Genomic DNA, 112,518 nt, shown 5'->3' on the forward strand with positions numbered 1-112,518 from the left:
CGGTTCGGCATCAATCTGACCGAGCAGAAAAAGCCGCTGGTTTCCGGTCGATTGCAGAAGCTGCTGCGTAAACGCGGGTTCAGCACCTTTGCCGCCTATTACGATTTTCTGCAGAAGGACAGCTCGGAAAAGGGGTTGAGCGAGCTGGTCGATCATATCTCGACCAACCACACTTACTTCAACCGGGAGAACGATCATTTCGTCTATTTTCAGCAGACGGCCCTGCCGGCGGTGGTCGAGCGGCTGCGCAAGGAGCGGCGCTTCGACCTGCGCATCTGGTGTGCCGGTTGTTCGACCGGCGAGGAGGCCTACATGCTGTTGATGCTGATGCGCGAGGTTCTCGGCAGTGATTACGGCAACTGGCAAGCAGGCATTCTTGCCACCGACATTTCCAGCAGGGCCCTTGCCGTGGCGAGGGAGGGACGCTACAGCGACGAGGCGTTGTCGCAACTGCCGGAGAACTTGCGCCGCAAGTATTTTCGCCGTACGGCTGAAGGCGACTGGCAGGTTGTCGATGCCCTGCGTCAGGAGGCGACTTTTCGACGTTTCAACCTCATGAACGAGGTGTTTCCGTTCAAAAAGCCGTTTCAGATCATCTTCTGCCGTAATGTGATGATCTATTTCGACCAGCCGACCAGGGAGAGGCTGATAGCCAAGTTTCACAAGCTGACCGAAAAGGACGGCTATCTGTTCATCGGTCATTCGGAAACCCTGGCCCGCAACCAGTCTCTCTATCGCTACCTGCAGCCGGCGGCCTACCAGAAGATGGAGGGTTGATGATGACGAAAAGGGTGCGCGTACTTGTCGTCGACGATTCGGCCCTGGTGCGGCAGGCGATCAGCCATGGGCTGAACCAGGACCCGTCCATCGAGGTGGTCGGACAGGCTGTCGATGCCTTCATGGCCCGGGATCTGATTGTCAGACTGCGGCCGGATGTTGTGACCCTGGATGTCGAAATGCCGCGCATGAACGGGGTCGAATTCCTGCGCCGGCTGATGCCGCAATATCCCTTGCCCGTCATCATGGTCAGTTCGCAGACACGGGCCGGTTGCCGGGTGACCATCGAGGCGCTTGAGGCCGGCGCGGTCGATTTTGTCACCAAGCCTTCCGGCATGGGGATCGGCCTCGAGCAGATGCTGGTAGAGTTGCGGGAAAAGGTCAAGATCGCCGCGGCCGTCGATGTCAGCCACTGGCGGAAGAGAAGGGACGTTCTGCCGCGGATAGTGAAACGCAAACCCATGACGCTGAACAGGACGGGAGATCTGCTGGTTGCCATCGGCGCCTCGACGGGAGGAACAGAAGCCACCCGGAAGATTCTGTCGCAGCTGCCCGAGGGGTTTCCGGGAATTGTCATCACCCAGCACATGCCGCCCGGGTTTACCTCCATGTATGCCGAGTCCCTGGATCGGTCCTGCCCACTGAAGGTCCGGGAAGCGCACAACGGCGACCGCGTTGCTCCGGGGCAGGTACTGCTGGCACCGGGCGGCAAGCACATGCGCGTGGTCAGGCGGAACGGTGGCGGCTGGGAAGTCGTTTGCCGCGAAGGAGAGCTGGTCAGCGGCCACTGTCCGTCGGTCGATGTCCTGTTCGAGTCGGTTGCCAGGGCGGCGAGAGCGAAGGCCATCGGTGTCATTCTCACCGGCATGGGACAGGACGGAGCCGACGGCCTGCTCGCCATGGCCCGGGCCGGGGCCCGAACCATCGGCCAGGACAGGCAGAGCTGCGTTGTCTACGGAATGCCGAAAGTCGCCCATGAAAAGGGTGCCGTCCAGAAGCTCGTTCCCCTGGCGAATATTCCCGAGGTTCTGGTGAGACTGGTGGCGGAGGGAGACCATGGCTGATCTGGTTCTCGGCATTGGTGATTTCGGCGCCACCCGCGATCCGGCAAGTACCATCAAAACCTACGCCTTGGGCAGCTGCATCGCCGTCGTTCTGCTTGATCCGGCGAGCCGTACGGTCGGCATGCTTCATTTCGCCCTGCCCGATTCGACCATCAACCCGCGCAAGGCGCAGGAAAAACCGGGCTATTTCGCCGATACCGGCATCCCTCTGCTGTTTCGGGAAATGACCCAGGTCAGCGGCGGTCACAATGTGAAGGGCTGGGTGGCCAAGCTCATTGGCGGCGCCGCCGTCATGCAGGCCGAGGACAATTTCAATATCGGCAAAAGGAATATTCTGGCCGCCAAGAAGATTCTCTGGGAGCAGGGACTCGGCCCCGCGGTGGAAGACGTAGGCGGCAATTACAGCCGCACGGTGACAGTGTCGGTCATGACCGGAGAGGTGGCCATTTCGTGCCCCGGTCGTGGGCAATGGAAAATCTGAGGTCAGTGGTCATGGAAAATACGGCTGAAAAGATTCACAAGGCAATCGCCCGGGCGCCGCTCCTCTCCGTCCACGCCCAGAGGCTGCTCCAGATCTGCGCCAGTACCGATCACGACATCGACGATGTGCTTGAGGTCGTGCGGTGCGATGCGACGCTTACCGCTCGGGTGCTGCGGGTGGTCAACTCGTCGGTCTATGGCCTGCTCTCTCCCATCAATACCATCGACCGCGCCGTGGCCTATCTCGGAGAGAGGATGGTGACCTGCATCGCCCTTGGCGAAAGTGCCGGCAAGCTGCTCAAAAAACCTTTGTCCGGCTACGAAGCCGAAGGAGGCGAACTGTGGAAGCACGACCTCTACACCGGGTTCGCAGCCAGGGAAATTGCCAGGCGCTGCCGTATCGAGACCGACGTCGATCTGGCCTTTACCGCCGGCCTGCTCCACGACATCGGCAAAGCGATCATCGCCGACTTTCTGGCCAACAGCGCCGAGGATTTTGTCGGTGGCATCGCCCGGGGAGAGCTGGCCGATTATGTCGATGCCGAACGGCAGGTTCTTGGCTTCGATCACTGCGAGGTTGGACTGGAACTGGCCCGCCAGTGGAAACTGCCGAACCAGATACACTGGGTTGTCGCCTGGCATCACCATCCGCAGCAGGCGCCAGAAGAGGCCCGGCCGCTGGTCTACGCCGTTCATCTCGGTGACATTCTGGCCATGATGGCCGGATACGGAACCGGCAGTGACAGTTTGCAGTACGCCATCGACCAGGATTACGTCAACTATATCGACCTGACGGAAGACGATCTGTCTCAGATCATGCTGACGGTGGAAGAGGAATTCGACAAGGCCATCAAGGCCATGGCCGGCGAGGTTGCCGGCAGCTGAAGACTGGATCAGGGGGCACGACCCTGACGGGATAAAAAACAGGATTTGGAGGACATGATGGGAAAATCGGTTCTTATTGTCGACGATTCGAGCACCATGCGCAAGATCGTGGCCCGTTCTCTGCGCCAGGCCGGATTCGATTTCGAAACCATTCTCGAGGCGGCCGATGGCCAGGAAGCTCTGTCGGTTCTTGATGAAAGCAGGGTCGACATCATTCTCAGCGACATCAACATGCCGAACATGAACGGTGTCGAATTTCTGCGGGAGAAGGCCGACAATCCTGCCATTGCCAATATTCCGGTGGTGATGATCACTACCGAGGCCGGTTCCGACATCCTGCGCGAAGCCCTGCAACTCGGAGCCAAGGGGAGCATCAAGAAGCCCTTTACGCCCGATCAGGTGCAGAAAACCCTGGGAGAGTACGTCTGAGTGTTCGAGTCGAGGAGACTGACTGTGGATTATCGCAAATTCATCATCGATGGAACCCGCGAGATCTTCGAAACCATGCTGATGGCGGAAGTATCTCCGGGACAGCAGAAAGATGTTCAGCCGGAAGAGTTCGAACGAGATCTGACCAGCATGGTGGGAATGGCCGGTGCCTGCCGGGGGATGCTGGCCATCCATTGTCCGAAGCCGATCGCCCTGGCCATCACCGGCGCTCTGCTCGGCATCGAACTCGACGATGTCTGCGAAGACGTCTTCGACGCTATGGGCGAGATGGCCAACATGATAGCCGGCAACGTCAAGGCCGTGCTCTGCAACAAGGGACTTGATGTCAGCTTGTCCATTCCTTCGGTTGTCTCCGGTCCCGATTTCCAGGTTGACAGCCTGGTGGAGGGCAGCCGGACGGTAGTCGCCTTCGATACCCAGGGCGGTGAATTTCTCGTCGAGCTGCGCTTGGAAGAGACTGCCGTAGCAGCATGATGACCTACGTTGCCGTACATGGAGGATGGAATGAATCAAGCCTGTGAAAACATCGTTGCCAAGGCTTCCGGATACGGCCCTTTACTGACCGAGGCGGTGCAGGAGATCTTCACCGACATGATTCCCATGGCGGTGAGCGAAGGCGAGATACTGCGGCAACGTCCGCAGGTATTTCGTCGCAATTTCTCCGGTCTGCTCGGGTTTTCGGGCGATATCCGGGGGATTGTCGGCATCCATTGCCCGGAAGAGGTCGGCCAGGCCGTCTACCAGGCAATGCTCGGTATGCCGGAGGCCGGCGAGGATGGCGAAGTTCGCGACATGGTCGGAGAACTGGTCAACATGCTGGCGGGCGGACTGAAGATCCGGATCCAGGAGGGGGGGAGGACCATGGCGCTCGCCGTACCCCAGCTCTTTTCCGGCGGCGAATACCAGATTTATCTGCCTGCCGGAGGAACCTGGATGGGGCAGGTGTATCGAACGGACAGGGGGCCTTTTATCGTCGAACTGAAAATTTTCGACTGACAGCGGACTGTTTATGGATCGAACCAAGATCGCGCAAAAGATTCTCTCAGCCTATCTGCCCAAGGGACAGGAGGAGATCGCCGCCCTGCTCGGACAGGATGTTGTCCTCGAGGATGAAGGCCTTGAATCGAAAGACAGGGAGGCCTTCTTTGACCAGCTGCAGGGCAAGCAGGTGATTGCGACGATCCAGGTCGAAGGGGAGAAGCCCGGCAATGCCTGGTGCGTGGCCGATTTTCGCGACGCCATCCGGCTCGGCGGAACCCTGATTATGCTTCCCGAAGAGGAGATCGCCGAGCGGATCTCCTCGGGTGAGATGGGCGAGGAAGAAAAGGACGCCTTCGGTGAAATCGTCAATCTGCTGATAGGCGTGCTCTCTTCTTTGTTCGAAACGGTCTATCCAGGCAAGCTCCGAATGGTCAAGACCGGGGTCGATCTGGTTGATCCTCTGCAGGTCGCGGCTCGGGAAGAGTGGCCCTTTCCCGAAGGAAGCCTGATCATCCAGGCGGCGAAAGGCAAGCTGGCTGGAGAGGATTTCGCCGGCATGTTCTATCTGGTACTGCCGGCCGAACTTGTCGGCGAAGAAGAGGCGACTGTCGGCGATGCCCTGGAAGCCAAAGCCGAGGAAAGAGTACCGGAGCCGAGCGACGAGACCGGGAACAAGCTGGGCGGGGGGCAGCCCGTTGCAGAAAGTATGGATGACTCGGCAATAGAGGCAAGGAAAGAAACCGGAAAAAAAACCGGCATTACCAGACAAAAACTGACCAAGATTCTCAAGGCGGTTCTCGAGCGTCTGCAGGTCGAGGTCGGCGGGTTTCTCGGGCATGACTTTTCTCTGAAGAATAGACGCATCAGGTTTGCCACCCCGGAGGAAATTTTCAGTGGCCTTCAGGGCAAGCAGGTTCTGGCCGACATTCAGGTCGAAGGGGATGCGAAAGGGCAGGGCTGGCTGATGATGACCCTGCCCGCCGCCATCCGGCTTGGCGGGACTCTGATCATGCTGCCCGACAGTGAGCTGCAGGTGCGCTTGGCCAGTGACGAGTATGGCGAAGAGGATTCGGATGCGTTTGGCGAAATCGTCAATATCGTGGCCGGTGTCTATACCACGGTCTTCAAGGATCTCTATGCCGGCGGCAACCTGCGCTTCGTCAAGATCGACCAGGCGGTGATCGATCCGCTGGTTATCGAGGTCGGCGAGGACTATCCGGTGGCCGACGAGGAATATGTCCTGATCGAGGCCGAGGCCTTTTTCGACGATGTCAGCCTGGGCGCGACCCGCACCTTCTTTCCGTTGCGGGTTTTCCATCTCAGGCCGGATGACGAAGTCAAGGAAACGCCAAAGAACCCGGTCAGCCGGACCACGGATGCTGACGGCGATGGGGATGAAGCTGGTGTCCCATCGGAGCGGCAGCCGGAAGGGCCTTCGGGCGATACGGCCGGTTCCGATAGCGGCGAAGAACGGCCGGTGGTCGTGTTGTGCTGTGGTGATGACCAGATGGCCGAAACCTTTCGCAAAGCGGGTGAAGATGTTGGTTTCAATGTGGTTGTCAGGCCCTTGCATGGAAATTCCGGGGACGAGAAACTGAAATCACCGGCGGTAAGGCTGATCATGCTGGTTTTCGACGATGTCGGCGAGAAGGGGCTGGCCGCAGCCATCCGCATCAACTCCATTGTTCGTGATCAGGTGCCGATGATTGCCGCTGGCCCCAACTGGACCCGCAGCATGGTACTGCGGGCCATCAAGTACGGGATCAGGGATATCCTGGTCACACCGGCCGACGAAGAGAGGATCAGCGAAAAGATTCGAGAGCATGCCGCCTGAGCGGAACGAGCGACAGAGGGAAAAGGAACGGGCCCGGAGCCAATGGCTCCGGGCCCGTTCCTTTTTTGCGCAGAAAGAGGGAGAAGGAAGAACTACGCGCATGATGCCCGCTGCACGCCCATGTTGATGTCGATTCGCTTTTTCTTGATCTTTTCGATAAGCGTGGTGCGTTTCAGGTTCAGCAGTCGAGCGGCTTCTTTCTTGTTGCCTCCGGTACGGGCAAGGGCCTGGCTGATGAGCTGACGCTCAAGGCCGTCGACCAGGTCGTTGAAATTGATCCCGTCGCCGTTCCAGATGGCCTCGTGCAGGGCGATGGTGCTGATGCTTCCGGCGTCCACGCCCTGGCGCTGGCGGATGTTGGCGGCAGAGGTCATGTGGGCGGTGTACTTGGCGGGAAGATCGTCCAGGTCGACGGTTTCGCCGCCGTGCAGCACCACCAGCCGCTGAACCAGATTCTCCAGTTCCCGCACATTGCCCGGCCAGGGGTAGCTGATCAGCGCCTGCACCGCCGCCTCGGTGAAGCCGGCCAGGGGATGTTTCTTGCCGCGGTTGAAGACCTTGGTGAAGCTCTCCAGCAGCAGGGGAATATCCTCGCGCCGGTCACGCAGGGGGGGGATCTGCAGGGGAATGACACTCAGGCGGTAGTAGAGGTCTTCACGGAACTTGCCTTCGGCCACCAGCTTTTCCAGATCGCGGTGGGTGGCGGCGACAATGCGGACGTCGACCGGAATCGGCTTGACGCCGCCGACCGGTTCGTATTCCTTCTCCTGCAGCACGCGCAGCAGCTTGGCCTGCAGGGCCGGTTTCATGTCGCCGATCTCGTCGAGAAAGAGGGTGCCGCCGGCCGCGTACTGGATGCGTCCCATCTTGTTCTGGGTTGCGCCGGTAAAGGCTCCTTTGACGTAGCCGAACAGTTCGCTTTCGAGCAGATCGTCCGGAATGGCGGCGCAGTTGACAGGAACGAAATTCTTGTTCCGTCTCGGACCGCGGGCGTGGATGGCGCGTGCCACCAGCTCTTTGCCGGTCCCGCTTTCGCCCTGGATCAGAACGGTACTCTCGCCGTCCTCGGCCACCTGGTCGATGATCCGAAAGAGTTTCTGCATCCGGAGTGAACTGCCGATGATGCCTTCGAAACCGTCTGATTTTCGGAACATGTTTCCTCCTCTGCAAGCCGGGAATGTCACCGCTTCTGATATCAGGTGATGTCGGGATGTTGTCACCTCTTTCATCAAGAACGGTGCCAAGACAAATGGGTGACGTCAATTTTTTGAAGAATGGTTCGATGAGGTGGGGTAAGTGTTTGTCGGACGGTGATTTGTGGCGGAGAAAAAATCTCCGTCAACAAATCCCGGGGTGTTGTGTCAGCGGGCAAACGCTGTCGACCGGCGACTGGTGGGTCGTGCCAGTGTGCCACAGGTGTGAACTGTGTCAAGGCACAGGTGTGTCATGACACACTGGCGGACAGGAGGGTGTTACAAGCCGTACTCCCGAAGTTTGCGGTAGATGGTTCGGCGGCTCATGCCGAGTATCTTGGCGGCCCGGGTCTTGTTGCCGCCAGCCTGGCGCAGGGCCTCGAGAATCGATTCCCGGTCGTCGCGAAACCTGTCGGAATGGGTGCTGCCGGGAGACTGAGGTGAACCGACCCGCGCCATAAGGTCGCTGGAGAGGTGATCAGTGGTGATCAGGGATTCCTGGCAGAGGACGAAAGCGTGCTCCATGGCATGTTCGAGTTCGCGCACATTGCCGGGCCAGGAATAGCTGCGGAAGACGGTCATTACGTCTTCGGAGACACCGCGGATCTGTTTGCCGAAGCGGGCGTTGAATTTCTTGGTGAAGAAATCGACCAGCAGATCGAGATCCTTGCCACGTTCGCGCAGGGGGGGCAGTCTGAGGTTGACGACATTGAGACGGTAATAGAGATCTTCCCGGAATTCACCGGCCTGCACTTTTTCGAGCAGATCCTTGTTGGTCGCGGCGACGATGCGGACATCGACCTTGATCGGGGTCGAGTCGCCCACCCGTTCGATGGTCTTTTCCTGCAATACCCGCAGCAGCCGGACCTGCATGGCGGGCGAGATGTCACCGATCTCGTCTAGAAAGAGGGTGCCGCCGTTGGCCTTCTGGAAACGGCCGATCTTGTCCTTGACGGCGCCGGTGAAGGCCCCCTTGACATGACCGAACAGTTCGCTTTCGAGCAGGCTTTCCGGCAGGGCGGCGCAGTTGAACTTGACCAGCGGTCCGTTGCGCCGGTCGCCCATGGTGTGCAGCGCCTCGGCGACCAGTTCCTTGCCAGTCCCCGATTCGCCGGTGATCAGTACCGTGGTATCGACCGAGGCCAGTGAGCGGATGAGGCGGTAGAGCTTCTGCATGGCCTCGCAGGAGCCGATCATATTATCCGGCTGGTTTCGTTCCTGGATGTCCTTTTCCAGGGCGACTATGCGTGTTTCGTCGCGCAGAACCAGAACGGCACCGCTGAAACGGCTGTCCTGGGTTGTCAGCGGGGCGGAGTTGAGGGTCAAAACCCGTTGCAGTCCCGGCAATTCGCTGCGGTAGAGTTCGGCCGGTTGCCTGCTTTCGAGGGTCTGGCGTATCAGGTCGGCACAGATCCTTCCGGCTTTGCCGATGCTGTCGAGGGACTCGCCGATGGTTTCGCCGGCAATGCCGAGAAGCTGCTTGGCGACATCGTTGATTTCGACCAGGCGAAGTTGGTTGTCGACGGTCAGGATACCGTCGCGCAGGCAGCGGAAGATCGCTTCGAGATGCGCCTGGTAGTTTTGCTTCTGGGTCAGCAGCTCCTTGTGCTGCAGTGCCAGCTTGGCCAGTCGGATCAGGGTTTCCTGCCGGACCGGTTTGGAAATGTAGTCGAAGGCGCCCAGCCGAACCGCATCGGCGGCAGTGTCGACCTCGGGGGCGCCGGTGACCATGATGACCGGTGCATCGAGTCTTTTTTTGCGAATGACCCGCAGCACGTTGATGCCCGAATGACGGCCGAGCAGAATATCGAGAAAAATCAGGTCGTATTCGTTGCGATCGAGCAGGGTCAGAGCCTCGTCGGCCGAAGCTGCCGTGTCGACCTGGTAGCCTTCGTCTTCGAGAAAACTGGCGAAAGTCAGCCGAATGCTTTCTTCGTCGTCAATGCAGAGGATGCGGTGACTCATGTCGTTTCGTTTTTGGCCACGGGCAATCGGATGATGACCCGGGTGAATTCTCCTTCCACGCTGTCGAATTTCATGCTGCCGCCATGATCCTGAATAATACCATGGCAGATGCTCAGGCCAAGTCCGGTTCCTTCTCCCTGCGGCTTGGTGGAGAAGAACGGATTGGTAATGCGGTTGACGAGGTGCGCGGGGATGCCGGTGCCCCGGTCGTGCACCACGATTTCGGCCAGCTCGCCACCGGGCAGAGGGGTTGCCGAGATGGTCAGACGCTTGTCGGGGTCGGTTTGCGGATATTTCTGATTCAGGGCATAGCGGGCATTGTTGATCAGATTGATAAAGACCTGCTCCAGTTTCTGGTGCATGCCGCGGATGCAGGGCATGTCCGGCGGGATGTCGATTTCGAGATGAATGCCGTCCTTGCGCAGTCTCGCTTCGCAGAGGGTCATCGCCTCGTCCAGGATATCCTGCAGCCGAACCGGGCGTTTTTCCTCGATTTTGTCACGGGAAAAGCTGAGCAGGTTGCCGACGATGGTGGCGATGCGGTCCCCTTCTTTGAGGATGCGTTCGGCGATCTCGTTCCGTTCGCCCTGCCGGCGGGCCTTGTTGATCAGGATTTGCGCGTAATTGATGATGCCGTTGATAGGGTTGTTGATTTCGTGGGCGACGCCGGCGGCCAGTTCGCCCAGGGCGGCGAGTTGGCCGGTGCGCATGGTCTCGGCTTGCAGCCGAATCTTTTCGGTCACGTCGTGGGCGATGATCATTACCTGGATGACTTGCCCCTGGTCGTTCATGACCGGAAAGGCGCGCAGACCCCACGAACGTTCATCTGGTGTGCCCACCAGTGACGTGGCCGGTTTGCCCGTTTCCAGGCAGGAGCGTACCATGGCCGCGTCACAGGGGAGATTGCATTCCCGGTGCAACTCCTCGCAGAGACGGCCGAGCAGGACATCGAGACTTTTGCCTGTTTCCTTGACGGCGCCTTTGTTGACCCAGCTTATTTCCAGGTCGGGGGTAATGAGAATCAGGGGATCGGGAATGCCGTCGAACAGAATCTGGAACTGGTCGAAGAGTTGACGGTAGCTCTTCTTCTGGCGCTGCAGCTCGCTTTCCCGGCGCTTCTTTTCCGTAATGTTGTGCAAAAGGCAATGGGTCCGGAGTCTGCCGGTTTCCGGGTCTCTTTCCAGGCGCCCTTCGACCATGATGTCGAGGGGACGGCCGTTTTTGTCGAGCATGGTGATCTCGCCCTTTTCAACCTGGTCCGACATCAGGAAAGCCTGAAACAGCTGTTGCAGTTTTTGCCGTGATTCTTCAGTCAGCAGGTCGGCCACAGGTTTGCCGATCAATTCATCACGACTGTAGCCGAGCATCCGCTCGAAGGCGGGATTGACATCGAGGAAACATCCCCTGCTGTCGAGGGACTGGTAGGCGATCGGAGTGTTGCGGTAAAAGGAGCCGAGATGTTCCCGGTTTTTGCGTAGTCCTTCTTCAGCCAGGGTCTCGCGGGTGACATCGAGGGTGAGTACAATCACTCTTTCCCAGCTGTCGTGGTAGCCGGTCGGGATGGAAGCCCGAAGATCGATGTAGATGGCTTCTCCCTGCAGGGTTCGGTGCTGGACCCGGGTGGAGAACTCGGTGCTGCCTTCGGCCAAGGCCGCCAGCTCTTCGGAGAAGATCCTGAAGCTGTGGTCGGTAAAAACACGTTCCTGGTTGGTCAGCAGCTCCTGCTTGTTTTTTGCTCCGTACAGTTCGAGGGCTTTGCCATTGACATCAAGGATACGCACCAGGCCGGCACATTCGCGCACTATGTCGGGGTGCTGAAGAAAGAACAGGCTCCAGTCCTGGATGTCGTTTTGGCGCAACTGGTCGATTCTTTTCCTGACAGCGGAAAAATCTTCAATCCAGGCTGGAACGGGCAGAGACTCAAACAGTTCACTCAGGCTCGATCCGGGCATGACACGGAAATCTCTCCTCCATAGCGGGGGCTTTTACGGAAGTACAAAAATTGTGCCGCTATTTTGTCCCGGCGAGCGATGCCCGGTAATCGAGGGCCTTGCGGGTGATGGTTTCCAGGGTGTCCTGGCGGACGGGCTTGGGGATGTAGGCGAAGGCGCCGTTGCGAATCGCGTCGCTGACGGTCTGTTCGTCGGGAGCTCCGGTCACCATGACGACCGGGGTGTTCGGAAGTTGTTGCCTGATATCCTTGAGCAGGGTCAGACCGGAATGCAGGCCGAGCAGCAGGTCGAGAAAGATCAGATCGAATTCCCGCTGGCTGATCCGCTCAAGGGCTTCCTCCGGCGAACAGGCGGTTTCGACCTGGTAGCCCTGGTCGCCAAGGAGGTATTTGAAGGTGAAACGGATGCTCTCTTCATCATCGACAACAAGGATCTGTTCATTCATTCCCTGGGGTCCCTTCAGGAAAAAACATTTGATATCCACAGGTTGCGTGCGGCGTTCATGCTTGGGGAAATTGGAGCCTTCCTGCCTGTCTCATAATATTTAACACATTTTTGGTGAAAATGCGTCAGCATGTATCGTCTTTCAGCCGAGCGGCCGGGTGGCAGGCGCTTCTTCCTTCGGTCGATACCGGTTGTTCGGGGGAGGGGGCTGTGTTAACTTGCCGTTATCTGCAACTGCTTCAATCATTCTGATACCCGATTCATGTCAAGCGAGAAGATCCGACTGGACAGATTGTTGGTCGAACGGGGGCTTGCCGGTTCACGGGAGAGAGCAAGGGCCTTGATCCTTGCCGGCCAGGTGCTGGTGAACGAGCAGCGCATCGACAAGGCCGGCAGCCAGGTTGCCGTCGACGTCGAACTGCGGCTCAAGAGGGAGGATATCCCCTATGTTTCCCGCGGCGGTCTCAAGCTCGAGGCTGCCCTGAAGCAGTTTCCCGTTCGCATCGGGGGGCGGGTCGCTATCGATGTCGGCGCTTCGACCGGCGGCTTCACCGATTGTCTGCTGCAGCATGGCGCAGCCCGGGTCTACGCCGTCGACGTCGGTTACGGCCAGCTCGCCTGGAGCCTGCGCAACGATACGCGGGTGATCAATCTCGAGCGGACCAACATCCGACATCTTACCGCCGATCGCCTTGATCCGCTGCCCGACCTCGCCGTCATCGACGCCTCCTTCATTTCGCTTGCCAAGGTGCTGCCGCCGACCTTGGCGTTGCTGCAGCCGGAGGCCGACATCATCGCCCTGGTCAAGCCGCAGTTCGAGGTTGGTCGGGGCAAAGTGGGCAAGGGAGGGGTGGTGCGCGATCCCGCGCTGAGGCGAAAGGCGCTGCAGGATGTCGCCGATGCCGCCCGGGAGCTGGGCCTGACCGTAGGCCAGAGCATCGAGTCGCCCGTGCCCGGTCCGAAGGGCAATCGTGAATTCCTGCTGCACCTGTTCAAAAGAGGTGGTGTTTGATGTTTCCCGTCTATTTCATCGGTGCCGGCCCTGGCGATCCCGGCATGCTGACTCTTGACGGAGCACGGGCCCTCGAGGATTCTGCGACCGTCTATGCGCCCGAGCCCTACGGCGAAACCTTCGCCAAACTGTTGCAGGGCAAGCAGATTCTCATCCCGTTCGACTACAGCTACGAGGAGCTGATCGCCCGGGTGCGCAGCGAGTCGGAACAGGCGCCGGTCAGTTTTCTTGTTCCCGGCGACCTGACCTTCTATTCCCCCTTTCAGCCTTTCATCGATGCTCTCGGTGAGCGGGTGAAGGTGTTGCCGGGGGTTGGCATCGCCAACGCTGCCGCCGCCCGGCTCGGCAAGACCCTCGATCTGCCCGGCGTTTGCAACCGGGCCATCATCGCCTCGCCTCGAACGCTGGGAGACGGTCCGGACGCCCCGACACTGGAAGAGCTCGCCGCCCCCGGCGTGACCCTGCTCATCTACATGAACAACATCCCGTTGCCCGAGCTGGTGGCCGTTCTCCGGCGCGGTTACGGCAAGAACGTGCCGATGGCACTTCTGCACCGCATCGGCCTGCCGGGCGAGGAGATCGTGCTGGCTGACCTCGATACGATGGCGGAACGGGTCGGTGACCGTGATTTCTTCAATCTCGGACAGAACAACCCGCGGCCGTCCCTGACCCTGGTCATTGTCGGGGAGACCCTGACCGCCGAACCGGGCGGTGACTGGTGGAACTGGCGCTGGGAGCATGTCTGGAAACACCGCGCATGAAACTGATCAGTCCGGTTGACAATCTGCAGGAAGTCGAGGCGCTGATTTCGGCGGGCGCCGACGAACTCTATGGCGGCGTGGTGCCAGCGGGATGGCTGCAGAAATACGGCCTGCTGGCGTCCGCCAACCAGCGAACATTCGCCGGTGCCCAGTTTCGGGACCTGCAGGAGTTTCTGGCCGCTGTAAGCACCTGCCGCCGTGCGCAACGCCCGTTTTATCTGACCCTGAACAGCCCCTTTTACGACGAAGAGCAGTATGCCGAGTTGATGGAGCTGGTCGAGAAGGCGGCCGCGGCCGGTCTTGCCGGCGTCATTCTCGCCGATTTCGGTCTGCTGCGGACCCTTGCCGACGCCTTTCCCGAGCTCGAGTATCACGCCAGCACCCTGGCGCATCTCGGCAATTCGGCTGCCGTGAGGCTCTACGCGCGCCACGGCATCGGCCGGGCGATTCTGCCCCGGCATCTTTCGGTGAAAGAAATGGCGGCGATCGTGCGGCAGGTTCCCGGGATGTGTTTCGACGCCTTTCTATTGGTGGGCAAATGTCCCAACACCGAAGGACTCTGCACCTTCCACCACAGCAGTCCGGACAAGATCTGGCCCTGTGAAATTCCGTACGAGATCAGCCCCCTGGATCCTACCGCGCGGCAATCCCTCGAGCCGGTGCTTGAGCGCCAGACGAGCTGGTCGCGCAGCAACCGCCGGCACGGCTGTGGTCTGTGCGCCATTCCCGCCCTCAAGGCAGCCGGCATCCATGGATTGAAGCTGGTCGGAAGGGGAGCGCCGACCCGGCTCAAGCTGGCCAACCTCGCCCTGGCGTGCGATTGCCTGCAACTGGCCGAGACCAGGGGCGACGGAGCCGCCTACCGCCGGGCGGCGGTCGCGGCGCACCAAAAACGCTTCGGCACGCCCTGTTCCACCAATGTCTGTTACTATCCCGAGTTCTGCCGGGACGAATAGAGTCGCATGATCAGGATTCTGCATACGGCCGACCTGCATCTTGGCGCCGCCTTTCCGACGCTGGGCGCCAGGGAGCAGCAACGTCGGGAGGATTTTCTCGCCACTTTTACCCGGATTGTCGATCTGGCCATCGCCGAAAAGGTCGAGCTGGTTCTGGTCGCCGGCGACCTGTTCGACCGGTGCGATCCGGACAGCGGACTTGTCGGTTTTGTCCAGGGGGCGTTCGCCCGTTTGGACGATGCGGGGATCGGCGTCGTCCTGCTGCCGGGGACGCATGACCACCAGCTTGCCGGCACCGGCGTTTATCGCCGGGAGAATTTTCCGACGGCGGTTCTGCTGACCGACGTTCAGGTCGCCACCCCGGTCAAGCTTCGCGTCGGCCGCGAGGATGTCTACCTCTACGGTTTCGCCGCCGGCGTGGCAGAGGAGCCGGCGGCCCTTCTCGCCGGCATGCGCCGCCGTTTCGACGACGGACTGCATGTCGGGCTGCTGCACGGCTCGCTCGAGGGAAGCCCCGAATGGGACTATCGAGGCAAGGATCTGCCCTTTGCCCTGACCGACCTGCAGGACTGGGATCTCGATTATCTCGCCCTCGGGCACTACCATCGCTTTCAGGAGCTGTCGCTGGGGGGGCGGCTGTACGGCTGCTATCCAGGTTCGCCGGAAGGGAAGAGGTTCGGCGAAAACGGGCCGCGTTATGTGCTGCTGGTCGAAATCGGCCCACGCACGGCTTCGGTGCGGCCGGTGGAAATCCAGACGCGAAAGCTGGTCGAAAAGACGATCGAGCTCGAAGCCGGCATCACCGGCGAGGCCGTCGCCCGGATGGTGGAAGCCGCGGCCGATTGCGACGACCTGGTGCGGCTGCGGCTGCACGGCACCCTCGAGCGGGCACTCGACATCGACTGGCTGACCGGGCGCTGTCGCTCCGCGTTCTTCCACCTCGACCTGGTCGACGAAACCCGTTGGCTGAGCGATGAGCGGCTCGATGAACTGGCCCGCGAAGAGAGTGTGAGGGGCGAGTGCGTCCGCCGATTCAGAAAGCTCTTGCGTCGGACCGACGATGACGAACAGCGTCGGGAGATCGAGCAGGCGCTGAGGGAAATCCTGGTCCGGTTCCGGATCGTGGAGGGGCGGTAATGATACTGCGCGCCCTCGAGCTGGAGGCGTTCGGCCCCTTTGTGCGTGCCACCTTCGAATTTCGCCGCGGCCTCAACCTGGTGATCGGGCCGAACGAGGCCGGCAAGTCGTCGATGATGGACGCGGTGCCGGCCGTGCTGTTCGGCGTCAGGGACAAGGGGCGCTTCGTTCCCTGGACTCGGCCGGGCATCTGCCGGGCATGTGTCAGGTTCGAGACTGCCGAGGGAACGGTCACGGTGCAGCGCGATCTGCTGACCGATGAAGTCTCCCTGACCTGGTCCGATCACCTGTATCAGCCGGCGCACCAGGTTGCCGGCAAGGCCTCGCCACGGGGACGGTCGGGAGAGCGGGAGGCCTATCTGAACGAAATCGAACGCCTGATCGGCTTTCGCGACCCCGATCTGTTCCGTTCGTCTCTCTTTTTCGGCCAGGGCGCCCTCTCTCTCGATTTCGGGCGTTCTCTGGCCGAGCGGATCAAGGATCTGCTTTCGGGCGGAGGAGATGTCAATTACGACCAGGTGCTCACCCGGTTGCGCGAGTCGCTGTTCGCGATCACGGCCGAAAATCCCTGGGGCAAGGACAAGACACGCGATCGGAGGCTCGAGAGCGCCCGCAAGGAGCTGGTGCGGATTCGGGAGGAGTTGCGCCGTTCCGAGTCCGCCCTGGCGGAACTGACTGCCCTGGAGGCGGAGCTGGATGCGCTCGAACGGAGAATCGAGCGTGAGCGGAGCGAACTGGCGAAGGGCGAACGCTATCTGCAGTGGATCAGCCGTTACTGGCACCTCGCCCGGGAGAAGGAACGGCTGACCGCCACCCTGGATGAATGGCAGCAGCGGCGGCAGACGCTGGGCGAGCTGCTCGAGCGCGAAAGGGAACTGCACGTCGAGCTGTCACGGCGTCTGTCCCTGTCGCCGGCGATGCCGTTTCCAGACGAGGTTCTGCGTCTGCTCGAGCAGGGGACGAAGCTGGCGCGATTTCTGCCCGGGTCGTTACCGGACCGGGACCAGGAAAGAGATCGGCGGGGACGGCTGTGGCGCCGGGTCGGCCTCGGCCTCGGGACGCTGCTGGCTGTCGGCGGCTCCCTGCTGGCCCGTCATCTTCGGCCCGAGTGGGGATTCTATCCCCATTTTGCCGCTGCCCTTCTCTGGCTTTTCACCGTTTTCGCCCTGAGGCTGTCCGGGCGGAAAAAGACCCGGCGACAGAGCGTCGCTTCGGACAACCTGCGATCTTCTGCAGAGCTGCACCGTATCTGCCGGCAACTCTCCGATCGGCTGGGGATCGATGCCGACAGGCTGTGTGTCCTGCTGGCCGATGGCGGCGATGCCTGGGCCGAGCTGTTCGAGCAGCTGCGGCAGGTGCATGCCGCCTTGGCCGTACTGCCTGATCGGCGGCAGGTGGATGTGCGCATCCGGGAGCTGGCGCGGGAACTGGCGCTGGTCGAGGAACGGCAGAGCCGGGGGAGGCAGCTGCGCCAGGGAGTCGATCTTCAGGCCGACGATCTCGAACAGGCCGAGCGTGCGCTCGAAGGCAAACGCCGGGAACTGGAGGAACTGGGCGAGCGCCGAACCAGGCTTCTCGAGCGCCGGATCGGGCTGGCCGCCCCGGTCGCCGATCGTGCCCGGCTGATAGAGAGGGAGCAGGAACTGTCACGCGAGGTCGCCGCACTCGAAAGGAAGAAACGCATTCTGACCCTCGCCTGCGGTGAACTGCAGCAGGCGGTGAACGATTTTCGCGCCAATTACCTGCAGCGTTTTGCCGAAAGGGTCGGCGGCTACCTGCACTTGCTCACCGACGGCCGTCACGGAAAAATCCGGCTGCGCGACGATCTGAAGATCGATATCATGACCGCCTCGGGGAGCTGGAAAGGGAGCGAACAGTTCAGCCAGGGAACCCGCGATACCCTCTCTCTCGCCGTCAGGCTCGGTCTGGTCGAACAGTTTTCCCGGGGGCGGCACCTGCCGCTGCTGCTCGACGATGCCCTGGTCAACCTCGACCAGCATAGGCAGAAGCTGGCGCTGCATCTGCTGGCTCGGCTGGCCGGCAGGCATCAGGTGATTCTGTTCAGCCATGACGAACGACTCGGCCGCAAGGCCGCACGTGAAGGCTGGCATGTGATAACCTTGGACAGACGTGCATCCGCAAAACCACAGCGACAGGAGGAGGCCCATGCCGGACAGTTGCATCTTCTGTAAGATCATCGGCGGTGAGATACCGGGAACGTTCGTGTATCAGGACGACCGGCTGGTGGTACTCGAGGATATCAATCCTCAGGCGCCGCACCACTATCTCATCGTTCCGCGCAAGCACATCCGCACCACGCTCGATCTCACCAGTGCCGATAACGAGCTTATCGGCCACATCTACCAGATCGCCGGCAAGATCGCTCACGACCGCGGCTTCGCCGAGGACGGTTTCCGGATCGTCAACAACTGCAATGCCGCCGGCGGCCAGGTTGTCTGGCATATCCATTTCCACCTGCTCGGCGGTCGTGACATGGGCTGGCCGCCCGGCTAGCAGGGGGTAGAAAAACGTTTTTCTCCTCCCCCCCCTAACGCCCCCATTCCGGGACGGCGGGAAGGGTCTCGATCCCTCGCAGGTTTTCCGTCGGAAGACGGTCCGCACGCGCCGTCTTGTCCGGTGCATCTTTGCTCTTCTCCGGGCGCGGATTTTTTTTTATTATCGACTGAACCGGGTTGGGCAATCCGGAATTCTCATCGTTGCGGGAGAGAACCTTGGCGGAGCTCATGGAATACGACCAGCGCCGGGAATTGCGCCTGATCAATGAAATGATGGAGCTGCTGGTCACCCATCACGGTGGCGAGCTGAGCGAAGAGGAACTGGACAGGTCGATCGACGATCTGCAGCAGGCGATCCAGATTTCCCGCAAGTCACACGACGGGCAGTTTCGCAAGTCGGGAGAGCCCTATTTCTTTCATCCGCTGCGGGTGGCGCATCTGGCCGCCCGCCACTGGATGGACTTTCCTTCCGTCATCGCCGCGGTTCTGCATGACGTGGTCGAGGATACCGACCTGTCCCTCGAGCACATCAGGGAGAATTTCGGCGGCGAGGTCGCTCTGCTGGTCAACGGCCTGACCAAGGTCGAGGACGACCGGCTGAGCAAGGAGGCGCTGCAGGCCGAAACCTACCGCAAACAGCTGCTGGCGGCGATCGAGGATGTGCGGGTTCTCTGCCTCAAGTTCTGGGATCGCATCGACAACATGCGGACCATCGGCGCCCTGGCGCCGGCCAAGCAGCAGCGCATCGCCGAAGAGACGCGCAAGGTCTACGTGCCCCTCGCCCGGCATCTGGGCATGGGCTATGTCGCCACCGAACTCGAGGCGTTGGCACTGACCACCATCTATCCCAACCGCGCGGCCCGCTACCGACGGATCATCGAGCAGCTGAAGCAGGAAACCGCAAGCAGCCTTCGCAAGATACGCGCCGTTCTGTCCAATTCCTTCGAACATCACAAGCTTTCGACCCTGCAGCGTGACCGCTGGCGGCCGTTTTCGATTTCCGCAGCCCGGGACACGGGCAGGGGGCTTGCCACCCTTTACACTCTGGAGATTCAGGTCGATCGCACCATGGATGCCTACCTGGCCCTGGGCATTCTGCACAGCCTCTTTCCGCCCATTCCCGGCAAGCTGCGCGATCATCTCTACACCACGTCCAAGCACGGCTACCAGGCCCTGAAAACAACGGTGCAGGCTGGCAAATACCGGCTGCGGGTCGAGATCACGACGCGCAAGTTCGCCCGTTTCAACGAGTCCGGTGTTCTGGCGCCGGGTTTCGATTTTCAGCTGAGCAATTTCAAGAGCTTGATGAAGTCGCTGATGGAGGGGGAATCGGCGATCGACACCGAAAGCCTGCGGCTGGCCTCGTCCAAGATCCGCGTCTACACACCGCGCGGCGAGTCGCGGATTCTGCCCGAGGGGAGCAGCGTGCTCGATTTCGCCTTCGACATTCATGAGGAGCTGGGCCTGCATGCCCGGCGCGCCCGCATCAACGGCAAGACCCGGCTGCTCAAGGCCCGGCTGATGGACGGCGACCAGGTCGCCATCGAGCGGGCAGAAAAACCGCAGGTGCTGCCGAAATGGCTCGAATGGGCCATCACCCCGCGCGCCCGCAACGCCATCCGCAAGTACCTGCGCAGCCAGGTGAAGAAGAATGTCGAATGAAAACGGCGATTCTCTTCCTGCTGTTTCTCTGCGTCAGTGTCGGACAGGTGGTTGCGGCCGGCCGGGCCAATCTCTTCATCTATCACCGTTTCGGTGAGCGGCGGTATCCTTCCACCAACGTTTCCCTCGAAGATTTCCGGGCGCACCTGGCGATCCTGAAGAAGAGCGGGGTTGCGGTTGTCAGCCTCGGCGAACTGGTCGACCGTCTGGAAGGCAAGGCCGCCTTCGACCGTCCGCTGGCGGTGCTGACGGTGGATGACGGCTTTCGCAGTTTTCTGCGTGTGCTGCCGCTGCTGGAGGAGTACGGCTTTCCGGTCACCCTGTTCATCAATACCGACGCCGTCGGCGGTGCTTCCTACCTGGGCTGGGACGAGATCCGTGAGCTGATGACACGGGGGGTCGAAATCGGCAGCCATTCGGCCGCTCATCTGCACATGGTCGACCGCAAGGCTGGGGAGACCGAGCAGCAGCGGCTGCAGCGGCTGCGCGACGACCTGGAACAGGCCCGCACCGCCTTTCGCCGTCACCTTGGCATCGATCCCGACCTGTTCGCCTATCCCTACGGCGAATATGACCCGGCCGTAGAGCAGTTGCTCAAGCGCATGGGATTTCGCGCCGCGGTCGCCCAGCAGTCCGGGGTGGTGACCACGGCCAGCGACCGTTATGCCCTGCCGCGATTCCCCATGGGCGGACCGTACGCCGACCCGAAGCAATTTGCCGGCAAGCTCGCCATGCGGCGTCTGCCGGTGTTCGCCGTCCGGCCCCTGTCGCCGGTGCTGGCGGCGGAAAATCCGCCGGTGCTGACTCTGGGGATTGCCCCCGGCCAGGTCGACCTGGACCGGCTGACCTGCTATGTTTCCGGACAGCCGGGTGCGCGGATCGAATGGATCGACAAAAACCGGGGTCTGCTGCGGGTTCGTGCGGCGGGACCGATTTCGGGGCGGCGGGGCAAGTACACGCTGACGGCGCCGGGCCTCGGAGGCGGCTGGCATTGGTACAGCCACCTCTGGATCCGGCCGGACGTCCCGGAACGCGGTTACTGAGCGACGGCCACCAGGGTGTCCTGGCGTCCGTAGAGTTTGCGGCGCAGGGAGGGCCTCAGCTCCGATCGGGCCAGGCGTTCGAGCCGGTTGTGCCGGATCAGGGCGCGGATATCGTCGACATAGGCCTGGCGGCGGGTCGAGTAGAGGTGCAGGCCGCCGGCGAGCTGCGTGCCGGACAGGGGAAGGCCTTCCCGGCGCAGGCGTTCCCGTTCGCGGCGCAGCGATTCGTAGGCCCAGTGGGTGTTGATGTTGCGGGCGTAGGAGCGGAGCGATTCGTAGAGGGAGGAGAAGACCCGCACCTCGTAGGTTTCTCCAGCAGGGCGACCTTCCGGAACGATGCCGGTGCCGGGGACGAAGGTCCACTCGCCGAACAGGTTATTGGCGGCGAGGCAGAAGCGGGAGGTGCCGTAGGCCGATTCGTTGGCCGCCTGCGCCAGCAGCAGCTCGACCGGAATCATGTCGACGCGTCGTAGCAGCTTTTCCCGCACGGCCGCCGAACGGAGCACGTCGCCCCTGACATGGTAGGCCTGCTGCAGGCTGTCGAGAAACGCCCTGTCCACGATGGACAGGGGACGTTTGGCGCTGACGCGGCCCAGGATGCGCTGCAGCCGTTTCCGCTCGAGCCGGATCTCCTCGTTGAGCATCAGCGCCATCGGCAGCAGGCCAAGATAGAACAGGCGCTTCTTTTCGCCGACGGTGGGAATCCGCCCCATGTCCGGCGGAAAACGCTGCAGCAGCAGCGGCGGAACCCCTCGGTCGAGGGTGTCGAGGTCATAATCGAGACGGTTGAAGATGTCCGCCAGCTCGGTGTAACTTTTCGGGGCGATCACCCGCGGCGGAATGAGGAGCTCGACCTGGCCGTCGCCGGTTGGCTCGCGGCAGCCGCCGCTGAGCAGGGCCGGCAGTACCAGCAGAAATATGAGAGTCAGACTGAAGGTCTTTTTCATCGTTTTCAACGACTGTGCGTCGGGCATAGGGCCGCATCATATACCATGCGCCCAAAATCGATGCAACCCGTTGTCCGTCGACTGATTGAGAGGAGCGCGTCGATGAAGTCCTACCGCAAGGAACTCTGGTTTCAGATCCCCGCCCGTAGGGGGTTCGTCAACATCACGCCCGAGATCGAAGCCTGTTTGGTCGAGAGCGGCATCAGCGAAGGACTCTGTCTCGTCAATGCAATGCATATCACGGCTTCGGTATTTATCAATGACGATGAGTCGGGTTTGCACGATGATTTCGAGCGCTGGCTGGAGGAACTTGCGCCGCACGAGCCGCTGGAGCGCTACCGGCACAACCTGACTGGCGAGGACAATGGCGACGCCCACCTGAAGCGGACCGTCATGGGGCGCGAGGTCGTGGTCGCCGTCACCGGCGGGCGGCTCGATTTCGGTCCCTGGGAGCAGATTTTTTACGGTGAGTTCGACGGACGGCGCCGAAAGCGGGTACTGGTCAAGATCATCGGCGAGTGAAAAATCCCTGCCTATGGCCGCAGAGCCGGAAATTTTGCCCTATAATTGGGAAAAGAGAAAACGAGATGCAGACGATCAAGACAGCGACCTTTGAAGCCCTGATCGCCCTGGCCGAGGAACAGCCGGAAGGCGGCTACATCTTTCGGCTGGACGGAGAGGAGTACCGCATCGAAGATGTTCTGGAAATTTCACGGATTGCGGAAAAGCATGGCTATATTGTCATCTACTGACCGAGGGAGAGAGCAATGAGCAACTCACAGGTCTGTCATACGTTCGAGGCCGCCCTGGAGATGGCCATCGAGATGGAGAATGAAAGTTTCCGGCACTATCTGCGCGGGATCCTGATAGTTCGCGACAAGGCGGCCAGGGATATCCTGAAGGAGATGGCCCTGGACGAGCTCGAGCACAAGTACGAGCTGGAAAAGGCCCTGGTCGAGGGGAGTATGGGCGGCGAGCACCAGCTGAACCGGCCGGTGCCGACCATGAATCTCGACTATGTGCTCAGCAAGAAGGACCTGGCGCCCGATTCCGGGGTGCGGGAGGCGCTCGCCTACGCCATCCACCTGGAAAAGAACGCCCTCGATTTCTACCAGCGGATGGCCCAGGGATGTGCCGGCGCCCCCATGGCGGAGCTCTTCCGCCGCATCGGCAACGACGAAAGCCGGCATCTGCAGAAACTGGAGGACCTCTACGAGGCGCATTTTCTGAGCGAGAACTGACACCTGATTCCGGTGACAGGGCCGCCGCGGCGGATCGCAGGAAAGGAGGACCCAAGATGAACCGCTGTCTGCTCATGGGGCTGTTCGCGATCTTTCTTTCGGTCACCACACTGTGGCGGGTTCTGCGCGAGCGGGAAGAGGCGCCCCTGTGCCGATTGCGTCGCCTCTGGGGCCGAAGTTGCGGCACCGGCCTCTATTTTCTGGTCAATGTCGCTCTTCCTCTGGTGATAGGTGTCGTCTTTCTTGCCCGGGGCGTGGTTGCCTTCGCTCCCGACGGTGGCGACCTGGAACAACTGTGGCGGCTGGCGAATCTTCGTTCCTTTCTTCCCGTTCCCCTGGTCAGGCTCAGGCTGCCGCTCGAACCCCTGTTCGATTTCGACCTGATGGTCCCTTGACATCGTCACCTCCTGTCATTAGTTTTGCCAGCGATTGCCGGCGGGCCCGGGGCGCCCGCCAGGGACAGGAGGACTGAGCATGTCGGAACAGCAGGAAAAGATCGAACAGGGAAACATTTCCATCCACACCGAGAACATCTTCCCCATCATCAAGAAGTGGCTCTACAGTGAGCACGACATCTTTCTGCGCGAACTCGTCGCCAATGCCGTCGACGCCATTCACAAACTGAAACAGATCGGCACGGTCGAGGGGCTGCAGATTGGTGACGATTTCGCGGTCGAGATCGAGATGGACAAGGCGGCCGGCACGGTCACGGTCCGTGACAACGGCATCGGCATGACGGCCGACGAGATCCGTCGCTACATCAACCAGATCGCCTTCTCTTCGGCGAAAGAGTTCGTCAGCCGGTTCAGGGATGCCGCCGATCCGAACCAGCTTATCGGTCATTTCGGCCTCGGCTTCTATTCGGCGTTCATGGTGGCGGACAAGGTCGAAATCCGTTCTCTGTCCTACCAGGAGGGCGCCGAAGGTGCCCACTGGGTCTGCGACGGCTCAACCCGGTACGAGCTGCGTCCCTTTGCCAAGGCCGACCGCGGTACCGAAGTTATCCTGCATATCGCCAAGGAATCGTCCGAATTTCTCGACCAGGAGCGGCTGCGGCAGGTTCTGAAGCGCTACTGCAATTTTCTGCCGGTCCCCATTCGGCTGGGGGGCGAGGTGGTCAACGACTGCGCTCCCCTCTGGTGCCGCACGCCGAGCGAGATTTCCGAGGAGGAGTACAGACAGTTCTACCGCAAACTCTATCCGCTGGCCGAAGATCCCCTGTTCTGGATTCATCTGAATGTCGATTTTCCGTTCAACCTCAGGGGGATCATCTACTTTCCCAGGCTCAACAACGAGTTCGACGTCACCAAAAGCCACATCAAGCTTTTCTGTAACCAGGTTTTCGTCACCGACAACTGCCCCGAGCTGATCCCCGAGTTTCTGCTGCCGCTGCAGGGGTGTCTCGATGCGCCCGATCTGCCGCTCAACGTCTCCCGCAGCTATCTGCAGAAAGAGCCGCAGGTCAGGAAGATCCGGGAGGTTCTTGCCGGCCGGGTCGCGGCCCGGATCGTCGAACTGGCAAAAAAGGACCGGGAGTCCTTTGTCGACGTCTGGGAGATGATCCACACCTTTGTCAAGTTCGGCATGATGCAGGACGACAAGTTCCGCTCCCGGGTCGAGGACATTGTCCTGTTCCGCACCACCCACGAGAGCGGCCATACCACCCTGAAGGATTATCGGGAACGGGCCAGCAAGGACCAGGGCGACAAGATCTTCTATGCCACCGACGAGGTCGGCCAGGCTTCCTATGTCAGGCTGTTCAACAGTCAGGGCAGAGAAGTGCTGATTCTTGACGCCATGATCGACAGCCATTTCATCCAGTTCCTTGAGATGAAAAATCCGTCGCTGCGCTTCATCAGGGTCGATGCCGAAGTGGATGCATCGTTGGTTGACGAGGAGGACAAGGCCGCCGACCTGGTGAGTGCCGACAGTGAAAAATCTCCACGGGAGCTGCTGAACGAGTTTGCGACCGGGCTTTTCGGCAAAGAGGGCGTCCGGGTGCGGGTCGAAAGCCTGAAGGACGAACAGCTGCCCGGCCTGCTGCTGGTCGACGAGAGGCTGCGCCGTTTTCGGGAAATGACCCGTCTTTCCGGCAGGGATCTGCCGGACGGTGACGATGAAAAGACCTTTCTGGTCAACATCGGCAGCCGGGCCGGCAAGAGGATTGTCGAGCTGCTGCGCTCGGGACGGCGGGACACGGCTGAACTTGCCCTCAGGCATGTCTACGATCTGGCCTGCTTGTCCGGTCAAGCCTTCGACCGGGAACGGATGGAGGCGTTTCTGCAACGAAGCGCCCGGCTGCTGGAGCTGGTCGGAGCGGCCGAGACCGAAGAGGGATGAACAGTTGCCGGAACGGGGTGGGCGCGGGGCTCACCCCGTTTTCTTTCAGGTAGTGGGCGGTGCTTTCCGGCTCAGAAGCGGTAGATGCGGACCGAGCCAGAGGCCAGCCTTTTCTCCGCCCACTTCCTCAGAACTTTCTTGAGCAGTTCACGCGTGGCCGGCACCAGGCAGAAGAAGCCGAGCAGGTCGGTCCAGAATCCGGGCGTGAGCAGCACCAGACCGCCGGCGAGAACCATCGCCCCGTCGAACAGCTTTTCGGTCGGCATGCGCCCCGCGGCCAGTTCGCGCTGGATCTGCAGCAGCAGTTCCAGTCCCTGGGTGCGCGCCAGCCAGGCGCCGGCTACCCCGGTCAGCAGGATCAGGCCGAGGGTGGGCCAGAGGCCGATCAGTTCGCCGGCGCGCAGCAGGGTGTAGATTTCGAGTACCGGCACGGCGATGAATATCAGTACGATTCTTATGAACATCTCTTTTCCCGTGGTTGCGTCGGCCAGCAATGCGTGGCCCATTTTTTCATTAGGTGCGAAACCATTTGTGCGATGGTACGGGTAAGGTGCCGTTGTTACGAGCGTTTCTTGTTTGCCTAAAAAGTAGGCAATGTGCCAGGTGTGCCATCAATCCACTTTGCCAACAGGTTATGCACAGCATTCTGAACAGGCTGTCCACACCTGTTGTGGACAAGGAAGAAATCCTATTGAAAGTCGGTCATTTTCGGTTTGCGGATGAAAAATTACCCGAATTGTTACCCTGACCGATGGCGGCATTGAGCTGTTGCCGATAGGCGTTCATGGTTCTGAGCAGGCTGGTTTCGGCATCGCATCCGAGACTGGCGGCGAGCCGGACGACCTCGAGAAGCAGCTCGCCGATGAGCTCTTCGGCCCCTTCCGGTTCGGCGTCTGTCGGCGGAAGGGCGGCCAGCCGGTCGCTCATGCGGACGAGAATGGTCTTTCGCCTGTCCTGTTCCAGATCTGATTTCATCGCTTTCGAAACCAGCTTCTGGGCCTGCATCAGGGCGGGCAGGGTGTTCGGGATGGTATCGAACGGGCCTTGTGTGCCGCGTTTGGGTTTCTCCTTGCTCTTGATCCGTTCCCACTGGAGATGCAGCTCCTTTTCACACGACCAGTCGGCGTCGGCGAAAACGTGCGGATGACGCCGCACCAGCTTGTCGGCGATGCTGTCGGCAACGACGGTGGCATCGAAGGCTTCCTGTTGTCTGAAAATCTCGGCCTGAAAGACGACCTGCAGCAGAAGATCGCCAAGCTCTTCGCAGATTTTATCGTTGTCTTTCAGGTCGATGGCCTCGATAACTTCATAAGCTTCTTCAAGGATATGGGGCTTCAGGCTCTCCGGAGTCTGGCGGGCGTCCCAGGGACAGCCACCAGGTCCGCGCAATCGGTGCATGATGTCGCAGAGCCGCTCAAAGGCATCTCCCGGCGATTTCGACGCTTCGAGTTCTGACAGTCTTGGCACGGGTTGTCCTCCTGGTTCGTGTTCGGTCCGGTCTTCACAAGGTATAGGGGGGGGGGCGGCAAGTCAACGCAGGAATGGCGGCCGGGAAATGCCTTGCAAATTTATCGGGAATGGGCTAATAAAAAACGGCCTTCGGCAGGGGAGGAAAGTCCTGCTTTTCTCTTGACATGCCTTCGGCAGGTCTTATACTACGCGCTCTCGCATGGAGGGCAGGTAATTTTGTTTCAGCTCGAGTGGGATGATGTCAGGGATGCGGGCCTGAACGAGGTCTGGGAGGATGACGCCTCCTCGTTTCCAGTTCTGCAGGCACTTGTAGACGAGGGCGTCTGCACCTTTTCCGAGCCCGTTCGCGCGGAGATCCACGCCCGCCGGCTGGTCGACATGCTCGAGGTCGACGGCTGGATAGCGACTTCCGTCCGGCTCGGCTGCAGCCGCTGTCTGGCCGACTTCTCCCGCCAGCTGCACGCCGTGTTCCGTCTGACCTTTACCCGTGAGCTGCCGGTGATCGCCGATGTCGGCGAAGAGACGGACGAGGAAGGCGTCGAGCTGACGCCCGACGAGCTGGGGCTGATTCACGTCGAGGGCGAACAGATCGATCTGCGTTCGCTGCTGGCTGAGCAGATTGTGCTCGAGCTGCCGGCCAAGCCGTTGTGCCGGCACGACTGCGCCGGGCTCTGCCCCCATTGCGGCAGGGATCTCAATGCCGGTCGCTGCAGTTGCGAGGCTCCGGTTTTCAACAACCGCTTCGCTGCTTTGAAGGATTTGAAGATTCCGTCTGCCGACGAGGACGACTGAGGCTGCGCAGACGTCTTCCGGGCAGGCCCGCATAAAAAAACAATCAAATCCCGGACCCTCGCTTCCGGGTAAGGAGCAGAACCGATGGCAGTGCCAAAGAAGAAAACGTCGAAATCGAAACGGGACATGCGCCGCGCCCATGACAGCCTGACCCCGCCCGGCGTCTCGACCTGCCCCCAGTGCAACGAACCGAAACAGCCCCATCGTGTGTGCCCCAACTGCGGGTTCTACAAGGGCAAAGAGATTCTGAGCGGCGAGGATTGAGGGGTTTCGCTTGAAGGGGAAAATCACTGTCGCCGTCGATGTTATGGGTGGAGACAACGCCCCGGCCGTCGAGGTTGCGGGCGCTGTCGCTGCTTGCCGGCGATGGGGAATTCCAGTGGTTCTTGTCGGTGATTCGGACCGCATCGCGCAGGAGCTCTCTTCCCACGCCACGGATGGCCTTTCCATAACCATCCAGCATGCCAGCGAGGTCGTCGGGATGCACGATTCGGCATCCGACGCTATCCGCAAGAAGAAGGACTCCTCCATCCGGGTCGCTTTCGAACTGGTCAAGCGTGGCGAGGCACAGGCCGTGGTCAGTGCCGGCAATTCCGGTGCCACCATGGCTGCCGGCATGTTCATTCTCAAGCGGATTCCAGGGATTGAACGACCGGCGATCGCCGCCATTATGCCCAATCTGGTCAACGAGACCATGGTGCTCGACGCCGGCGGCAATGTCGATTGCCGTCCGCGGCACCTGAGCCGCTTTGCTCTAATGGGGGCGGTCTACTCGAAGCTGGTTCTCGGCAAGGAGGATCCGCGTGTCGGGCTGCTTTCCAACGGCGAGGAGGAGAGCAAGGGCAACGAGCTGACCCGTGAGGCGCACACGCTTCTCACACGTTCCGACATCAACTACGTCGGTTACGTCGAGGGGCGCGACATCTACAACGGTTCGGTCGATGTCGTCGTCTGCGACGGTTTTGTCGGCAACGTGGTGCTGAAGACCTCCGAAGGCCTGGCAGAGGCCCTTGCCACCATGCTGCGCCAGGAGATGTCGGGCAGTCTTCTTGCCAAGCTCGGCTACCTTCTCGCCCGTCCTGCCTTCCGGCGGTTCCGCAAGAAAATCGATTACGCCGAATACGGCGGCGCGCCGCTTCTGGGGGTGGCCGGCACCGGCATGATCTGTCACGGCGGTTCCAACGAAAAGGCGATCATGAACGCCGTCAAGCTCGCCGCCGACTATGTGGAGAAGAATGTCAATCAAACCCTTGAAGAAGCGCTGAGTGTTGTCACGGCCAGCGAACAGTCCGCTATGGATGACGGGCAGCCGGCCATTAACGGTGCCTGAGGGAGGTTCATTGTCATGCTGAGAGCGCGTATTACCGGAACCGGGTCCTACCTGCCAAAAAAGATTCTGAGCAACCACGACCTGGAAAAGATGGTCGATACCTCCGATGAGTGGATAACGACCCGGACCGGCATCCGGGAACGGCGCGTGGCTGCCGATTCGGAAGCGACATCCGATCTGGCCGTCAATGCCGCGCGACGGGCGCTGGAGATGGCGGGGGTCGCTCCCGAGGAGATCGACTATCTCGTCGTCGGCACCATTACTGGCGATTTTCCCTGGCCGGCGACCGCCTGCCTGGTGCAGGATCGGCTCGGGGCGAAGAACGCCTTCGCCGTTGATGTGTCTGCGGCCTGCAGCGGTTTTATCTATGCTCTCGATTCCGCTGTCAAGCAAGTCGTCAGTGGCGCGGTCGGCAAGGCGCTGGTGATCGGGGCCGAGGTGTTGACCCGGATCATGGACTGGACCGACCGTAACACCTGCGTACTGTTCGGCGATGCCGCCGGCGCGGTTGTTGTCGAGGCGACCGATGGCGGTTCCGGCGTGCTTTCCACCCATCTTCATTCCGACGGCAGCTACTGGGAGCTTCTCTATCAGCCCGGATTCGGCACCCGTCACCCGGTCAGCGAGCAGGGGATCAAGGAGCGGATCCCCTTCCTGAGGATGCAGGGGAACGAGGTTTTCAAGGTCGCTGTCCGCTCCATGACCGAAGTCGCCGAGGAGGCGCTCGCCGCCAACGGCATCAAGGCCGGCGACCTGCGTCTGTTCATCCCGCACCAGGCCAATATCCGCATTCTCGATGCCGTCGCCAAGCGGCTCGGTCTCGGCGAAGACCAGGTCTTCGTCAATGTGCACAAGTACGGCAACACCTCGGGCGCGACCATTCCCGTCGCTCTGGACGAGGCCAATCGCCAGGGGATGCTGAAAGAAGGCGACCTGGTGCTGCTCGACGCCTTCGGCGGCGGCTTTACCTGGGGCTCGGTCCTCATTCGCTGGTAATCGGCAACGTAAAAGGGGAGACGACGATATGCTGGCATTCGTTTTTCCGGGACAGGGGTCCCAGGCCGCCGGGATGGGCAAGGATCTGGCCGAGCGGTTTGCCGTCGCCCGCGAGACCTTTGAACAGGCCAACGACGCCCTTGGCTTCGATCTGGCGTCCCTCTGCTTCGACGGCCCGGATGAAGATCTGAAACTGACCGAAAACACGCAGCCCGCCATTCTGACCCACAGCATCGCGGCGCTGCGCGTTCTGCAGCAGGAGACCGGCCTGCAACCCGATCTGGTGGCCGGGCATTCGCTGGGCGAATATTCGGCTCTGGTCTGCGCCGGCGCCCTCGATTTCGCCGACGCCGTCCGCACCGTCCGCGACCGTGGCCGCTTCATGCAGGAGGCCGTTCCGGTCGGGCAGGGGGCGATGGCGGCGATCATCGGCCTCGACCCCGGCCTTTTGCAGCAGGTCTGCGACGAGGCGGCCGATGGCGAGATCGTTGCTCCCGCCAACTTCAACAGTCCGGGGCAGGTGGTCATCGCCGGTCATGCCGCGGCGGTGGAACGGGCCGTCGCCCTGGCCAGGGAGAAGGGGGCGAAACGAGCGCTTCCTTTGCCGGTCAGTGCCCCCTTCCATTGCCCGCTGATGCAGCCGGCGGCCGACCGGCTGGCCGCGGTTCTCGACCAGGTCACCGTCCGCGGCTTGCAGGTTCCGGTGGTGACCAATGTCGAGGCGCAGGTCAACCGGGATGCAGGCCGGGTGCGGGAACTGCTCGTTGCCCAGGTCTGTGCGCCGGTTCGCTGGGAAGAGAGCGTTGGCTGCATGGTCGGGCAGGGTGTGGATCGCTTTATCGAGATCGGTCCGGGCAAGGTTCTGGCCGGCCTGATCAAGCGTATGGCCCGTGGCACGCGCATCGAAACGTTCGGCACCACCGCCGAACTCGACGCCCTCCGATCCTGAAATTCGCACTGAAATCCGCTTAAGCAAGGAGATTGTTCGACATGCCCGCAGGAAAGATTGCCCTGGTCACCGGTGCTTCCCGAGGAATCGGTCGTGCCATCGCTATCGAGCTGGCGGCCCGCGGGGCCAAAATCGCCGCCGCCGGCCGCGACCGCGAGGCTTTGGAGGGGGTCGCGGAAGCGATCTGCCAGGCCGGTTCCGAGGCCCTGATCGTCACCGGCGATATCAGCTCGGCCGCTTCCGTCGACGATATGGTGAAAAAGACCCTGGAGCATTTCGGGCGGATCGATATACTGGTGAACAATGCCGGACTGACCCGGGACGGCCTGCTGCTGCGCATGAAGGACCAGGACTGGGACGCGGTCATGGACGCCAACCTCAAGGGCGCTTTCATGCTGACGCGGGCTGTGGCCAAATCGATGACCAGGCAGCGTTACGGCCGGATCATCAACATCAGTTCCGTCGTCGGCGAGATGGGCAATCCCGGTCAGGCCAACTATTGCGCCAGCAAGGCCGGCATGATCGGGCTGACCAAGTCGAACGCCAGGGAACTGGCCCGGCGGAATATCACCGTCAATGCGGTGACTCCCGGCTTTATCGTAACCGCCATGACCGATGCCATGACCGACAAGGCCAGGGAAGAGCTGGTACAGCAGATTCCCATCGGCCGTCTCGGTACCCCCGAAGATGTGGCTGTCGCCGTTGCCTTCCTGGCTTCCGAGGCGGCGGGCTACATCACCGGACAGGTGCTTGGCGTCAACGGCGGGATGTATATGTAGAGTTGACGACGAACGGTCAACTATCCAAAAGATCGGTTTGCGAAAACCGATATCAACCGAGGAGGTAACAAGTTATGGCTTCTGTTGAAGAACGTGTAAAGCAGATTGTCGCCGAGCAGCTTGGCGTCGACGAGGCTCAGGTCACCCCCGAGGCTTCTTTCATGGATGACCTCGGTGCCGATTCCCTCGACACCGTCGAACTGGTCATGGCTCTGGAAGAGGAATTCGACATCGAAATTTCCGACGAGGACGCCGAGAAGATCCAGAAGGTTCAGGACGCCATCGACTACATCAACGAAAACTCCTGAAAACAATGAGCACGAAGGCCCGACCGGGCCTTCGTGCTCACCCGCTGTCGGTCGGGTGGGATGCCCGGCCACCCCGGTGGAGGCTGGTGAACATCATGCGAAGAGTTGTCATTACAGGGCTTGGAATCATATCCCCCTTGGGAACCGGACTGGACAAGAACTGGGACGCCCTGACCCAGGGAAAGTCCGGCATCGACCGGATCACATCCTTTGATGCATCGGATTTGCCAACCCAGATCGCCGGCGAAGTCAAAGACTTCAACGCCGGAGATTTTATCGATAAGAAAGAACAGCGCAAGATGGACCTGTTCATCCAGTACGCCGTGGCGGCCGCTGATATGGCGCTGGCGGATGCGGGTTTCACCATCGACGAGTCGAATGCCGAAAGGGTCGGCGTGCAGGTCGGTGCCGGTCTCGGCGGTCTGCCGACCATCGAGAAATACCACAAGGCGATGCTCGAGGGCGGATACAAGAAGATCTCGCCTTTCTTCATCCCCATGCTGATCATCAACCTTGCCCCCGGTTTCATCTCCATGCGGACCGGGGCCAAGGGACCGAACCTCTCGTCCGTTTCGGCCTGCGCCACCGGCACCCATTCCATCGGCGACGCCTTCCGCGTCATTCAGCGGGGTGATGCCGACGCCATGATCTGCGGCGGCGCCGAGTCGACCATTACCCCCCTGGGCATCGGCGGTTTCAACGTCATGAAGGCCCTTTCGACCCGCAACGACGAGCCGGCGGCGGCCAGTAGGCCCTTCGAGAAGAGCCGTGACGGTTTTGTCATGGCCGAAGGCGCCGGCATTCTCTTCCTCGAAGAGTACGAATCCGCCAAGAAGAGGGGAGCCCGCATCTACGCCGAGGTCGTTGGCTATGGCCTGACCGGTGATGCCTATCACCTGACCGCGCCCGCCCCGGGTGGCGAGGGTGCGGCCCGTTGCATGAAGATGGCGATCGACGGTGCCAGGGTTAACCCGGAAGAGGTCGACTACATCAACGCCCACGGTACATCGACGCCGTTCAACGATCTCTACGAAACCATGGCCATCAAGTCGGTTTTTGGCGACCATGCCAAAAAGTTGATGGTCAGCTCGACTAAGAGCATGACCGGTCATGCTCTTGGCGCCGCCGGCGGCATCGAGGCAGTCTATCTCGCCCTGACCATCGACCGGGGCGTGGTACCTCCCACCATCAACTACGACGAACCCGATCCGGAGTGCGACCTTGACTACGTGCCGAACCAGGCGCGCGAGGCCGAGGTACGGGTCGGCCTGAGCAACTCCTTCGGATTCGGCGGCACCAATGCCACCCTTGTGTTCAGAAAGGTTGACGGATGATCGTGATCGGCAGCGACCATGGCGGTCTCGAGCTGAAAAACGCCATCGCCGACTATCTGCGCGAGCGGGATATCGAGGTTCTAGACCTCGGCACGACGAACGGCAATTCCGTCGATTACCCCGATTTCGGGGAAAAGGTCGCCGGCATGGTGAGTAGCGGCGAGGCCGAGAAGGGGATACTGGTCTGCGGTACAGGCATCGGCATGTCGATCGTCGCCAACAAGTTTCCCGGAGTGCGTGCCGCCTTGGTCACTGACGAGTTCATGGCCCAGATGGCCAAGGAACACAACAACGCCAACGTTCTGGTCATGGGCGGGCGGGTTCTCTCCGCCGACCGGGCCACGGTGATGGTCGGGATCTGGCTCGATGCGAAATTCGAGGCCGGACGGCACCAGCGGCGGCTCGACAAGATTGCCGAGCTGGAAAAAAAGCTCGGCTGCCGCGAGTAAAAAGGTGGGCAGGCGAGAGCCTGCCCAAGTTGTTTTATCGGCTGCAAGAACGAACCGGCGCCATGGCGCCGGGAAGAGTTGACCGGAGGCTTGACAATGGAGAATCTGCTGCAGGATTTCGATCCCGAAATCGCCCGGGCCATTCGGCTCGAAACCGAACGCCAGGAATACAGCCTGGAGTTCATCGCGTCGGAAAACTTCGTCAGCGAGCGGGTGTTGCAGGCCCAGGGATCGGTGCTGACCAACAAGTATGCCGAGGGGTATCCCGGCAAGCGCTATTACGGCGGCTGCGAATTCGTCGACATGGCCGAACAGCTCGCCATCGAACGCGCCAAGCAGCTCTTCGGTGCCGAGCATGTCAATGTCCAGGCCCATTCCGGTTCCCAGGCCAACATGGCCGTCTACATGGCGGTCTGCCAGCCGGGCGATACGGTGCTGGGCATGAACCTGGCCCACGGGGGACACCTGACTCATGGTTCACCCGTCAACTTCTCCGGCAAGCTCTACAATGTCGTGCCCTACGGGGTGAAGAAAGAGACCGGCACCATCGATTACGACGAGGTGGAACGGCTGGCCCTCGAGCACAAGCCGAAACTGATCGTGGTTGGCGCCAGCGCCTATCCGCGGGTCATCGATTTCGCCGCCTTTCGCGCCATTGCCGACAAGGTCGGCGCCGTGGTCATGGTCGACATGGCCCACATCGCCGGTCTGGTGGCGGCGGGAGAGCATCCAAACCCTGTCCCCCATGCCGAGTTCGTGACGACCACGACCCACAAGACGCTGCGCGGGCCGCGCGGCGGCATGATCCTCTGTACCGAGGAATGGGGCAAGAAGCTGAACAGCAACATCTTCCCCGGCATCCAAGGCGGTCCCCTGATGCATGTCATCGCCGCCAAGGCGGTCGCCCTGAAGGAGGCCCTGCAGCCCGAGTTCAAGGATTACGCCGCCCAGGTGGTCAAAAATGCCCGGGTGCTGGCCGAGGCCCTGGTCAGCCGGGGTTTCAACCTGGTTTCCGGTGGTACTGACAATCACCTGATGCTGGTCGATTTCAGCGGCACCGAGCTGACCGGCAAAGTCGCCGAGCATACCCTCGAACAGGCGGGCATCACGGTCAACAAGAACGCAGTCCCCTTCGATACCCGTTCGCCCTTCGTGACCAGCGGCATCCGCATCGGCACGCCGGCAACGACCACGCGCGGGCTGAAGGAGGCCGAGATGACCCAGGTCGGCGAATGGATCGCCGAGGCCCTGAACAATATCGGCAACGAGCAGGTGCTGGCGCGGATCCGCAAGGAGGTGAAGGAGCTCTGCCAGCGCTTTCCGCTCTACGCTCACAGGCTGGTGTGATCGATGCGACCGGGGTGGGACCGATATTTCATGGATATCGCCACCCTGGTGGCGAGTCGGTCGACCTGTCTGCGGCGACAGGTCGGCGCCGTGGTGGTCAAGGCGAAGAACATCCTGGCGACCGGCTACAACGGAACGCCATCCGGCATCACCCATTGCGAGGTGGCGGGCTGTCTGCGCGAGCAGCTGAAGGTGCCTTCCGGCCAGCGGCACGAGCTTTGCCGCGGCCTGCATGCCGAGCAGAACGCCATCATCCAGGCGGCCCGGCACGGGGTCAATCTCGATGGCGGTGTCCTCTACTGTACGCATTCGCCCTGCATCATCTGCAGCAAGATGCTGATCAACGCCGGTATCCGCAAGGTGGTCTACCTCGAGGGCTATCCGGACGAGCTGTCGCTGCAGATGCTGCAGGAAGCCGGAATCGAACTGGTACCCTTTTCCGCCGATGAGGAGGGAGACGAAGCATGAAATGTCCGTTTTGCGGCTTCGCTGACACCCGGGTGGTCGATTCCCGGCTGGGCAAGGATGGCAACAATATCCGTCGCCGGCGTGAATGCGCCGGTTGCGAAAAGCGCTTCACCACCTACGAGCGGATCGAGGAAACCCTGCCGCTGGTGATCAAGAAGGATGGCCGCCGGGAACCGTTCGATCGCACCAAGATCATCGCCGGCATGCAGCGGGCCTGCGAAAAACGGCCGGTTTCGATCGAAACCATCGAAAAGGCGGTTGACGGTCTTGAGCTGACCCTGCAGGAGAGCGGAAAGAAGGAGATCGAGGCCAGCCGCATCGGTGAAATGGTGATGGAAGTGCTGCATGACCTGGACGAGGTCGCCTACGTGCGGTTCGCCTCGGTCTACCGGCAGTTCAAGGACATCAACGAGTTCATGAACGAGTTGCAGGAGCTGCTGGCCCAGAACCAGAAGGGTCCGAAACAGCGCGCCTGATGACCGGCAGGGAAGAGAAATTCATGTGCCGGGCTCTTGAGCTCGCGCGCCTGGGAGATGGGCGGACACGGCCCAACCCTCCCGTCGGTGCTGTCATCGTACGGGACGGTGTCGTGGTCGGAGAGGGCTGGCACCGGCGCGCCGGTCAACCGCATGCCGAAATCGAAGCCCTGCTGCAGGCCGGGGAAGCCGCGCGCGGGGCGGAGATCTACGTCACCCTCGAGCCCTGTTCGCACACCGGGCGGACCGGACCCTGTGCCATGGCCCTGATCGAGGCCGGCATCCGCCGGGTGGTAACGGGTATTGAGGATCCCAACCCGGTCGTGGCCGGCCGCGGGCTGGCGATGCTGCGCCAGGCCGGAATCGAGGTCGAAACCGGCCTGCTCGCGGATGAGTGCCGCTGGCTCATCGGGCCGTTTCGCACCTTCATGCTCGCCGGGCGGCCGCTGACAACGCTCAAGGCGGCGGTGACCCTGGACGGGCGCACCGCCACCGGACATGGCGAGAGCCAGTGGATTTCCTGCGAAGAGAGCAGGCTCGACGTCCACCGGTTCCGCGACCGGGTCGACGCCATCATGGTCGGCGTCGGCACGGTTCTGCGTGACAATCCGCGTCTGACTACCCGGTTGCCGGACGGTGCCGGGCGGGATCCGCTGCGGGTGGTCGTCGACTCGCGACTGCGCACTCCGCCCGAGGCCGCCGTCGTTCGCGGTGAGGCCGGCGCCGGCGTCATCATCGCCACCACGCCGCAGGCCGACCCGCAGCGCATCAGGGCGCTCGAGGCGGCCGGCGCCGAAATCCTGATCTGCGACGAGATCGAGGGACAGGGCGTTGATCCTAAGTCGCTGTTGCGGGCGCTGGCCGAGCGGGAGATCATGCATCTGATGCTCGAGGGCGGCGCCACCCTCAATCGCAGTCTGCTGAAGGCGCGGCTGATCGACCGGGTCCGCCTCTATGTGGCGCCGGTGCTGTTCGGCGGCGACGACGGCGCCGGACTTTTCAGCGGTCCCGATGTCGGCTATATAAGGGCGGCCCATCGCCTGCGCTACCATCGTGTCGACCGCGTCGGCAGCGATCTGCTCATCGAAGGGGAGATGCTACCATGTTCACCGGACTGATCGAGGATGTCGGTATCCTGCGCCGTTTCCAGCGTGGCGGCAGCCTGTGCCAGCTGACCATCGCCACCGGCCTGCCGGTGACCAGCCTCCGGCTCGGAGACAGTGTCGCGGTCAACGGCGCCTGTCTGACGGTCGTCCATGTCGGCAGCGACGAGTTTACCGTCGATGTTTCGCCGGAAACGCTCGAGCGCACGGTGCTGGCGGCTCTGCAGCCGGGGGACCGGGTCAACCTGGAACGGGCGTTGCGTCTCGGCGACCGGCTCGGTGGCCATATCGTCACCGGGCACGTCGATGCCATCGCCACGCTGCGTTCGCGGCGCACGGCGGGCAACGCCGAAGTTCTCGATTTTGCCCTGGAGGCGGAGGCGCTCCGCTACCTGGTGGAAAAGGGATCGGTCGCCATCGACGGCATCAGTCTGACGGTCAACAGCGTCGGGGCCGACGGTTTTTCCGTCGCCATCATCCCCCATACACTGGAAAAAACGACGCTGTTTGCCATCAGACCCGGACAGAAGGTTAATATAGAGACGGATATTCTCGGGAAATATGTCGAACGCCTGCTGCAGGGCCGAACGGATCGCAACGAGGGGTTGAGCCTCGATCTTCTGGCCCGCAACGGTTTTCTCTGAAAGAGGTTGTCATGCCGCTAGCGAAGATTGAAGCGGCCCTGGAGGACATCCGCCAGGGCAAGATGGTCATTCTGGTCGATGACGAGGACCGGGAGAACGAGGGCGACCTGACCATGGCCGCCGAGAAGGTAACGCCCGAGGCGATCAATTTCATGGCCAAGTACGGCCGGGGGCTGATCTGTCTCTCGCTGACCGAGGAGCGCGCCGATTATCTCGACCTGCCGCTGATGGTGCAGGCCAACACCTCGTCTTTCGGTACCGCCTTCACTGTGTCGATCGAGGCCCGTCGCGGCGTGACCACCGGCATTTCCGCCGCCGACCGCGCCCGTACCATCCAGGTGGCCATCGCCGACGAAACCGGTCCGTCCGACCTGGCGCGGCCGGGTCATGTCTTTCCGCTGCGGGCCAAAAAGGGCGGGGTGCTGGTGCGCGCCGGCCAGACCGAAGGATCGGTCGATCTGGCGCGGCTGGCCGGACTCAAGCCGGCCGGGGTCATCTGCGAGATCATGAACGAAGACGGCACCATGGCGCGGATGCCCGAATTGCGGAAATTCGCCGATCAGCATGGACTGAAGATCGTCACCATCGCCGATCTTGTCGCCTACCGCATGCGCAAGGAACTGCTGGTGCGCCGGGCGGCAGAGACCGTCCTGCCGACACCCTACGGCGGCGAATTTCGCGCCATCGCCTACGAGAACGACGTCGACAACCTGAATCATCTGGCCTTGGTCAAGGGGGAGATCGACGGCGAAAAACCGGTGTTGGTGCGCGTCCATTCCGAATGTCTCACAGGTGACGTCTTCGGTTCCCAGCGCTGCGACTGCGGCGATCAGCTGCATGCGGCGATGCAGATGATCGCCGACGAAGGCGCCGGCGTCATCCTCTACATGCGCCAGGAGGGGCGGGGCATCGGACTGATCAACAAGCTGCGCGCCTACGCCCTGCAGGACCAGGGCTGCGATACGGTCGAGGCCAACGAAATGCTCGGTTTCAAGGCCGACCTGCGCGACTATGGCATCGGCGCCCAGATCCTTTCCGAGCTCGGAGTCCGCAAGATTCGGCTGATGACCAACAATCCGCGCAAGATTGTCGGTCTCGAAGGTTACGGCCTGGAGATCGTCGAACGGGTGCCGATTCAGGTCGAACCGACCGGTGAAAACCTGAAGTACCTGAAAACCAAGAGAGAAAAGCTGGGGCATCTGCTGGAAAACATCTGAGCGGAATGCCAACCGATCAAAGGAGAAGATGTCATGGTCAAGGTTGTCGAGGGAAAGCTGGAGGCCAGGGGGGTGAAAATCGCGCTGGTGGTCAGCCGTTTCAACAGTTTCATCTGTGACCGGCTGCTCGAAGGCGCACTCGACGCGCTGGTGCGCCACGGTGCCGAGGAAAAGGATCTGACCATCGTCAAGGTGCCCGGGGCGTTTGAAATCCCCCTGACGGCACAGAAGCTGGCCACGTCCTCCAAGTATGATGCGGTCATCTGTCTCGGTGCGGTCATCCGCGGCTCGACACCGCATTTCGACTATGTCAGCGCCGAGGTGTCCAAGGGGATCGCCGCAGTCGGTCTCGAGACCGGTGTGCCGGTCATCTTTGGCGTGCTGACCACCGACACCATCGAACAGGCGGTCGAGCGGGCCGGCAGCAAGGCGGGCAACAAGGGCGCCGAAGCTGCGATCAGCGCCATCGAAATGGTCAATCTCTGCAAGGCTCTCTGATCGATGGCCAGGGGAGTGCGTCGCCAGGGCAGGGAGCTGGCGTTGAAGATCATTTACGGCTTTGCCGGCCTGAACCAGGAGATCGGCCGCATCCTGGCCGATTTCTGGCGGAACTTCCGTTTCCGTGACGACGTGCTGGGCGAGGCGGTCGAAGATGCGGAGGCGGTTCCAGACGAAGTGCGCCAGTTCGCCGATGAACTGGCCAGGGGGGTACACGCGCATCTCGAGCGGATCGACGCGCGCATTGCGGACTGTTCCCGCAACTGGAGTCTCGACCGCATGGCGAGGGTCGATCTGGCCCTGTTGCGCCTGGGAACCTATGAACTGCTTTTCTGTCCCGATGTGCCGACCAGCGTCGTCATCAACGAGGCGATCGAAATCGGCAAGCGGTTCGGCACCGCCGAAACCCCGGGCTTCGTCAACGGCATTCTCGATCGTATCGCCCGCGACCGGGAGGCGAAATCGGCCGGATGAGCAGACTTCAGGAGGTTGTTTCGCCGCCCGACCGGATCGAGGCCGATCTGGCCGTGGTCTTTTTCGAACCCGCCACCGTTGCGCCGGACGGCCCCGCCGGTCTGTTCGATTGCCGGCTCGGCGGGGTGCTGGCCGATCATCTGCGCAGCACCGAAGGAGGCCGGCTTGAGCAACGGCTTCTCGTCCGTTCGTCAGGACGGATCGCCAGCCCCTGGGTTCTGTTTTTCCCCCTGGCAAAGGTTGGAGTCGAACCGCCGCAGGACTGTCTGGCCGAGGCCGTCGACACGGCTCTTGATGCCGGTTTCGGCTGCCTGGCCATGGCGCCGCCGGTTGAGCGCTGGCCCGATCGGGAATACTGGCTCGGTGCGCTGCAGGAGATTCTCGGCAGGCCGGAAAAAAGCGCCCTGGAATGCCTGGTCACTTTCAATCGCAGTTACCTGCACGATCACGCGGCTGCGGTTTTCAATCTCTAGAAAGGGACGTTCGCATCATGAAGGAAATCAAGGTCGGATTGCTCGGTTTCGGCACCATTGGCACCGGAGTGGTCAAGCTGTTGCAAAACAACGGCGAGCTGCTGGCGGAGCGGCTCGGCTGCCGGCTGCGTCTGGTTCGCATCGCGGACCTCGACATCAGCAGCGACCGCGGTGTTCGTGTCGATGCCGGGATTCTCACCTCCGATGCCATGAGCATCCTCGACGATCCGGAGATCGATGTCGTCATCGAACTGATCGGTGGCTATGAGCCGGCCCGCACCTTTGTCCTGCGCGCCATCGAGAACGGCAAACAGGTGGTGACGGCCAACAAGGCCCTGCTGGCCCTGCACGGCAGGGAGATCTTCTCCGCTGCTGCCGAAAAGGGGGTCGAAGTTCTCTTCGAGGCGGCTGTCGGTGGCGGCATACCCATCATCACCTCGCTCAAGGAAAATCTCTGCGGCAACAGGTTCAGGTCGGTGTTCGGCATCCTCAACGGAACCTGCAACTACATTCTCTCCCGGATGACCCACGAAGGCGAGGAATTCGCCACCGTGCTCGCCGAGGCGCAGCAGGCCGGTTACGCCGAGGCCGACCCGACCTTCGATATCGAAGGGGTCGACACCGCCCACAAGCTGGCGCTGCTCGTTGGTCTCTGCTTCGGAACCAACATCGATTTCGCTGCCATTCACAGCGAGGGGATCAGCAGCCTCACCAGCCAGGATATCCGTTTCGCCGACCAGTTCGGCTATCGGATCAAGCTGCTGGCCATCGGCAAGCGGCATGATGACGGGACCATCGAGGCGCGGGTGCATCCGACCATGATTCCGAAGCACTATCCGCTGGCGGATGTCGACGGCGCCTACAACGCGGTCCGGGTGGTCGGCGATTTTGTCGGTCCCGTAATGCAGTACGGACTGGGAGCCGGCATGGACGCGACCGCCAGTGCCGTTGTCGGCGACCTGATGGCCCTGGCCCGGAATCTGGTTCGCGGCCAGGGGGCGCGGACCCACGGCCTGGGTTGCCATCCCGGACAGCTGCGCGAGCTGCAGGTTCGTCCGATGGCCGATGTCGTGACCCAGTACTACCTGCGCTTTACCACCGTCGATCGTCCCGGAGTGCTGGCGGCCATTTCAGGCATCCTCGGACAGCATCAGATCAGCATTGCCTCCATGGTGCAGCCCGAGAGGCACGAAGCCGAGGCGGTGCCGATCGTCATTATGACCCATGAGGCCCGAGAGCGGGATGTACAGGCTGCGCTGCAGCAGATCGACCAGCTCGACATTGTGCGGGAGAAATCGCACCTGATCCGCATCGAAAACCAGCTTTGAAGTAAGATTAAAATAGGCTTGTCCATGTGGGCCGCGTGATCTTCCTGGGGTCCACTTTTTTAAAACGCCTTTTTATTTTGTACTTGCCTATGGGCCTGCGGACGGATAAAATCCACACAGCTTTCGCCCGCAATTCTATTCAGGAGGAGTTATGAGGATCGTCAGAAGAATTGTAGTCGCCCTGTTCGTACTGGTCTGCATGGCCGGGTCCGCCTATGGTTCCGGATTCGCCATCATCGAGCAGAGCGTCTCCGGTCTGGGGAACGCCTTTGCCGGCGGTGCCGCCGTAGCCGAGGATGCAACCACCATCTTTTTCAACCCTGCCGGCATTACCCGCATCAAGGGACAGCAGGTCGTGGTTGGAATGCACATCATCTATCCGCAGGCCGATTTCAGTGGTACCGCCCAGACCAGCGCCTTGCTTGGTTCCGTACCGATCACCGGCTCCGGCAAGGATGGCGGCGAGAGCGCCTTCGTCCCCAATCTCTACTATGTCTACAACCCGGAAAACAGCCCTTGGGCCTTCGGTCTTGGCATCAACGCCCCCTTCGGGCTGGTGACCGAGTGGGACCGCAACTGGATCGGCCGCTACCACGCCGTCAAGTCGGACGTGGAGACCATTAACATCAACCCGGTGGTGGCCTGCAAGGTCGACGACCACCTGAGTGTCGCCGTCGGTGCCAGCGCCCAGCGCATCGACGCCGAACTGAGTTCGGCCGTCGATTTCGGCAGCATTCTTGCCGCCAGTGCAGTCCCCGGAGCCGTGCCGACACAGCAGGACGGTTTTTCCGTGCTGGAGGCCGACGACTGGGCCTTCACCTTCAATGTCGGCGTCCTGTACGAGTTCGACGAGGACAGCCGCATCGGCGCCCACTACCGGTCGCAGGTCAACTACGAGGCCAAGGGGACGGCCGAATTTTCCTATGACAACGTTCCGGCCGGTTTCATTCCCATTCTCCAGGGTGCCGGATTTGTCAACCAGGATGCCTCGGCCGACATCAATTTGCCGGCCAGCTTCTCCCTGAGCGGGTACCATCGTTTCAGCCCCAGCTTCGCCGTCATGGCCGATGCCACTCTGACCTTCTGGAGCAGTTTCGACGAGTTGCGGGTCAAATTTGCTAACGGTGTACTGCCTGACAGCGTCACAACGGAAAACTGGGACAACAACTGGCGGCTTTCGCTCGGCGGTGTCTATACGGTCAACGACAGCCTCGACCTGCGCTTCGGGGTCGCCTTCGACGAGACGCCGATTCCCGGTGCCGAGTACCGCACGCCGCGCATTCCCGGTGAAGACCGTTACTGGGTCGCCGTCGGCGCCGGCTACCGCTTCAGCGACGCCCTCAGCCTCGATTTCGGCTACACCCACCTGTTCGTCCCCGATGCCAAGATCAACAAGCTGGCCGGAACGGATCCCACCGGAGAGAACTTCTTCCGCGGCGATCTGGTCGGCGAATTCGAAAACTCGGTCGATATTGCCAGCTTGCAGCTCAACTGGAACTTCTGATTCCACGCGAGCCATTCACGATGTAAAAAGCCCGGCCGTTTCGGCCGGGCTTTTTTTTCGATGGGCGAGTCGGGGACGGGCGTTTACCTGTTGGCGGAAATTTCCGGCTCGACGACGTAGCGCTTGATCTTGCGGGTCGTGGTTTTGGGAAATTCGTCGTCGCGCAGGGTGAATTTCTTGATCCGCTTGTAGTCGGCCAGACGCTTGCCGCAGGCCAGGACCTCGCGGCGGATGAGTTCCTCGACGTCGGCGCGGCTCAACGGGCCTTTCTTTCTTTCCCGCTGGTAGTTGTCGAGCTGTTCCTGGTCCGGATAGATGACGGCGTAGACCTCCTCGGCCGTGGGACTGACCTTGTGGCCGTAGACCATGACTTCGGCGATGTAGGGGCTCTTGAGCAGTTCGTTCTCCACCTCTTCCGGATAGACGTTCTTGCCGTTGGGGGTGACGATGAGATTTTTCACCCGGCCGCAGATGGAGAGATAGCCGTCTTCGTCCATGCGGCCCAGATCGCCGGTCCGGTACCAGCCGTCGTTCAGGACTTCGGCCGTTTCGTCGGGCCGCTTGTAGTAGCCCTGCATGACATTGGGGCCGCGGACGACGATTTCGCCGATTCCTTCCTCGTTGGGGTTGTCGATGCGGACCTCGACCCCCTCGAGCAGCGGTCCGACGGTGCCCGCCTTCTGCCGGCCGGGAGCCTCGGCGGAGATGACCGGTGAGGTTTCGGTGATGCCGTATCCCTGGAAGAGCTGCAGCCCCAGTTCGTGGTAGCCGCGGGCGATCTCCGGATCGAGGGCCGCTCCGCCGCTGACGAATTTGGTGTTTTCGCCTACCGACTGCCTGATCTTGCGGGCAACGATGCCGCGGGTGAGGGGATTGGCGTAGAGCAGCCGGGCCATGGGCTGGCTGTTGATCCGCTTGCGGATCCTGTCCAGCACCAGGCGGTAGACCGCCGGCACCCCGAGCAGGAAGGATGGTTTCACCTCCGCCAGGTTCTCTCCCAGCTTTTTCAGCGATTCGGCGAATGAGACGGTGCCGCCCAGCGACAGGGGGAGGAGGATGCCGCAGACCTGCTCGAAGACGTGGTTGATGGGCAGGAAGGAAAGGGTGGTCATGCTGCCATCGAGATCGAAATGCTTCACCGCCGCCTGGATGTTGGAGACAATGTTGGCATGACTGAGCATGGCTCCCTTGGAGCGGCCGGTGGTACCGGAGGTGTAGAGAATGACGGCGGTGTCTTCGGGCCGGCGTTCGGTCGGGCCGAGATCGGCGGCCGGTTTGAGCTGCGAGAAGAAGACCAGCCGTCCCGATTTGGCCAGTTTGTTCAGGTTGACCCGTTCGGGGGCGAACAGGTCGAGCTCCTTCAGGTTCTTCCGCTCCTTCCCGGAAGAACTTCCTTCGGTACTGGCCACTTCGCGGGCGAGCGCCTCGATACGTCGGACCTCTTCCGCCGGAATCCTGTATGTGATGACCAGTTCCTTCCAGGCTTCGACCAGAGCGTCGATCTCTTCACCTCGGCTCAGCTCGATGTCGTCATGATCGAGCAGGACCAGCCGTTCGAGCTTCGGCAGATCGTCGAGCAGGCCGAGAATGGTATCGAGGTAGGCCTGCTCGGTGAAGAGGACCCTGGCTTCGCAGTCGGACAGGACGTGCCGCAGTTCGGTGGCTTTCAACTCCTTGTCGATGGGCACCGCGACGCCGCCGCGGCGAAGAATGCCGAGATAGGCGGCGACCCACCGCGGCGATGCGGCGGCGATGATGGCGGCATGCTCGCCGGGCCGAAACCGCTTCGGGGGCAGCGCAGCAGCGGCGCGGGCCGACTTGGTCCAGAGTTCGTCATAGGTAATGTCGCTCCAGCGGCCGGCCCGTTTTTCACGCAAGGCGGCCTTGCCCCTGTTGCGCTCGCAGCTCTGTCCGATCAGCTGGTCAATGGTTTGCACTTTGGCCTCCATGTCGTACGGTAGAAATTTGATGCTGACCTGTCCAAATCTCTCGAAACCTACCCGAATCCAGGGCATGCGGCAAGAAAAAATCAGCGTTGGCGCGACCTTGCGACGCCAGGAGGCAAAAGGAAAAAAATGCGGGTGAAAATGCTTGACATCCCGCGCGGCTTTTTGTTAAAAGTTTCCGGCGTTGACACGAGGCATGTAGGCACGTAGCTCAGTGGGAGAGCACTACCTTGACACGGTAGGGGTCGGCGGTTCAATCCCGCCCGTGCCTACCACATGCAACAGTACTGAACGGCGAAACCGAGGCATCATTCGATGCCTCTTTTCGTTTCTGCCAGGGGAGTCGGAGATGAGCGTGATTCGCGTCAGCCTGCCGGATGGCAGTGTCAAAGAGGTTGAAAAGGGGAGTACCCCGCTGGATGTCGCCCGGACAATCGGGGAGGGTCTGGCGCGTCAGTCGGTGGCTGCCCGCGTCGATGGTCGCCTGGTAGACCTGACGCGGCCTCTCAATTCCGACTGCCGGCTCGAACTGGTCACTCTCAAGAGCAGTGAAGGGCTCGAAATCTACCGCCACTCCGCCGCTCATCTCATGGCCCATGCCGTCAAGAGCCTGTTCGGTCGTGACGTCCAGGTGACCATCGGGCCGGCCATCGACAACGGGTTCTATTACGATTTCTACAGCGAGAACCACACCTTCACTCCCGAGGAATTCGACAGGATCGAGGCCCGCATGGCCGAGCTGGCGAAGGCCGACTATCCCATCGAGAGACAGGAGATCGGTCGCGAGGAGGCGATTCGTCTCTTCAGCGAGATGGGAGAAGACTACAAGGTCGAGCTGATCCGCGATCTCGACGAACCGGTGGTCTCCATCTACCGGCAGGGCGATTTCGTCGATCTCTGCCGCGGTCCGCATCTGCCTTCGACCGGCTACCTGAAGGCCTTCAAGCTGACCAGCGTTGCCGGAGCCTACTGGCGTGGCGACGAGAAGAACGCCATGCTGCAGCGGATCTATGCCACGGCCTTTCCCGACAAGAAAGAGCTGAAGAAATACCTGCACCGGCTCGAGGAGGCGCGCAAGCGAGATCACCGCAAGCTCGGCCGGGAGCTCGATCTTTTCTCCTTCAGCGAGGAGGCGGGAGCCGGTCTGGTCATCTGGCATCCGAAAGGGGCGCTGTTGCGTACCCTGATCGAGGATTTCGAGCGGCGCGAACACCTGAAGCGGGGCTACGACATCGTCATGGGGCCGCAGATTCTGCGCACCGAACTGTGGAAGACCTCGGGACACTACGAGAATTATCGCGAAAACATGTATTTCACCGAGGTCGACGAGCAGAGCTACGGCATCAAGCCGATGAACTGCCTGGCCCACATGCTGATCTACAAGTCGAAGATCCGCTCCTACCGCGACCTGCCGCTGCGCTATTTCGAACTCGGCACCGTGCACCGGCACGAAAAATCCGGTGTGCTGCACGGCCTGTTGCGGGTGCGCGGTTTCACCCAGGACGACGCCCACATCCTCTGTACGCCCGAACAGCTCGATGGCGAGATCAAGGGGGTGCTGAATTTTGTCCGCGACGTGATGGGGATCTTCGGTTTCGAATACGAGATGGAGATCTCCACCCGGCCGGAAAAGTCGATCGGCTCGGACGAGGACTGGGAGCGTGCCACCCGGGCCCTGATGGGCGCCCTGGACGACTCGGGTCTCCCCTACGAGGTCAACGAGGGCGACGGCGCCTTCTACGGGCCGAAGATCGACATCAAGCTCAAGGATGCTCTCGATCGCCGCTGGCAGTGCGCGACCATCCAGTGCGACTTTACCCTGCCGGAACGCTTCGATCTTACCTACATCGGCCCGGACGGCGAGAAGCACCGGCCGGTCATGGTGCACCGCGTCATTCTCGGCGCCATCGAGCGTTTCATCGGGGTTCTGATCGAACATTACGCCGGAAATTTCCCGCTCTGGATTTCTCCGGTTCAGGCTGTGGTGATGAATGTCACCGACAATCAGGCCGCTTACGCCGAAAAAGTCCACGAAACCCTGTTAAATGCCGGAATCAGGGTAAAAAAGGACTTGCGAAATGAAAAGCTGGGCTTTAAAATCCGTGAGGCTCAGGTCGAGAAAGTTCCCTACATGCTGGTCATCGGCGATCGCGAGATGGCCGACGGCACGGTCGCTCCCCGTTATCGGGACGGAAGGAACCTCGAGCCGATGACGCCGGAAGTTTTCGCAGCATTCGTCCAGGACGAATGCCGTCAATACCGTTGATCAGGAGGTGCTGCTATCGCCAGGTTCAGAGACAACAGGACGACGGGAGATACGACCCGCGTCAACGGCCAGATAAGGGCCCGGGAAGTCCGGGTCATCACCGAGGACGGAGAACAGCTGGGCATCATGGATGTTGCCTCCGCCCTGGAAGCCGCCGCCGAGCGCGGCCTGGATCTGGTCGAGGTAGCACCGAATTCAAATCCGCCTGTCTGCCGCATCATGGATTACGGCAAGTACAAGTACCAGGCGAGCAAAAAGGCTGCTGAAGCTAAGAAGAAAGCGGCCCGGGTCGATATCAAGGAAGTCAAGCTGCGGCCCAAGACCGAGGAGCACGACTACAACGTCAAGGTTCGCAACGCTCGACGCTTTCTCGAGGCCGGCAACAAGGTCAAGGTGACCATCATGTTTCGCGGCCGCGAGGTGACCCATCCGGAGTTCGGCCGCAGGCTCCTGGAGCGGGTCGCCGAAGACGTGAAGGATCTCGGCCAGGTCGAGATGATGCCTCGGATGGCCGGGCGGTTCATGACCATGGTCGTTGCGCCGCTGAAAAAATAATTCCCGCTCTGCAGCGGGTGCCAAGGAGAACGATATGCCGAAGATCAAGACCAACAGGGGCGCCGCCAAGCGCTTCCGCAGGACCGGAACCGGAAAGATCCGTCGGAACAAGGCTTATCACAGCCACATTCTGACCAAAAAGACCACCAAGAGAAAGCGTGAAATGCGTCAGTCGGCCCTGGTTGCGCCGGCGGATGCCAAGAATATCGCCCGGCTCATTCCCTATCTGTGAGCCGGACACCAGGGCAGTGAACTGAGGGGAAAGGTCTCCTCCTTCAGATCCTGTCCGGATCGTGGTTTTGTGCCACGATCAATTTTTTTTAAAGGAGTGCTGAAAGATGCCGAGAGTCAAAAGAGGATTCAAAGCGAGACGCAGAAGAAACCGTATCCTGAAACTGGCCAAAGGTTACCGCGGCGCGCGTGGCAAGCTGTTCCGCAGCGCCACCGAGGCGGTCGACCGGGCCCTCAACTACGCCTACCGCGACCGCAAGGTGCGCAAGCGCGACTTCCGCGCGCTGTGGATCACCCGCATCAACGCCGCGGCGAGGGAAAACGGCCTGACCTACAGCCGCCTGGTGCACGGGCTGAAGAAAGCCGACATCCAGCTCGACCGGAAGATTCTGGCCGAACTGGCGGTGACTGATCCCGCCGGCTTTAGCTCGGTTGTGGAGCAGGCTCGAGCGCAGCTTCAATAACGGAGAAAAAAGATGAGGCTGGGCCTCATCTTTTTTTTTGTGCAGCCCGTACAGGGGCGACTGCATCATTTTCAAGGATGGGAGCATGAAGGACAAACTCGAAACCCTGGCCCGTGACACCGGCGCGGCGATAGCCGCCGCCGTCAGCGAATCCGAGCTGCAGCAGATTCGGGTTCGGATTCTCGGCAAGAAGGGCGAGCTGACGGCGATCATGAAGGGGATGGGAAAGCTTTCCCCCGAAGAACGTCCGGTCGTTGGCGCTCTCGCCAACAGGGTCAAGCAGGAACTGGAACAGGCCTTTGCCGAAAAGATCGGGCAGCTGCGGCAGCAGGAGGTCGCCCGCCGCCTGGCTTCGGAAAAGATCGACGTGACTCTGCCCGGCCGTCCGGCCTGGATCGGCAGCCGGCATCCGATCACCCTGGTGACCGAAGAAGTGGTCGGCATTTTTGCCTCGCTCGGTTTCGGCGTTGCCGAAGGCCCTGAAATCGAGCAGGATTTCTACAATTTCGAGGCGCTGAACATCCCGAAGGACCATCCCGCGCGTGACATGCAGGATACCTTCTATATCGACGACGACACCGTACTGCGCACCCACACATCGCCGGTGCAGATCCGCACCATGCTGGCGCAGCAGCCGCCGGTCCGGGTGGTCGCGCCGGGGACTGTCTACCGTCGGGATTCCGACCTGACCCACAGCCCGATGTTTCACCAGATCGAGGGTTTTCTGGTCGACAGGAAGGTCACCTTCGGTGACCTGAAGGGGATTCTGACTACCTTTATCGAGCGTTTCTTCGGCCCCGATCTCGGTGTGCGCTTTCGGCCGTCCTTCTTTCCCTTCACCGAGCCTTCGGCGGAAGTCGATGTCGAATGCGTCATCTGCCGCGGCAAGGGCTGCCGGGTCTGCGGGCAGACCGGCTGGCTCGAAATTCTCGGCAGCGGCATGATCGACCCGGAGGTTTTCCGTTCCGTCAACTACGATCCCGAAGTCTACAGCGGCTTTGCCTTCGGGATGGGGCTGGAGCGCATGGCCATGCTGAAATACGGCGTCAACGACCTGCGGCTCTTTTTCGAGAACGACATCAGATTCCTCTCTCAGTTCAAGTAGTTGTACCTGAAAACCTAAAGGAAACTTGCATTCATGATCGTTACGACCAACTGGCTCAGGGAGTTTGTTGATTTCGATGGCGATGCCGCCGATCTGGCCCATCGCCTGACTATGGCGGGACTGGAAGTCGAATCGGTGGACCACATCGGTCAGGATCTCGACAGCGTCATTGTCGCCCGGCTGATCACCGTCGACCGGCATCCCGACGCCGACCGCCTGACCGTCTGCCGTGTCGATACCGGCAGCGAGGAACTGCAGATTGTCTGCGGCGCCACCAACCACCGGGCCGGCGATCTGGTTGCGCTGGCCCAGGTCGGCAGCGTGCTGCCCGGAAATTTCAAGATCAAGAAATCGAAGATTCGCGGCCAGGTATCCATGGGTATGCTCTGCTCGGAAAAGGAGCTGGGCCTTTCCGAGGAAGCTTCCGGCATCATGATCCTGCCCGAAGGTCTCGAACCGGGGCGTCCCGTTTTCGAGGCTCTCGGCCTCAAGGATACCCGGCTGGAGATCGGCCTGACCCCCAATCGCCCCGACTGTCTGAGCGTGATTGGCGTCGCGCGCGAGGTCGCTGCCCTTTACGGCCGGAAGCTGAAGTTCCCCTCTGTCAGCGTCGTCGAACAGGGGCCCGATATCGGCGGCGAGACGTCGGTGACCATCGAAGAGCCCGAGCACTGCCCCCGCTACATGGCGCGGCTGATTCGTGGGGCCAAAATCGGTCCCTCGCCACAGTGGCTGGTGCGGCGGCTCGAGTCGGTCGGCCTGCGCTCGGTGAACAATGTGGTCGATATCACCAACCTGGTCATGCTCGAGCTCGGCCAGCCGATGCACGCTTTCGACTTCAATCTGTTGCGCGGCGGCAGAATCGTCGTCCGGCGGGCCGAAGAGGGCAGCCGCTTTACCACTCTCGACGGCCAGGAGCGCCTGCTCAAGGGGACCGACCTCGTCATCTGTGACGGCGAGGGCCCCGTGGCCCTGGCCGGCATCATGGGCGGCGAAAATTCGGAAATCCGTGAGGAGACCACCGACATCCTGCTCGAGAGCGCCTATTTCAGGCCGACGACGGTGCGTCGGACCAGCAAGCGGCTCGGAATCCACACCGAATCGTCACACCGCTTCGAGCGCGGTACCGATATCGAGATGGTGCCGGTGGCCCTTGATCGCGCCGCCGCCCTGGTTGTCGAACTGGCCGGCGGTATCGTCTGCCGGGGGAGTATCGATGCCTACCCGCGGCCTTTCGTGCCGGCCCGCATCGACCTTTCGTCCGAGCGCTGTCGCGACGTTCTCGGCATCGATCTCGACACCGAGGCCATTCGCGGACATCTGGAGTCGATCGGTGTTGCAACCGGACCGGCGGCAGCCGACGGTGTCATCGCCTGCACGGTTCCGTCCTTCCGGCCTGACCTCGAAAGGGAGATCGACCTGGTCGAGGAGGTGGCCAGGCTGGCTGGTTACGACCGGATTCCGGTCACCATGCCGGAAACGCGCATTCTGGCGAGCAGGCCCAATCCGCTGCAGAACTTTGTCCGCGGCCTGCGCGACCAGATGGTTGCCTCCGGCTTCAGCGAGGTGATCAACTACTCGTTCATCTCCCCGGCCGCCTTCGACCAGGTCGGCCTGGCAGCCGACGACAGCAGGCGTGATGCCATCGCCATTCTCAACCCGCTGACCGAAGAGCAGTCGGTGATGCGAACGACCCTCGTGCCCAGTCTGCTGCAGACCGTGACCGGCAATCTCGCCTACCGCTCCCTGGATCTGCGGCTTTTCGAACTGCGCCCGGTCTTTCTGCGCGGTGAGGGCGAGGAGCACGCCGAACCCTGTCGCCTTACGGCGGTCATGACCGGCCGCCGCTCGCCCCTGGGATGGGCATCCGACCAGAACGCGGTCGATTTCTACGACCTGAAAGGGGTTGTCGAAAGGGTCCTGTCGGCCGCCGGCGTCGAGAATGCCGTCTGGCTCGCCGATGGTGAAGAACCCTATCTGCACCCGGGCAAATCGGCCAGGATCGTCGTCGACGGCGAGCTGCTCGGTACGGCCGGCGAGGTCCATCCCGTGGTCCAGGAAAAATACGGTCTCGAGCAGGTCGTTTATCTGTTCGAGCTCGATGTCGAAGTCCTGCGCAAACACGCCAGGGAAGGCGTCAGTTTCCGCGAACTTTCCCGTTTCCCCGATCTTTTCCGCGATACGGCCATTCTGGTCGATGAAGAGATTTCCGCTTCTCGGGTGCTTGAGGTTGTCAAGACGGCCATCCCGCGTTTCGCCGAAGATATCGTCCTTTTCGACCTCTACTGCGGCAAGGGGGTTCCCGAAGGCAAGAAGAGCCTGGCGTTCCGGGTTCGTTACCGGTCGAAGGAGGGGACCCTGACCGACGAGGAGATCAACCGCGTGCACGACAAGATCGTGCGCCGGCTGGAGAAGGATCTCGGCGCCCAGATACGCTGATCGGCAGCTGGCAGGTCCGGATTTTCGGCCACCGGCAGGGCGTCGATTGTCGTCGTCTGCTGGTGGCCGACTCACGGTTTCGGGCCTAACCCCTTGCAAAATATGAAACTTTCTTGCTGAAACCTGTTGTCAAGGGTATGGTGCTGTGTTATAAAAGCCCATAAATTCAGGCAAGTTGGCCCTTTTGGCACGTGGAGGTTCTATGACTAAGGCGGACCTGATCGAACGCGTATACCTCAAAACCGGTTATTCCAAGAAAGAATCCGCTGAAATTGTCGAGATGGTTTTCGACCTGATGAAAGAGACTCTGGAGGGCGGGGAAAAGATCAAGATCGCCGGCTTCGGCAACTTCGTTGTCAAGGACAAGGCCTCACGTCGTGGACGCAATCCCCAGACCGGAGAGGAAATCGAAATTACTTCCCGTCGGATCCTGACCTTCAAGCCGAGTCAGGTGCTCAAGAACATGATCAACGGGGAGAAGTAACCGCGGGCCGGTCTTCTTCCCGCCAGTTCCGGATGCATGGACACGAGGATTCCTGACAAGCTCTATTTCCGGATCGGCGAAGTGGCCGAACTGACCGGGATCAAGCCGCATGTCCTGCGCTACTGGGAATCCGAGTTCAAGTCCTTCAAGCCTGTCAAAAGCCGCAGCAACCAGCGGCTCTATCGTCGCAAGGATGTCGAGCTGGTCTTTCGTCTCAAGGATCTGCTGTACGAACAGGGCTATACCATCGCCGGTGCGCGCAAGAAGCTGAAGGAAAGACAGCCATCCGGAAAGAAGGCTGTGGAGCAGCTGGCGCTTCCCCTGACAGGGGCCCGGGAGAAAGTCCTGCTGCGGCAGATTCATTCTGAGCTGAGCGTTCTGCGTGACCGGCTCAAATCTCCACTTGAGTCCTGATTTTTTTTCGAGGTTTCCTTGCTCATCCTGGTGACCAACGACGATGGCATTCAGTCCCCCGGTATTCACAGTCTGGCGGAGGGATTGAGAACAGTTGGCGAAGTCGTCGTGGTCGCGCCGGATCGGGAGCGCAGCGCCGTCGGGCATGCTCTGACCCTGCAGAGCCCGCTTCGCGCCGAAGAGTTGCGCCCCGGCTGGTTTGCCGTCGACGGCACGCCGACCGACTGTGTCAATCTCGGTATCCACGGCCTGCTCGAACGCCGGCCCGATCTGGTCGTTTCCGGAATCAACCGCGGGGGCAACCTGGGCGATGACATCACCTACTCAGGGACGGTAGCGGCCGCCATGGAGGCGACCCTGATGGGGGTTCCCGCTTTTGCTATCTCGCTGGTCGACGGTCCTTATCCCCTCGAGGCCTTTTTCCCGGCGGTCGGCATTGCCGTCCGGCTCAGCCACCTGCTGCAGGAGAGGAATCTGCCGCCGGACACCTTCTTCAATGTCAATGTTCCCAAGGAGCATTCCGGAGAGGTGCTGCTGACCCGGCAGGGGAAACGCCGCTATGGCGAGCTGGTGGTCGAAAAGGAGGATCCGCGCGGTCGCAAATACTACTGGATCGGCGGTGGTGAATCCGGTTTCGATGACGAGCCGGGGACCGATTTTCATGCCGTTGCCCGCGGTCATGTCTCGGTGACGCCTCTTCACCTCGATCTGACCAATTACCGTGCCTTGGGCCAGCTGTCTTCCTGGGGCCTGGAAGAGCTGGGACAGACAGACTGAAACGGATTATCATGCGTTACGCCATAGCCAGAAAAAAAATGGTCGAACGGCAGATCCGCGGTCGTGGCATCACCGATCAGAAGGTGCTGAAAGCCATGCTCGAGGTGCCGCGGCATCTCTTTGTCGAACCGGCGCTGGAAAGCCAGGCCTACTCCGACAGCCCGCTGCCCATCGGCTATCGGCAGACCATTTCGCAGCCCTACATGGTCGGATACATGACGGCGGCGCTCGAGCTTCAGGGAGACGAAAAGGTGTTGGAAGTCGGCACCGGTTCGGGCTACCAGGCGGCGATTCTGGCGCGCATCGCCAGAAAGGTCTATACCGTCGAGCGCATCCCCGAGTTGGCGCGACGTGCGCGCCGCCTGTTCGATCAGCTGGGACTGAACAACATCAATCTCAAGGTCTGTGACGGCAGTCTCGGCTGGGCTTCCGAAGCTCCCTTCGACGCCATTGTCGTGACCGCTGCTTCACCCGACATTCCCGAGGAATACCTGCAGCAGCTGGCCGACGGCGGCCGACTGGTGATTCCCGTCGGCGGACAGGAAGGGCAGCTGCTGAAAAGGGTGACCCGCCGGGGGGATCATTTCGAGACGGAGAATCTTCTCGGCTGCCGGTTCGTGCCCCTGATCGGTGAACGTGGCTGGGCGGACGACGAGAACTGACATGCGCTGGTTGCGGCGGCTCTACGACTGGGTTCTGTCCTGGAGCGAAAGCCCTCATGCCCGGCCGGCTCTCTTTTTTCTCGCCTTGAGCGAAGCTTCCTTCTTTCCGGTTCCACCTGATGTGCTGCTGATGGCCATGTGTCTGGCGCTGCCGGCGGCGAGCTGGACCTTCGCCGCCATTGCCCTGGCCGGTTCGGTGCTGGGGGGGGTCGGCGGTTATCTGATCGGCTACGCCCTCTGGGGAGTGGCGGCGCCGTTTTTCTTCCACTATGTTCCCGGTTTCAACGTCGAAACCTTCGCCAGCATGCGGTCCCTGTTCGATCAGTACGGTTTTCTGGCTGTCTTTACCGCCGGTTTTACCCCCGTTCCCTACAAGATCATCACCATCAGCGCTGGTGTATTCCAGATCAATTTTCCGGTTTTTGTCGTGGCGTCCATCGTCAGCCGAGGGCTACGCTTTCTGCTGGTAGCGGGGCTGCTGAAGAAATTCGGGCCGCCGATCAGGGAGTTGATCGAGCGCTATTTCAATCTCTTCTCCCTTCTGTTTCTCCTGCTGTTGGTCGGCGGTTTTCTTCTCGTCAGGCATCTGCTGTGAAAGGTTTGACCTTCGGGGGGGAGCTTTGCTAGTTTGACGGAAAACGTTCTCTTGCAGTTTTTTCGCTATTTTCAGGCGGGTTGATGCGCTTTTCGAGGGGTTTTCTGCTGCTGACGGTTCTTCTTTTGCTTGCGGGCTGTTCGCCGCCTCGCGGTGTCTATCATACCGTCGGCAAGGGGCAGACTCTTTACCAGATCAGCAAGACCTATCATGTCGACGAGGCCTATCTGGCCCGTGTCAACGGCATCGACGATCCCACCCGGCTGGCGGTGGGACAGAAGCTGTTCATTCCCGGCGCCACCCGCACCCGCTACGTGCCCCCCACGGTAAAAACCGTTGCCGGGAAACCGGCTCGTCCTTCCGTAGTATCCCGTTCGTCCGGCAGCAGAAAACAACCAGAGGCTCGCAAGTCGCCGCCCGCCCGTTCCGGCGGCGGAGCGGTGAAGAAGAAGGCCGAGACCGGCGTGCGCCGCAAACCGCCCGCCAGCCGTGCGGGCAGGGTGGAGAAGGGCTTTTTCGCCTGGCCGCAACGCGGAAAGATCGTGCGCCGGTTCGGCGGCCGTGGCGCCGGCGCCAGCAACGGAATCGAGATCGCCATGCCGCCCGGTTCGGCCGTTTTCAGCGCCGCTGCGGGCAAGGTGATCTACAGTGGCAACGGCATCAGCGGCTATGGCAACCTGATCGTCGTCCAGCACGAAAAGGACTATTATTCCATCTACGGCTACAACCGGCAAAACCTGGTCAAGGCTGGCAGTTTCGTCAGCAAGGGGCAGAAGATCGCCCTGTCCGGAGTCCCGCCTTCCGGGGGGGCTCCCAGGCTCTATTTCGAGATCAGAAAAGGGAAGACGCCGGTAAATCCCATTTTTTACTTGCCTTGAGGGGGACGGGTTCCCTAGACTTCAACCTGCCCTGGCACCAACAACAGGCGGAGGCAGCCATGGATGAAATTGTCGACGGTTTTTCCGACGTATCGATCGAGCAGGAGGGGGGCGTTACCATGACCGCCGATCTCGAAGAGATTGAACCGACAATCGAGGAGCTGAAAGCCGAAGAGAAGAAGGCCGCCGAAGAGGAGGACGACTCCCATTCGGATGACGCCATCAAGATCTATCTCAAGGACATCCAGAAGACCACGCTTTTGACCGCCGAAGAAGAAAGGGCGCTGGCCCGCAGAATCGCCGAGGGCGACATGGCCGCCAGGGACAGGATGATCGAATCGAACCTGCGGCTGGTGGTCAAGATCGCGAAGCGCTACATGAACCGCGGGCTTCCTTTTCTCGATCTGATCGAGGAGGGGAACATGGGGCTGATCAAGGCGGTCGAGCGCTTCAAGCTGTCCAAGGAATGTCGCTTTTCCACCTACGCCACCTGGTGGATCCGGCAGTCAATCGAACGTGCCCTGGTCAATCAGAGCCGGACCATCCGGCTGCCCGTGCACGTCTCGGACGACATCAACAAGCTGATCAAGGTCACCCGCGAACTGGTGCCGCAACTCAGTCGCGAACCCGAGGTGGAAGAGGTCGCCGAAGCCATGGGAGTCGAACCCGCCTATGTGCGCCGTCTGCTCGTTCTGGTCAAGAAGACCTATTCCATCGAGCATCCCATGGGTGAAAACAACGATTACAGCCTGATCGACACCGTCGAGGACACCTCGGCCATCAATCCCCTGACCCTGGCGGAGGATCTCGACCGTTTCCGGCATGTCGCCGAATGGATGGAGACCCTGACCGAAAACGAGAGGGAGATCCTCAGCCTGCGTTTCGGGCTTGATGACAGGGAGCCGCAGACCCTCGACACCATTGGCCGGCGCTTCGGGGTGACCCGCGAGCGTATACGCCAGATCGAGGCGAAGAGTCTTGAAAAGTTGCGGCGAATTATGGCAGAAAAGAGGGCCGACGGCCGCGACCCGGTCGAAGAATGAGAGGTTGACGTGGAGGAACTGAAAAAGATCATTCGTGACGTCCCCGATTTCCCGAAGAAGGGGATAGTCTTCAAGGATATCACTACCCTGTTGGCGGACGGTCCCAGCTTTCACCGCATGATCGACCTTCTCGCTCACCGCTATGTCGGCAGGGGCATCCAGAAAGTGGTCGGCGTCGAGGCCAGGGGGTTCGTTCTCGGCTCGGCTTTGGCCTACAAGCTCGGCGCCGGCATCGCCTTGGTCCGCAAACCCGGCAAGCTTCCCTGGAAGACCCTGCAGAAGACCTATGAGCTGGAGTACGGCACCGACACCCTCGAGATCCATATCGATGCCTTCAAGCCCGGGGAGAAGGTGTTGATCGCCGACGACCTGCTGGCCACCGGCGGCACGGTCGCCGCCGTTGTCGACCTGGTGACCCAGCTCGAGGCCGATATCGTCGAATGCGCTTTCATGGCTGAGCTCGAATTCCTCGAAGGGCGCAAGCGTCTGCCGGAAGGAAAGGTTTTCAGCCTGCTCAAGTTCTGATGCCAAAGGCCCCGTAGCTCAGCTGGATAGAGCATTCGCCTCCTAAGCGAAGGGTCACAGGTTCGAATCCTGTCGGGGCCGCCATTTTCCCTTGAATATCTTGAATATTTGGTTGCAATCTTGCATGAAATCTGCGGCGAAATTCCGACCGGCTGGCCGGGATGCGGATGCCGACGAGTTCGGCCATCAATCGTTCTGGGGAAATTCAAATCATTTCGCCATGTTGAACCGGAGAACCTTTCTGAGAAACGGCATGCTCTGCAGCCTGGCGCTGCTTCTGCCGGTGCCGGTTTTTGCCCGCGTTGGCAAGGATCTGACGTCAACGCGCTGTCTCAGTCTGCACAATCTGCACACCGGCGAGCGCCTGCGCAACGTACCCTACTGTGTCAAGGGCACCTATCAGGTGGATGTGCTGGCGGAGTTGAATCACCTGTTGCGCGACTACCGAACCGGCGAGGTGACCACCATCGACCCGCGCCTGTTCGATCTGCTCTATCTGACCGAAAGCAATCTCGGTGTCTGCACCGAAATCGAGGTCATATCCGGCTATCGTTCGCCGGCGACCAATGCCCTGTTGCGCCGGCGCAGCAAGGGTGTGGCCAAAAACAGCCTGCACATGCAGGGGCGGGCGATCGACATCCGCCTGCCGGGCTGTGGGCTGAAGCGTCTGCATCGGGCCGCCGTCGAGTTGCGCCTTGGCGGTGTCGGCTATTACCCGAAATCGAATTTCGTCCATCTTGATACCGGCCGCTTCAGACTCTGGCAGGGTGTCTGACGGCACAGCGGACTGTCTGTCACCAACTTCGGCCTGTTCTGCGGAACGGGCCTTTTTGTTTTCGGGCACCGACCGTAAACGGCCCGGTACAAAGGTTCGCTTTCTCCCTTTTTGTGCTATCGTTGAGATCGCGAAACCAGACGAAAGGATCCCACGACACCCATGGCGAAGAAGGTTTTTGTGGCGGCGACCGGCCAGCACTGCGGCAAGACCACCATCAGTCTTTCCTTGCTACACATGGCAGGCAAGAAATACGACCGTATCGGCTTCATGAAGCCGTTCGGCCCCAAGCTGGCCAGGTTCGAGGGGCGGGATGTCGACATGGACGCCAAGCTGATGGCCCGCGTCTACGGGCTCAGCGACAGGGTCGACCTGATGTCGCCCGTGGTGCTGCACCCCGGAGACACCAAGCGGATTCTCGACGGCTATATCCGCCCCGAGGCGCTGATGGAGCGGATCGAGAAAGCCTGTGCCGAGCTGGAGAAGGAATGCGATTTTCTGGTGATCGAGGGTGCCGGGCATACCGGTGTCGGATCGGTGGCCGGAATCAACAACGCCCGAGTGGCCAAGGCCCTCGACGCGCCGGTGATGATGATCGCCGGTGGTGGCATCGGCAGCGCCATCGACGACATCCACCTGAATCTGGCCCTGTTCGAAGCCGAGGGCGCCGAGGTGAAGCTGGTTCTTCCCAACAAGATTCTCCCCGCAAAGCGGGAGATGGTGCTGCACTATCTCGGCCAGGCCTTCTCCCGCCGGGGCATCAGGGTGCTGGGCGGCTTCGATTATTCGCAGATTTTGGCCAACCCGACCCTGCTCAACGTTTCCCGCCTGCTCGACCTCAGGCTCGAGGCCGACAGCCAGCAGGCGGCCCGTATCGTGCATCACGTGCAGCTGGGCGCGGCGTCGACCCAGCGCGTCGTCGACCTGCTGCAGCCGTCGACCCTGCTGGTGGTGACCAGCTCGCGGGACGAACTGCTGGTCACGCTTTCGACCCTCTATCACATGCCGGAATATTACGAAAAGATCTGTGGTCTGGTGATTACCGGGGTGGCGTCCGTTTCCGACGTCACCCAGAAGATCATCGACGACAGCGGCATCCCCTACCTGCGCTGCGAGAAAAGAACCACCGCCGAAATCTTTTCCACCCTCGAGAACTACGTTTCGAAAATCACCGCCGAAGACGAGGAGAAGATCAACCTGGTTCAGCGCCTGGCCGAGGAGTCGCTTGACTTTGACGCCATCGATACTCTGCTCTAGTTCGAGCTGGTCTCGCCCGCCTGGAGGCTTCCGTCGACCGTTACTGATATCCGAAACTGCAGTATGTAAGAAAATGTCATGATGGCACGCCAACTGCCATAGGTTTCTATTTCGTCAGGCGAGATAGGCCGCGGTGACGTAGCGGCGCATCATGACATGGGTGTTGAAGTAGTAGCCGTTCTTGCCGATGGCGTTTTTCATCACCTGGATCCATCCAGCCCGGTCCCGGTAATAGAGGGGCATGATGACCTTTTCCAGCTTGTCGTAGAGATCGCGGGCGTCAGATTCGGTAGTGTCGGCTTCCGGTTTGACATCCTTCGGCTTCGGACCGATGCTCCAGCCGGTCACTCCTTCGATATGCCCCTCGATCCACCAGCCGTCGAGTACGCTGAAGTTGGGAACGCCGTTCAGGGCCGCCTTCATTCCGCTGGTTCCCGAAGCCTCGAGCGGGCGGATCGGATTGTTCAGCCACAGATCGACGCCGGGAATGAGCCTGTAGGCGACTTCCATGTTGTAGTTTGGCAGATAGACGGCCCGGATCCGGTCGCCGTATTTCCTGATGTTGCCGATGATGCGCTGGATGATCTCCTTGCCTGGCGTGTCCTGGGGATGGGCCTTGCCGCCGAAGACCAGCTGCAGCCTGCCGCCGGCGATCGCGAGCAGCCGCTCGGGATCGGTGAAGATGAGATCGCCCCGCTTGTAGGTCGCCGCCCTGCGGGCGAAGCCGATGGTCAGAACGTCGGTTTCGAGTTCGATGCCGGTGGTTTCGCGGATGTACTGCAGCAGGTAGGCCTTGGCGCCCATGTGGGCGTCCCAGATGTCGTCATCCGGGATCAGGTCGACCCTGACCAGCATCTCCGGTTCGTTGGCCCAGCCCGGCAGATAACGGTCGTACAGACTGACGAAGTAGGGTGAAACCCAGGTGAAGGGATGGATGCCGTTGGTGATGGCGTGGATCTCGAACCCGGGAAAGAGGGCCTTGGAAACCTCGCCGTGCTTCTTGGCGACGCCGTTGACATAGCGGCTCAGGTTGAGGGCCAGCAGGGTGGTGTTCAGCTCGTCCTTTCCGGCAAGTTCGCGCAACAGGGGATAGGGAACCTGTTTCCCCAGAATCCGTTCGACCATGTCGTAGGGGAATCGGTCGTGCCCGGCCTCGACCGGGGTGTGGGTGGTGAAGACGCACTGATCGGCGACCATCTGGGTGTCCCAGGCGGTCCGCTCGTCCCAGCTGTCCTCGACGTGACGCCGGCAACGGTTGAGCAGTTCGAGGGTCAGCAGGCTGGCGTGCCCCTCGTTCATGTGATATTTGCGGATGCGAAAGCCGAGGGCGCTGAGCAGCCGGGCGCCGCCGATGCCGAGAATGATCTCCTGCTTCAGGCGGTAGGCGAGATCGCCGCCGTACAGATGGTCGGTCAGCCGGCGATCCTGGTCGGCGTTGCCGGGGATGTCGGTATCGAGAAAGAGGACAGGGACCACGCCGCCGGTAGGACTCTTGACCCGGTAGAGCCAGGCCTGTACCTTGACGTCGCGGTCTTCAATGCTGACCAGGGTCTTGACCGGCAGCAGCTCCATGTACTTTTCCGGCTGCCAGGGCCGCGGATGTTCGTGCTGCCAGCCGTGTTCGTCCAGCGTCTGGCGAAAGTAGCCCTTGCGGTGACACAGGGTGATGGCAATCAGGGGAACCTTGAGGTCGGCCGCGCTCTTGATGGTGTCGCCGGCGAGGATGCCGAGGCCGCCGCTGTAGGTTGGGATGTCCTGCGACAGACCGATCTCCATGGAAAAGTATGCGATGCGCTCCCGGTGGGTGTAAACTTTCCAATCTTCCATTCGTTTGTCTCCTGCGAGAGGTCAACCTCAATAATAACAGGTTGTCTGCCGCTTGTAAGCCGGCTGCAGACGACGGTTTCTCTCCTCTTTCCCTTGCAATGGGCGCGGGGTTATGGAACATTAATGCCTGGTTTTGACAAGGGGCGAGGCATGTACCTGCAGCATTTCGGATTCGAAAGAAAACCGTTCAACATCACTCCCAATCCCGATTTCATCTTTTTGAGTGGCACCCACAAGGAAGCCTTCGCCCATCTGCTCTACGGCATCCAGAATCATTGCGGTTTCATCGAAATCACCGGCGAGGTCGGCACGGGCAAGACTACGGTTCTGCGTACCCTGCTCAACCAGCTTGCCGACGATCGCTACCGGCTGGCGCTGATCTTCAATCCGAGCCTGTCGGCGATCGAGTTGATGCGCAACATCGTCCGCGAGTTCGGCATTGCCGGTGCCGGTGACAGCCTCGATGATTTGCAGCAGGGGCTGAACCGTTTTCTTCTCGAAGAAAACCGGGTCGGCCGTACCGTCGTGCTGATCATCGACGAGGCCCAGAATCTCGCTCCCGAGGTGCTGGAGCAGATCCGCCTGCTGTCCAACCTCGAGACCGAAACCGACAAGCTGATCCAGATCGTGCTTGTCGGTCAGCCCGAACTCGCCAGCATGCTCGATCGCGAAGAGCTGCGCCAGTTGCGGCAGCGGATCACCGTGCGCTACCGTCTCGAACCGATGGTGCCGGAAGACGTCGTGCGCTACATCGAGCATCGCATCGCCGTCGCCGGCGGCCGCGCCCGCGGGCTTTTCGACAAAGGCGCCCTGAAATGCATCGTCGAACGAACCGGCGGCAATCCACGCCTGATCAACGTTCTGTGCGACCGGGCGCTGCTTGCCGCTTATGCTGACGATGCCGGCATCGTTGAACGCCGTCATGTCCGCCAGGTCCTGGTCGAGCTGGGACGGGAAGGAGCCGAACGGGGACTGGGGCGACGCCGTCGTCTGTGGTGGAGTGTCGGATTCGTTCTGGTGCTCGGCGGGTTTCTGCTCGCCCTGGCGCTGTTGTCGGACACGCTCAACCGCTTCGGCGACACCGAAGATCCGCAGGCAGGGCGCTGGTCGCTCTCTCAGGGGGGGGCGCTGCCGGAGAAGGGCCCTTCCGGCGCCACTGCGGTCGCCGCCGCTCGGCAAACGCCGGCTGTCGGTGAGCTCTACGCCCGCGTCGACGGGATACGCCGCCAGCTCGCCACCGTCAGTTCCGGTCGCAGCCCGGCCCCGGGAATCGTCAGGCTGGCGTCCCTCTGGGGGGTCGCCTTGGAGACTGGCGATGAAACGCCTTTGCCGGAGCTGATGGCGGCCTGTCGCCGGAGGGGCCTCACCCTGACCCGTTTCGACGGTTCGCTGGACGATCTGCTTAAGTTCGATCTCCCCGTTCTGCTCGAGCTGACCCTGCCGGGCGAAGCGGAGCCGCGTTATCTGGTCCTTCTTTCCCGCCGTGGCGACAGCTTCCGGGTTTTTCCCGAGCAGGTCGGTCAGGGGAGGCTTACGAAAGATGAACTCGCCGGTCTCTGGTCGGGCCGGGCCTATCTGCTGTGGAAGAATCACGAGGAGATACCCTTTGTCGGCAGTCGTGGCCAGCGCGGGGCGGCCGTCACCCGGCTGCAGCGGCTGCTGGCCAGGGGCGGTTACGCCCGCGGGCTGTCCAGCGGTGTCTACGACGAACCGACCATTGAGGCGGTCACCCGGTTTCAGGCCGAGGCCGGCCTGGTCCAGGACGGGCGGGTCGGCCCGCAGAGCCTGATTCTGCTCTACCGGCGTTGCGGCTATCCCGAAGCCCGTCTGGGCGAAACTCCCGAAAAGGGACAGGATGCGTCATGAGTTCGATCCTGAAGGCTTTAAGAAAACTCGAAGAGGAGAAGGTCCGTTCAGGCGAGAACAGGGTCGATATCGCCGCCGATATTTTGCGCGGTGAAGGACGGAGCAAAGGCTCCGGCAGCCGGCCGGCCATCTGGACGACGGTGCTGCTGGCGGTTCTTGTTCTGCTGGCCGGCGGCATCTATTACCTGGGAGCAAAAAAAGGACCGCAATTTGTCGTGCAGCCGCCAGCCGGCGAGGCGGTGCCGGGGCAATCCGCCGGCAAAGCCGTCACCGCCGTGCCACGGCCACCGCTGGGCGAGACGCCCGGCCCGGAGCCATCGACCTCTTCCGCGCTCTCTGCCAGCGGGGGCGGCCGCCAGGCAAGCGGCCTGGCGGCCGGTAAGCCGCAGGCGAGCCGGCCAGTGAAGACCGAAGCGGATGCCGTTCCCCTGACCGTTTCGGGCATCGTCTACCAGGACGCCCCGGAAAACCGCATGGCGATCATCAATGATCTGCCGGTCATGACCGGGTCGGTCGTCGAAGGTTACCGGGTCGAAAAGATCCTGCGTGACCGGGTGATCTTCAGCGATGGCGAACGGAGGCTGAGCGTATCCCTGACCGAGCCGGAGTAGGGCGGAGTGGTTCGTACACTTGCCGATCTGCCGGTCGAGGGCTTGCGGACTCGGGGACTCGCCAGCCGCGACAGTTTTTGGGTAGCCTGCTAGGGCAGCAGGTCGCCGAGACTGATCGAACCCTGTCGGCGGATGGGGACGGGCAGATGGACGATGCCGGGGCCGCTGAGGTCGAGGGTGCCTTCCAGCAGATAGTCGACCGTGTCTGCCCGTTTCAATCCTCTGAGCAGCTTCAGCAGGTCGAGGTAGGAGGCGACGAGATCGATATCGAGATAGCCTCTGCCGTTGGCCTCAATTCGGACCGGGTTGTCGGTCCGGCCGCGCGAGACCTCGACGCCGTTCAGCGCCAGGCGGTAGTCGGCGCCCCTGATGTCGAGGGCATAGGGGTTCGGATTGTGCAATTCCAGCCGGGCGGTCAGCCGGGCATGGCTCAGGTTGGCATCGGTCAGCTGCAGCGCCGCCAGGCTGACCTGGGGCGGTTTCGGATGCAGGGCGGCACAGCCGCCCGCCAGTAGCAGGACGAAGACGACGGGCAGCAGATGGCATCTGGGCAGAAATGTCATATTCTGTCTCCTGGCCGGGTTGGAATGAGGGCGGAGGCGACGGTTTTTGTTCGCCACCATCTTTAATCCACATCATATCATTTGACCGGCCTGCTGGCTGTGGAGGGATTATATGGTTGAATCGGTGGCAGTCAAATACAGAGGGATCTTCCGTCTGCTCGCACTGGGCTGGATGGTGACGATTCTGGTGCTTGCTCTCAACGATGCGCCGGCGTCGGTTGCCTTTTTTCCCGGACAGGACAAGCTGTCGCACGCGCTCGCCTTTGGACTGCTGACCTGCCTCTGGACATTTGCCATCTCCTTTTCCTCCCTGCGGCGGCGTCTCTACCTGGCGGGTCTGGCCAGCCTCTCCTACGGCGCCCTCGTCGAAGTCGCCCAGTTTCTCCTCACCACGACTCGTCAGGCGGAATGGGGCGACCTGCTGGCGGATCTGGCCGGTGTCCTGGCGGCGGCCGGGATGCTGCTGGTTTTGAAGCGCCAGCCAGAAGACGAAAGGAGCGGCGGATGACGACGGCCGGCGAAGCGCTGGATGCCGCGGCGGCGGGCGCCCTGGTCCTGACCGTCAACCGCCGGCTGGCCGGCTGGCTGACGGCCGAGTTCGACCGGCGGATGCAGCAGCAGGGACGTTCTCTCTGGCCGCGTCCGGCCATCCTCCCCCTGAAGGCCTGGATCGCCGGCTGCATCGGGACTCTCGGCCTCGAGGGCCGGGTGCTGAGCGAACGACAGGTGTTGCGCCTGTGGGAAGAGGTCATCGAGGAAGACCTGTCCGCCCATGCCGGACTGTCGCTCTTGCGTATCGCCGCCAGCGCCCGGCAGGCAGCCGAGGCGCAGCGGCTTCTTCTGAGCCACGAAGTACGAAACTGGGATAGCCAGGCCAGCGAAGAGTGCAGGGTTTTCGCCCGCTGGCTGAGCCGGTGGGAGCAGAAAGCCGGCGAACGGGGATGGCTTTCACTGCATCATCTGCCGGCTTTGCTGATCGAGGCCCTGCACCGGGGGCGGATCGAGCCGCCATCACGTCTCTATCTGGCCGGTTTCGACAGCCTCGAGCCGGTCTACGAGCGGCTGATGGACGTGCTGCGCCGGGCCGGCTGCGACGTTGAGGTCGAGCCGCCGCCCGAACAGGTTCCGCAAGGGGGCTATCGCCTCTGCCGGGCGGCCGACCCGGACGACGAAGTCCGCCAGTGCGCCCGCTGGGTGCGTTTCTGCCTGGAGCGGCAGCCCGACAGTCGCATCGGCATCGTCGTGCCGCGGCTGGACGAATACCGGGGCCGACTGCAGAACGCCCTTCTGGCCGAGCTGGATGCAGCCGGCTGCCTGCAGCCGGACCGGATGGCGCCGGTCAATTTTTCTCTCGGCCTGCCCCTCGATCGGGAAGGACCGGTGCGGGCGGCGCTCACTCTCGTCGGGCTGGGCGGTCAGGTCGAACTGGCCGATATCAGCTGGCTGCTGCGCTCCCCTTTCGTCAGGGGAGGGGATGAAGAACGCCAGGAGCGGGCCCGCCTCGACCTGGTCCTGCGGGAAAGAGAGCAGCGGGTGGTCAGCCTTGCCAGGCTGCGGCGCCAGGCGGCCCGGCAGGGCCGCGTCCCCGCCTTTGTCGATCTGCTCGACCATCTGCTCGGCTGGAACCGGCAGGGAGGACGGCATCTGCCCGGAAGCTGGGCCGAGCGGATGGCCAACCTGCTCGAGGCCGTCGGCTGGCCGGGAGACGGCAAGCTCGACAGCCGCAGCTGGCAGGCGGTCGACCGCTTCATGGAACTGCTGACCGAACTGGCGTCCCTCGATCCTGTCGCCACGCCCATGGGACGGCAGGAGGCGGTCTCCCTGGTCGCCAGGCTGGCCCGGGAGACCGAATTCCAGACCGACCGGAGCGATTTCAGTGTTCAGGTCCTCGGCCTGCTCGAATCGGCGGGACAGCATTTCGATCATTTGTGGATCATGGGGCTTCATGACGGCGCCTTGCCCGTTTCGCCTTCCCCCAACCCCTTTCTGCCCCTGGCGCTGCAGCGGCAGTACGGTATGCCGCACGCCGATGCCGAACGCGAACTCGCCTTTGCCCGAAACAGCTGGCGCCGGCTGCTGCATGCCGCCGGCGACATTGTGGTCAGCTGGCCGGCCATGATCGACGGTGCCGAATACCGGCCGAGTCCGCTGATCGACACCTCGGCGGACGTGCTCGATCTCGCAACGCCGTGCGCCGGTCCCGTCACCGCCATCGCCGGCAGCCGCCGGCTGGTCGCGGTCGACGACGGCTTCGGACCGCCGCTGCCGCCCGGCAGGATCTTCAGCGGCGGCACCGGCATTCTCCGGGACCAGGCACTCTGCCCGTTTCGCGCCTTTCTCCATTACCGGCTCCTGGCCGAGGCCCTGCCCGAGGCGGAGAGCGGACTCGACGGCATGAGCCGGGGAACCCTTGTGCACAACCTGCTGCAGGAAATCTGGCGGCAGCTGCAGGACCTGGACGGGCTGCGCCGGCTGAGCGAAAGCGGGCTCGAGAATCTGCTCGCCACTGCCGCCGAGCAGGCTGTTGGCGCGTTCGAAAATCGTGAGAAGCGCGATCTTCCACCACGGCAGCGGATGCTCGAAATCGCGCGCTTGAGGCGGCTGGGCCGCACCTGGCTGGCGCTGGAAAGAGAACGCGAGGCGTTTTCGGTCGAGGCCATCGAAAAGGATGAAAAGGTGCGGATCGGCGGCCTGCTGCTGCGCACCAGGGTGGACCGCATCGACCGGCTGGCGGATGGCCGGCGGCTGGTCATCGACTACAAGACCGGGCAGCCGGACCACAGACAGTGGTTCGATGACAGAGTCACCGAGCCACAGCTGCCGCTCTACTGTCTGCAGATTCCGGCGCACGAGGTGGCCGGGGCCGTTTTCGCCCGCGTACACTGCCGGTCGTCCGATTGCCGCTTCTACGGCGTCGTTCATCCCGACAGCCCGTGGCAGGGCAACCTGCAGCGGCAGCAGGAGAAGCTTTTCGCCGAAAAGGGCTGGGACGACTGGCTGCAGCTTGTCGAGCACTGGCGCCGGGCGCTTGCCGAGGTGGCGGACGAGTTCGTCGCCGGCCGGGCCCTGGTCGATCCCACGGATAGCGAAAAGGCCTGCCGTTACTGCGACGGCCTGCCGGTCTGCCGGCTTCTCGAACGGCAACAGAACCAACAGGACAGCGAGGCGGAAGCATGACCGATGCACAGATGCTGCCGAGCGTACGGCCGCCCGATGCCGGCGAGCGGGAGGCGGCACTCGATCCGACCCGTTCCTTCATCGTGCAGGCCCCGGCCGGTTCCGGCAAGACCGAGCTGCTTTCGCAGCGGCTGCTCAGGCTGCTGGCGGTTGTCGACCAGCCGGAGGAGATTCTGGCCATCACCTTCACCCGCAAGGCGGCCGAGGAGATGAAGGGCAGGGTGCTTCTCGCCCTCGGCGAAGCGGCGTCCGGTGTCGACACACCCGGCGAGGAACACCGGCGCCGGACCATGGAGCTCGCCCGGGCAGCGCTGGCCCGCGACCGCGAAGGCGGCTGGAATCTGCTCGACAATCCCTCCCGGCTGCGCCTGACGACCATCGACAGCTTCTGCGCCTTCCTGACCCGGCGGATGCCCTGGCTCAGCCGTTTCGGCGGCCAGCCGCAGGTCACCGATTTTCCCGACGATCTCTACCGCGAAGCAGTCGACCGGCTTCTGGCGCGACTCGACGGGCAGGGACCGGAAGCCGATGCCGTCGCCTGCCTGCTCGATCATCTCGACAACCGGCTGGGGCTGATCCGCGACATGCTGGTCGACATGTTGGCCCGCCGCGACCAGTGGTTGCGCACGGTCCTTGGCAAGCGGCACGAGCAGGCGCGTCAGCAGCTCGAGACCAACCTGCGGGCGTGCTGCCTGGGGCTGCTGCGGCGGCTGGAGCAGGCCCTGGCCCCCTGGCGGGACGAACTGCTCGATCTGGCCCGTTACGCCGCCGGCAATCTGGCAGGGCAGGACGATTCACCCCTGGCCGGGCTGCCAGACCGCCTGGAGGACGCAGGAACGGTGGAGGCGCGATTCGCCCTCTGGGACCGACTGCTGAAGCTGCTGCTGACGGCGCAGGGGCAGGTGCGCAAGAGCGTCGACCGCCGTCTCGGTTTTCCCGCCGGCCGTGAGGGGGCCGAGGCGAAAGGGCGGATGCAGGCCCTGCTTGCCTCCCTGGCGGTGAACGACGAGGCGCAGGCGGCCATGCTGGCCTACCGTGACCGCCCGGAGTCCCGGTATCCGGACGCCGGATGGATCATGCTCGATGCCCTGGTCGAGCTGTTGCCGCTGGCGGTCGTCGAGCTGCTCGAGGTCTTTCGCCTCACCGGCCAGGTCGATTTTGTCGAGATCGCCGGTGCCGCCCTGCGCGCCCTCGGCGACGAAGAGCATCCGGAGGAGCTGCTGCTGCAGCTCGACAGCCGGATCCGGCACATCCTGGTGGACGAATTTCAGGATACCTCCATCATCCAGTTCGAACTTCTGCGCCGACTGACCGCCGGCTGGAGCGGCAGCGACGGCCGCACCCTCTTTCTGGTCGGCGACCCGATGCAGTCGATCTATCGCTTCCGCCAGGCCGAGGTTTCCCTCTTTCTGCAGGTCTGCCAGCGCGGGTTCGGCATGATCCGGCCGCAGCTGCTGCAGCTGAGCGCCAATTTCCGCTCACAGCAGGGGATCGTCGACTGGGTGAACGACACCTTCTCCCTGGCCTTTCCTGCCCGTGAGGACAGCCTGCGCTGCGCCATCCCCTATCGCCGGGCCGTCGCCAGCCGGCCGGATGACGGGGGCGAGGCGGTCAGCCTCGAAGTCCAGACGGAGAGCGACGGACGACGGGAGGCGGAGCGGATCGTCGAGCTGGTCAGAGCCTACCGGACCTCACGGCCCGAATGGACCGTTGCCGTTCTGGCCAGGGCCCGGTCGCATCTGAGCGAGATCGTGGCGCTGCTCAAAAGCGAAGGGATCCGCTTTCAGGGGCAGGACCTGGACAGTCTGGCGGAGCGGCAGTCGATTCTCGACCTGCGGTCGCTGACAAGGGCCCTGCTGCATCCCGCAGACCGGATCAGCTGGCTGGCGCTGCTGCGCGCTCCCTGGTGCGGCCTGACCCTGAACGACCTCGAAGCGGTCATCGCCGGCGACAGAACGCGAAGCGTCTGGGAGCTGCTCGACGAGGGCGGACACCAGCGGGAGCTGTTCTCCCGGCTGTCGGAGGAAGGGCATCGTCGCTGGCAAAGGATCAGGCCGTCCCTTGAGCGGGCGCTCGAACTGCGGGGCCGGGTGCCGTTGCGAAGGCTGATCGAGGCGACCTGGCTGGCTCTCGGCGGCCCGGCCTGCGTGCCGGCGACGGAGCTGCCGGACACCGAACGTTTTTTCGAGCTGCTGGACGAATTCGACCATGGCGGCGATCTGCGTGATTTCGATCGCTTCGACCGGCGGCTCGGGCAGCTGTTCGCCTCCCCGGACCCCGGCGCCGACGGCCGGTTGCAGCTGATGACCATCCACAAGGCCAAGGGACTGGAGTTCGACGTCGTCATCCTGCCCGGACTCGGCCGCACCACCCAGTCCAGCGCCAGGCCGCTGCTGAACTGGCTCGATCACCCCGACTTCGGGTTGCTGCTCGCCTCCGTCAGGCGGGCCGACGATCCCGACCCCGATCGTACCTATGAGGCCATTCAGCGCATTCAGCAGGACCGGGACCGCGAAGAGATCACCCGCCTGGCCTATGTCGCCGCCACCCGGGCGAAAAGACGGCTGCATCTGTTCGGACAGGTCCGCGAGGACGGGAAGGGCGAGTTGCGCCCCGCCGCCGGTTCCTTTCTGGAGCGGATCTGGCCCGCCGTCGCCGGCCAGGCCAGGGTGATGGAAACGACAGGGACGCCGGTGACAGAGGAGCCGGCCGGCAACCTTCTCTGGCGGCTGCCGGCCGACTGGCGGCTGCCGCAACTGGCGCCGGCGCTCGACACCCGCGTCGCGACCGGCCAGCTTCCCTCCGACAGTGGCGATAACGAACCGGTCGGCGTGCTGAAAATCAGCCTGCGGGCCATGGAGTGGCGGATTGTCGGCAACCTGGTGCATCAGCTGCTCGAGCGTCTGCCGGACCGCCGGCCGTCACGGAAGGAGCTGGCCGCCATGGTTCCCCGCTGGGAGGAGCTCCTGGTGCAGGGTGGTATCCCCTGGCACCGGCGCCGGGACGCCGCCGTCAGGGTGCTGAGGGCCATGGAGAACGTCTGCCACGGCCGCCACTGGTCGCGCCTGTTCGGCGACGTCTCCGAGGTGCAGGTCGAGCTGGCGTTGCACGGCATGGTCGACGGCCGGCTGCAGCACGCGGCGGTCGATCGTTCCTTCGTTGACTCCGACGGCTGTCGCTGGGTCGTCGACTTCAAGACCAGCGAGCCGGACAGGGGCGAATCCCTGGACGACTTTCTCGCCCGCGAAGCCGACAGGTACCGGCGGCAGCTCGCCCTTTACCTGGCGCTGATTCGTCTCTATGATGAGCGGCGAAGAGCCAGGGCGGCTCTCTATTTTCCGATGATCGATCATCTGCTGGAACTCGACCATGTCTGACCGACGGCTTCGCGAACTCGGCTGGTATCCGGAACTGGAGCCCATGCTCGCCGAAGGGCGCAAGCGGGGACTGCAGGCTGCCCGGGTGATGGCGGCCAGCCGGACCTTCAGCACCCTGCTGGCCGGCGACGGCCGGCAGCTCAAGTCCCGCATCCCCGGACGGCTGCATCATCTCGCCCGCCGGGGCGGCCTGCTGCCGGTCGTCGGCGACTGGGTTCTCCACCGGCCGGGACGCCCGGGCCGGGAAGGGGTGGTCGATGCTGTTCTGCCGCGCAAATCGGCGATCGTCCGCCAGGCTCCCGGCCGGGCCGTCCCCCAGGTCATCTGCGCCAATGTCGATACCGTGCTGATCGTCACCGGCCTCGACCAGGACTACAACCCGCGGCGCATCGAGCGCTACCTGGCCCTGGTCGGTGGCAGCGGGGCCGAGGCGGTGGTCGTGCTCAACAAGATGGAGCTGTGCCGCGATCTCGAGCGCTGTCTGAACGAGGTGAGGAATCTGGGTTGTCCGGCCGTTTTGCCGGTCAGCGCCCTGCGGGGCGAAGGGCTCGACGCACTCGCCCCCTGGTTGCGCAAGGGGATGACCCTGGCCATGCTCGGGTCCTCGGGGGCCGGCAAATCGACCCTGGCCAACCGGCTGCTCGGCGAGGAGCGGCAGGTGGTCGGCCGGCTCAGCGAGCGGGACGGCAAGGGACAGCACACCACGACCCAACGCGAAATGCTCGTTCTGCCCGGTGGCGCCCTGCTGATCGACAATCCCGGCATGCGCGAGATCCAGCTGCTGCAGGAAACGACCACGCTGGAAGAGGCTTTCCCCGATATCGTCGAACTCGGTCGGGCGTGCCGCTTCACCGACTGTCGCCACCACCGCGAGCCCGACTGCCAGGTGAAGGAGGCCGTGGCCTCCGGTCGGCTCGACGAGGTCCGCTACCAGAATTTCCTCAAGCTGCAACAGGAACTCGAATCCCGCGAAAAGATTCGTTGACCGGCGGCCGAAAAATCCCGCCCCATCGCAAAACGGCTGAAGAAAGCGCCCGCATCTGTCGAAAAGAAGGAAAGATTCCCTTTTGTCGCTGCGGAGGTGAGGATGCGGCTTTCCGACATGGTCATGCTGGTGCTGCTGCTGCCGATGACCGCCTGCGCGCCGTCGCTCGATACCGGCCGGATGCCGGACTTGCGTCAGGCGGGTCATCTGCTCGTGGCGGGAACGACCGACCGTGACCGGGTCGTCGACCTGTTCGGCTGGCCCGAGCGGATGACACGGACCGATCCGGCTCTCTGGCGGTACGAGATCGACCGGCGGGGCGTACCGGCGGGCACCGTCGAAATCTGGAGCTACTTTCGGCTCGAAACCACGGGTGACGCCGCCCTCGATCCGCGTCCCGTTCGGACCTCCTGGCGGGTGCTGCGCGTCTATTTCGATGCCGACGGCACTGTTTTGGGGTGGGAGGCGACCGGAAGCGGCGGCGTCATGCCGGCGGTCGACGGCAACCGGTCCGACCTCTCTCGTCCGTTTCGTTTCCAGGTGCTTTCACTGCCGCCATAGATTCCTGCGCTTTCGCCGGAATATGGTAATCTCGCTTCATGGGACCGCGTACCGACCGCAGACCGACCTGGCTCTCCTTCGTCCTGCTCACGCTGCTGCTCGCGGCCGGCATCTTCGCCGGCGCCATTGCCGATCGGCTTCCCCTTCCCGAACTCCTGTCCTGGCTGCTGCCCGTTGGCCTGCTGTCGCTGGCTCTGGGTCTCTTTCTGCGCCGGTTCAGCAGCTGGTACCTCTTTCTCGCCCTGCCGATGGCCGCCGTTCTCGCCTGGTCGGTCGAGGTCCGGATCTGGCCGAACGGCTTCTTCCACCGGCGAACCGCATCCGTCGACATCGCCGGCGATCTGCGCCCGACACCCTTGAAACTGCCTGAGGGGACAGATGACAACACCCTGAAAAACAGGCGCCTTTTTGCCCCGGAGCATGCAGAGATCGGTCTGTTCGCCCATGGCCTTGCTGCTCCCCGCATGCTCGCCTTCGATTCGCGGGGGGTGCTCTTCGTCAGTCTTCCCGGCCAGGGGAGGGTGCTGGCGCTTCCTGATCGCGACCGGGACGGGTTCGCCGACGAGACCGTCGAATTCGCCGCCGGCCTCGACCGTCCCCACGGACTGGCGTTCGCCGGCGGGGCGCTGCTGGTCGCCGAAAGCGGCCGGCTGCTGCGGCTTCAGGACAGGGACGGCGACCTGCGGGCCGACGCGGTACGTGTGATCTCCGACGATCTGCCGTCGGGCGGAGGGCATTGGACGCGAAGCCTTGCCGTCGGTCCGGACGACGCCCTCTACGTATCGGTCGGCTCGGACTGCAACGCCTGTCTCGAGGAGGACCCGCGACGGGGAACCATCCTGCGTTTTTCTCCCGACGGCGGAGAGGGACGGATCCATGCCTGGGGACTGCGCAACAGTGTCGGGCTGACTTTCCAGCCCGGTACCGACCGGCTCTGGGCCAGCGACAACGGCCGGGACATGCTGGGGGACGATCTGCCGCCGGACGAAATCAATCTCGTTGTCGAAGGTGGCGATTACGGCTGGCCCTTCTGTTACGGCAACCGGGTCCCCGATCCCGGACTCGGTACGGACGTCCGCTGCGCCGATACCCGTCCGGCCGCCGTCGAGCTGCAGGCGCATTCGGCGCCGCTCGGTCTGGTCTTCGGCGCCGGGCTGGCGGCCGAGTCTTCCTGGCGAGACGATCTGTTCGTCGCCTTTCACGGTTCGTGGAACCGGCGGCAGCCGACCGGCTACAAGGTCGTGCGCATTCCGTTCCGGCAGGGGAGGCCGGCAGGTCCCCCCGAGGACGTTCTTGCCGGCTGGCGCGACGGCAAGGGTGTCTGGGGACGGCCGGTCGGACTGGCGGTCGGTCCCGATGGCGCTCTCTATCTCAGTGACGACCGTGCGGGGTGCGTCTACCGGATCGTTTTCAAGCCTGACGCGGGGAGGAGAGAATGAACAGAACCCTTTTGCGGCTGCTGTCGGTCGCTGTCCTGGCGCTGCTGCTGTCGGCTTCGCCGGTCAGTTCGGCCGAGGAGGTCAGGGTCTTTGCGCTGCAACACCGCGCCGCCGCCGAGCTTCTGCCCGCCCTGAGAGAGCTGGCGGGAGACAAGGTGAAACTGGCCGCCACGAACGGCCGGATCGTCGCCCGCGGCGAAGCGGCCGAACTCGATCTCGTCGACCGGGCGCTGCGCGGCCTCGATGTCGTGCCCGTGCAGTGGCGGATCAGGGTCCGCCAGTCGCGCCGGAGCATCGGTGAAACCTTCGATGCCACCGGCCGAATCGGCTACCGCCTTGGCACTACGGACAACGCGCGCGAGCAGTCGCTTCAGGTTGCCGACGGCGAGAGCGGCCTGATTCGCATCGGTCGCGACGAGCCGTTCATCAGGCAGTTGCTGGCGCTGGCGGGTGAGGTCGAGGGTTTCGGCACGACGATCGACTACCGCCGGCTGACGACCGGTTTTCTGGTGACGCCCCGCCAGAGCGGCGACCAGGTGGCTCTCGAGCTGGTGCCGCGCATGGAGGATGCCCGGGGCGAGGGCCGGCACAAAACGGTCGTGTTTCAGGAACTGGCCACCCGGGTGGTGGTTCCGGTCGGCCGGTGGGTCAACATCGGCCGTTCCGTGGTCACCGGCAGTCGCGTCTCCGGCGTTCCGCTGAGCTTCCGCGCCGGCACGGCGGAGGCGACACGGGAGTTCTGGGTGCTGGTGGAAAAGCTTCCGTGAGCATCCCCTGTCTTTCCTGTTGACAGCCCACAGTGGATTTGATATCAATACCGCACTTTTCAGGCGGCCCGTCGGGTCGCGACGGCCCCGTCGCCAAGTGGTAAGGCAGAGGTCTGCAAAACCTCCATCACCAGTTCGAATCTGGTCGGGGCCTCCACCTCAGCAACAGGCCAGCCCCTTGTCGGGCTGGCTTTTTTCATTTGCCGCAGCATCCAATGAACCTGCTCTCGCCGGACATCGTTCTGCTCTTCATCCTTCTTGGCTCCCTGGCGGGTTTCCTTGCCGGCCTGCTCGGTATCGGCGGCGGCATCATTTTCGTTCCGCTCTTTCTGCATGTCTTTCCGCTGGTCGGCATCGATCCCGCGGTCATGGTGCACATGGCCTTCGGCACCAGCCTGGGCATCATCCTGCCGACCGCCGTCAGCAGCACGCTCGGGCATCGCAAACGGGGCAACGTCGACTGGTCGCAGGTCTACGGACTGGCGCTGGGCGGCATTGCCGGCGCCGCCCTCGGGTCGACGCTTGCCGCCTTTATGCGAGGCGACAGCCTGCAGTTTCTCTTTGCCCTGATGCAGACCGTCGTCGCCTTGCGCATGATTCGCTCGCGCCGCTATCTGCCTCCCGAGCGGGACAAGCCGGCGCCTTTCTGGCAGCTGGTGCTGGTGGGCATCGCCGGCGGCGCCTTTTCGGCCTTCTTCGGCGTCGGCGGCGGGGTGATCGCCGTGCCGCTGATGGTCATCGTCCTGCAGCTGCCCATCCAGCTGGCGGTCGGCAACTCCAGCGCCCTGATCGTGGTCTCTTCCCTGGCGGGTGCCGCCAGCTACGTCTTTCATGGCTGGAACAGTCCGCTGCTGCCGCCGCTGTCGGCCGGCTATATCAACCTGCTGGTCCTTGGACTGGTGGCTCCGTTCTCCATGCTGTCGGCCCGGATCGGGGTCCGTGTTGCCGGCCATCTGCCCCATGATAAACTGGTCAAGGTCTTTGCCGTTCTACTGATTCTGGTCGGCGTCAAGATCGGCCTGCAGGCGCTAAATTGACACTCTGCCGAAGGGTAAAGGGGAAAGGGAAAACAGGCAGGGCGGTATGTACCCACGGAGGAGGTTGTGATGCCGAGGAAACCCGCAGTCAGCGGCCAGTTCTATCCGTCAGACGGAAAAACGCTCGTACGGCAGCTTGACGCCTTTCTCGGTCAAGTCGACGGGCAGGAGGAGGCGGTCGGTGTCGTATCACCCCACGCCGGCTATCTCTATTCGGGAGCCATCGCCGGGGCCGTCTTCGCCCGGGTGACCGTTCCGGATGAGGTGGTCGTCCTGGGACCAAATCACCACGGTTTAGGCTATCCCGGCGCGGTCTACAGCCGGGGCACCTGGGAGACGCCCCTGGGTCCGGTCGCTGTCGCCGAGGATCTGGCCGACGCCGTGCTGGCGTCCTGTCCCATGCTCGCCGCCGACACGCTGGCCCACCGCAGCGAACATTCCCTCGAAGTCCAGCTCCCCTTCATTCAGCGACGCAATCCCGCCGCCCGCATCCTGCCCATCTGCCTGGCCCACTGGCCCCTGGCGGAGCTGGTCGATCTCGGCCGTCGTCTCGGCCAGTCGCTGGCATCGAGACAGCCGCGACCGCTGATTGTCGCCAGCAGCGACATGACGCACTACGAGCCGGGAGAGATCGCCCGCGAAAAGGACCGGCTCGCCATCGAACGCATTCTGGCCCTCGATGCGGAAGGCCTCTATCGGGTGGTGCGCGAACACCGCATCACCATGTGCGGCGTGATGCCGACGGTCGTGCTGCTGGCCGCCGCCGGGGAGCTGGGAGCGACCCGGGCGGAGCTGGTGCGTTACGGCAATTCGGGCGAGGTGACCGGCGATCAGTCCGAGGTCGTCGGCTATGCCGGCATCGTCGTTCGCTGACCCCTTGCCAGCGACCCGCAGGTGCAGTATAAAGGCGCGGTTCGGCCGCGCCACCATTGGTTCAGGGAGGGCGCCGCGCGTATCGATTTTTCACAGGAGATCCTATCAATGTCCAAACTTCGAGTCCGTTTCGCTCCCAGTCCCACCGGCTATCTGCACATCGGCGGCGCCAGAACCGCCCTGTTCAACTATCTGCTTGCCCGCAAGGAGCAGGGGACCTTCGTCCTGAGGATCGAGGATACCGATCTCGAGCGTTCGAGCCGGGAGTCGGTCGACGCCATTCTGCGGGCCATGGAATGGCTCGAACTCGACTACGACGAAGGCCCCTACTACCAGTCCGAGCGTTTCGAACTCTACCAGCAGAAGATCGACCAGCTGCTGGCCGAAGGCAAGGCCTACCGCTGCTACTGCACGGCGGAGGAACTCGAGGCGAAGCGTCAGCAGGCCATCAACGAAAAGCGCAAGCCGAAATACGACGGGACCTGTCGTGACCGGAGCGACCAGCCGGCCGGTCGGCCGCACGTGGTGCGTTTTCGGGCGTCGCAGGAAGGCGAGACGGCCTTCGACGATCTGATCAAGGGGCCGATCAGCTTTCGGAACGACGAACTGGACGATCTGATCATCCGCCGTTCCGACGGTTCGCCGACCTACAACTTCGTCGTCGTGGTCGATGACGCCACCATGGGCATCAATCTCGTGCTGCGCGGCGACGACCATGTCAACAACACGCCGCGGCAGATCCAGCTCTACCAGGCCCTGGGCTACCCGGTCCCGCGCTTCGCCCACGTGCCGATGATTCTCGGCGCGGACAAGACCCGGCTCTCCAAGCGGCACGGCGCCACCTCGGTCATGGCCTACCGGGAGCAGGGCTATCTGCCCGAGGCGATGGTCAACTACCTGGTCCGCCTCGGCTGGTCGCACGGCGACCAGGAAATCTTCAGCATGGACGAGCTGATCGAGCTGTTCAGCCTGGACCATGTCGGTCGCTCGGCCGGGGTGTTCAACCCGGAGAAGCTGCTCTGGCTGAATGCCCACTACATAAAGACCGGCGACGCCGAGCGTCTTGCCGGCCTGATGCGGGAGAAGCTCGTCGCCGAAGGGATCGACGTCGCGGCCGGCCCCGATCCGGTGCGGGTGGTCATGTCGCTGCAGGAACGGGCCCGGACCATTGTCGAGCTGGCCGAAGGGGCGCGTTTCTTCTACCTCGACCGGGTCGAATACGACGAAAAGGATCGGGCGAAGCTGCTGACTCTCGCCCAGCGCCCGCTGCTGGAGAGGCTGAAAGAGGTTTTCGCCGGGGCGAAAACCTTCGCTGCGACGGAGCTGAAGCAGGGCTTTCAGGCCGTTCTCGACGAGCTGGGACTCGGCTTTGGCAAGGGGGCGCAGCCACTGCGGGTGGCGATGACCGGCAGCCGGGGCGGCCCCGACCTGTTCGAGCTGATCGAGATCCTCGGGCGTGAGCGGGTGGTCGCCCGCATCGATCAGGCCCTCGAGGCCCTGCGCTAGGTCCTTCCGACCGGGCGGAGCCGGTCGCTCCGCCCGGTTTTTGCTAAACCTGCCACGTCTTTCCGTCGACAAGTTGATGACGGCGGCATTGCCCATCGCATCGGAACGGAAAGACCATGTCCCAGACCCATCCACCGCAGAACGGTAATCTCATCCGGCTCGGCCCGTCGCTGCCGAAGCAGAATCACGAGGCGTGGGCTTCGCTGCAACAGGTTCTCGATGCCTTGCCCGATCCGGCGTGGGTGCTTTCCGCTGACGGCGAGGTGCGGCTGGTCAACGCCGCCGCCTGCCGCATTTACGGTCATGAGCTCAGGGAATGGCAGACGGCGACCTTTCTGCGCGCCGTGGGCCTTGGCCGGCGGGCCTTTGACCAGCTTGTCAGCCTGCTGCACGAGGAAGATTACCAGTACGTGGAGGGCGAGCACCGGCGCCGGAACGGCTCGCGTTTTCCAGCCGAGTTGCGCCTGCATCCGCTGCTGATCCAGGGAGCTTCCGCCGTCCTCGTTCTGGGACGCGACAACTCCGAACGCAAGAGCGCCGAGAGCGCCTTTCGCGAGATGCAGGCCCGTTTCCGGCAGACCTTCGAACATGCCGGATCCGGCATGGCTCTGGTTCTGCCCGAGGGATTCTTCCTCCAGGTCAACGAAGCCTTCAGCAAATTGGCCGGTTATTCCCGGCACGAGCTGCAGCAGCTCAACCTGAAAGATCTGCTGCATCCCGACGATGCCGTGCGCGCGTTCGGAGGGCTGGAAGGGTGCCGCAGCGGCGGCAAAGAGCCGCTGAATCTCGATCTGCGTTTCGTGCGTCCCGACGGCAGCCTGGTCTGGGGCGAGTTGTCGGCGACCTGGTTTTCAGCCGAGGATGACAAGACGGAATACTGGATCGTCCTGGTCCAGGACATCACCTCCCGCCGCCAGGCCGAAGAGGCCCTGGCGGCGAGCGAGGAGCGTTACCGCCAGGTCGTGCACCGGGTCAGGGACGTGCTCTTCCAGCTCGATGACGAGATCCGCTTTGTCTTTCTCAATCCGGCCTGGGAAAAGCTTACCGGTCTGGAATGCGGCAAGAGCCTCGGCCGGAGGCTGACCGAATTCGTCACCGAAAACCAGCGCGACAGCCTGCAGAATCTCTGCGTCAGCCTGAGGGAAGGGGAGCGGCAGGTCTGCGAGGGGGAATTCTTTTTCGAATTCACTCCCGGCCATGACCGCTGGCTGCGGGTGACCCTGATGGGCGATGGCTGTGGAACGGTGACCGGCACCCTGCACGACATCCAGGAGCAGAAGGTCGACAAGGACCGCCTGCTTGACGAACGCCAGTTTCTGCAGGCAGTCATCGACGGTGTCTGCGATCCGCTGCTGGTCGTCGGCCTCGACCACCGGGTGCAGCTGATGAACAAGGCGGCGCGGCGCAATGCCACCATGCTGTTGGTCGATGGCCACCATCCCTTCTGCTACCAGCTGCATCTCGGGCGACGGCAGCCCTGCAGCGGCGACTACCATCCCTGTCCCATGGCCGAGGTCCGCACCACCGGCCAGCCGGTGACCGTCGTTCACTATCGCGACGAAAAGGAAGGGGGGCAGCGGGTCTATGAGGTCCAGGCCTCGCCCTTTCGTGATGCCGACGGCAGGCTGTCGGGCATCATCGAGTCATTCAGGGATATCACCTATCTCTTTGAAGCCGAGGAGCAGCTGCAGGAAAAGGAAAGCCGGCTCGACTACCTGGTGCAGCATGACCTGCTTACCGGACTTCCCAACCGCAACCTCTTTCTGGTCCGTCTGCGCCGCATGATCAGCCGCGCCATGCAGTCCGGCAAGAAACTCGGGGTACTGCTGCTCGACCTCGACCGGTTCAAGAACATCAACGATTCGCTGGGACACGACATAGGCGACCTGGTGCTGTGCGAGGTCGCGAAGCGACTGACCACGACCCTGCGCGACAGCGATGTCGTCGCCCGTCTCGGCGGCGACGAGTTCATCGTCGTGCTCGACAGTCTCTCCGCCGCCGAACACGTCGAGGCAGTGGCGCGAAAGATTCTCGCCGCCCTGACGCCGCAGCTCGAAATCAGGGACTGCCAGCTGTTTCTCACCGGCAGCCTCGGCATCAGTCTTTTTCCCGATGACGGCGGCGAGCCGAAGGAGCTGCTCAAGGCGGCCGATACCGCCCTGTTTCGGGCCAAGCAGGCCGGCCGCAACAGCTTCAGCTTCTATACCCCGGACATGAACGCGCGCTCCAAGGAGTTGCTGCTGCTCGAGGCGTCCTTTCGCCAGGCAATCGAGGAGGAGCAGCTGGTGCTCCACTTCCAGCCGCAGATCGACCTGTTTACCGGTCATGTCCGGGGCGTGGAGGCCCTGGTGCGCTGGGAGCATCCGGAAAAGGGGATGATTTCGCCGGGCGATTTCATCCCCCTGGCCGAGGAGACGGGGCTGATCGTGCCGATGGGAGAATGGGTGCTGCGCCAGGCCTGCCGCCATGCCGTTCGCTGGCGTGATCTCGGTTTCGCTCCCATCCGGATGACCGTCAACATCTCGGCGCGGCAGTTTCTCAAGGAAAGACTGATCGAAACCGTGCTCGGGATTCTCGCCGAGACCGGACTCGAACCAGACGATCTCGAGCTGGAAATCACCGAAAGCATGATCATGCACGACATCGAGCGGGCCACGGGCATCATGAACCGGATCGCTGAAACCGGCATCCACCTGGCAATCGACGATTTCGGTACCGGCTATTCGTCCCTGGCCCATCTCAAGCGCTTTCCGCTCACCACCCTGAAGATCGACCGGGCGTTCGTCAAGGATATCGGCAGCAATCTCGAGGACGAGGCGATCATCAAGGCCATCATCGCCCTTGCCCACAGTCTCGACCTGCAGGTCGTCGCCGAGGGGATCGAGACCATGGAGCAGTACGGTTTCCTCAAGGAGAACGGCTGCGAACAGGGGCAGGGCTTTCTCTTCAGCAGGCCGGTGCCGGCCGATCGGATCAGTCCGCTGCTCCGGCCGCGTCCCCTGTTCTGAGACGCGCCGGACGCCAAGGGAGCCGTTCCGGCCGGGAGCTGGCGCAATGCCGGGGAGGCCGTAGGTGGTCACCTGCGGCAAAAGGTAAAAAAAGCCCTTGACCGGGCAGGGCAGGTCTGATAAATAACGGTTCCGCTTTTTGGGGTGTCGCCAAGCGGTAAGGCAGCGGACTCTGACTCCGCCATTCGGGGGTTCGAATCCTCCCACCCCAGCCAGAGATTATCGGCCGAAGGCCGTTGACAGGATAAAGCAGAGCTGCAACGCGAGAAGGTGGGGTCAGGCCCCACCTTTTCTCGTATGCGCCCGCCGGAGGATCGCGCATGTCCCGAGTCTTCCATTTCTGGCTGCCGCCGGACAACCACAGGGTCAGAACCGGAGCCGACCAGCGTGAAGTCGTTCTGCCCGCCATTCCCCTGCCGCTGCTCGAACCGGTCGCCGGTATTCCTTCCGACCAGGCGATCGGCGAAGGACTCTACGCCTGTCTGCGGCAGAACCCGGATGGCGACCACGCCGCCGCATACGCGCGCCTGCTGGCCGACGCCTATCCCCACTACCTGGCCGATCTCGCCGCCCAGGCGGTGATGATCGGGGGCAAGGAGGTCGATGCCCCCTATCTGAGGCGCATGATCAACTGCCTGAAGATACTCGCCCTGATTGAACCGGAGCGGGCCGACCTGCAGGCCCAGATCGGCCGTGGCTGGTTCCGGCTCGCCTTCGAGTTCCAGGAACTGCCATCGAGCCGCCGGCACCTGCTCGCCGCCCTGGGAGCCCTGAACCGCGCCAGGAGCCTAGGCGACCGTTCGGCCTCGACCCTCGACAGCCTCGCCCGGGTCAACTTTCTCATCGGCGATTACCTGGTGGCCCGGCAGTGCTGGCAGGAGCTGCTGGCGGCGGACGGTGATGAATCCCTGGCCGTCCGCATCCGCGGCCAGATCGAACGGATCGACAGCTGGGAGGTTCCCGACTACCCGCTGATGGACGATCTGGAGGCCATGGGACAGGCGCTGGAACTCCACGGACAGAAGGATTTCACCGCCGCCCTGCAGCGGCTAGGCGAAGTCGAGAAGCGGGGCGGGTTGCTGGCCGATTTCGCTCTGCCGCAGTTCTTTCACCTGGCCGGACTCTGCCACGAAGGGCTGGGGGAAGATCCGCGGGCCGAAGAGCGCTACCGCCAGGCCCTCGAGGTGGATGCCGACTTCGCCCCGGCGCGGGAGCGGCTGGCCGCTCTCGAACGGAAGCGACGGCGCGGCGCGATTGACAAGGGAACATCAGACTGATTTAATAACATCCCCGCAAGGCAATGCGAACCCATGACTGACGTGGAGGACGACATGAACCCCCTGGCCAAGGAACTGAACGAACTGATCGCCGCCGACAATCCGCACGTTCTGGAAATGCTGTCCGAGCTGGGACGGCAGCTCTTCTTTCCCAAGGGCATTCTGACCCAGTCGGCCGAGGCCAAGGAAAAGGCGCACCGCTTCAACGCCACCATCGGCATCGCCACCGAGGACGGCGGTCCGATGTATCTGCAGTGCATTCAGGACAAGCTCGCCGCTTTCGACCCCAGGGACATCTATCCCTACGCGCCGCCGGCCGGCAAACCCGAATTGCGCGACCTCTGGCGGGAAAAGATGCTGCGGGAAAATCCCTCGCTGCAGGGCAAGTTCTTCAGCAATCCCGTCGTCACCAACGCCCTGACCCACGGCCTGTCGATTGTCGCCGACATGTTTGTCGATGCCGGCGACCACATCGTGCTGCCCGACATGATGTGGGGCAACTACAACCTGACCTTCGCCGTGCGGCGCGGCGCCGTCATCCGCAAGCACAACACCTTCACCGCGCAAGGGGGATACGATGTCGCCGCCTTTGCCGAGACCCTGCGGCAGACGGCGCGGGAAAAGGGCAAGGCCGTGGTCCTGCTCAACTTCCCCAACAATCCGAGTGGTTATACGCCCAGCGCGGCGGAAGGGGAGGCCATTGTCGACGCCATCCGCAGTGTCGCCGATGAGGGCTGCAACGTCATCGCCGTGACTGACGACGCCTATTTCGGGCTCTTCTATGAAGACAGCCTGCAGGAGTCGCTGTTCGGCGCTCTGGCCAACCTGCATCCCCGCGTGCTGGCGGTCAAGCTCGACGGTGCCACCAAGGAAGAGTACGTCTGGGGTTTTCGCACCGGCTTCATCACCTTCGCCGGCGGCGAGGCGAAGGAGCAGCCCAGGCTGATCACCGCCCTGGAAAAGAAGACCATGGGCATCATCCGCGCCACCATTTCCAACTGCCCGCATCCGAGCCAGACCTTTGTCATAGAGGCGCTCAAATCCCCCGAGTTTCTCGCCCAGAAGGAGCAGAAATACCAGACCATGAAGGGACGGGCGCTGAAGGTGAAGGAGGTGCTCGATACCGGCAGATATGCCGACGCCTTCAGCTACTACCCCTTCAACTCCGGCTATTTCATGTGCCTGAAGCTGAAGACGGTCGACGCCGAGAAGCTGCGTGTTCACCTGCTCGACGCCTACGGAGTCGGCACCATCAGCATCGGCTCGACCGATCTGCGGGTCGCCTTTTCCTGCATTGCCGAGCAGGACATTCCTGAACTGTTTGAAACCATCTACAAGGCGGTCAAGGACATTGAATAGCTGTTTTCGTTTCCGGAAACTGAACCCTGACGACGTACGGGCCCGCACAAGCGGGCCCGTCTGTTTTCATGCGTACACCTGAGCTGAAAGCGATGCGCCCGGCGCTGGAGGCGGTGCCCGGGTTCGGCCGCCTGCTGTCCCGCCTTCGCCGAAACGGACAACCGGCCTGGCTGGTGGGCGGCGTCCTGCGCGACTGGGTCCTGGGACGACCCCTGGTGGATATCGACCTCGCCGTCGGACAGGACTGCGAACCTTTGGCGCGGCGTCTGGCCACGGAAGGGGACGGCTCCTGGTTCTGGCTCGACCGGGAGCGGGGGCAGTGCAGGGTGGTGCTGAGCGACGAGGCGGGCAGGACGTTCTGCTACGATCTCTCTCCCTTCAAGGGAGGCTCCCTGCTGGCCGACCTCGGGGAGAGGGATTTTACCATCAACGCCATGGCGTTGCCGCTGGACGAGGCCGAAGGACGGCTTGTCGATCCCTATGGCGGCATGCGCGACCTGGCCGGAAAAAGGCTGCGCGTGACCACGCCCGGAGTGATGCAGCAGGACCCCTTGCGTATCCTGCGAGGGCTGCGTTTCGCCCGGATTCTCGAGTTCGATTTCGATCCGCTGACCTTCGAACTGATGAAGAGGGCGGCGCCGACGATGATCGATCTGCCCGGCGAACGCGTAAGCATGGAGCTGGCCCTGATTCTGTCCCTGCCGCTGCGGCGGAAGTTGCTGGCGGAAATCGAACGCCTGCACCTGTTTGCGTCTCTCGGCCTGAAGAAGGTCGGTTTCTGGTCGACTCCGGAAGAACAGACGCGAATCCAGGCGCTGGAAGCGGCCATCGCCGCCGTACCGGAGCGCCTGGCGGCCCGGGACATTGCCGGGGGCTGGAGCGCAGCAGCGCTCGTCCGGCTCCATCTGCTGCTGAAGGCGCCGGACGAGGACGCCGTTCGCGCCCTGGCCGCGCGCCTCAGGCTGCCGCGCAACGCTCTCAAGGCCCTGCTCGGCCTGCATCGGCTGGAGAACCTGTCGCTGCCGCCGGTTCCGGCGACCAGCCGCCGCCGGAGACTCTGGCTGCAGCAGTTGCCGGGGCATCCGGGCTGCTGTCTTCTCCACTTTCTCGCTTTCGGCCGGCAAGGGGAATCCGACGCCTCCGGGCCGGCGCTGCTGGCCGCCGACGCGCTTGCGCTCGCCGCCGGAGAGATTCCTCCGCCGCTGGTGCCGGCGACGGAGCTCGCCGCCGAGCTGGGCATTGCCCGTGGACCGCTGGTCGGGCGGCTGCTCCAACGGCTGGTTTCGGCCGAAATCGCCGGCCTGGTCGATGATCGCACGGAAGCGATCGACTGGCTGAAAAAAGAGCTGGAGATGGGCATTGACAAAGGGAGTAACCCTACCTAAAATGAGCATCCGCAAGCGGGAATAACTCAGTGGTAGAGTGTCAGCTTCCCAAGCTGAAGGTCGCGGGTTCGAATCCCGTTTCCCGCTCCAGACAGTCCAGCCCCGGCGGCAGCCGGGGCTTTTCCGTTTCACCCCCTTTGCTTCAACCCGGCTGCCGTGCCAGAATGGAAGCTGGAGCAGGAGAAGAGATGGCCGAGGCGAAAAAGAGACTTATGGCGGTGCGCTGCCCCAGTTGCGGCAAAAAGACGTCCTATTACGGCAACCCGCAGCGTCCTTTCTGCTCCGAGCGCTGCCGCAATCTCGATCTCGGGGCCTGGGCGGACGAGAGCTACCGGATCCCCGGGCCGCCGACCCTGGTCGACGAGGAGACCGGCAACTGAGGCAAACCGTCCTGCCGGGCTTGCATTTCGGCTGTCGTCAACGCATCATGACCGTGGAGGTGCCTGCGTGTACCGTTTGACCATTCAGACCCATTTTGCCGCCGCGCACAACCTGATCAACTACCAGGGCGACTGCGAGAACCTGCATGGCCACAACTGGAAGGTCGAGGTTCAGGTCAGGGCGCATCAGCTCGACGCGGCCGGTCTCGGCATCGATTTCAAGGTGCTGAAGAAGGAAGCCAACCGGCTGCTCGACGAACTCGACCACAAGTACCTGAACGACCTCGAGCCGTTCAAAGACATCAGCCCCTCATCGGAGCACATCTGCCGCTTTCTGTTTGAACGGCTCTCCGCCCGACTCAATTCGGACAATGTCCAGGTCGACGAGGTCCGGGTCTGGGAGTCGGACAACGCCTGCGCCAGCTATCGCCTTGACTGAACTCGGCCTGAAAGAGATCTTCTCTTCCCTCCAGGGGGAAGGGATTTACATCGGCTGCCGGCAGATTTTCGTTCGGCTGACCGGGTGCAATCTCGCCTGCCGTTACTGCGACACCGACTTTCGGCCGACGTCCGTCTGTCGCATCGAGACGGAGCCCGGCTGCGGCCGGTTCCGTGAGGTGGAAAGCCCCTTGGCCGCCGTGCAGGTGAGCGCCCTGCTGCAGCGCTGGCAGGCGTCTTTCCCGGGGCTGCACCAGGCGATCACCCTGACCGGGGGCGAACCGCTGCTGCAGGCGACCGCCCTGGCTCAGTGGCTGCCGCAACTGGGCTGCGAGTTGCCGGTGCACCTGGAAACCAACGGCACATTGCCTGAGCAGGCGCAGGCGCTGCGCCCCTGGATCGATTTCTTTTCGATCGATCTGAAGCTCTCTTCGGTGACGGGGGAACCGACGCCCTGGAAGGCGCATCGGCGTTTTCTGGAAGTCTGTCGGGGCAAGGCGGCCCAGGTCAAGATCGTGGTCGCTCCCGGGCTGGACGAGCGGGAGCTGCGGCAGGCGGCCGAACTCGCCGCAGCCTGTCTGCCTCAGACTCCGCTGATCCTGCAGCCGGTGACGGCGGAAGGCCGCCCGTTGGTGCCGGGCGGGCAGCTGCTGTCATGGCAGACGGCGCTGAGCCGGACGCATCCCGACTGCCGGGTGATACCTCAGGTTCATCCCCTGCTGGCCGTGTTCTGAGGGCGGTGTCTACTCCTCGATGACCCTGTTCAGCTCTTCGAGCAGGCCCTCGACATCCACCTTGTGCACATCCGCTCCGCCTTCAATCGCCTCATACTGGGCGATCTGGCATTCGTTGCATTCGAGACCGAACTTCTTGAATACGCTGATGGTCTGTGGAAATTTTCGGATAATCTCCCCGATGGTCATCTCTCTGGTAATCATCTCGTTCCTCGCGCAACGGGTTCAGGATCTGTCGGTCAGCTTCGCCAGCAGGGCGTCCCTGACCGGCTCCGGCACAAAGGCGTCGACATTGCCGCCCAGCGAGGCCACCTCCTTGACGATCGACGAACTCAGGTAGCCGTAGGGTACGGAGGTCATCATGAACAGGGTCTCCACCTGATCGCAGACGGCATGGTTCATCTGGGCGATCTGAAATTCGTACTCGAAGTCGGAAACCGCCCGCAGGCCACGCAGAATGACCCGGGAGCCGATCGATGTCATATAGTTGACCAGCAGCCCGTCGAAGGTGTCGACCCGCAGCCGGGGATTGTCGCCCACGACCGCCCGGATCAGTTCGACCCGTTCGCTGGTGGTGAAAAGAGCCTTCTTTTCCGCATTGCGGGCGACGGCGACGACGATCTCGTCAAAGACGTCCAGCCCCCGGTGGATGATGTCGAGATGGCCGTAGGTGATCGGGTCGAACGAGCCCGGATAGACGGCGATGTGTCTGGTCATGGTCAATCCTCGTGGGTGAAAAATTCGATTCTGACGCGGCCGAAGCGGCGCTCGAGCAATCTTTGCAGTCGAAGCGGTGCGCCGGTCGGGGGTTCTTTGCGGTCGGTCTCGACCACGATCAGGCCCGCCTCGGCCAGCAGGTCTGCCTCGGCCAACTGCTGCAGTACTCTTTCGGCGAGGCCGCTGTGGTAGGGCGGATCCATGAAGATCAGATCGTATTTTTCGCCGGCCAGCCGGCCCAGTGACTTCACGACGTCGGCGCGCAGCAGCCGGCCTCTGTCGCTCATCCGGCAGTGAGCCAGGTTTTTGCCGACAATCCGGGCGGCGGTCGCCCCGTTGTCGATGAAGAGCGCCTCACGGGCGCCGCGGCTGAGGGCCTCGATGCCCATGGCGCCGCTGCCGGCGAACAGGTCGAGCACCCGGCAGTCGTCGAAGCTGTCCAGACGGCTGGCCAGCATGTTGAAGACGGCTTCGCGGACCCGGTCCGGCGTCGGGCGGACGTCCCTGCCGGTAAATGTCGCCAGTCGGTGCCCCCTGGCGGTTCCACTGATGACACGCATAATAGATCACCTTCTCAACAGCTTGAAAACGCTAGCATGTCAAGGCTTTGAGGGTCAAGTACCACCGCCTCGGCTCCGTTCGGCCGGCAGGAGCTGTCCGCTTGACATCGGCCGGGCTTCCACCTACCTTCGCAGCTGAGAGGAGATCCAGGCGCCTGCCGCAACGGCGTCGCAACCCGGAGAGGAAAGAGATGGAACGACCGGATCTGGCCCCCTACGCCGCCCGCAGCAGTGCCAGCCGCGGGCGGCGCTATCCCGAGCCCTACAAGGACGACCGTCCTGCCTTCGAGCGGGATCGCGACCGCATCATTCACTGCGCTGCCTTTCGGCGTCTCGAATACAAGACCCAGGTCTTCGTCAACCATGAGGGCGATTACTACCGGACCCGGTTGACCCATTCCCTGGAGGTGGCCCAGATCTCCCGGGGGATCGCCCGGCGGCTGCGGTTGAACGAGGATCTGACCGAAGCTCTGGCCCTGGCCCACGACCTGGGCCATACCCCTTTCGGCCACACCGGCGAGGATGTACTTAATCGCCTGATGCGCGATCATGGCGGCTTCGAGCACAATCGCCAGTCGCTGCGCATCGTCGAGGAGCTGGAAGAGCGCTATCCCGGTTTCCCCGGCCTGAATCTCAGCTGGGAGACGCGGGAAGGAATCATCAAGCATTCGACCGACTACGACCACCCCGACATCGACGCCGCCGGCGACTACGATCCGGGTCGGCGGCCGTCCCTCGAGGCGCAGATCATCGATCTGGCGGACGAGATCGCCTACAACAACCACGACATCGACGACGGGCTGAAATCGGGCTACATTGCGCTTGCCGACCTGCAGGAAATCGGGCTCTGGCGCGAAACCTGGCAGCAGGTCGAAGAGAAGCATCCCGGCATCGACGAGGAACGGCACATCCACCAGACCATCAGCCACCTGATCGGACGTCTCATCACCGACCTGGTGCGCCAATCGCGCGAAAACATCGAGGCGGCCGGAGTGCAAACCCTGAACGACGTGCGCCGCCAATCCCGCAGGCTGATCGGATTCAGCGACGAAATCCATTCAAAAAACAAGGAGTTGAAGTCATTCCTTCATAAAAAACTTTATCATCATTTCAAGGTAGAGCGGATGCGGGTCAAGGCGGAGCGCTTTTTGACCATGCTGTTCGAAAGCTATGTCGCCAATCCGGCGCTTCTTCCCGACAGCTACCGGAAGAAATGTGAAAAGGATGCGGTCGAAAGGGTGGTCTGCGATTACCTCGCCGGCATGACCGACCGCTACGCCCAGGACGAGTACAAGCGTCTGTTCGAGCCCTTCGAACGTGTTTGACAAGACGGCGCAACGGGGTAAGGTGTTGACAGGCTCTTCTGCCGGGGAGGGCGGCCATGAACACCCTGCGCCGGATTCGCGACTTTTCACTGTCTAAAACCGGGTTCGAAACCCGGATTGTCGTCTTATATCTCCTCATCGGGACCGGCTGGGCCCTGTTTTCCAATCCGGTGGTCGCCTGGCTGGTCGACGATCCCGAACTTCGGGCCCGCATCTATCCGTTGCGCGACCTGGTCTTCTTCCTGGTTACCGGACTCTTTCTCTACCGTCTCTTGTGCAGCTACCTGCGCACGATCCACGAGCGGGACCGCTACCTGGAGCACGCCGCCTACCATGACGACCTGACCGGCCTCTACAACCAGCGCTTTTTCAACCGGGAGGTCGCGTCCTGGACCGAAAAGCCGGATCGCGGTTCTTTCGCGCTGCTCTTTCTCGACCTCGACAGGTTCCGCATCGTCATCCGCACCCTGGGACACGACACCGGCAACCTGCTGCTGCAGGAAATCGCCTCCCGGCTTGCCGACTGCATCGGCGAAAAGGCCTGCCTGGCACGGTTCTCCGGCGACGAGTTCGCCATTCTGCTGCCCGACATCCGCTCGAGCGAGGATGCCGGAACGATGGCGGAACGGATCCTGGGCTGCCTGAAGAAGCCGTTTCCCTTTATCGAACACGGCATCCACCTGACCGCCTCCATCGGCATCGCCATCTATCCGGGGGACGGCCACGATGCCGCCTTGCTGCTCAAGAACGCCGATATCGCCCGCAGCCGCGCCAAGGAGATGGGTGGTAACGGCTTCCAGTTCTACTGTCCCGCAATGAACGAAAGCTTTCTGCAGTCGCTGGTGATGGAAAACCGTCTGCACAAAGCCCTCGAGAAACGGGAACTCGGGGTCCGCTACCAGCCGCTGCTCGATCTGCGAAGCAACTCCCTGGCCGGGGTCGAAGCCCTCATCTGCTGGAAGGATCCGGAGGGAGAGTCGGTTTCACCCGCCCGCTTCATCCCCCTGGCCGAAGAGACCGGGCTGATCGAGCCAATCGGCGAATGGATTCTGCAACAGGCCTGCCAGCAGAACCGGTCGTGGCAGACGAAGAACCTGCCGCCGATCAGGGTTTCGGTCAACGTCTCGGCCCGGCAGTTCCATCGCCGGAACTTCACCCGGGTGGTCGAGCGGGTGCTGGAGACGACGGGACTGGAGCCGCGCTGGCTGGCGCTGGAAGTCACCGAAACCGCCCTTATGCAGGATGTCGAGCGGGCCCGGGCGACGCTGGCGGTGCTCAGACAGCTGGGGGTGGGGATCGTCATCGACGACTTCGGCACCGGCTACTCGAGTCTCAGCTACCTGAAGCAGCTGCCGGTCGATGTGCTGAAGATCGACCAGTCCTTCGTCGAGGGCGTGCCGCGGGCGTCCGAGGATTCGGCGCTGACCGGGGCCATCATCGCCATGGGGCACGCCCTGGGGCTCGAGATTGTCGCCGAGGGGGTCGAGCGCCTGGAGCAGAAGGAATTCCTCCAGGGCAAGGGATGCGACAAGATCCAGGGGTATCTCTACCATCCGCCGTTGCGTCCCGACCAGGTTGCGGCGCTGCTGCTGGAGAGGAAGCTGCGGACGACGGTCATCGACTGAGGGTTCAGGGCAGGATGATCACCGGCTCCTTGGCCGGGCGGTAGAGGAGGATGGTTCGGCCCAGAATCTGGGCGACGGCGGCGCCGCAGTTCTTCGACAGTGTTTCGGCGACCTCCTTGCGATCGAGAACGCAGCCTTCCTGCAGCTTGATCTTGATCAGTTCGTGGGCCGTCAGGGCTTCGTCGACCGCCCTGATGAGGGAGGGCGTGATGTCGTCCCTGCCGACCATCACCACCGCCTGCAGATGATGTCCGAGGGAACGCAGATAGCGTTTCTGTTTGCCGGTCAAGGTCACCATGTCACTCTCCGGTATCGATTGGTGTTGCGCGGTCATGGACTGCGGTGCGCCGGTAATGAGCTCGCCGATTCAGGCCTAGTGTTTATATAGCCACCGCCGCCCGGAGGCAAGGACAAAGATGCCCCTGTTCCCGTGGTGCCGGGTGTCGTAAACTGCAGAGCATGAGGAAAACAGCCCGCTGCCTTCTGCCGCTGCTCTGTCTGCTGCTGTCCGGCTGCACGGATGCCTCCTACTACCTGCAGAGCATCACCGGCCAGTGCCGCATCCTTCTGGCCCGCAAAGAGATCAGTCAGCTGCTGGCGGACTCCGAGCTCGAGCCCGCCCTGCGGCGGAAACTGGAGCTGGTTCTGCGGCTGCGTAACTTTGCGGCCGACGAACTGCATCTGCCCGTGGAAGGCTGTTATCGTACCTACGCCGACCTGAACCGTCCCTATGCCGTGTGGAACGTGGTGGCCACGCCCGAATTTTCGCTTGAACCGCTCCGCTGGTGTTTTCCGGTGGTCGGCTGCGTTCCCTATCGCGGGTACTTTTCCGAACAGGCGGCGCTGGCGTTCGCCGACCGGCTCGCGGCCCGGGGGAACGATGTTCTGACCTGCGGCGTGGCCGCCTATTCGACCCTCGGCTGGTTCGACGACCCGGTACTCAACACCTTCGTCGACAGATCGGACGCGGACCTGGCCGGCCTGATCTTTCACGAGCTGAGCCATCGGCTGCTCTATGTCGCCGACGATGCCGGCTTCAGTGAATCCTTTGCCCGCTTCTTCGAGATCGAGGGCGTCAGCCGCTGGCTGCGAAAACAGGGGCGAAGCGATGAACTGGCCCGCTACCGGCGGCGGCTCGAGCTGACGGACGCGATTCACCAGTTGGCTCGGCAAATCCGCGACCGGCTCGACGCTCTCTACCACAGCGACCTGGATGCCGCCGCCAAGCGGCGGGAGAAGAAGAGGCTTTTCGCCGCCTTCGCCGCCCGGGCGGCCGCTATCGCCGCCAGGCACGGAGCGAAACTTGCCGACTGGCTTCAGCCGGAGAGGCTGAACAATGCCCGTTTCGTCATGCTGGCGACCTACCAGGACCTGGTTCCCGCCTTCCGGCACCTGCTGACCGCCAACGGCGGCGATCTCGAGGCCCTCTACCGGCAGGTCCGCACCATCGCCGGGCAGCCTGCCGCCGAACGGCGTCGGGTCATGACCTTCTGGCAACGGCGTCAGCGGTCGCCGGAGTTGCGCGCCGCCGCCGGCCACTGACGGAATCTGCACCTCGCCGTTCGCTTTTCCTTTACAGTCTCCGGAATTTTTTTTATGTTCTGATACTTGTGCAAAGGCCCGAACGACATTCCAGGCAAGTGAATTCCATGGATCAGCAGTTCATCCGCAATTTTTCCATCATCGCCCATATCGACCACGGCAAGTCGACCCTGGCCGACCGTCTGCTCGAGGTGACCGGCACCCTCTCGGAGCGGGAGAAGACCGACCAGTTCCTCGACAAGATGGACCTGGAGCGGGAGCGCGGCATTACCATCAAGGCCCAGGCCGTCCGCCTCAACTACCAGGCGCGCGATGGGCAGACCTACGTGCTCAACCTCATCGACACTCCGGGGCATGTCGATTTCTCGTACGAAGTCAGCCGCTCGCTGGCGGCCTGCGAGGGGGCCACGCTGGTGGTCGATGCCTCCCAGGGCGTCGAAGCGCAGACCCTGGCCAACGTCTATCTGGCGATCGACGAGAACCTCGAGGTCTTCCCGGTGCTGAACAAGATCGACCTGCCCAGCGCCGAGCCGGATCGGGTTTGCGAGGAGATCGAGGAGATCATCGGTCTCGACACCAGCGACATCGTTCTGGCCAGCGCCAAGGAAGGGACCGGCATCGAGGATTTTCTCGAGGCGATCGTCAAGCGCATCCCGCCGCCGCAGGGCGATCCCGAGGCACCGCTCAAGGCGCTGATCTTCGATTCCTGGTACGATTCCTACCAGGGAGCCGTCGCCCTGGTGCGCGTTTTCGACGGCCGGATCCGCAAGGGTGACCGGATCCGGTTGATGTCGACCGGTCGCAGCCATGAGGTTCTGAAACTCGGTGTCTTCGCTCCCCATGCGATGACGGTCGACGAGCTCGGCGCTGGCGAGGTCGGCTTCGTCATCGCCGGCATCAAGAATGTCCAGGATGCGCGGGTCGGTGACACCATCACCCACGAGGCCCGGCAGGCCGACGCCCCCTTGCCCGGCTTCAAGCAGGTCAAGCCGATGGTCTTTTCCGGTCTCTACCCGATTGACAACGGCGATTACGACCTGCTGCGCGACGCCATGGAGAAACTGCGGCTCAACGACTCCTCCTTCAGCTTCGAGCCGGAAAACTCCATGGCCCTCGGTTTTGGTTTTCGCTGCGGCTTCCTCGGTCTGCTGCACATGGAGATCGTCCAGGAACGGCTCGAACGTGAATTCGGCGTCGACCTGATCACCACCGCTCCGACCGTCGTCTACCGGGTGACCACCACCAAGGGCGAGCTGATCGAGGTGGAGAGCGCCAACAAGCTGCCCGACGTTCAGTACATCGAAAAGATCGAGGAGCCCTTCATCCTCGCCTCGATTCACGTTCCCAACGAGTTCGTCGGCGCCGTGCTGGCCCTGTGCGAAGAGAAACGGGGCGTGCAGCGGGAGATCCGCTACCTGACCGCCAACCGGGTGATGATCATCTACGAGCTGCCCCTGAACGAAATAGTGCTCGATTTCTTCGACCGGCTCAAGTCGATCACCCGCGGCTATGCCTCCCTCGACTACGAACCGCTCGACTACCGGGAAAGCTCGCTGGTCCGTCTCAACATCCTGGTCAACGGCGACGTGGTCGACGCGCTCTCCCTCATCGTGCACCGGGACAAGGCCCAGTTTCGAGGCCGCGAGCTGGTCGCCCGGATGAAGGAGTTCATTCCCCGGCAGCAGTTCGAGGTCGCCCTGCAGGCCGCCATCGGCAACAAGGTCATCGCCCGCGAAACCGTCAAGGCCCTGCGCAAGGACGTCACCGCCAAGTGCTACGGCGGCGACATCACCCGCAAGCGCAAGCTGCTCGAAAAGCAGAAGGAGGGCAAAAAGCGCATGAAGCAGGTCGGCAGCGTCGAGCTGCCGCAGGAGGCCTTTCTGGCCATACTCAAGGTCAAGGAACAGAAATGAAGCTCTTCTTCCGGAAGCAACGGCAGGACATCGACATCGTCAAGAAACCCTGGTGGCGCGAGTACGGCGAGGCGCTGCTGGTGGCCGCCATTCTCGCCATCATCATCCGGACCTTCGTCATCCAGGCGTTCAAGATTCCTTCCGGGTCTATGGAAGACACTCTGCTGATCGGCGACCACCTGCTGGTCAACAAGTTCATCTACGGCATCCAGGTCCCCTTTGCCGACGAACGTTACTTCGCCATCCGCGGGCCGAAGCGCGGGGACGTCATCGTTTTCGAGTTTCCCCGTGACGCCTACAAACCCTGGCTGCAGCGGCGCGATTTCATCAAGCGGGTCATCGGCCTGCCCGGCGACGTGATCGAAATCCGCGACAAGAAGGTCTACGTCAACGGCAAGCTCTACCAGATCCCCCAGGAAGTGCACAAGGAAGAGGGCATTGTCGGTCCGCAGTACGGCCCGCGCGACAACATGAAGCCGGTCAGGGTTCCGCCCGGCCACTATTTCGTGATGGGGGACAACCGCGACCGCTCCTACGACAGCCGTTTCTGGGGCTTCGTGCCGAAAGAGAAGATTCTCGGCCTGGCCTTCATCAAGTACTGGTCATGGGACTCCGAGCGCCATCTGCCCCGCTGGAGCCGTATCGGGCAGCCCATCGAGTAAACGCCGAACTGAACGGTTGACGCCCCCTGGCGGGGCTGTTATAGTTCGCGGCGAACGTTTCCTCCTTTTAAGTCGATCCCGTGAGGTTGACAAAGGTGGCCGAATGAAAGCGAACAGACCCTCCAAGTGTGTCCGAATGCCTTTCCGCCTGGCGGAGAGGTATTTTTTTATGCCGTCGCACGCCCATCCACGGGGAGATTTCCATGCCTGAAAAGACGACCGTCATACTCAATCAGTCCGGCATCGAACGGGCCCTGACTCGCATAGCGCACGAGATTCTCGAGCGCAACAAGGGGACCGAAGACCTCGTTCTGGTCGGCATCCGGGCCGGCGGCGACCACCTGGCCGCCGAACTGGCCCGGCGCATCGCCGTCATCGAAGGCGAGAAGATCGGCCTCGGAGCGATCGACATCACCATGTACCGGGACGATATCGGCAGCCGGGGCAGCCTGCCGGTCGGCCGCACCGACATTCCGTTCGATATCGACGACAAGAAGGTGGTGCTGGTCGACGACGTCCTCTTTACCGGCCGCACCATCCGCGCCGCCATGGACGCCATCATCGATCTGGGACGGCCGCGCAACATCCAGCTTGCGGTGCTGGTCGACCGGGGGCACCGGGAGCTGCCCATCCGGCCGGATTATGTCGGGCGCAACGTGCCGACGGCCCGGGAAGAGGATATCGAAGTCGAGTTCGACGCCAATCATCAGCCGCGCGAAGTGCGCCTGATCAAACATTGAGGGCAGGGGAGGAGCAGATGTCGTTCGGCCACAAGCACATTCTCGGTATCGAACAGCTGTCGCGGGAGGATATTTTCTACATCCTCGATACCGCCGAAAGCTTCAAGGAGATCAACACCCGGGAGATCAAGAAGGTGCCGACCCTGCGCGGCAAGACGATCATCAACCTCTTTTTCGAGGCCAGCACCCGCACCCGCACATCCTTCGAAATCGCCGGCAAGCGGCTGTCCGCCGACACCATCAACATTTCGGCGTCCAGTTCGTCGGTGGTCAAGGGCGAAACCCTCGAGGATACGGCGCGCAACATCGAGGCCATGCATCCCGACATCATCGTCATGCGCCACGGCGCCTCCGGCGCGCCGCACTACCTCGCCGAGCGGCTCGACTGTTCGGTGGTCAATGCCGGCGACGGCGCCCATGAACATCCGAGCCAGGCTCTGCTCGATCTTTTCACCATGCGCGAAAAGAAGGGGCGTCTCGAAGGGCTGGAAGTGGCGATCGTCGGCGATATCACGCACAGCCGGGTCGCCCGCTCCAACCTGTACGCCCTGACCAGGGTCGGTGCCCGGGTGCGGCTTTCCGGCCCCGGCACCATGCTGCCGCCCGGCATCGACCGGCTGGGGGCGACAGTCTGCGACAGCCTCGAGGCGGCGGTCGAAGGAGCCGATGTGGTGATGATGCTGCGCATCCAGCTCGAGCGCCAGTCCAGGGGCGGTCCGCTGCTGCCCAGTCTGCGCGAGTACAGCCGTTTTTACGGACTGACCCCCGAGAAACTGAAGCTGGCCAGGCCCGATGCCCTGGTGATGCATCCGGGGCCGATGAACCGGGGCGTCGAAATCGCCTCGAGCGTTGCCGACGGACCGCAGAATGTCATTCTCGACCAGGTCGAAAATGGCGTCGCCGTGCGCATGGCGCTGCTCTACCTGGTCGCTGGCGGCGAAGCCCCGGCCAACGAATGATTCCGCTCTGCAAAAGGAGAAAGCCATGAGCCTGCTGATCAAGAACGGTCGTGTCGTCGATCCCGGAAACGATGTCGACGCCCAGCTCGATCTCTTCATCGACCGGGGCATCATCGCCGAGACCGGAGCCGGTCTCGAGCTTGAGGCGGACGAGGTTGTCGACGCCGCCGGCAAGCTGGTCGTCCCCGGCCTGATCGATATCCACGTCCACCTGCGCGACCCGGGGCTGGAATACAAGGAAGATATCGCCAGCGGCACCCTGGCCGCCGTAGCCGGCGGTTTCACCGCCGTCGCCTGCATGCCGAACACCCAGCCGGTCAACGACAACCTGGCGGTCACCCGTTACATCCAGGCTCGTGCCGGGGAAGTGGGGCACTGCCGGGTCTATCCGATCGCCGCCATCACCAGGGGGCTCAAGGGGGAGAGCCTGACCGAGATGGGCGAGCTGTCCGAAAACGGGGTCGTCGGTTTTTCCGACGACGGCCGCCCGGTCGAAAACGGCAGCGTCATGCGCCGGGCGCTGGAATATGTCCGGCCCTTCGGCGCGCCGATCATCTCGCACGCCGAGGAGCTTTCCCTGGTCGGTGACGGCGTGATGAACGAGGGGTTCGTCGCGACCGAGCTCGGGCTCAAGGGGATTCCCTGGGTGGCCGAGGACGCCATGATCGCCCGTGACGTCATGCTGGCCGAGCTGACCGGCGGCCGCCTGCACGTCGCCCACATCTCCACCCGGGGCGGAGTGGAGATTGTCCGCCAGGCCAAGAAGCGGGGTGTCAGGGTGACCTGCGAGGCGACGCCGCATCATTTCACCCTGACCGACGAGGCGGTGCGGGGATACGACACCAACGCCAAGATGAACCCGCCGCTGCGCAGCGAAGACGATCTGGCGGCGATCCGCGAAGGGCTGGCCGACGGCACCATCGACGCCATCGCCACCGATCACGCGCCGCATCACTTCGACGAGAAGAACGTCGAGTTCAACCTGGCGCTGAACGGCATTGTCGGACTGGAAACCGCCCTGCCGCTGACCCTGAAGCTGGTGGAGGAGAAGGTCATCGATTTGAAACGGGCCATCGCCCTGCTGACCTGCGGCCCGGCCGGGGCATTGGGGCTCGCCGGCGGCAGCCTCGCCAAGGGGCAACCGGCCGACGTTACCGTCATCGATCCGGACCTCGAATGGACCGTCGAGCCGGAAAAGCTGCATTCCCGCAGCAAGAACAGCCCCTTCGGCGGCTGGCGGATGAAGGGCGCCGCCGTTGCGACCATCGTCGGCGGCAACGTCGCCTTTCGGCGCGAAGGCTAGCAGGGGCAGGGGACAAGGAACGATTGCGCCAGGCGCGCGAGAGCCTGGTCGAAATCAATCAACGCATTGAGGAGTAGCACCGACATGAAAGCGATTCTGGCCCTGGCCGACGGCAGGGTCTTTCATGGGCGTTCCATCGGCGCGCCCGGAGAAGTCACGGGAGAGGTGGTCTTCAACACCAGCATGACGGGTTATCAGGAGATCCTGACCGACCCCTCCTATGCCGGTGAGATCGTCACCATGACCTACACCCAGATCGGCAACTACGGCATCAATCCGGAGGATGTCGAGTCCGACCGGCCGCACCTGCGGGGTTTCGTGGTCAGGGAGGCCTGCGGCTTTCCGTCGAACTGGCGCTCGACCATGAGCCTGGACGCCTACCTGAAGGAGAACGGCATTGTCGGCATCGAGGGGATCGACACCCGCGCCCTGGTCCGGCACATCCGCGACCGGGGCGCGCAGACGGGCATCATCTCGACCCTCGACAGCGATCCGGAGAGCCTGGTGGCCAAAGCCGCCGGCGCTCCCTCCATCGTCGGCCAGGACCTGGTCCGGACGGTGACCTGCAGCGAGCCCTACACCTGGACCGAGGGGCTGTGGGACCTGCGGACCGGCTATGCCGATGCCGGCGAGACCGCTTATCGCGTGGTCGCCTTCGATTTCGGCATCAAGCGCAACATCCTGCGCAATTTCGTCGCCCGGGGCTGCGAAGTGACCGTGGTGCCGGCCACCACGTCCGCCGAGGACGTACTGGCCATGAACCCGGACGGTGTCTTTCTCAGCAACGGTCCCGGCGACCCCGAACCGGTCACCTATGCCCAGGAAACGATCCGCCAGCTGATGGGCAAGGTCCCCCTGTTCGGCATCTGCCTCGGGCACCAGCTGATCTCCCTGGCTCTCGGCGGCCGGACCTACAAGCTCAAGTTCGGTCATCGCGGCGGCAACCAGCCGGTACGCAGGGGGGCGGGGCCGAACGTGGAGATCACCTCGCAGAACCATGGCTTTGCCGTCGACGCCGACTCACTGCGGGATGACGCGCTGATTACCCATGTCAATCTCAACGACAACACCGTCGAGGGATTGCGGCACCGGACCATGCCTCTCTTCTCGGTCCAGTACCATCCGGAAGCTTCGCCGGGGCCGCACGACGCCAACTATCTCTTCGACGAATTCATCCGAATGATAAAAGACTGGAAAAGTCTGAAAACAGCGTAGGTTACGGAACATAGTTGAAGTTATTTATCGAGTTCGGCAGGTGCCGACAAGAAGGATAAACCATGCCCAAACGGACAGATCTGAAAAAGATACTCATCATCGGCGCCGGTCCGATCGTCATCGGTCAGGCCTGTGAATTCGACTATTCCGGCACCCAGGCGTGCAAGGCGTTGAAAGAGGAGGGGTACGAGGTCGTTCTCCTCAACTCGAATCCGGCGACCATCATGACCGATCCCGGCTTCGCCGATCGCACCTACGTCGAGCCGGTCACCCCCGACTCGCTGCGCAAGATCATCGAAAAAGAGCGGCCCGACGCCCTGCTGCCCACCCTCGGCGGCCAGACGGCGCTGAACACCGCCGTCGCCGTGGCCAAGGATGGAACACTGGACAGGTACGGCGTCGAGCTGATCGGTGCCAAGCTGCCGGCCATCGAAAAGGCCGAAGACCGCACCCTGTTCAAGGAGGCGATGAAGAAAATCGGGATCGAGGTTCCCCGGTCGGGGCTGGCCCACAGTTTCCAGGAAGCGATGGAGATCATCGAGCATGTCGGCTACCCGGCCATCATCCGGCCGTCGTTCACCCTCGGCGGCACCGGCGGCGGCATCGCCTACAACCGCGAGGAGTACGAGCAGATGGCCCTTGCCGGCCTCGACGCCTCGCCGACCTCGGAGATTCTCATCGAGGAGTCGGTCATCGGCTGGAAGGAATACGAGCTGGAGGTGATGCGCGACGTTGCCGACAACGTGGTGATCATCTGTTCCATCGAAAACGTCGACGCCATGGGGGTGCATACCGGCGATTCGATCACCGTCGCCCCGGCCCAGACCCTGACCGACAAGGAGTACCAGATTCTGCGCGACGCCGCCATCGCCATCATCCGCGAGATCGGTGTCGATACCGGCGGTTCCAACATCCAGTTCGCCATCAATCCCCGGGACGGACGGCTGGTGGTCATCGAAATGAATCCGCGGGTCTCCCGCTCGTCCGCCCTGGCGTCCAAGGCGACCGGTTTCCCCATCGCCAAGATCGCCGCCAAGCTGTCGGTCGGCTATACCCTGGACGAGATTCCGAACGACATTACCCGGGAAACCCTGGCCTCCTTCGAGCCGACCATCGACTACGTGGTGACCAAGGTGCCGCGCTTCACCTTCGAAAAGTTCCCCCAGGCCGACGCGACGCTGACCACCCAGATGAAATCGGTCGGCGAGGTGATGGCCATCGGCCGTACCTTCAAGGAGAGCCTGCAGAAGGCCCTGCGCTCACTCGAGATCGGCTCGAACGGGTTCGAAAGCCGCATCTTCGCCTCGGTCGAGGAGAGCAGGCGGGAACTGACCCAGGCCGAGTACGAACTGCTGCGGGAGAAGCTGCGGGTTCCCAACTGGGAGCGCATCTGGTATCTGGCCGACGCCCTGCGGGCCAACTGGTCGATCGACGAGATCTACCGCTTGAGCGGCATCGACCCCTGGTTTCTCAACAATATCCGCCAGATCGTCGAGATGGAGCGCCGGCTGACCGAAAGCGCCGACCTGGTCGCCCGCCGGGACGAGGCCTTCGCCGACCTGTTGCGCGAGGCCAAGCAGTACGGATTTTCCGATGCCCGGCTGGCCACCCTCTGGGGTCTGACCGAGGCCGACGTGCGCCAGCTGCGGCAGCAGCTGAATGTCCGTCCCGTCTACAAGCGGGTCGATACCTGCGGCGCCGAATTCGAGGCCTACACCCCCTACCTCTATTCCACCTACGAGGAAGAATGCGAAGCCCAGCCGAGCGACCGGCGCAAGATCATGATTCTCGGCGGCGGTCCGAACCGGATAGGGCAGGGGATCGAGTTCGACTACTGCTGCGTGCACGGCGTCTTCGCCCTGGCCGAAGACGGCTACGAGACCATCATGGTCAACTGCAATCCGGAGACGGTGTCGACCGACTACGACACCTCGGATCGGCTCTACTTCGAGCCGCTCACCCTGGAAGACGTGCTCGAGATCGTCGCGGTGGAGAAACCGGCAGGGGTCATCGTCCAGTTCGGCGGCCAGACGCCACTGAAACTGGCGGTGGCCCTGGAGAAGGCCGGGGTGCCGATCATTGGCACCAGCCCGGACGCCATCGACCGGGCCGAGGACAGAGAGCGCTTCCAGGCGCTGCTGCACAAGCTCGGGCTCAGACAGCCGGACAACGGGACCGCCCGTTCGACCGACGAGGCCGAAAGAATCGCCGAAAAGATCGGCTACCCGGTGGTGGTCCGCCCCTCCTACGTGCTCGGCGGCCGGGCGATGGAGATCGTCTACGACGTCGAATCGTTGCGCAACTACATGACCCACGCGGTCAAGGCGTCGCCGGAGCATCCGATCCTGGTCGACAAGTTTCTGGAGAACGCCGCCGAAATCGATGTCGACGCCCTGGCCGACGGCACGGACGTGGTCATTGGCGGCATCATGCAGCATATCGAAGAGGCGGGGATTCACAGCGGCGACTCGGCCTGCTCCCTGCCGCCGTACTCCCTCGATCCGGCCATCGTCGAGGAGATTCGCCGCCAGACCATCGAACTGGCCCTCGAACTCGGCGTGGTCGGACTGATGAACATCCAGTTCGCGGTCAAGGACGGCGAAATCTACCTGCTCGAGGTCAATCCCCGGGCAAGCCGGACGGTGCCTTTCGTCTCCAAGGCGACCGGCCGGCCGCTGGCGAAGATCGCCGCCCGGCTGATGGCCGGCAAGACCCTGAGCGAGCTGGGCGTGTCCGGCGATATCGTTCCCGACTACATTTCGGTCAAGGAGGCCGTCTTCCCCTTTGTCAAGTTCCCCGGCGTCGACACCCTGCTGGGACCGGAGATGAAGTCGACCGGCGAGGTCATGGGGGTTGACCGCGATTTCGGCAAGGCCTTCGCCAAGGCGCAACTCGGCGCCGGCGTCAATCTGCCTGTTTCCGGCAAGATCTTCGTCAGCGTCAAGGATGACGACAAGCAGATGATTCTCGAACCCGTCCGCAGGATGGTCGAGGCCGGTTTCAGCCTGATCGCCACCCGCGGTACGGCCCAGTTCCTCGCCGAAAGGGGAGTTCCGGTCGAAGTCGTCAACAAGGTCAAGGAAGGGCGGCCGCACTGCGTCGATGCCATCAAGAGCCATGAAATCGCCATGGTCTTCAATACCACCTTCGGCGCCCAGTCGGTGGCCGATTCCTATTCGATCCGTCGCACCGCCCTCATGTACAACGTGGCCTACTTCACCACCGTGGCTGGCATCCGGGCGGCTGTCGACGGCATCCTGGCCATGCGCCAGGAAAGTCTTGACGTCAAGCCGTTGCAGGAGTATTATGCCGGTTGACACGCCCTTCGGGCGTGTTCATTTGTTTAGCGTGACGGAAACATTGGGCGGGTTATCCCGCCCAATCAATTTTTGTAGAGGTTTGCCCCATGTCCAGTCAGATTCCGATGACCCGAGCCGGTTATGAACGGCTCCAGGAGGAGCTGAAGCATCTGATCCGCGTAGAACGTCCCCGGGTCGTCGACGCCATCGCCGAGGCCCGAAGCCACGGCGACCTGTCGGAAAACGCCGAATACGAGGCCGCCAAGGATCGGCAGGCGTTTATCGAGGGACGCATCCAGGAGCTGAACGACAAGATTGCCCGGGCCCAGGTGATCGATCCGGCGCAGATCGACAGCGACAAGATCGTCTTCGGCGCCACGGTCACCCTGTTCGATACCGAAACCGAGGTCGAGGTGACCTACCAGATTGTCGGCGAGGACGAAGCCGACATCAAGGAAGGGAAGATTTCCGTCACTTCGCCGGTCGGCAAGGCCCTGATCGGCCACCGGGTCGACGACGAGGTGCAGATCCGGGTCCCTTCAGGGGTCAAGGTCTACGAAATCACCGACATTCGCTACGAATGATCGGCGTGCCGAGCGGCGCTGCAAGCGCCGGTTTTTGCTGACGAAACCGACAGAGGCGAAGCGATTGGGCTTCGCCTTTGCCGTCTGATGTATTAGAATGGCGCCATGTGCGCCGATTCCAGCCATCTGCACCAGCCCCTGTCGGTTCTGCACGGCGTCGGTCCGCGCCTTGCCGACAGATTCGCCCGCATGCAGATCCGTTCTGTCGAGGATCTGCTCTACACTCTGCCGCATCGCTACGAGGACCGGCGCCAGCTGCGCAAGATCGCCCATCTGCGTGAGGGTTGTACTGAAATCTTCTGCGGCGAGATTCTTGCCTCCGCCGAGGTGCGGACCAGCCGCTCGGGCCGGGCGATGTGGGAGGTCGTGGTCGGCGACGGCAGCGGTACCATCACCCTCAAGTGGTTCCATTACCGAAAGGCCTGGCAGAAAAAGACCTACCAGGTGGGCCGCAGGGCGCTTTTTCGGGGGGAAGTGAAACGGTTTGCCGGCCGGCGCGAGGTTCTTCATCCCGAAGCCGATTTTCTGGCCCCGGGCCAGGATGTCGATGATTTCACCCGGGCCGATCCGCTCAATTTCGGCCGCATTCTGCCGGTCTATCCCCTGACCGATGGGCTGCATCAGCGCACGGCGCGCAAGATCTGGAAGGAAGCTGTCGACCGCTTCGCAGCGCAGGTCAAAACCCATCTTCCGGCCGAGTTTCTTCGCAAGAGGTCGCTGCCCCCCCTCGACATTGCCCTGCGCCAGGTCCACTGGCCCGACAACGACGCTGACCTCAGTGCCCTGCAGCGGGGCGACGATCCCTGCCGGCGGGCCCTGGTCTACGATGAATTCTTCTACCTCGAACTGGGGCTGCTGCTGCGACAGAAGGGAATCAGCCTTGAAGCGGGGATTCCCTTCCGCATCGAACACCGCTACACCCGTCCCCTGGCGGCGATGCTCCCTTACCGGCTGACCGCCGCCCAGAAGCGGGTGCTCGGCGAGATCAAGAGGGATCTGCAGCGGCCGCATCCGATGCACCGTCTCGTTCAGGGCGATGTCGGCAGCGGCAAGACCGTCGTCGCCCTGATGGCGGCGCTGCTGGCGATCGAAAACGAAACCCAGGTCGCCGTCGTCGCGCCGACCGAGATCCTGGCCGAGCAGCACTACCGCTTCTTCAGTCACTGGCTCGAGCGACTGGGGCTGAAAACCGCACTGCTGTCGGGAACGCAGAAACCTTCGGACAAGCAGCGCTGCCTGGAAAGGATTGCGGCAGGGGAGGTGCACCTGGTGGTCGGAACCCACGCCGTGCTGCAGGAAGGCGTTCGCTTTAGCCGTCTTGGGCTCGGCATCGTCGACGAGCAGCACCGGTTCGGCGTGCAACAGCGGCAGGTTCTGAAACAGAAGGGGGAGAATCCCCACATTCTGGTAATGACCGCCACGCCGATACCGCGCAGTCTCGCCCTGACCGTGTACGGCGACCTGGCCCTGTCGGTGATCGACGAGCTGCCGCCGGGCCGCAAACCTGTCAAGACATTGATGTGCGGGGAAAAAGAACGAGAACGTGCATTGATTTTAATGAAAAAGGCGATCCAGAGGGGAGAGCAGGGCTATATCGTCTATCCGCTCGTCGAGGAATCGGAAAAGAGCGACCTGAAGGCCGCCACCGAGGCCATGGAATGGCTGACCGGCTTTTTCCCCGATGTCAGGCTGGCGCTGCTGCACGGCCGCATGAAGGGGCCGGAAAAGGACGCGGTGATGCGGGATTTCGCCGAGGGCCGAACCGGTATTCTGGTCGCCACAACCGTTATCGAGGTCGGCATCGACGTGCCCAACGCCACGGTGATGATCGTCGAACACGCGGAACGGTTCGGACTCGCCCAGCTGCATCAGCTGCGCGGCCGGGTCGGCCGGGGCGGCAAGGAATCGGTCTGTGTCCTGATCCGGTCACAAAAGTGCAGCGAGGACGGTCTGAAACGGTTGCAGGTGATGTGCGAGACCGGCGACGGCTTCCGGATAGCGGAAGCCGATCTCGAAATCCGGGGACCGGGCGACTTTCTCGGCACCCGGCAGTCGGGCGTGCCCGATTTCCGCATCGCCAATATCCTGCGTGACGGGCAGGTGCTCGAACAGGCGCGGCAGGACGCCATGGAGCTGGTTGCCCGTGACGACTTTCCCGACCATCCACGCTACCACGAGCTGATGCAGGCCCTGGCGGAGCGCTGGGGAGGACGGCTGGAGCTGGCCAGCATCGGCTGAAACGGGCGTTTATTTTTGTACTCGATAAAAGTTTACATAATATATCTTATGCGACATAAGATTTTCTGATGTCGCTTCCCCGGGGGTTCGCCCATGAACTCCCGGACACGTCCCCTTCGTAACTCCCTGAAGGTCAACCACCACGGCGACGGCTTCGTTTCCGTCACTGTCCGCCTTCCGGAATCCCTCCTCAACGCCTACGCCCACTTTCTTGAAGCTCTCTCGGATTTCTTCTTTGCCGCCGATCGGCAGGCGCATATCGACTGGCTCAAGTCCCGGCGTGAGAAAGACGCCCGTTATCAGCTCGAAGCGAAACAGGCCCGTGAGCAGTTTGCCCGGCTGGTTCTGGAATCCTTCGACCGTCACAATGCCCCTGGCCTGTCACGGTTTGAGCTGCTCAAGCGTATTGCTGCTGATTTGCGGGTGATCAAGCACCCGTGGCGGAAGTATGAGATTATCCGCAAGACCCTTGTCGAGGCTGGCCTTGGTGGCCGTCCGGGGCGTCCTCGCCGTGAGGTGCGGAAATGAGCGAACAGATCAAGATGGGTTTGTGCGGGCACAAAAAAAGGAGCCGTCAAGGCTCCCTTTTTGTTTGTGATGGTCGGGGCGAGAGGATTTGAACCTCCGACCCCCTGCACCCCATGCAGGTGCGCTACCAGGCTGCGCTACGCCCCGAAGACCAACGCCGCGGATTATGGGTTATCCGCGGCATCTTGTCAAGGCAAAAAGCAGCGGTGCTGCCGGTTACATCGCAATGAAATCACAACTTTCGCCGATCGATGACCCGCACCGCCTTTCCTTCGTGCCGCGGCATGGAGGCCGGTTCCACCAGCTTGACCCTGGCGCCGACGCCGAGGGTGCTGGCCAGCCGTTTTTCCACCGCCTCGACAAAGGCTTTCTGCTGTTTCATTTCGTCGAAGAAGATCTTTTCGTTGACCTCCACCCGCACCTCGAGGGTATCGACGTTGTTGACGCGATCGACGATCAGCTGGTAGTGCGGCTCGCACCCCTCCATCTGGAAGAGTACCTCCTCGATCTGGGTCGGAAAGACATTGACCCCTTTGATGATCAGCATGTCGTCGGAGCGCCCCATGGTTTTCTGCATGCGGACCATGGTCCGGCCGCAGTCGCAGGGCGCGTAGTCGAGACGGGTGATGTCCCTTGTCCGGTAGCGGACTACGGGAAAGGCCTCCTTGGTCAGGCTGGTGATGACCAGCTCCCCTACTGAGCCCGGCGGCAGCACCTCGCCGGTTTCAGGATCGATGATCTCGGGCAGAAAGTGGTCCTCGAAGATGTGCATCCCCCGGCGGCAGAGGCACTCGCCGGCGACTCCCGGTCCCATGACCTCGGACAGGCCGTAATTGTCGGTGGCGACAATTTCCAGCCGCCTTTCGATCTCCCGCCGCATCTCCTCGCTCCAGGGCTCGGCGCCGAACAGGCCGACCCGCAGATCGAGACTCTGCGGGTCCAGTCCGGTTCGTTCCATGCGATCGGCCATGGTCAGTGCGTAGCTCGGCGTGCAGACCAGCGCCGAACTGCGGTAGTCGTGCATGATCATCAGCTGCTTGTCGGTATTGCCGCTTGAGATCGGTATCACCGAGGCGCCGATGCGCTCCGCGCCGTAGTGCAGGCCGAAGGCGCCGGTAAACAGGCCGTAGCCGAAGGCGATATGCACGATGTCCTCGGCGGTGACGCCGGCGGCGGTCATGAATCGGGCGACCAGTTCGGTCCAGGTGTCGAGATCCCGGCGGCTGTAGCCGACCACCGTCGGCTTGCCCGTGGTTCCGGACGAGGAATGGATGCGTACTACCTCTTTCATGGGCACGGCGAACATGCCGTAGGGATAGTTGCGCCGCAGATCCTCCTTGTCGGTGAACGGCAGCCGCTGCAGATCCTCGAGGGTCTGCAGATCGTCGGGATGAAAACCGATGTCAGTGAATTTCTGCTGGTAACAGGGAACGTTGTGGTAGACCCGGTCGAGGGTCTGTTTCAGCCGGCGAAGCTGCAGCTCGCGCAGGGCTTCGCGATCCATGCACTCGTGGACGGGATCCCATATTTTCAGGTGTGGCAAGACAGCATCCTCACTTCAGGTATTTTCCAGAAAAAGGCACTCAACCCATTGTCAGGCCGAGAAAATCTTGTCGCTCTTGACCAGCTTGACATCCATTTCCGGCAGCATCTCCAGGGCCCGCTGGATGTCGTCAAAACGGAAGATGATGATAGCCTCTCCGCCGTTGGGCTCGACGAAGGCGTACATGTATTCGACGTTGATGCCGGCCTGGTCGAGTTTTTCGAGAATGCCGTTGAGTCCTTTCGGCCGGTCGGGCACCTCGACGGCGATCACCTCGGTCTTGCTGACGGTGAAGCCGTCCTCCTTGAGCACCTGCAGGGCCTTGTCCGGCGAATCGACGATCAGCCGCAGGATGCCGAAATCCGAAGTGTCGGCAAGGGAGAGAGCCCGAATGTTGATGCCGGCGTTGCCGATCACCCGGGTCACCTCGGCCAGGCGGCCGGTCTTGTTCTCGATGAAGACTGAAATCTGCTGAACCGTCATCCTGCCCTCCTATCCTTTCCGTTTGTCAATGACGCGAACGGCCTTGCCTTCGCTGCGGGCAAGGCTCTTGGGCTCCACCAGTCGCACCTTGCAGGTGATGCCGAGCAGGTCCTTGATATCCCGGCGGATTTTGCGGGAAAGTTCCTGCAGCACCTTGATTTCGTCGGAAAAGACCCGCTCGTTGACCTCCACCTGCACTTCCAGGGTGTCGAGGTTGTCTTCCCGGTCGACGATCAGCTGGTAATGCGGCTCGACGCCTTCGATGTTGAACAGCACGCTCTCGATCTGCGAAGGAAAGACGTTGACGCCGCGGATGATAAGCATGTCGTCGCTGCGGCCGCTGATCCGCTCGAGGCGGACATGGGTCCGGCCGCAGATGCAGGGTTCGGGGATGATTCGGGTGATGTCCCGCGTCCGGTAGCGGATGAGGGGAATCCCCTCCTTGGTGATGGTGGTGATCACCAGTTCGCCCTTCTCGCCCGGCGGCAGAGGTTCGCCCGTTTCCGGGTCGATGATTTCCGGGATGAAATGGTCCTCCCAGATATGCAGGCCGTTTTGCGCCTCGATGCACTCGATGCCGACACCGGGACCGAGAATCTCGGACAGGCCGTAGATGTCGATCGCCTTGATGCCGAGTTTCTCCTCGATCTCCTGCCGCATCGCCTCGCTCCAGGGCTCGGCGCCGTGGATGCCGACGCGCAGCTTGAAATCGCGGATGTCGAGGTTTTCCTCGCGTGCGGCCTCCGCCAGGTAGAGGCAGTAGGATGGCGTGCAGGTCAACACGGTCGAACCGAAATCCTGCATGATCATGATCTGCTTCTTGGTGTTGCCGCCCGACATCGGAATGACCGAGGCGCCGATGCGTTCGGCGCCGTAGTGGGCGCCGAGACCGCCGGTGAACAGTCCGTAACCGTAGGCATTGTGGATGACGTCTCCCCTGCTGGCGCCGGCGGCGACAAAGGAGCGGGCCATCAGTTCGGCCCAGGTGTCGATGTCCCGCCGGGTGTAGCCGACGACGGTCGGTTTGCCGGTGGTTCCGGACGAGGCGTGAATCCTGACGATCTGCTCCAGCGGCACGGCGAACAGTCCGTAGGGATAGTTGTCGCGCATGTCCTGCTTCAGGGTGAACGGCAACCGCCGCAGATCGTCCAGCGACCGGATCATCTCCGCCGACACCCCGGCCCGGGCAAAGCTCTGCCGATAGAAAGGGACCGTCGCCTGCACCCGGGCCACGGTCTGCTGCAGGCGTTTCAGCTGCAGCGACTCGATCGCTTCCCGTGGCAGGGTTTCGAATTCGTCATTCCAGATCATGATTCCCGCTCCTTGCCAACGATGAACATGAAGGGATTCAGCATGCGCGACCGAGCTCGAAGGCCCGCAGGTTCAGTTCCCGGAATTTCTCTGGAACCATGTGGGTGATCGCCTGCCGCCAGATCGCCTCGTCCAGTTCCAGACGCCGGGAGAGAGCGCCGAGCAGAACCGTGTTGGCGGCTCGCTCGCTGCCGGCCTTGGTGGCCAGGGAGGCGGCGTCGACGATGGTGGTGTCGGCAAAGGCTTCGCTGATTCTCTCTGCTATTGCGTCCGGATATTCCTGCAGACCGAGATTGACGCCGGGCGGCAGAATCCGCAGGTCGTTGACTATCACGCGGCCGTCCGGGCGCAGAAAGTGCAGATGGCGATAGGTCTCGAGCAGCTCGAAACCGAACAGGATGTCCCCCTCCCCCTCGGGAATGATGGGGGAATAGACCCTGGAACCGAACCGGACATGGGAAACGACGCTGCCGCCGCGCTGCGCCATGCCGTGCACCTCGGCCTTCTTCACGTCATGGCCGGCGAGCATCAGGGCTTCGGACAGGATTTCGCTGGCCAGCAGAATCCCCTGCCCGCCGACGCCGACCAGGTAGATATTGGTAATGGTCTCAACCATGGCTTACTCCAAACGCCTCGAATTTGCACATCTGTTCGCAGACCGCACAGCCGACGCAGATCAGGCTGTCGATGCGCGCCTGCCCCTTTTCGCCGGCGGTCGCGTCCCACTGGATTGCCGGGCAGCCGAGTTTGAGACAGGCCCGGCAGCCGACGCATTTGTCGGGATCGACGTGCAGCGGCGGCCGCAACGCCACCTTCTGCCGCTTCATCAGCATGCAGGGACGCCGGGTGATGATGACCGACACCTGCTCTCTCGCCATCTCCTCCTGCAGGGTCTTCCGTGTCAGTTCAAGATCATAGGGATCGATGACGCGGACATGCTCGATGCCGAGGGAACGGCAGAGCTGTTCCAGGTCGACGGCGGGCACGTCCTCGCCCTTCAGGGTGAAGCCGGAGCCCGGATTGTCCTGCCTGCCGGTCATGGCGGTGATCCGGTTGTCGAGAATGACCACGGTGCCGGCGCCGCCGTTGTAGACCATCTCCATCAGGCCGTTGACGCCGGTGTGCAGGAAGGTCGAATCGCCGATGACGGCTACTACCTTCTTTCTTTCCTCGTCGGCAAGAACGCGCGACAGTCCGGCAGCGTTGCCGATGCTGGCCCCCATGCAGATGCAGGTATCCATCGCCGACAGGGGCGGCATGAAACCGAGAGTGTAGCAACCGATGTCGCCGGTGACATAGGCCTGCAGCCGGTTCAGGGCGAGAAAGACCCCGCGGTGAGGGCAGCCCGGGCACATGTTGGGCGGCCGGGGCGGAAGATTTTCCGCCTGTTTGGCAACCGGCGGCGCTTCGCCGTCGAGCAGGGCCTGCCGGATGCGGCCGGGGGTCAGTTCGCCGCACAGGGGCAGCCGGTCCTTGCCGCACACGTCGATGCCCATCGCCCGGACCTGCTCCTCGATGAAGGGGTCGAGCTCCTCGATGACGACAACCCGCTCGAACCTGGAGGCGAACTCGGCGATCAGCTTTTTCGGCAGCGGATGGACCATGCCGAGCTTCAGGATGCTGGCGTCGGGAAAGACCTCGCGGGCATAGTTGTAGGCCACGCCTGAGGTGATGATGGCGATATCGCCCTTCCCTTCCTCGATGCGGTTGAAATCCTGTGAGGCCGCCCATTCGGACAGCTGCCGCATCCGCTCTTCGACGAACAGGTGCCGCTTGCGGGCATTGCCCGGCAGCATGACGAACTTGGGCGGATTCTTCTCGATCGAGGTGGCCGGCAGCTCCGGCAGCGGCTCGCCGACGGTGACGACCGACTTGCTGTGCGAGATCCGGGTGGTGGTGCGCAGCATAACCGGCGTGTCGAACCGCTCGCTGACCTCGAACGCCAGTCGGGTCATCTCGAGGGCTTCCTGGCTGTCGGCCGGCTCGAACATGGGCAGCTTGGCCGCCCGGGCGTAGTGCCGGTTGTCCTGCTCGTTCTGCGACGAGTGCAGCTCCGGATCGTCGGCGGTGACCAGCACCAGCCCGCCCCGCACCCCGGTGTAAGAGAGGGTGAACAGCGGGTCGGCGGCGACGTTGACGCCGACATGCTTCATGGTCACCAGCGCCCTGGCGCCGCCGAAGGAGGCGCCGATGGCGACTTCGAGCGCCACCTTTTCGTTCGGCGCCCAGGAAGCGTCGATCCGGGGATAGCGGACGATGTTTTCGAGGATTTCGGTGCTGGGGGTTCCCGGGTAGGCCGAGGCGACGCGCACGCCCGCCTCATAGGCACCTCGAGCAATGGCTTCGTTGCCCGAAAGCAGCTCTTTTTTCATCAAACTTCACCTGCAGACTCTGAATTTGACCCGAACCGCCGGCGGACGGGCGTCCGGCCCGACGATACAGGTTTGAGTTTTCTAAAGTATGCGAAAATATACAATATGCTGCAGACTGTCAATCGAACATTTCACCGCCCAGGGCGGCCCCTTCCAGCAGACCGCGGTCCGAGACCGTGATTTCCTCCTTGCGCACCATCGCCATGAGCCGCAGCACGACCTCGAGACCGGGCAGGATCAGATCCCCCCTCCCCGCCTCCATGCCGGGCAGTGCCTCTCTCTCCCGGGGGCGCAGAGGCGCCAGTCTTTGCTTCAGCGCCAGCAACTGCTCGCGGGACAGCCGCAGGCCGTTGACGCGACCCGGCTCGTAGACGGCGAGACCCAGGTGCAGCGCCGCCAGGGTGGTGACCGTACCGGCAGTACCGATCAGGCGG

The 112,518-nt window shown here is 62.5% G+C and carries 109 protein-coding genes and 6 tRNA genes (2 of these 115 cut by a window edge); 94 read left to right on the forward strand and 21 right to left on the reverse strand.

Annotation, left to right across the window (positions count from 1 at the left end; translation table 11 throughout):
- The 8 genes in view from EDC39_RS01930 to EDC39_RS01965 are tightly spaced (at most 57 nt apart) and all read left to right on the forward strand, a layout consistent with a single transcriptional unit that may run on beyond the window.
- On the forward strand, nucleotides 1–777 hold the 3' portion of the coding sequence (locus tag EDC39_RS01930; RefSeq protein ID WP_246140152.1) for a CheR family methyltransferase. It extends 147 nt beyond the left edge of the window; the window shows 777 of its 924 coding nt (coding positions 148–924); its start codon lies off the left edge, out of view; its stop codon occupies nucleotides 775–777.
- Nucleotides 777–1,841: a protein-glutamate methylesterase/protein-glutamine glutaminase gene (locus EDC39_RS01935; protein WP_148894406.1), complete on the forward strand. Its 1,065-nt coding sequence runs from the start codon at nucleotides 777–779 to the stop codon at nucleotides 1,839–1,841. The genes EDC39_RS01930 and EDC39_RS01935 overlap by 1 nt, the downstream gene beginning before the upstream one ends.
- A complete protein-coding gene (locus EDC39_RS01940) occupies nucleotides 1,834–2,322 on the forward strand; it encodes a chemotaxis protein CheD (RefSeq protein ID WP_148894407.1) in 489 nt (162 codons plus the stop codon). The genes EDC39_RS01935 and EDC39_RS01940 overlap by 8 nt, the downstream gene beginning before the upstream one ends.
- 11 nt (nucleotides 2,323–2,333) lie before the next feature.
- Complete coding sequence (locus EDC39_RS01945; protein WP_187426594.1) at nucleotides 2,334–3,206, forward strand: HDOD domain-containing protein; 873 nt, start codon at nucleotides 2,334–2,336, stop codon at nucleotides 3,204–3,206.
- 57 nt (nucleotides 3,207–3,263) lie between these two features.
- The gene (locus tag EDC39_RS01950) at nucleotides 3,264–3,635 is read left to right on the forward strand and encodes a response regulator (protein WP_148894410.1); all 372 of its coding nucleotides are present in this window, start codon (nucleotides 3,264–3,266) and stop codon (nucleotides 3,633–3,635) included.
- Between the two features lie 24 nt (nucleotides 3,636–3,659).
- Complete coding sequence (locus EDC39_RS01955; RefSeq protein WP_148894412.1) at nucleotides 3,660–4,130, forward strand: chemotaxis protein CheX; 471 nt, start codon at nucleotides 3,660–3,662, stop codon at nucleotides 4,128–4,130.
- Between the two features lie 30 nt (nucleotides 4,131–4,160).
- Nucleotides 4,161–4,652 carry a chemotaxis protein CheX gene (locus tag EDC39_RS01960; RefSeq protein WP_187426595.1) on the forward strand — a complete coding sequence of 164 codons (492 nt, stop codon included), beginning with the start codon at nucleotides 4,161–4,163 and terminating at the stop codon, nucleotides 4,650–4,652.
- A 13-nt stretch (nucleotides 4,653–4,665) separates the two neighbouring features.
- Complete coding sequence (locus tag EDC39_RS01965) at nucleotides 4,666–6,471, forward strand: chemotaxis protein CheX (protein ID WP_148894416.1); 1,806 nt, start codon at nucleotides 4,666–4,668, stop codon at nucleotides 6,469–6,471.
- Between the two features lie 92 nt (nucleotides 6,472–6,563).
- Here EDC39_RS01965 and EDC39_RS01970 read toward each other — a convergent pair whose 3' ends face one another.
- From EDC39_RS01970 to EDC39_RS01985, 4 genes are all read right to left on the reverse strand, one after another.
- Nucleotides 6,564–7,625 (reverse strand): sigma-54 interaction domain-containing protein, encoded by a 1,062-nt coding sequence (locus EDC39_RS01970; RefSeq protein WP_281289710.1) that lies wholly within the window; start codon nucleotides 7,623–7,625, stop codon nucleotides 6,564–6,566.
- 318 nt (nucleotides 7,626–7,943) lie between these two features.
- A complete protein-coding gene (locus EDC39_RS01975) occupies nucleotides 7,944–9,629 on the reverse strand; it encodes a sigma-54 dependent transcriptional regulator (RefSeq protein WP_148894418.1) in 1,686 nt (561 codons plus the stop codon).
- Nucleotides 9,626–11,581, reverse strand: coding sequence for a PAS domain-containing protein (locus tag EDC39_RS01980; protein ID WP_148894420.1), 1,956 nt, complete (start codon nucleotides 11,579–11,581; stop codon nucleotides 9,626–9,628). The genes EDC39_RS01975 and EDC39_RS01980 overlap by 4 nt, the downstream gene beginning before the upstream one ends.
- 58 nt (nucleotides 11,582–11,639) lie before the next feature.
- Nucleotides 11,640–12,026 (reverse strand): response regulator, encoded by a 387-nt coding sequence (locus EDC39_RS01985; RefSeq protein ID WP_148894422.1) that lies wholly within the window; start codon nucleotides 12,024–12,026, stop codon nucleotides 11,640–11,642.
- A 261-nt stretch (nucleotides 12,027–12,287) separates the two neighbouring features.
- Between EDC39_RS01985 and EDC39_RS01990 the strand changes: the two genes are divergently transcribed.
- The 8 genes from EDC39_RS01990 to EDC39_RS02025 all read left to right on the forward strand — a co-directional run bounded on the left by EDC39_RS01990 (nucleotide 12,288) and on the right by EDC39_RS02025 (nucleotide 21,112).
- Nucleotides 12,288–13,037, forward strand: a complete 750-nt coding sequence (locus tag EDC39_RS01990; RefSeq protein ID WP_148894424.1) for a TlyA family RNA methyltransferase — start codon at nucleotides 12,288–12,290, stop codon at nucleotides 13,035–13,037.
- Nucleotides 13,037–13,798: an SAM-dependent methyltransferase gene (locus EDC39_RS01995; protein ID WP_148894425.1), complete on the forward strand. Its 762-nt coding sequence runs from the start codon at nucleotides 13,037–13,039 to the stop codon at nucleotides 13,796–13,798. The genes EDC39_RS01990 and EDC39_RS01995 overlap by 1 nt, the downstream gene beginning before the upstream one ends.
- Entirely contained in the window at nucleotides 13,795–14,754 is a 960-nt protein-coding gene (locus tag EDC39_RS02000; RefSeq protein ID WP_148894427.1) for a peptidase U32 family protein, read from the forward strand. The genes EDC39_RS01995 and EDC39_RS02000 overlap by 4 nt, the downstream gene beginning before the upstream one ends.
- Nucleotides 14,755–14,760: 6 nt before the next feature.
- On the forward strand, nucleotides 14,761–15,891 hold the full coding sequence (locus EDC39_RS02005; protein ID WP_148894428.1) for a metallophosphoesterase family protein: 1,131 nt from the start codon (nucleotides 14,761–14,763) through the stop codon (nucleotides 15,889–15,891).
- Nucleotides 15,891–18,083: an ATP-binding protein gene (locus EDC39_RS02010; protein ID WP_148894429.1), complete on the forward strand. Its 2,193-nt coding sequence runs from the start codon at nucleotides 15,891–15,893 to the stop codon at nucleotides 18,081–18,083. The genes EDC39_RS02005 and EDC39_RS02010 overlap by 1 nt, the downstream gene beginning before the upstream one ends.
- Complete coding sequence (locus EDC39_RS02015; RefSeq protein ID WP_148894431.1) at nucleotides 18,058–18,405, forward strand: histidine triad nucleotide-binding protein; 348 nt, start codon at nucleotides 18,058–18,060, stop codon at nucleotides 18,403–18,405. The genes EDC39_RS02010 and EDC39_RS02015 overlap by 26 nt, the downstream gene beginning before the upstream one ends.
- A gap of 218 nt (nucleotides 18,406–18,623) precedes the next feature.
- Nucleotides 18,624–20,069, forward strand: a complete 1,446-nt coding sequence (locus EDC39_RS02020) for an HD domain-containing protein (protein ID WP_246140153.1) — start codon at nucleotides 18,624–18,626, stop codon at nucleotides 20,067–20,069.
- Nucleotides 20,066–21,112 carry a polysaccharide deacetylase family protein gene (locus EDC39_RS02025; protein ID WP_187426596.1) on the forward strand — a complete coding sequence of 349 codons (1,047 nt, stop codon included), beginning with the start codon at nucleotides 20,066–20,068 and terminating at the stop codon, nucleotides 21,110–21,112. The genes EDC39_RS02020 and EDC39_RS02025 overlap by 4 nt, the downstream gene beginning before the upstream one ends.
- Here EDC39_RS02025 and EDC39_RS02030 read toward each other — a convergent pair.
- Nucleotides 21,106–22,059 carry a glucosaminidase domain-containing protein gene (locus tag EDC39_RS02030; protein WP_187426597.1) on the reverse strand — a complete coding sequence of 318 codons (954 nt, stop codon included), beginning with the start codon at nucleotides 22,057–22,059 and terminating at the stop codon, nucleotides 21,106–21,108. The two genes, EDC39_RS02025 and EDC39_RS02030, sit on opposite strands and share 7 nt — an antisense overlap.
- A 102-nt stretch (nucleotides 22,060–22,161) precedes the next feature.
- Here EDC39_RS02030 and EDC39_RS02035 point away from each other — a divergent pair, with 102 nt between their 5' ends.
- The 5 genes from EDC39_RS02035 (at nucleotide 22,162) to htpG (ending at nucleotide 25,640) form a co-directional block, all read left to right on the forward strand.
- Nucleotides 22,162–22,581 carry a secondary thiamine-phosphate synthase enzyme YjbQ gene (locus EDC39_RS02035; protein WP_148894435.1) on the forward strand — a complete coding sequence of 140 codons (420 nt, stop codon included), beginning with the start codon at nucleotides 22,162–22,164 and terminating at the stop codon, nucleotides 22,579–22,581.
- 65 nt (nucleotides 22,582–22,646) lie between these two features.
- The gene (locus tag EDC39_RS15250; protein ID WP_187426598.1) at nucleotides 22,647–22,811 is read left to right on the forward strand and encodes a hypothetical protein; all 165 of its coding nucleotides are present in this window, start codon (nucleotides 22,647–22,649) and stop codon (nucleotides 22,809–22,811) included.
- Nucleotides 22,812–22,826: 15 nt separating this feature from the next.
- Nucleotides 22,827–23,300: a ferritin-like domain-containing protein gene (locus tag EDC39_RS02040; RefSeq protein WP_148894436.1), complete on the forward strand. Its 474-nt coding sequence runs from the start codon at nucleotides 22,827–22,829 to the stop codon at nucleotides 23,298–23,300.
- Nucleotides 23,301–23,356: 56 nt separating this feature from the next.
- Nucleotides 23,357–23,695, forward strand: a complete 339-nt coding sequence (locus EDC39_RS02045; RefSeq protein WP_148894437.1) for a hypothetical protein — start codon at nucleotides 23,357–23,359, stop codon at nucleotides 23,693–23,695.
- Between the two features lie 79 nt (nucleotides 23,696–23,774).
- On the forward strand, nucleotides 23,775–25,640 hold the full coding sequence (gene htpG, locus EDC39_RS02050; RefSeq protein WP_148894439.1) for a molecular chaperone HtpG: 1,866 nt from the start codon (nucleotides 23,775–23,777) through the stop codon (nucleotides 25,638–25,640).
- 71 nt (nucleotides 25,641–25,711) lie between these two features.
- Here the strand turns inward: htpG and EDC39_RS02055 are convergent, their stop codons facing one another.
- A complete protein-coding gene (locus EDC39_RS02055) occupies nucleotides 25,712–26,104 on the reverse strand; it encodes an FxsA family protein (RefSeq protein WP_148894441.1) in 393 nt (130 codons plus the stop codon).
- Between the two features lie 238 nt (nucleotides 26,105–26,342).
- Complete coding sequence (gene mazG, locus EDC39_RS02060; protein WP_148894442.1) at nucleotides 26,343–27,107, reverse strand: nucleoside triphosphate pyrophosphohydrolase; 765 nt, start codon at nucleotides 27,105–27,107, stop codon at nucleotides 26,343–26,345.
- A gap of 219 nt (nucleotides 27,108–27,326) precedes the next feature.
- On the opposite strand from mazG, the gene EDC39_RS02065 reads away from it, so the two are divergent.
- The 20 genes from EDC39_RS02065 (at nucleotide 27,327) to EDC39_RS02160 (ending at nucleotide 43,579) form a co-directional block, all read left to right on the forward strand.
- Nucleotides 27,327–27,902 carry a YceD family protein gene (locus EDC39_RS02065; protein ID WP_148894443.1) on the forward strand — a complete coding sequence of 192 codons (576 nt, stop codon included), beginning with the start codon at nucleotides 27,327–27,329 and terminating at the stop codon, nucleotides 27,900–27,902.
- 84 nt (nucleotides 27,903–27,986) lie between these two features.
- Nucleotides 27,987–28,166, forward strand: coding sequence for a 50S ribosomal protein L32 (gene rpmF, locus EDC39_RS02070; protein ID WP_148894445.1), 180 nt, complete (start codon nucleotides 27,987–27,989; stop codon nucleotides 28,164–28,166).
- A gap of 22 nt (nucleotides 28,167–28,188) precedes the next feature.
- A complete protein-coding gene (gene plsX, locus EDC39_RS02075) occupies nucleotides 28,189–29,232 on the forward strand; it encodes a phosphate acyltransferase PlsX (protein WP_148894616.1) in 1,044 nt (347 codons plus the stop codon).
- A 15-nt stretch (nucleotides 29,233–29,247) separates the two neighbouring features.
- Nucleotides 29,248–30,228 carry a beta-ketoacyl-ACP synthase III gene (locus EDC39_RS02080; RefSeq protein WP_148894446.1) on the forward strand — a complete coding sequence of 327 codons (981 nt, stop codon included), beginning with the start codon at nucleotides 29,248–29,250 and terminating at the stop codon, nucleotides 30,226–30,228.
- Between the two features lie 28 nt (nucleotides 30,229–30,256).
- Entirely contained in the window at nucleotides 30,257–31,177 is a 921-nt protein-coding gene (gene fabD / locus EDC39_RS02085) for an ACP S-malonyltransferase (RefSeq protein ID WP_148894447.1), read from the forward strand.
- 41 nt (nucleotides 31,178–31,218) lie between these two features.
- A complete protein-coding gene (fabG, locus tag EDC39_RS02090) occupies nucleotides 31,219–31,956 on the forward strand; it encodes a 3-oxoacyl-[acyl-carrier-protein] reductase (protein WP_148894448.1) in 738 nt (245 codons plus the stop codon).
- Nucleotides 31,957–32,030: 74 nt separating this feature from the next.
- Nucleotides 32,031–32,264, forward strand: a complete 234-nt coding sequence (gene acpP, locus EDC39_RS02095; protein ID WP_148894449.1) for an acyl carrier protein — start codon at nucleotides 32,031–32,033, stop codon at nucleotides 32,262–32,264.
- 95 nt (nucleotides 32,265–32,359) lie between these two features.
- Nucleotides 32,360–33,598, forward strand: coding sequence for a beta-ketoacyl-ACP synthase II (fabF, locus tag EDC39_RS02100; protein WP_148894450.1), 1,239 nt, complete (start codon nucleotides 32,360–32,362; stop codon nucleotides 33,596–33,598).
- A complete protein-coding gene (rpiB, locus tag EDC39_RS02105; RefSeq protein ID WP_148894451.1) occupies nucleotides 33,595–34,047 on the forward strand; it encodes a ribose 5-phosphate isomerase B in 453 nt (150 codons plus the stop codon). Before fabF ends, rpiB begins: the two co-directional genes overlap by 4 nt.
- 96 nt (nucleotides 34,048–34,143) lie before the next feature.
- Nucleotides 34,144–35,394, forward strand: a complete 1,251-nt coding sequence (gene glyA, locus EDC39_RS02110) for a serine hydroxymethyltransferase (protein ID WP_148894452.1) — start codon at nucleotides 34,144–34,146, stop codon at nucleotides 35,392–35,394.
- A gap of 3 nt (nucleotides 35,395–35,397) precedes the next feature.
- Nucleotides 35,398–35,862: a deoxycytidylate deaminase gene (locus EDC39_RS02115; RefSeq protein ID WP_148894453.1), complete on the forward strand. Its 465-nt coding sequence runs from the start codon at nucleotides 35,398–35,400 to the stop codon at nucleotides 35,860–35,862.
- On the forward strand, nucleotides 35,859–36,338 hold the full coding sequence (nrdR, locus tag EDC39_RS02120) for a transcriptional regulator NrdR (protein WP_148894454.1): 480 nt from the start codon (nucleotides 35,859–35,861) through the stop codon (nucleotides 36,336–36,338). Before EDC39_RS02115 ends, nrdR begins: the two co-directional genes overlap by 4 nt.
- A 23-nt stretch (nucleotides 36,339–36,361) precedes the next feature.
- Nucleotides 36,362–37,456 carry a bifunctional diaminohydroxyphosphoribosylaminopyrimidine deaminase/5-amino-6-(5-phosphoribosylamino)uracil reductase RibD gene (gene ribD, locus EDC39_RS02125; protein WP_222862821.1) on the forward strand — a complete coding sequence of 365 codons (1,095 nt, stop codon included), beginning with the start codon at nucleotides 36,362–36,364 and terminating at the stop codon, nucleotides 37,454–37,456.
- Nucleotides 37,441–38,085, forward strand: a complete 645-nt coding sequence (locus tag EDC39_RS02130) for a riboflavin synthase (protein ID WP_148894456.1) — start codon at nucleotides 37,441–37,443, stop codon at nucleotides 38,083–38,085. Before ribD ends, EDC39_RS02130 begins: the two co-directional genes overlap by 16 nt.
- Before the next feature lie 11 nt (nucleotides 38,086–38,096).
- Nucleotides 38,097–39,302: a bifunctional 3,4-dihydroxy-2-butanone-4-phosphate synthase/GTP cyclohydrolase II gene (locus tag EDC39_RS02135; RefSeq protein ID WP_148894457.1), complete on the forward strand. Its 1,206-nt coding sequence runs from the start codon at nucleotides 38,097–38,099 to the stop codon at nucleotides 39,300–39,302.
- Nucleotides 39,303–39,335: 33 nt separating this feature from the next.
- The gene (gene ribH, locus EDC39_RS02140) at nucleotides 39,336–39,800 is read left to right on the forward strand and encodes a 6,7-dimethyl-8-ribityllumazine synthase (RefSeq protein WP_148894458.1); all 465 of its coding nucleotides are present in this window, start codon (nucleotides 39,336–39,338) and stop codon (nucleotides 39,798–39,800) included.
- 3 nt (nucleotides 39,801–39,803) lie between these two features.
- The gene (nusB, locus tag EDC39_RS02145; protein WP_148894459.1) at nucleotides 39,804–40,274 is read left to right on the forward strand and encodes a transcription antitermination factor NusB; all 471 of its coding nucleotides are present in this window, start codon (nucleotides 39,804–39,806) and stop codon (nucleotides 40,272–40,274) included.
- Nucleotides 40,271–40,747: a hypothetical protein gene (locus EDC39_RS02150; protein ID WP_148894460.1), complete on the forward strand. Its 477-nt coding sequence runs from the start codon at nucleotides 40,271–40,273 to the stop codon at nucleotides 40,745–40,747. Before nusB ends, EDC39_RS02150 begins: the two co-directional genes overlap by 4 nt.
- 17 nt (nucleotides 40,748–40,764) lie before the next feature.
- On the forward strand, nucleotides 40,765–42,075 hold the full coding sequence (locus EDC39_RS02155; RefSeq protein WP_148894461.1) for a homoserine dehydrogenase: 1,311 nt from the start codon (nucleotides 40,765–40,767) through the stop codon (nucleotides 42,073–42,075).
- A 151-nt stretch (nucleotides 42,076–42,226) separates the two neighbouring features.
- Nucleotides 42,227–43,579, forward strand: coding sequence for an OmpP1/FadL family transporter (locus EDC39_RS02160; protein WP_148894462.1), 1,353 nt, complete (start codon nucleotides 42,227–42,229; stop codon nucleotides 43,577–43,579).
- Nucleotides 43,580–43,662: 83 nt separating this feature from the next.
- On the opposite strand, the gene EDC39_RS02165 is transcribed toward EDC39_RS02160, so the two are convergent.
- Nucleotides 43,663–45,516 (reverse strand): AMP-dependent synthetase/ligase, encoded by a 1,854-nt coding sequence (locus EDC39_RS02165; RefSeq protein WP_148894463.1) that lies wholly within the window; start codon nucleotides 45,514–45,516, stop codon nucleotides 43,663–43,665.
- A 209-nt stretch (nucleotides 45,517–45,725) separates the two neighbouring features.
- On the opposite strand from EDC39_RS02165, the gene EDC39_RS02170 reads away from it, so the two are divergent.
- From EDC39_RS02170 to EDC39_RS02255, 18 genes are all read left to right on the forward strand, one after another.
- Nucleotides 45,726–45,800, forward strand: a tRNA-Val gene (locus EDC39_RS02170).
- Nucleotides 45,801–45,874: 74 nt separating this feature from the next.
- A complete protein-coding gene (gene thrS / locus EDC39_RS02175) occupies nucleotides 45,875–47,791 on the forward strand; it encodes a threonine--tRNA ligase (RefSeq protein WP_148894464.1) in 1,917 nt (638 codons plus the stop codon).
- A 15-nt stretch (nucleotides 47,792–47,806) separates the two neighbouring features.
- Nucleotides 47,807–48,346, forward strand: a complete 540-nt coding sequence (infC, locus tag EDC39_RS02180; RefSeq protein WP_148894465.1) for a translation initiation factor IF-3 — start codon at nucleotides 47,807–47,809, stop codon at nucleotides 48,344–48,346.
- A 34-nt stretch (nucleotides 48,347–48,380) separates the two neighbouring features.
- Nucleotides 48,381–48,578 (forward strand): 50S ribosomal protein L35, encoded by a 198-nt coding sequence (gene rpmI, locus EDC39_RS02185; protein ID WP_148894466.1) that lies wholly within the window; start codon nucleotides 48,381–48,383, stop codon nucleotides 48,576–48,578.
- A gap of 106 nt (nucleotides 48,579–48,684) precedes the next feature.
- The gene (rplT, locus tag EDC39_RS02190; RefSeq protein WP_148894467.1) at nucleotides 48,685–49,041 is read left to right on the forward strand and encodes a 50S ribosomal protein L20; all 357 of its coding nucleotides are present in this window, start codon (nucleotides 48,685–48,687) and stop codon (nucleotides 49,039–49,041) included.
- An 85-nt stretch (nucleotides 49,042–49,126) separates the two neighbouring features.
- On the forward strand, nucleotides 49,127–50,146 hold the full coding sequence (gene pheS / locus EDC39_RS02195; protein WP_148894468.1) for a phenylalanine--tRNA ligase subunit alpha: 1,020 nt from the start codon (nucleotides 49,127–49,129) through the stop codon (nucleotides 50,144–50,146).
- A gap of 33 nt (nucleotides 50,147–50,179) precedes the next feature.
- Nucleotides 50,180–52,585, forward strand: a complete 2,406-nt coding sequence (gene pheT, locus EDC39_RS02200) for a phenylalanine--tRNA ligase subunit beta (RefSeq protein ID WP_148894469.1) — start codon at nucleotides 50,180–50,182, stop codon at nucleotides 52,583–52,585.
- Nucleotides 52,586–52,787: 202 nt separating this feature from the next.
- A complete protein-coding gene (locus EDC39_RS02205) occupies nucleotides 52,788–53,069 on the forward strand; it encodes an integration host factor subunit alpha (protein ID WP_148894470.1) in 282 nt (93 codons plus the stop codon).
- A 36-nt stretch (nucleotides 53,070–53,105) separates the two neighbouring features.
- Nucleotides 53,106–53,483, forward strand: coding sequence for a MerR family transcriptional regulator (locus EDC39_RS02210; RefSeq protein ID WP_148894471.1), 378 nt, complete (start codon nucleotides 53,106–53,108; stop codon nucleotides 53,481–53,483).
- An 18-nt stretch (nucleotides 53,484–53,501) separates the two neighbouring features.
- Nucleotides 53,502–54,260: a 5'/3'-nucleotidase SurE gene (gene surE / locus EDC39_RS02215; RefSeq protein WP_148894472.1), complete on the forward strand. Its 759-nt coding sequence runs from the start codon at nucleotides 53,502–53,504 to the stop codon at nucleotides 54,258–54,260.
- Between the two features lie 11 nt (nucleotides 54,261–54,271).
- Nucleotides 54,272–54,922, forward strand: a complete 651-nt coding sequence (locus EDC39_RS02220) for a protein-L-isoaspartate(D-aspartate) O-methyltransferase (protein ID WP_148894473.1) — start codon at nucleotides 54,272–54,274, stop codon at nucleotides 54,920–54,922.
- Between the two features lies 1 nt (nucleotide 54,923).
- A complete protein-coding gene (locus tag EDC39_RS02225; RefSeq protein ID WP_148894474.1) occupies nucleotides 54,924–55,517 on the forward strand; it encodes a YqaA family protein in 594 nt (197 codons plus the stop codon).
- Nucleotides 55,518–55,600: 83 nt separating this feature from the next.
- Nucleotides 55,601–56,395: a M23 family metallopeptidase gene (locus EDC39_RS02230; RefSeq protein WP_148894475.1), complete on the forward strand. Its 795-nt coding sequence runs from the start codon at nucleotides 55,601–55,603 to the stop codon at nucleotides 56,393–56,395.
- Between the two features lie 119 nt (nucleotides 56,396–56,514).
- Complete coding sequence (locus tag EDC39_RS02235; protein ID WP_148894618.1) at nucleotides 56,515–57,438, forward strand: sigma-70 family RNA polymerase sigma factor; 924 nt, start codon at nucleotides 56,515–56,517, stop codon at nucleotides 57,436–57,438.
- Nucleotides 57,439–57,447: 9 nt separating this feature from the next.
- Nucleotides 57,448–57,963 carry an adenine phosphoribosyltransferase gene (locus tag EDC39_RS02240; protein WP_148894476.1) on the forward strand — a complete coding sequence of 172 codons (516 nt, stop codon included), beginning with the start codon at nucleotides 57,448–57,450 and terminating at the stop codon, nucleotides 57,961–57,963.
- A gap of 7 nt (nucleotides 57,964–57,970) precedes the next feature.
- Nucleotides 57,971–58,047, forward strand: a tRNA-Arg gene (locus EDC39_RS02245).
- A gap of 169 nt (nucleotides 58,048–58,216) precedes the next feature.
- On the forward strand, nucleotides 58,217–58,738 hold the full coding sequence (locus EDC39_RS02250) for a DUF882 domain-containing protein (RefSeq protein WP_246140155.1): 522 nt from the start codon (nucleotides 58,217–58,219) through the stop codon (nucleotides 58,736–58,738).
- 162 nt (nucleotides 58,739–58,900) lie between these two features.
- A complete protein-coding gene (locus EDC39_RS02255) occupies nucleotides 58,901–59,995 on the forward strand; it encodes a phosphotransacetylase family protein (RefSeq protein ID WP_148894478.1) in 1,095 nt (364 codons plus the stop codon).
- Nucleotides 59,996–60,109: 114 nt separating this feature from the next.
- Here EDC39_RS02255 and glgP read toward each other — a convergent pair whose 3' ends face one another.
- Nucleotides 60,110–61,822, reverse strand: a complete 1,713-nt coding sequence (glgP, locus tag EDC39_RS02260; protein ID WP_148894479.1) for an alpha-glucan family phosphorylase — start codon at nucleotides 61,820–61,822, stop codon at nucleotides 60,110–60,112.
- Between the two features lie 150 nt (nucleotides 61,823–61,972).
- On the opposite strand from glgP, the gene EDC39_RS02265 reads away from it, so the two are divergent.
- Nucleotides 61,973–63,688, forward strand: a complete 1,716-nt coding sequence (locus EDC39_RS02265) for an AAA family ATPase (protein WP_148894480.1) — start codon at nucleotides 61,973–61,975, stop codon at nucleotides 63,686–63,688.
- Nucleotides 63,685–64,299: a general secretion pathway protein GspB gene (locus tag EDC39_RS02270; protein ID WP_148894481.1), complete on the forward strand. Its 615-nt coding sequence runs from the start codon at nucleotides 63,685–63,687 to the stop codon at nucleotides 64,297–64,299. Before EDC39_RS02265 ends, EDC39_RS02270 begins: the two co-directional genes overlap by 4 nt.
- 89 nt (nucleotides 64,300–64,388) lie before the next feature.
- Here EDC39_RS02270 and EDC39_RS02275 read toward each other — a convergent pair whose 3' ends face one another.
- Nucleotides 64,389–64,862 (reverse strand): LEA type 2 family protein, encoded by a 474-nt coding sequence (locus EDC39_RS02275; protein WP_187426601.1) that lies wholly within the window; start codon nucleotides 64,860–64,862, stop codon nucleotides 64,389–64,391.
- 112 nt (nucleotides 64,863–64,974) lie between these two features.
- Here EDC39_RS02275 and EDC39_RS02280 point away from each other — a divergent pair, with 112 nt between their 5' ends.
- From EDC39_RS02280 to EDC39_RS02375, 20 genes are all read left to right on the forward strand, one after another.
- Entirely contained in the window at nucleotides 64,975–65,370 is a 396-nt protein-coding gene (locus EDC39_RS02280; protein WP_148894483.1) for a VanZ family protein, read from the forward strand.
- Nucleotides 65,367–68,039: a PD-(D/E)XK nuclease family protein gene (locus EDC39_RS02285; protein WP_187426602.1), complete on the forward strand. Its 2,673-nt coding sequence runs from the start codon at nucleotides 65,367–65,369 to the stop codon at nucleotides 68,037–68,039. Before EDC39_RS02280 ends, EDC39_RS02285 begins: the two co-directional genes overlap by 4 nt.
- Complete coding sequence (locus EDC39_RS02290) at nucleotides 68,036–71,416, forward strand: UvrD-helicase domain-containing protein (protein WP_148894485.1); 3,381 nt, start codon at nucleotides 68,036–68,038, stop codon at nucleotides 71,414–71,416. Before EDC39_RS02285 ends, EDC39_RS02290 begins: the two co-directional genes overlap by 4 nt.
- Nucleotides 71,409–72,401 (forward strand): ribosome small subunit-dependent GTPase A, encoded by a 993-nt coding sequence (gene rsgA, locus EDC39_RS02295; RefSeq protein WP_148894486.1) that lies wholly within the window; start codon nucleotides 71,409–71,411, stop codon nucleotides 72,399–72,401. Before EDC39_RS02290 ends, rsgA begins: the two co-directional genes overlap by 8 nt.
- Nucleotides 72,402–72,503: 102 nt before the next feature.
- A complete protein-coding gene (locus EDC39_RS02300) occupies nucleotides 72,504–72,962 on the forward strand; it encodes a hypothetical protein (RefSeq protein ID WP_148894487.1) in 459 nt (152 codons plus the stop codon).
- A gap of 38 nt (nucleotides 72,963–73,000) precedes the next feature.
- A complete protein-coding gene (locus EDC39_RS02305) occupies nucleotides 73,001–74,401 on the forward strand; it encodes a PQQ-dependent sugar dehydrogenase (RefSeq protein WP_148894488.1) in 1,401 nt (466 codons plus the stop codon).
- Nucleotides 74,398–75,168 carry a hypothetical protein gene (locus EDC39_RS02310; RefSeq protein ID WP_148894489.1) on the forward strand — a complete coding sequence of 257 codons (771 nt, stop codon included), beginning with the start codon at nucleotides 74,398–74,400 and terminating at the stop codon, nucleotides 75,166–75,168. The genes EDC39_RS02305 and EDC39_RS02310 overlap by 4 nt, the downstream gene beginning before the upstream one ends.
- An 83-nt stretch (nucleotides 75,169–75,251) precedes the next feature.
- Nucleotides 75,252–75,325, forward strand: a tRNA-Cys gene (locus tag EDC39_RS02315).
- A 58-nt stretch (nucleotides 75,326–75,383) separates the two neighbouring features.
- Nucleotides 75,384–76,205, forward strand: a complete 822-nt coding sequence (locus EDC39_RS02320) for a sulfite exporter TauE/SafE family protein (RefSeq protein WP_148894490.1) — start codon at nucleotides 75,384–75,386, stop codon at nucleotides 76,203–76,205.
- Nucleotides 76,206–76,274: 69 nt separating this feature from the next.
- A complete protein-coding gene (amrB, locus tag EDC39_RS02325) occupies nucleotides 76,275–77,078 on the forward strand; it encodes an AmmeMemoRadiSam system protein B (RefSeq protein ID WP_148894491.1) in 804 nt (267 codons plus the stop codon).
- Nucleotides 77,079–77,186: 108 nt separating this feature from the next.
- Complete coding sequence (gene gltX / locus EDC39_RS02330; protein ID WP_148894492.1) at nucleotides 77,187–78,584, forward strand: glutamate--tRNA ligase; 1,398 nt, start codon at nucleotides 77,187–77,189, stop codon at nucleotides 78,582–78,584.
- Nucleotides 78,585–78,700: 116 nt separating this feature from the next.
- The gene (locus EDC39_RS02335; protein ID WP_148894493.1) at nucleotides 78,701–81,592 is read left to right on the forward strand and encodes an EAL domain-containing protein; all 2,892 of its coding nucleotides are present in this window, start codon (nucleotides 78,701–78,703) and stop codon (nucleotides 81,590–81,592) included.
- A gap of 140 nt (nucleotides 81,593–81,732) precedes the next feature.
- A tRNA-Gln gene (locus EDC39_RS02340) sits at nucleotides 81,733–81,807 on the forward strand.
- A gap of 105 nt (nucleotides 81,808–81,912) precedes the next feature.
- Nucleotides 81,913–82,869: a tetratricopeptide repeat protein gene (locus EDC39_RS02345; protein WP_148894494.1), complete on the forward strand. Its 957-nt coding sequence runs from the start codon at nucleotides 81,913–81,915 to the stop codon at nucleotides 82,867–82,869.
- Between the two features lie 54 nt (nucleotides 82,870–82,923).
- Nucleotides 82,924–84,228, forward strand: a complete 1,305-nt coding sequence (locus EDC39_RS02350; RefSeq protein ID WP_148894620.1) for an aminotransferase class I/II-fold pyridoxal phosphate-dependent enzyme — start codon at nucleotides 82,924–82,926, stop codon at nucleotides 84,226–84,228.
- A gap of 68 nt (nucleotides 84,229–84,296) precedes the next feature.
- The gene (locus EDC39_RS02355) at nucleotides 84,297–85,613 is read left to right on the forward strand and encodes a tRNA nucleotidyltransferase/poly(A) polymerase family protein (RefSeq protein ID WP_148894495.1); all 1,317 of its coding nucleotides are present in this window, start codon (nucleotides 84,297–84,299) and stop codon (nucleotides 85,611–85,613) included.
- Nucleotides 85,614–85,628: 15 nt separating this feature from the next.
- Nucleotides 85,629–85,703, forward strand: a tRNA-Gly gene (locus EDC39_RS02360).
- Between the two features lie 98 nt (nucleotides 85,704–85,801).
- Entirely contained in the window at nucleotides 85,802–85,993 is a 192-nt protein-coding gene (locus tag EDC39_RS02365; RefSeq protein ID WP_148894622.1) for a DNA gyrase inhibitor YacG, read from the forward strand.
- Between the two features lie 67 nt (nucleotides 85,994–86,060).
- On the forward strand, nucleotides 86,061–86,432 hold the full coding sequence (gene queD, locus EDC39_RS02370; RefSeq protein ID WP_148894496.1) for a 6-carboxytetrahydropterin synthase QueD: 372 nt from the start codon (nucleotides 86,061–86,063) through the stop codon (nucleotides 86,430–86,432).
- Nucleotides 86,425–87,165: a 7-carboxy-7-deazaguanine synthase QueE gene (locus tag EDC39_RS02375; protein ID WP_187426603.1), complete on the forward strand. Its 741-nt coding sequence runs from the start codon at nucleotides 86,425–86,427 to the stop codon at nucleotides 87,163–87,165. Before queD ends, EDC39_RS02375 begins: the two co-directional genes overlap by 8 nt.
- 9 nt (nucleotides 87,166–87,174) lie before the next feature.
- On the opposite strand, the gene EDC39_RS02380 is transcribed toward EDC39_RS02375, so the two are convergent.
- The 3 genes from EDC39_RS02380 to rsmD are packed head-to-tail and all read right to left on the reverse strand — an operon-like array spanning nucleotide 87,175 to nucleotide 88,442.
- Nucleotides 87,175–87,369 (reverse strand): DUF1858 domain-containing protein, encoded by a 195-nt coding sequence (locus tag EDC39_RS02380; RefSeq protein WP_148894498.1) that lies wholly within the window; start codon nucleotides 87,367–87,369, stop codon nucleotides 87,175–87,177.
- Nucleotides 87,370–87,390: 21 nt separating this feature from the next.
- Entirely contained in the window at nucleotides 87,391–87,882 is a 492-nt protein-coding gene (coaD, locus tag EDC39_RS02385; RefSeq protein WP_148894499.1) for a pantetheine-phosphate adenylyltransferase, read from the reverse strand.
- Between the two features lie 2 nt (nucleotides 87,883–87,884).
- Complete coding sequence (rsmD, locus tag EDC39_RS02390) at nucleotides 87,885–88,442, reverse strand: 16S rRNA (guanine(966)-N(2))-methyltransferase RsmD (RefSeq protein WP_148894500.1); 558 nt, start codon at nucleotides 88,440–88,442, stop codon at nucleotides 87,885–87,887.
- A 191-nt stretch (nucleotides 88,443–88,633) separates the two neighbouring features.
- Between rsmD and EDC39_RS02395 the strand changes: the two genes are divergently transcribed.
- Together EDC39_RS02395 and EDC39_RS02400 are read left to right on the forward strand one after the other, a co-directional pair.
- Nucleotides 88,634–89,767, forward strand: coding sequence for a deoxyguanosinetriphosphate triphosphohydrolase (locus EDC39_RS02395; RefSeq protein WP_148894501.1), 1,134 nt, complete (start codon nucleotides 88,634–88,636; stop codon nucleotides 89,765–89,767).
- Nucleotides 89,768–89,823: 56 nt separating this feature from the next.
- Nucleotides 89,824–91,392 carry a putative bifunctional diguanylate cyclase/phosphodiesterase gene (locus tag EDC39_RS02400; protein WP_148894502.1) on the forward strand — a complete coding sequence of 523 codons (1,569 nt, stop codon included), beginning with the start codon at nucleotides 89,824–89,826 and terminating at the stop codon, nucleotides 91,390–91,392.
- Between the two features lie 4 nt (nucleotides 91,393–91,396).
- Here EDC39_RS02400 and yhbY read toward each other — a convergent pair whose 3' ends face one another.
- Nucleotides 91,397–91,690 (reverse strand): ribosome assembly RNA-binding protein YhbY, encoded by a 294-nt coding sequence (gene yhbY / locus EDC39_RS02405; RefSeq protein WP_148894503.1) that lies wholly within the window; start codon nucleotides 91,688–91,690, stop codon nucleotides 91,397–91,399.
- A gap of 161 nt (nucleotides 91,691–91,851) precedes the next feature.
- On the opposite strand from yhbY, the gene EDC39_RS02410 reads away from it, so the two are divergent.
- From EDC39_RS02410 to EDC39_RS02460, 11 genes are all read left to right on the forward strand, one after another.
- Nucleotides 91,852–92,934, forward strand: a complete 1,083-nt coding sequence (locus EDC39_RS02410) for an aminopeptidase (RefSeq protein WP_148894504.1) — start codon at nucleotides 91,852–91,854, stop codon at nucleotides 92,932–92,934.
- A gap of 107 nt (nucleotides 92,935–93,041) precedes the next feature.
- Nucleotides 93,042–94,847 carry a translation elongation factor 4 gene (gene lepA, locus EDC39_RS02415; protein ID WP_148894505.1) on the forward strand — a complete coding sequence of 602 codons (1,806 nt, stop codon included), beginning with the start codon at nucleotides 93,042–93,044 and terminating at the stop codon, nucleotides 94,845–94,847.
- Nucleotides 94,844–95,509 (forward strand): signal peptidase I, encoded by a 666-nt coding sequence (gene lepB, locus EDC39_RS02420; protein WP_148894506.1) that lies wholly within the window; start codon nucleotides 94,844–94,846, stop codon nucleotides 95,507–95,509. The genes lepA and lepB overlap by 4 nt, the downstream gene beginning before the upstream one ends.
- 203 nt (nucleotides 95,510–95,712) lie before the next feature.
- Complete coding sequence (gene pyrR / locus EDC39_RS02425) at nucleotides 95,713–96,249, forward strand: bifunctional pyr operon transcriptional regulator/uracil phosphoribosyltransferase PyrR (RefSeq protein ID WP_148894507.1); 537 nt, start codon at nucleotides 95,713–95,715, stop codon at nucleotides 96,247–96,249.
- Between the two features lie 17 nt (nucleotides 96,250–96,266).
- Nucleotides 96,267–97,208, forward strand: a complete 942-nt coding sequence (locus tag EDC39_RS02430; protein WP_148894508.1) for an aspartate carbamoyltransferase catalytic subunit — start codon at nucleotides 96,267–96,269, stop codon at nucleotides 97,206–97,208.
- A 25-nt stretch (nucleotides 97,209–97,233) separates the two neighbouring features.
- A complete protein-coding gene (locus EDC39_RS02435; protein ID WP_148894509.1) occupies nucleotides 97,234–98,511 on the forward strand; it encodes a dihydroorotase in 1,278 nt (425 codons plus the stop codon).
- 84 nt (nucleotides 98,512–98,595) lie between these two features.
- Nucleotides 98,596–99,726, forward strand: a complete 1,131-nt coding sequence (gene carA / locus EDC39_RS02440) for a glutamine-hydrolyzing carbamoyl-phosphate synthase small subunit (RefSeq protein ID WP_148894510.1) — start codon at nucleotides 98,596–98,598, stop codon at nucleotides 99,724–99,726.
- 62 nt (nucleotides 99,727–99,788) lie between these two features.
- Nucleotides 99,789–103,043 carry a carbamoyl-phosphate synthase large subunit gene (gene carB, locus EDC39_RS02445; RefSeq protein ID WP_148894511.1) on the forward strand — a complete coding sequence of 1,085 codons (3,255 nt, stop codon included), beginning with the start codon at nucleotides 99,789–99,791 and terminating at the stop codon, nucleotides 103,041–103,043.
- 89 nt (nucleotides 103,044–103,132) lie between these two features.
- On the forward strand, nucleotides 103,133–103,609 hold the full coding sequence (greA, locus tag EDC39_RS02450; protein WP_148894512.1) for a transcription elongation factor GreA: 477 nt from the start codon (nucleotides 103,133–103,135) through the stop codon (nucleotides 103,607–103,609).
- 105 nt (nucleotides 103,610–103,714) lie between these two features.
- On the forward strand, nucleotides 103,715–105,847 hold the full coding sequence (gene recG / locus EDC39_RS02455; protein WP_148894513.1) for an ATP-dependent DNA helicase RecG: 2,133 nt from the start codon (nucleotides 103,715–103,717) through the stop codon (nucleotides 105,845–105,847).
- Between the two features lie 93 nt (nucleotides 105,848–105,940).
- Nucleotides 105,941–106,375: a hypothetical protein gene (locus EDC39_RS02460; protein WP_148894514.1), complete on the forward strand. Its 435-nt coding sequence runs from the start codon at nucleotides 105,941–105,943 to the stop codon at nucleotides 106,373–106,375.
- A 70-nt stretch (nucleotides 106,376–106,445) separates the two neighbouring features.
- Here the strand turns inward: EDC39_RS02460 and EDC39_RS02465 are convergent.
- The 7 genes from EDC39_RS02465 to EDC39_RS02495 all read right to left on the reverse strand — a co-directional run.
- Nucleotides 106,446–106,522 (reverse strand) — tRNA-Pro (locus EDC39_RS02465).
- 85 nt (nucleotides 106,523–106,607) lie between these two features.
- Entirely contained in the window at nucleotides 106,608–107,909 is a 1,302-nt protein-coding gene (locus EDC39_RS02470; RefSeq protein ID WP_148894624.1) for a phenylacetate--CoA ligase family protein, read from the reverse strand.
- Between the two features lie 60 nt (nucleotides 107,910–107,969).
- Nucleotides 107,970–108,401: an ACT domain-containing protein gene (locus EDC39_RS02475; protein WP_148894515.1), complete on the reverse strand. Its 432-nt coding sequence runs from the start codon at nucleotides 108,399–108,401 to the stop codon at nucleotides 107,970–107,972.
- A gap of 9 nt (nucleotides 108,402–108,410) precedes the next feature.
- Nucleotides 108,411–109,712 carry a phenylacetate--CoA ligase family protein gene (locus tag EDC39_RS02480; RefSeq protein ID WP_187426604.1) on the reverse strand — a complete coding sequence of 434 codons (1,302 nt, stop codon included), beginning with the start codon at nucleotides 109,710–109,712 and terminating at the stop codon, nucleotides 108,411–108,413.
- 37 nt (nucleotides 109,713–109,749) lie between these two features.
- Nucleotides 109,750–110,328, reverse strand: coding sequence for an indolepyruvate oxidoreductase subunit beta (locus EDC39_RS02485; RefSeq protein WP_148894517.1), 579 nt, complete (start codon nucleotides 110,326–110,328; stop codon nucleotides 109,750–109,752).
- Nucleotides 110,321–112,084 carry an indolepyruvate ferredoxin oxidoreductase subunit alpha gene (gene iorA, locus EDC39_RS02490; protein ID WP_148894518.1) on the reverse strand — a complete coding sequence of 588 codons (1,764 nt, stop codon included), beginning with the start codon at nucleotides 112,082–112,084 and terminating at the stop codon, nucleotides 110,321–110,323. The genes EDC39_RS02485 and iorA overlap by 8 nt, the downstream gene beginning before the upstream one ends.
- Before the next feature lie 118 nt (nucleotides 112,085–112,202).
- Nucleotides 112,203–112,518: the 3' portion of a Ppx/GppA phosphatase family protein gene (locus EDC39_RS02495; RefSeq protein WP_148894519.1), read on the reverse strand. Its footprint extends 602 nt past the window's final position; the window shows 316 of its 918 coding nt (coding positions 603–918); its start codon lies off the right edge, out of view; it ends in the stop codon at nucleotides 112,203–112,205.

This window comes from Geothermobacter ehrlichii (assembly GCF_008124615.1).
GTDB classification, from domain to species: Bacteria; Desulfobacterota; Desulfuromonadia; order Desulfuromonadales; family Geothermobacteraceae; genus Geothermobacter; species Geothermobacter ehrlichii.

Bases quoted from the DNA above. Each gene is read 5' to 3' on its own strand.
- EDC39_RS01935 (WP_148894406.1), top strand. From the start codon at position 777: ATGATGACGAAAAGGGTGCGCGTACTTGTCGTCGACGATTCGGCCCTG.
- EDC39_RS01940 (WP_148894407.1), top strand. From the start codon at position 1,834: ATGGCTGATCTGGTTCTCGGCATTGGTGATTTCGGCGCCACCCGCGAT.
- EDC39_RS01945 (WP_187426594.1), top strand. From the start codon at position 2,334: ATGGAAAATACGGCTGAAAAGATTCACAAGGCAATCGCCCGGGCGCCG.
- EDC39_RS01950 (WP_148894410.1), top strand. From the start codon at position 3,264: ATGGGAAAATCGGTTCTTATTGTCGACGATTCGAGCACCATGCGCAAG.
- EDC39_RS01960 (WP_187426595.1), top strand. From the start codon at position 4,161: ATGAATCAAGCCTGTGAAAACATCGTTGCCAAGGCTTCCGGATACGGC.
- EDC39_RS01965 (WP_148894416.1), top strand. From the start codon at position 4,666: ATGGATCGAACCAAGATCGCGCAAAAGATTCTCTCAGCCTATCTGCCC.
- EDC39_RS01970 (WP_281289710.1), bottom strand. From the start codon at position 7,625: ATGTTCCGAAAATCAGACGGTTTCGAAGGCATCATCGGCAGTTCACTC.
- EDC39_RS01975 (WP_148894418.1), bottom strand. From the start codon at position 9,629: ATGAGTCACCGCATCCTCTGCATTGACGACGAAGAAAGCATTCGGCTG.
- EDC39_RS01980 (WP_148894420.1), bottom strand. From the start codon at position 11,581: ATGCCCGGATCGAGCCTGAGTGAACTGTTTGAGTCTCTGCCCGTTCCA.
- EDC39_RS01985 (WP_148894422.1), bottom strand. From the start codon at position 12,026: ATGAATGAACAGATCCTTGTTGTCGATGATGAAGAGAGCATCCGTTTC.
- EDC39_RS01990 (WP_148894424.1), top strand. From the start codon at position 12,288: ATGTCAAGCGAGAAGATCCGACTGGACAGATTGTTGGTCGAACGGGGG.
- EDC39_RS01995 (WP_148894425.1), top strand. From the start codon at position 13,037: ATGTTTCCCGTCTATTTCATCGGTGCCGGCCCTGGCGATCCCGGCATG.
- EDC39_RS02000 (WP_148894427.1), top strand. From the start codon at position 13,795: ATGAAACTGATCAGTCCGGTTGACAATCTGCAGGAAGTCGAGGCGCTG.
- EDC39_RS02005 (WP_148894428.1), top strand. From the start codon at position 14,761: ATGATCAGGATTCTGCATACGGCCGACCTGCATCTTGGCGCCGCCTTT.
- EDC39_RS02010 (WP_148894429.1), top strand. From the start codon at position 15,891: ATGATACTGCGCGCCCTCGAGCTGGAGGCGTTCGGCCCCTTTGTGCGT.
- EDC39_RS02015 (WP_148894431.1), top strand. From the start codon at position 18,058: ATGCCGGACAGTTGCATCTTCTGTAAGATCATCGGCGGTGAGATACCG.
- EDC39_RS02025 (WP_187426596.1), top strand. From the start codon at position 20,066: ATGAAAACGGCGATTCTCTTCCTGCTGTTTCTCTGCGTCAGTGTCGGA.
- EDC39_RS02030 (WP_187426597.1), bottom strand. From the start codon at position 22,059: ATGAAAAAGACCTTCAGTCTGACTCTCATATTTCTGCTGGTACTGCCG.
- EDC39_RS02035 (WP_148894435.1), top strand. From the start codon at position 22,162: ATGAAGTCCTACCGCAAGGAACTCTGGTTTCAGATCCCCGCCCGTAGG.
- EDC39_RS15250 (WP_187426598.1), top strand. From the start codon at position 22,647: ATGCAGACGATCAAGACAGCGACCTTTGAAGCCCTGATCGCCCTGGCC.
- EDC39_RS02040 (WP_148894436.1), top strand. From the start codon at position 22,827: ATGAGCAACTCACAGGTCTGTCATACGTTCGAGGCCGCCCTGGAGATG.
- EDC39_RS02045 (WP_148894437.1), top strand. From the start codon at position 23,357: ATGAACCGCTGTCTGCTCATGGGGCTGTTCGCGATCTTTCTTTCGGTC.
- htpG (WP_148894439.1), top strand. From the start codon at position 23,775: ATGTCGGAACAGCAGGAAAAGATCGAACAGGGAAACATTTCCATCCAC.
- EDC39_RS02055 (WP_148894441.1), bottom strand. From the start codon at position 26,104: ATGTTCATAAGAATCGTACTGATATTCATCGCCGTGCCGGTACTCGAA.
- rpmF (WP_148894445.1), top strand. From the start codon at position 27,987: ATGGCAGTGCCAAAGAAGAAAACGTCGAAATCGAAACGGGACATGCGC.
- EDC39_RS02080 (WP_148894446.1), top strand. From the start codon at position 29,248: ATGCTGAGAGCGCGTATTACCGGAACCGGGTCCTACCTGCCAAAAAAG.
- fabD (WP_148894447.1), top strand. From the start codon at position 30,257: ATGCTGGCATTCGTTTTTCCGGGACAGGGGTCCCAGGCCGCCGGGATG.
- fabG (WP_148894448.1), top strand. From the start codon at position 31,219: ATGCCCGCAGGAAAGATTGCCCTGGTCACCGGTGCTTCCCGAGGAATC.
- acpP (WP_148894449.1), top strand. From the start codon at position 32,031: ATGGCTTCTGTTGAAGAACGTGTAAAGCAGATTGTCGCCGAGCAGCTT.
- fabF (WP_148894450.1), top strand. From the start codon at position 32,360: ATGCGAAGAGTTGTCATTACAGGGCTTGGAATCATATCCCCCTTGGGA.
- rpiB (WP_148894451.1), top strand. From the start codon at position 33,595: ATGATCGTGATCGGCAGCGACCATGGCGGTCTCGAGCTGAAAAACGCC.
- glyA (WP_148894452.1), top strand. From the start codon at position 34,144: ATGGAGAATCTGCTGCAGGATTTCGATCCCGAAATCGCCCGGGCCATT.
- EDC39_RS02115 (WP_148894453.1), top strand. From the start codon at position 35,398: ATGCGACCGGGGTGGGACCGATATTTCATGGATATCGCCACCCTGGTG.
- nrdR (WP_148894454.1), top strand. From the start codon at position 35,859: ATGAAATGTCCGTTTTGCGGCTTCGCTGACACCCGGGTGGTCGATTCC.
- ribD (WP_222862821.1), top strand. From the start codon at position 36,362: ATGTGCCGGGCTCTTGAGCTCGCGCGCCTGGGAGATGGGCGGACACGG.
- EDC39_RS02130 (WP_148894456.1), top strand. From the start codon at position 37,441: ATGTTCACCGGACTGATCGAGGATGTCGGTATCCTGCGCCGTTTCCAG.
- EDC39_RS02135 (WP_148894457.1), top strand. From the start codon at position 38,097: ATGCCGCTAGCGAAGATTGAAGCGGCCCTGGAGGACATCCGCCAGGGC.
- ribH (WP_148894458.1), top strand. From the start codon at position 39,336: ATGGTCAAGGTTGTCGAGGGAAAGCTGGAGGCCAGGGGGGTGAAAATC.
- nusB (WP_148894459.1), top strand. From the start codon at position 39,804: ATGGCCAGGGGAGTGCGTCGCCAGGGCAGGGAGCTGGCGTTGAAGATC.
- EDC39_RS02150 (WP_148894460.1), top strand. From the start codon at position 40,271: ATGAGCAGACTTCAGGAGGTTGTTTCGCCGCCCGACCGGATCGAGGCC.
- EDC39_RS02155 (WP_148894461.1), top strand. From the start codon at position 40,765: ATGAAGGAAATCAAGGTCGGATTGCTCGGTTTCGGCACCATTGGCACC.
- EDC39_RS02160 (WP_148894462.1), top strand. From the start codon at position 42,227: ATGAGGATCGTCAGAAGAATTGTAGTCGCCCTGTTCGTACTGGTCTGC.
- thrS (WP_148894464.1), top strand. From the start codon at position 45,875: ATGAGCGTGATTCGCGTCAGCCTGCCGGATGGCAGTGTCAAAGAGGTT.
- rpmI (WP_148894466.1), top strand. From the start codon at position 48,381: ATGCCGAAGATCAAGACCAACAGGGGCGCCGCCAAGCGCTTCCGCAGG.
- rplT (WP_148894467.1), top strand. From the start codon at position 48,685: ATGCCGAGAGTCAAAAGAGGATTCAAAGCGAGACGCAGAAGAAACCGT.
- pheS (WP_148894468.1), top strand. From the start codon at position 49,127: ATGAAGGACAAACTCGAAACCCTGGCCCGTGACACCGGCGCGGCGATA.
- pheT (WP_148894469.1), top strand. From the start codon at position 50,180: ATGATCGTTACGACCAACTGGCTCAGGGAGTTTGTTGATTTCGATGGC.
- EDC39_RS02205 (WP_148894470.1), top strand. From the start codon at position 52,788: ATGACTAAGGCGGACCTGATCGAACGCGTATACCTCAAAACCGGTTAT.
- EDC39_RS02210 (WP_148894471.1), top strand. From the start codon at position 53,106: ATGGACACGAGGATTCCTGACAAGCTCTATTTCCGGATCGGCGAAGTG.
- EDC39_RS02220 (WP_148894473.1), top strand. From the start codon at position 54,272: ATGCGTTACGCCATAGCCAGAAAAAAAATGGTCGAACGGCAGATCCGC.
- EDC39_RS02225 (WP_148894474.1), top strand. From the start codon at position 54,924: ATGCGCTGGTTGCGGCGGCTCTACGACTGGGTTCTGTCCTGGAGCGAA.
- EDC39_RS02230 (WP_148894475.1), top strand. From the start codon at position 55,601: ATGCGCTTTTCGAGGGGTTTTCTGCTGCTGACGGTTCTTCTTTTGCTT.
- EDC39_RS02235 (WP_148894618.1), top strand. From the start codon at position 56,515: ATGACCGCCGATCTCGAAGAGATTGAACCGACAATCGAGGAGCTGAAA.
- EDC39_RS02250 (WP_246140155.1), top strand. From the start codon at position 58,217: ATGCTCTGCAGCCTGGCGCTGCTTCTGCCGGTGCCGGTTTTTGCCCGC.
- EDC39_RS02255 (WP_148894478.1), top strand. From the start codon at position 58,901: ATGGCGAAGAAGGTTTTTGTGGCGGCGACCGGCCAGCACTGCGGCAAG.
- glgP (WP_148894479.1), bottom strand. From the start codon at position 61,822: ATGGAAGATTGGAAAGTTTACACCCACCGGGAGCGCATCGCATACTTT.
- EDC39_RS02265 (WP_148894480.1), top strand. From the start codon at position 61,973: ATGTACCTGCAGCATTTCGGATTCGAAAGAAAACCGTTCAACATCACT.
- EDC39_RS02270 (WP_148894481.1), top strand. From the start codon at position 63,685: ATGAGTTCGATCCTGAAGGCTTTAAGAAAACTCGAAGAGGAGAAGGTC.
- EDC39_RS02275 (WP_187426601.1), bottom strand. From the start codon at position 64,862: ATGACATTTCTGCCCAGATGCCATCTGCTGCCCGTCGTCTTCGTCCTG.
- EDC39_RS02280 (WP_148894483.1), top strand. From the start codon at position 64,975: ATGGTTGAATCGGTGGCAGTCAAATACAGAGGGATCTTCCGTCTGCTC.
- EDC39_RS02285 (WP_187426602.1), top strand. From the start codon at position 65,367: ATGACGACGGCCGGCGAAGCGCTGGATGCCGCGGCGGCGGGCGCCCTG.
- EDC39_RS02290 (WP_148894485.1), top strand. From the start codon at position 68,036: ATGACCGATGCACAGATGCTGCCGAGCGTACGGCCGCCCGATGCCGGC.
- rsgA (WP_148894486.1), top strand. From the start codon at position 71,409: ATGTCTGACCGACGGCTTCGCGAACTCGGCTGGTATCCGGAACTGGAG.
- EDC39_RS02300 (WP_148894487.1), top strand. From the start codon at position 72,504: ATGCGGCTTTCCGACATGGTCATGCTGGTGCTGCTGCTGCCGATGACC.
- EDC39_RS02305 (WP_148894488.1), top strand. From the start codon at position 73,001: ATGGGACCGCGTACCGACCGCAGACCGACCTGGCTCTCCTTCGTCCTG.
- EDC39_RS02310 (WP_148894489.1), top strand. From the start codon at position 74,398: ATGAACAGAACCCTTTTGCGGCTGCTGTCGGTCGCTGTCCTGGCGCTG.
- EDC39_RS02320 (WP_148894490.1), top strand. From the start codon at position 75,384: ATGAACCTGCTCTCGCCGGACATCGTTCTGCTCTTCATCCTTCTTGGC.
- amrB (WP_148894491.1), top strand. From the start codon at position 76,275: ATGCCGAGGAAACCCGCAGTCAGCGGCCAGTTCTATCCGTCAGACGGA.
- gltX (WP_148894492.1), top strand. From the start codon at position 77,187: ATGTCCAAACTTCGAGTCCGTTTCGCTCCCAGTCCCACCGGCTATCTG.
- EDC39_RS02335 (WP_148894493.1), top strand. From the start codon at position 78,701: ATGTCCCAGACCCATCCACCGCAGAACGGTAATCTCATCCGGCTCGGC.
- EDC39_RS02345 (WP_148894494.1), top strand. From the start codon at position 81,913: ATGTCCCGAGTCTTCCATTTCTGGCTGCCGCCGGACAACCACAGGGTC.
- EDC39_RS02350 (WP_148894620.1), top strand. From the start codon at position 82,924: ATGAACCCCCTGGCCAAGGAACTGAACGAACTGATCGCCGCCGACAAT.
- EDC39_RS02355 (WP_148894495.1), top strand. From the start codon at position 84,297: ATGCGTACACCTGAGCTGAAAGCGATGCGCCCGGCGCTGGAGGCGGTG.
- EDC39_RS02365 (WP_148894622.1), top strand. From the start codon at position 85,802: ATGGCCGAGGCGAAAAAGAGACTTATGGCGGTGCGCTGCCCCAGTTGC.
- EDC39_RS02380 (WP_148894498.1), bottom strand. From the start codon at position 87,369: ATGATTACCAGAGAGATGACCATCGGGGAGATTATCCGAAAATTTCCA.
- coaD (WP_148894499.1), bottom strand. From the start codon at position 87,882: ATGACCAGACACATCGCCGTCTATCCGGGCTCGTTCGACCCGATCACC.
- rsmD (WP_148894500.1), bottom strand. From the start codon at position 88,442: ATGCGTGTCATCAGTGGAACCGCCAGGGGGCACCGACTGGCGACATTT.
- EDC39_RS02395 (WP_148894501.1), top strand. From the start codon at position 88,634: ATGGAACGACCGGATCTGGCCCCCTACGCCGCCCGCAGCAGTGCCAGC.
- EDC39_RS02400 (WP_148894502.1), top strand. From the start codon at position 89,824: ATGAACACCCTGCGCCGGATTCGCGACTTTTCACTGTCTAAAACCGGG.
- yhbY (WP_148894503.1), bottom strand. From the start codon at position 91,690: ATGGTGACCTTGACCGGCAAACAGAAACGCTATCTGCGTTCCCTCGGA.
- EDC39_RS02410 (WP_148894504.1), top strand. From the start codon at position 91,852: ATGAGGAAAACAGCCCGCTGCCTTCTGCCGCTGCTCTGTCTGCTGCTG.
- lepA (WP_148894505.1), top strand. From the start codon at position 93,042: ATGGATCAGCAGTTCATCCGCAATTTTTCCATCATCGCCCATATCGAC.
- lepB (WP_148894506.1), top strand. From the start codon at position 94,844: ATGAAGCTCTTCTTCCGGAAGCAACGGCAGGACATCGACATCGTCAAG.
- pyrR (WP_148894507.1), top strand. From the start codon at position 95,713: ATGCCTGAAAAGACGACCGTCATACTCAATCAGTCCGGCATCGAACGG.
- EDC39_RS02430 (WP_148894508.1), top strand. From the start codon at position 96,267: ATGTCGTTCGGCCACAAGCACATTCTCGGTATCGAACAGCTGTCGCGG.
- EDC39_RS02435 (WP_148894509.1), top strand. From the start codon at position 97,234: ATGAGCCTGCTGATCAAGAACGGTCGTGTCGTCGATCCCGGAAACGAT.
- carA (WP_148894510.1), top strand. From the start codon at position 98,596: ATGAAAGCGATTCTGGCCCTGGCCGACGGCAGGGTCTTTCATGGGCGT.
- carB (WP_148894511.1), top strand. From the start codon at position 99,789: ATGCCCAAACGGACAGATCTGAAAAAGATACTCATCATCGGCGCCGGT.
- greA (WP_148894512.1), top strand. From the start codon at position 103,133: ATGTCCAGTCAGATTCCGATGACCCGAGCCGGTTATGAACGGCTCCAG.
- recG (WP_148894513.1), top strand. From the start codon at position 103,715: ATGTGCGCCGATTCCAGCCATCTGCACCAGCCCCTGTCGGTTCTGCAC.
- EDC39_RS02460 (WP_148894514.1), top strand. From the start codon at position 105,941: ATGAACTCCCGGACACGTCCCCTTCGTAACTCCCTGAAGGTCAACCAC.
- EDC39_RS02475 (WP_148894515.1), bottom strand. From the start codon at position 108,401: ATGACGGTTCAGCAGATTTCAGTCTTCATCGAGAACAAGACCGGCCGC.
- EDC39_RS02480 (WP_187426604.1), bottom strand. From the start codon at position 109,712: ATGATCTGGAATGACGAATTCGAAACCCTGCCACGGGAAGCGATCGAG.
- EDC39_RS02485 (WP_148894517.1), bottom strand. From the start codon at position 110,328: ATGGTTGAGACCATTACCAATATCTACCTGGTCGGCGTCGGCGGGCAG.
- iorA (WP_148894518.1), bottom strand. From the start codon at position 112,084: ATGAAAAAAGAGCTGCTTTCGGGCAACGAAGCCATTGCTCGAGGTGCC.